The sequence below is a fragment of the Pantoea sp. Ap-967 genome, from assembly GCF_011752565.1.
Taxonomy (GTDB): Bacteria; Pseudomonadota; Gammaproteobacteria; order Pseudomonadales; family Pseudomonadaceae; genus Aquipseudomonas.
Map to the genome: position 1 here is coordinate 1 of NZ_VWXK01000007.1, position 115,343 is coordinate 115,343.

Here is a 115,343-nt window from a genome sequence, read left to right on the forward strand (position 1 = left end):
TGCGAGCTCACCCCGATGATGGCCAGAAGCGAATAGCTTCCTCGAACAGGCCTGATACATAGATGCAACCGGGTAACCATGTTCAAAAGCAGCTAGACAATGTTGGCGAGTCCATACATAGGAGCGGGCTTGCCCCGCGAAGAGGCCCGCACAGCCCACCCAAACCCCAGCCCCCGAATTCGGGGAATGCAGCCACTCGATCCTCCCCACTGTTTTCGGTTCCCTCTATAACTACCTGAAAAACAACAACTTACTTCCTGGCATATCACTTGCAAAAGCCTGTCACAGAATCCTGAGACCTGTGGAGGTGCTACATGGTCGTCCCACCCGTTCAACGCCCCGGCAAGAGGGTGCTGCCATGACATTCGGACTTCGACCGGCCTACGCCGGCCTGCTGCTGAGCATGGCGCTCATCGGCCTGGGGGTTGCCTACGAAAAACTCTGGTGCGACCCGCGCGAGCTGCTGCAGGAGCCCGCCGACCCCCAGGCCCTGCACCGCCTGAGCCGCGACGGCGTGACCGTGGAATTCGAGGCACGGCCACTGGCCGGTGGCGAGCTGCGTGAAGGCGCGTTTGCCAATATCCGCTTTAAGGTCACCGACCAGGCCAGCGGCCAGCCCCTGTCGGGCATGGCCCCCGGCGCCTGGATTGACCCCGCCCAGTCGGCGCCGCTCGAAGGCGGCAACCGTGACCAGAGTTGCAAGGCGCGGGTGGCACTGTTCCTGAAAAGCAGCATCGGCGCGCGGCCCCTGCTGGACCTGAACAGCTACTTCCTGCTGGTGTTGAACAAGGACGCCAGCCTGACGGTGATCGACCCCACCGTGTCGGTGGGTGGCGTCACCAGCACCCTCACCAGCATCGACCTGCCGGGCCGGCCCATGGACTGGGCCGCCACCCGCGATGACAAGCAGGTGTTCGTTTCGGTCCCCGAGCGCGGCCAGGTAGCGGTGATCGACACCGAAACCTTCACCCGCGTGGCCAACCTTGAGGCCGGCGAGCTGCCCGTGCGCGTGGCCCTGCAGCCCGACCAACTGCGCCTGTGGGTGGGCAACAACAGCAGCGACCCGGCCAAGGGCGGGGTGACGGTGATCGACGTGCCCAGCCGCAGCACGCTGAAAAGCTTCGCCACCGGCTCCGGGCACCACGAGATCGCCTTTAGCGCCGACTCGCGCTATGCCTTCGTCAGCAACCGCGACGGCGGCACCCTGAGCATCATCGACATCCCCGAACTGCGCCTGGTGAAAACCCTGGAAGTGGGCCCACACCCACTGTCGGTGGCGTACTCGGCGTTGTCCCAGGCGGTGTACGTGGCCGATGGCGAGGCCGGCACGGTGCACGTGATCGATGCCCGCAGCCTCCAGCTGCGCCACGTGGTGAAGGCCGAGCAAGGCCTGGGGCCGATGCGTTTCAGTGGCGATGGCCGCTATGGCATCGTGCTCAACACCCTGGACAACCAGGCCCTGGTGATCGACGCCAGCAGCGACACGCTGATCCACCGCATTGCCGTGGCCGCCGAGCCCTACCAGCTGACCTTCACCAAAGGCTATGCCTATGTTCGCGGCCTGGCCTCGGCCAAGGTCAGCATGATCAACCTGGGCAGCCTGGGGGAGGGGCGCACGCCCATCGTCCAAGGCTTCGAAGCCGGCCCCGCGGCGCCGCGCCAGGCCGGTGACCTGCCGTTGGCCCAGGGCCTGGCGGTGTCGCGCGACGACAACTCGGTGTTCGTGGTCAACCCGGTGGACAACACCACCTACTTCTATGCCGAAGGCATGAACGCGCCGATGTCCGGCTACAACAACCGTGGCCACCAGGCCCGTGCGACCCTGGTGGTGGACCGCAGCCTGCGCGAGCTGGCACCGGGGGTGTACGGCTCGACGGTGAAGATGCCCGCCGCCGGCACCTTCGACGTGGCGTTCCTGCTCAACCAGCCGCAGATCATCCACTGCTTCAGCACCGAGGTCGCCGCCGCCCCCGCGGCCGCCCAGCGCCGGGTCGCTCATGCCGAGTTCATCGGCCTGGAACAGCCCCTGGCCCAGGACAGCGCCTTTACCGCCAAGGTGCGCATCATCGGCGACGATGGCCGGCCACGGTTGGGGCTGAACGACCTGAGCCTGCGCTACTTCCTGGCGCCCTCGTCGATGCCGCGCAACCTGCCGCTGACCGAGGTGGGCGAGGGCGTGTACCAGGCCGCCCTGGCGCTGCCCGAACCCGGTGCCTGGTACCTGCATGTGCAGTCGCCCTCGCTGGGGCGCACGTTCACCGAGGAAAACTACACCAGCCTGCGCGTCCTGCCAGCCGCCACGGCTACCGCTGCCCAGACCGACCTGAGGAATGTGCGATGAATGCCAAGCCTGCTTGCACACTGCTTGCCCTGAGCCTGGCCCTGGCCAGCCAGCTTGCCCTGGCCCACGCCGGCCATGACCACGGCGCCCCGGCCGGCGCACCGCCGGCGGCCCATCAGGAAAAGGCCAGCGTGCGCTTTGCCGACGTGTCGCTGCTCGACCAGGACGGCATGCCCGTGCGCCTGGAGCGCGACCTGGTGGGCGAGCACCTGGTGGTGATGGGCTTTATCTACACCAGTTGCACCACGGTGTGCCCGGTGGTGTCGTCGATCATGGGCAAGGTCCAGCAGCAGCTGGGTGGGCGTGTGGGCGAGGAGGTGCGGCTGGTGTCGATCAGCGTCGACCCGCAGCGCGACGATGCCAAGCGCCTGCAGCGCTACGCCAAGGCGTTCCAGCATGGCCCGGGGTGGAGCTGGCTGACCGGCTCGCCCTACGCCATCAGCGAAACCCTCAAGGGCCTGGGCAGCTTCAGCGCCGACCTTAGCCAGCACCCGCCGCTGATCCTGGTGGGGGACGGGCGCAGCGGCCACTGGACCCGCTACTACGGCTTCACCGACCCGGACGTGCTGGTGGGTGAAGTCAACCGCCTGAGCGCCCGCCGGGTGCATGCCAAAGGCACCGCCATTGCCGAACACCACGAGGTGCAACCATGAGCAGCATGCCCCGCCACACCACCCTGCGCCTGAGCGACTGGCTGGCCCTGGTGGCCTGCCTGCGGATCCTCACCTCGGTGGCCTTCGCCCACGAAGGCCATGCACCGGCAGGGCCCAGCCCGCAACCGGCACCGCCGGCCATGGCCAGCGGCGGCGGCACCCGCGACGCCCAGGCCTGGTTCACCGACACCGTGCTCACCGACCAGAACGGCCGTGCGCTGCGCTTCTACAGTGACGTGCTCAAGGGCCAGGTGGTGATGCTCAACGTGATCTTCACCCACTGCACCGACGCCTGCCCGCTGATTACCCGCAAGCTGCGCGAGGTGCGCAATGCCATGGGGCCGGCGCTGGCCAGCCAGGTGAGGTTCGTGTCGATCAGCAGCGACCCGCTCAATGACACCCCGGCGGTGCTCAAGGCCTACGCCGAGAAACAGGGTGTAGACAGCGCCAACTGGTTGTTTCTCACCGGCGACAAGGCCAGCGTTGACCTGGTGCTGGGCCGTATCGGCCAGTTCCTGCCCAGCCCCGAGCAGCACTCCACCCAGTTGATTGCCGGCGACGTGGCGGGCAAGCGCTGGAGCAAGATTCGCCCGGATGCACCGCCTGCCGCCATCGCCCAGCGCCTGCAGTTGCTGGCCCAACCTTTGGCTGGGCGTTGAGCCATGGATATCAGGACCGGCCCTTTCGCGGGGCAAGCCCGCTCCTACAAGCACCGCCTTTCCCCTGTAGGAGCGGGCTTGCCCCGCGAAAGGGCCGTTACAAGCACTGCAACTGTGCTGCTCCTACTCCTGAGCGTCTACCTCCCCGGTTCAGCTGTTGCCCTTGATCTCACACCCAATGAACAAGCCGGCAAACGTTTGTACCGCGAAGGCCTGCCCAGCGCCGACGCCCAGCTCACCGCCCGCGTCGGCGCCAGCGACATCCGCGTTCCTGCCAGCGTGCTGCCCTGCGCCAGTTGCCACGGCACCGACGGCCGGGGCCGGCCCGAGGGCAGCGTGCGCCCGCCGAGCCTGGACTGGCAGCGCCTGGCCCAAGGCCCAGGCCCCCGTCAGGCCAACAGCCGCAGCTACCCAGCCTACGACGAGCGCACCCTGGCCCGCGCCATCGCCCAGGGCGTCGACCCCGCCGGCAACCGGCTGGACCCGGCCATGCCACGGTTCGAACTGACCCTGGCCGACCAGCGCAACCTCACCGCCTACCTCAAGCGCCTGGGCCAGGAGCGCGACCCCGGCGTTGAAGACGATGTGCTGCGCCTGGGCACCCTGTTGCCGGCCAGTGGGCCGCTGGCCGAGGCAGGGCAGGTAGTACGTACGGTGCTCGAAGATGGCCTGGCCCAGCTCAACCAGCAGGGCGGCATCCATGGCCGGCGCCTGCAACTGGTGGTGGCCGACCCCGGCGCCGACCTTGCCAGCGCCGAGCGCGCCTTGCAGCGCCTGCTCGATGTGGACCAGGTGTTCAGCCTCGTCGCACCGCTGGCGCCGATGCTCGACCCACAGTTGCCCGCGTTGCTCGAACGCCACGGTGTGCCGCTGATCGGCAGCGCCCCCGGCAGCGGTGGCAGTTCACAGATTTTCGACCCATTGCCGGGTATTGCTAGCCAAATGCAAAGCCTGGCCAACCACGCCAGGAATGCCCTGGGCCTCGGCCCAGACGGCTTGCGCGTGGTGTACGCGGGCAACGACCAGGCGCTGCTGGCCGAGCAGGTGCGCGAACAACTGCGCCAGGGCGGTTGGGCAGTGCCGGTGAGCGAGGCATTCAACGGGCAAGCCGTGGCGGGGCAGGGCATCGTCTTCCTTGGCCACGCCCAGGCCTTCGCCGAGCTGGCCGCCGCGCTGCAGGCCGAGGGGCGTGAACCTTACCTGATGGCGGCCTCAAGCCAGGTTGCCAGCGCTGTGGCGGGCCTGCCGGCGCAGTGGTCACGGCGGGTGTTGCTGGCTTACCCGTTCGTGCCCAGCGACTGGACCGAACACGGCCGGGCGGCGCTGGCCGCCGTGCAGCGCCGACAGGGCCTGGAGCCCCGCCACGCGGCGCTGCAGGTCAAGACCTTGTGCGCCCTGCGCCTGCTGGGCGAGGCGCTGAAACAGATTGGCCGCGACGCCAGCCGCGAACAACTGGTGGCGGCCCTGGAGGGCCTGCACGGCGTCGAAACCGGCCTGACCCCGGCCCTGGGCTTCGGCCCCGGGCGGCGCCAGGGCATGGCCGGCGCCCATGTGGTGGCAGTGACGCTGCCTGGGCCACGCTTCACCGCTGTCGCACCTTACCAGCCGTTGCCGCTCAACCCCTGAAGGAGGCCACCATGCGAACCCTGTTGCTGTGCCTGTTGCTGCTGGTGGCCGAGGCCAGCCTTGCCGATGTACCGGCGGCGCGGGTCAATGGCGTGGCCATCGGGGTAATGCGCCTGGAGCGCTATTTCACCGAATACCTGGAAACCCAGCACCGGGCGGTGGCCAGCATTCGCAACCCCGGCCTGTACAAGCGCCTGCGCCAACAGGCCCTGGACGAGCTGATCGACAAGGAATTGCTCTGGCAGGAAGCCCAGCGCCAGGGTATTGATGCCACCGATGAACAGGTATCAGCGCAGGTGGGGCAAGTAGAGGCGGCTTTCCCCAGCCCGGCGGTGTTCGAGCGGCACCTGGCCGAGGCAGGTTTCGACCGGGCGGGTTACGCTGAGTACACGCGCCGCGAAATCGCCGCGCAGCAGGTTTACGCCCAACTGAGCGAGGTTGCCGCGCCCAGCGCAGCCGACGTTCAGGCCTTTTACGCGGCCAACCGGTTCACGTTGCAAGGAGCACAGAACCAAAGTGATAACCCTTCGGTCATACCCGAACAGGGCCTGGCATTGGCCAGGGCCGCGCTCATCGGGCAATTGCAGGCGCAGGCGCGCCAATCCGTGCGCCAACGTTTGCGCGATTCCGCTACAGTGGAAGTCGCGCGCTGACGGCCCGAAGCTGCGTTTCCCCAATACTGGGGAAGATCGGTTTGGCAATGTGCCATCACTTTCCCCGGATGTGGGGAAAGCCGCTGGCGCCTGCGCCCAGCGCAGTGGGGCAACCCAGCCAGATCAACGACTTACCGTGGTGCGACACGATTTTTTCACGCCTGGCACGAAGCCTGCTCAAGCCTTATCGAGGCCGCACTTCGCAGACCGGGAAACCGGGCAGTTTTTGGGAGTGGACCTTGGTGAACAGAGTATTGGTAGTCGATGACGAACAGACCCTTGCGCAGAACCTGCAAGCGTTCCTGCAGGTGCAAGGCCTGGATGTTCAAGTCGCCCACGACGGTGCCAGTGGTATCGAGCAGGCCTTGAGCCTGGCACCGCAAGTGATCGTGCTGGATTACCGCTTGCCCGACATGGAGGGGTTTCAGGTTCTGGAAACCGTGCGCAAGAACAGGCAGTGCCATTTCGTGCTGATCACCGCCCACCCGACCGCCGAGGTTCGTGAGCGGGCCGCCGACCTTGGCGTGACCCATGTCCTGTTCAAGCCGTTCCCGATGGTGGAACTGGCGCGCGTGGTCTTCGACCTGATGGGCATCGAGCGCCGGCACAGGGCCAATGAAGATCCAGCCGAAGGTTTCGTCGAACGACGCCAGAACAGGAACCAATCGTTCCCCCTGCAGTTGTACGACGGAAGCTGGGTGTTGGCCGACCGCCGCCGCAATGGCGCCAAGCCCCCCGAACCTGACGACGAACAACTGCTCACCGGGGAATAGCGGCGCCCGCTGCCCTGGCCCGACCAGCCTGCGACGCGCCCCTGAGCGGAGTCGCAGGCCATGTCCGATGTATTCGATGTAGGAGCGTATTTATCCGCGATGGGGCCTGCCCAGGCCTCCCGGCAGCTTGCCTACCCCCGTGAACTCCTGGCCCAGGCCCGCCAGCAAGCCGGTGATGAACGCCTGCTCGACTGCCTGCAGCGCCTGGCCGGCGACACCCCGGCCAGCTTCACCCAGCGCCTGGCCACCACCCTGCATTACCCGGTAATGGCCAGCCAGGCCCTGCTGGCCAGCACCCCACGCTTCGACAAGGTCAGCCTGGCCCTGTGCCTGAAGCGTGAGTTCGCCCTTGTCGAACAGGACGGCGCGCTGCTCGGCGTGTTCGCCGACCCCTTCGACCCAGCCCGCCTGGCCTGGATCGACGATGTGCTGCAAGGCGCGCCGCTGTACCTGGCCCACGCCGCAGACCTGGCCACCTTCCTGGCCCGCCACGAAGAAAGCTTCCATGCCGTCGATGCCCTCGACCACGACGCCGAGGCCAGCAGCGAGCACGACCCGCTGCAGCGCCTGTCGCTGGCCAGCATCAGCGAAGACCAGAGCAAGGTGGTCAAGCTGGTCAACTCGACCCTGTACGACGCCCTCAAGCAGCACGCCAGCGACATCCACCTGGGCATGACCGGCCAGGGGCTGACCATCAAGTACCGCATCGACGGCGTGCTCAACGGCGCCGGCAAGGCCAGCGGCAGCGCCTTCGCCGACCAGGTGATCTCGCGCATCAAGGTCATGGCCGAACTGGACATCGGCGAAAAGCGCGTGCCCCAGGACGGCCGCTTCAAGGTTGCCGTCGGTGACCGCCAGATCGATTTTCGGGTGTCGATCATGCCCAGCATCTTCGGTGAAGACGCCGTGCTGCGGGTGCTCGACAAGCAAGACCTTTCCGACCGCGTCAGCGGCGTGCAGCTGCAGGCCCTGGGCTTCGCCGAACACACCCTGCAGGCCCTGCGCCGCCTGGCCGCCGAGCCCTACGGCATGATCCTGGTCACCGGCCCCACCGGCAGCGGCAAGACCACCACCCTGTACGCGATGCTCAGCGAGATCAACCACGGCGTGGACAAGATCATCACCATCGAAGACCCGGTCGAGTACCAGCTGCCCGGCGTGCTGCAGATTCCGGTGAACGAGAAGAAGGGCCTGACCTTCGCCCGTGGCCTGCGTTCGATCCTGCGCCACGACCCGGACAAGATCCTGGTCGGTGAGATCCGCGACCCCGACACCGCGCAAATCGCCGTGCAATCGGCCCTGACCGGCCACCTGGTGTTCACCACCATCCACGCCAACAACGTGTTCGACGTGATCGGCCGCTTCAGCCAGATGCAAGTCGACCCCTACAGCTTCGTTTCCGCGCTCAACGCCGTGCTGGCCCAGCGTCTGATCCGCCTGGCCTGCCCGCATTGCTGCACGCCTGGTGAGGCCGACGACGCCACCCTGGCCGCCTCGGGCCTGACCCGCGAAGCGGTGGCCGGCTGGCACTTCGTGCGTGCCCAGGGCTGCGGCCAGTGCCGTGGCAGTGGCTACCGCGGCCGCAGTGCGATTGCCGAGCTGCTGCACCTGGACGACGACCTGCGGCAGATGATCGTCGAACGCCGCCCCCTGTCGCAGATCAAGCAGCTGGCTTGCCAGCGTGGCCTGCGCCTGCTGCGCGCTTCGGCCCTGGACCTGGTCCGTGAGGGCCGCACCACCCTTGAGGAGATCAACCGTGTCACATTTATCGCTTGATCGCGGCGTTAGCCAATACAGTGCGGTGCTTGGCGCCGAGGGTGTCGGCCTTGGGGGCGGGCACGCCAACCAGCAGCAGTGGCTGGGCAGCCGCGCGTTCGCCTGCGACGCGGCGCAACCGGCCTGGGAAGCGGCCCTGCAGGCGTTGCACGCACTGCTGGCCGAGCATGCGGTGAAGGGGGCTCAGCTGCGTGTGCTGCTGTCGGCGCGCTACAGCCGCTTCTGCCTGGTGCCGTGGAGCGATGCCATCAGCCACCCCCGTGAGCTGGACGCCTATGCCCGGGCCTGCTTCGAAAACCTCTACGGCCAGCCGCTGGACGACTGGCGCATCGTCCTCTCGCCCGAGCCTGCCGGCGCCGCGCGGATTGCCACGGCGCTGCCCGAGGCCCTGCTGCAAGGCCTGCAGGCCCTGGGCCGGGAAAGTCGCCTGAGCCTGCGCTCGGTGCAACCCTACCTGATGGCCGCCTACAACCGCTGCTCGGCGCAGTTGGGGCAGGGCGACTTCCTCTTCGTGTTGGCCGAACCGCGCCGCAGTGTGTTGCTGCTGGCCGCCGGCGGCGCCTGGCAGCAGGTGCTGGCACAGGGCTGCGCCGACACCGACCAGGCCCTGCAGGCGCTGATCGAGCGCACCTGCGAGCTGTACGGCGAGCAGGCCCCGCCGGTGTACCTGCATGCCCCTGGCCGTGGCGACGTGCCGCAACTGGCGGCAGTGCAGTTGTGCCAGCCGGCCGGCGACAGCGACCCGCTGTGCGCCATGTGGCGGGCGGTGGCCTGACATGCGCCGCCTGAACCTTGAATTTCAGCCCCGTCGCCGCCAGCCGCTGGCGTGGTCGCTGCTGGCCCTGGCCAGCGTCGCCGTCGCCGCGCTGGTGCTGGTTCAACAACACCTGCAAGCCGAGCAGGTAGGCCTGGAAGCACAGCTGCACCAGCTGGAACTGCAACTGGGCCGCCGCCCGGCCACCGTAGCCCCGCAGAACAGCGCCGCCAGCCGCGAGCAGGCCGAGCGCCTGGCGCAGATGCGCAGCGTGTCGCAGCAGCTGCAACGGCCCTGGCAACAGCTGTTCGCCATGCTCGAAGCACAGCCCCAGGAAGACGTGGCGTTGCTGACCCTGACCCCGGATGCACGCAAGGGCCAGGTGCGCATCAGCGCCGAGGCCCGCAGCCTGGAGGCAATGCTGCAGTACCACCAACGCCTGGAGCGCAGCGCCGAGCTCAGCGATGTGTCGCTGCTCAACCACGAAGTGGTGGCCGGGCAGCCTGAGCACCCGGTGCGCTTCACCCTCACCGCCACCTGGGAGACCGGCCATGCGCGCCCCTGATGCTTTCAACCGCCTGATCCTGCAAGAGCACCTGCGCCGCATCGGCCCGGTGGGCCTGGGCGCCGCCGCCGTTGCCGTGCTGGCGCTGGGCGTCGCCCTGGGCGGTGTGCTGCCCCAGTGGCAGGCGCTGCGCGAACTGCAGGCCAGCGAAGCCGATGCCAGCGTGCAGGTGCAGCGGGTCAAGCGTGGCGAGCTGAAGATTCCGGTCAAGCCTGAACAACAGGCGCTGGACAGCCTGCGCGAACAACTGCCTGGCCAGCCCGAGGCGAGCGACCTGATCGAGCGCCTGTACCAGTTGGCCAGCGCCCAGCGCATCAGCCTGGCCCGCGGTGAGTACGCCCTGGGCGTCGACCCCAAGACCCAGCTGGCGCGTTACCAGATCGTCTTGCCGGTGCGTGGCAGCTACCCGCAGATCCGCGGTTTCCTCGACGGCCTGATCGGGCAGTTGCCGACCCTGGTGCTCGAAGACCTCGAACTGCAGCGCAAACGCATTGCCGACACCGAACTCAATGGCCGAGTGCGGCTGACCCTTTACCTGTCGAGGTCGTGATGAACACTCAACGTGCCGTGATGTGGGCCGGGTTTCTTGGGGTGAGCGCCGCACTGGCGTGGGCGCCGGGGCATTGGTTCGAACAGCAGCAGGACAGTGCTGGCGCCATCGCAGGCAAGCCTGCTCCTACAGCGCCCACCCACCCTGTAGGAGCAGGCTTGCCTGCGATAAGGCCCGAACAAGCCTCCCGCGACCTGTTCCCCGCCCAGCAATGGACCAAGCCACAAGCCCTGGCCACGGTCACCGAACAACCGGTGGCCGCCGCCCCTGTGGCACCGGCCGCGCCCACCGCCCCGGCGCTGCCGTTCGCATTCATCGGCCGCCTGGGCGACCGCGACGACCTGCAGGTGTTCCTGCAAAGCGGTGAAAAGCTCTACGTCGTGCGCCAGGGCGATGTGATCGACGACACCTACCGCCTCGACAGAGTCTCGGCCAACGAGCTGGACCTGGTTTACCTGCCTTTGCATCAGTCACAGACCTTGTCTGTAGGGAGTGCACCATGAACGCTTCGAAGAAGTGCAGGCCAGCGCCGTTCCTGCTGCTGGCGCTGTGTGTGGCGATTGCCGGCTGTGGCACCAGCGCCGTGCGCAAGGACAGCGACCAGCTCATCAAGGAAGGCCAGTACGAGGCCGGCATCGCCCGCCTGGAAGAGGCCCTGGCCGACAACCCTCGCGACACCGAGCTGAACATCGCCCTGGCCCATGGCCGGCAGGCGGCGGTGGAAGCGCTGATCGGCCATGCCGACGCCGACCGCATTCGCCACGACTTCGCCGGTGCACGCATGGGTTATGGCCGGGTGCTGACCATCGAGCCGAACAACCGCCGCGCCCAGGAAGGCATTCGCCAGCTGGAGCTGATTCGCACCCTCGATGAGCGCGTGGCCCTGGGCCAGGCGGCGCTGCGCCAGGGCGACCTGTTCGGCGCCGAGCGCTACATGCGCGAAGTGCTGCGCCTGGACCCGCAGAACCAGAAAGGCGTCGCCTTGCGCACCGACATCGAGAACGTGCAGGCACGCACCGCGCAGCCGTACCCGCAACTGCGCAGCAAGCTGGAGCGCCCGGTGACCCTGGAGTTTCGCGATGCAGCGCTGAAAACCATCTTCGAAGTGCTGTCGCAGGTGGCCGGAGTGAACTTCATCTTCGACCGCGACCTGCGCCCGGACACCAAGGCCACCATCTTCGTGCGCGACGTGCGCATCGAGGATGCCATCGCCCTGCTGCTGGAGCAGAACCAGTTGCGCCAGAAGACCGTCAACGACAACACCCTGATGATCTACCCCGATTCGCCGCAAAAGACCAAGGACTACCAGGAACTGGTCATGCGCACCTTCTACCTCACCAGCATCGATGCCAACACCGCGTTGAACATGGTCAAGACCATGCTCAAGACCCGCGATGTGTTCGTTGACGAACGCCTCAACACTCTGACCATGCGCGACACCCCCGACGCCGTGCGCATGGCCGAGAAGCTGCTGCAGTCCCAGGATCAGTCCAACCCGGAAGTGGTGCTGGAAGTGGAGGTGATGGAAGTGGCCACCTCGCGCATCCTCGACCTTGGCCTGCAATGGCCCAGCACCTTCGGCGTGCTGAGCAACGATGGCAGCCCGGTCAGCGTGCTCGACCAACTGCGCGGCATCAACGCCAGCCGCATCAGCATCGCCCCGGCGCCCCAGGCCAAGATCAACGCCCAGGACAAGGACATCAACACCCTGGCAAGCCCGGTGATTCGCGTCAGCAACCGCGAGCAGGCGCGCATCCACATTGGCCAGCGGGTGCCAATCATCAGCGCCACCTCGGTGCCCTCGACCCAGGGGCCGGTAATCACCGAAAGCGTGACCTACCTGGACGTCGGCTTGAAGCTTGAAGTGCAGCCCACCGTGCACCTGAACAACGAGGTAGCGATCAAGATCGCGCTGGAGGTGAGCAACGCAACGCCGCTGGAAGCCACCCGCCAGGGCACCATCCCGGTTCAGGTCGACACCCGCAACGCACAAACCAGCTTGCGCCTGCACGACGGCGAAACCCAGGTGCTGGCAGGCCTGGTGCGCAACGACCACAACGCCAGCGGCAACAAGGTGCCCGGCCTTGGCGACATCCCAGGCTTGGGCCGGCTGTTCGGCAGCAACAAGGACGACATGAGCAAAAGCGAGCTGGTGCTGGCGATTACCCCGCGCATCGTGCGCAACCTGCCGTACCAAAGCCCGTCGGACATGGAGTTCGGCACCGGCACCGAGTCCAGCATGCAAGTGCGCCAGGCCACGCCGTTGCCGGCCCGCGAGGTGCCCGGCAACCTGCCCAGCGACGACCGCGAGCGTGCCCCGGTAGTCGACAGCCAGATGGCCAGCGTGCCGGTCACCGTGAGCCCACGGCCATGAAACGCCGCCAGCAGGGTTTCAGCCTCATCGAAGTGGTGCTGACCCTGGCCCTGCTCGGGCTGCTCGCCACCATGGCCGCGCCTTTGACCGAAACCGTGGTGCGCCGGGGCAAGGAGCAACAGCTGCGCGAGGCGCTGTACCAGATCCGCGATGCCATCGATGCCTACAAGCGTGCCTTCGACGCCGGCTACATCGAGAAGCGCCTGGACGCCAGCGGCTACCCACCGAACCTGCAGGTGCTGGTTGACGGCGTGCGCGACGTGCGCAGCGCCAAGGGCGCGAAGTTCTACTTTCTGCGGCGCATCCCCCACGACCCGCTGCTGGCGGCCAAGGGCGAGGACGGCGGTGGCTGGGGCCTGCGCAGCTACGACAGCAGCCCCGACAACCCGCGCGAAGGCGAGGACGTGTTCGATGTGTATTCCAAGGCCCGTGGCAAAGGCCTCAACGACATCCCCTACGGGCAATGGTGACGGCCATGAAACGCAGCAAAGGCTTCACCCTGATCGAACTGCTGGTGGTGCTGGCGATCATCGCCACGCTGATGACCATTGCCATGCCGCGCTACTTCAACAGCCTGGAAACCTCCCGCGAGGCCACCTTGCGCCAGAGCCTGGCGGTGCTGCGCGAGGCGTTGGACCACTACTACGGCGACACCGGCCACTACCCCGATTCGCTCGACCAGCTGGTGGAGCAGCGCTACCTGCGCAATGCCCCGGTCGACCCGATCACCGAGCGCAGCGATGCCTGGCAGCTGGTGCCACCGCCTGAAGGCGTGGCCGGCGGCGTGGCCGATATCAAGAGCGGTGCCACTGGGAGGGCGCGTGATGGCAGCCTCTATGCAGAGTGGTAAAACCAACGCCGGCTTCACCTACCTGGGCGTGCTGCTGCTGATTGCGGTCAGCAGCGTGGCCCTGGCGGCCACCGGAACGGTGTGGTCCAGCGTTGCCCAGCGCGAGCACGAGCGCCAGTTGCTGTGGGTGGGCGGCCAGTACGCCCAGGCCCTGCGCAGCTACTACCGGGCATCCCCAGGCCTTGCCCAGTACCCGCAAGACCTCGCCGACCTGCTGGACGACAACCGCTTCCCCCAGGCCAGGCACCACATTCGCAGGCTGTACCCAGACCCGATCACCAACAGTGACGAATGGGGCCTGCTGCGCTCGATCGATGGCCGCATCACCGGCGTGCACAGCCGCTCGCAGGCCGCGCCGTTCAAGCGCCACGGCTTCGACCCGCAGTTCTCCGGCTTCGAGGGCCTGGAACACTACAGCGACTGGCAGTTCGTCGCCGAGCAGGCCTTCAACGAAAGCGCAGGCGGCGCCCGCACCCATGCCGGCCCAGGGAGCACGCCATGAAACGCCTGTGCCTGCTCGGCCTGCTGCTGGCCGCCTGGTTGCCGCTGGCGGCCATGGCCGACGCCGAAGACGAGATGAAGGGCTTTATCGTCGACAACACCATCTCGCACATCGGCCACGATTTTTACTACTACTTCGCCGACCGCCTGCGCGCCACCAGCCGCCTGGATTTCAACCTGGTGGTGCGCGAGCGCCCGGATGCCCGCTGGGGCAGCCTGGTGACCGTGGAGTTCGACCGCGACGTGCTGTACCGCCGCTTCCTGCCGCCCAACGTCACCCAACTCAAAGAAGAGGCCGTTGCGGCCGCCGACCTGGTCAAGCAAGAGGTGCTTCAGCGCAAGCTGCAACGCCTGCTGCAGGACACCACTGATCTGGAGAGGGATGAGCTATGAGAACCTGCCTACCCCATTGCCTGGCCGCCTGCCTGCTGGCGGGCGCCTTTACCGCCCAGGCCACCGAGCTGGTCTACACCCCGGTCAACCCATCATTCGGCGGCAACCCGCTCAACGGCACCTGGCTGCTGAACAACGCCCAGGCGCAGAACGACTACGACGACCCCGACCTCAAGGACCGTACCTCGGCCTTCAGCGGCACCTCGGCCCTGGAGCGGTTCAGCAACCAGCTGGAGTCGCGGATGTTGTCGCAGCTGCTGGACAACATCAGCAACGGCCAGACCGGCAGCATGGCCACCGATGCGTTCCTGATCGATGTGATCGACGATTCCGGTGCGCTGAGCATCAAGGTGACCGACCGCGCCTCGGGCGAGATCTCGGTTATCCAGGTCAATGGCCTGAACCCCTGAGAGGGACTGGCCGCTTCGTTGGGGAGAGAACACCATGAAACGTCTGCTGAGTGCTTTGCTGATTTTCGCCACCCTGCAGGGCTGCGGCCTGCGCGAGCCGATGCCGGCCGAGCAGGACTCGGAAACCCCGACCCTGACGCCACGCGCCTCGACCTACTACGACCTGATCAACATGCCGCGCCCCAAAGGCCGGCTGATGGCCGTGGTGTATGGCTTCCGTGACCAGACCGGGCAATACAAGCCGACCCCGGCCAGTTCGTTCTCCACCAGCGTCACCCAGGGCGCGGCGAGCATGCTGATGGATGCCTTGAGTGCCAGTGGCTGGTTCGTGGTGCTCGAACGCGAAGGCCTGCAGAACCTGTTGACCGAGCGCAAGATCATCCGCGCTTCGCAGAAAAAGCCCGACGTGGCCGAGAACATCGCCGCCGAGCTGCCGCCGCTACAGGCTGCCAACCTGATGCTTGAAGGGGGCATCATCGCCTACGACACCAACGTGCGTAGCGGCGGCGAGGGTGCACGCTACCTCGGCATCGACATCTCCCGCGAATACCGGGTGGACCAGGTGACGGTGAACCTGCGTGCGGTGGATGTGCGCACCGGGCAAGTGCTGGCCAACGTGATGACCAGCAAGACCATCTACTCGGTAGGGCGCAGCGCCGGGGTGTTCAAGTTCATCGAGTTCAAGAAGCTGCTGGAGGCGGAGGTGGGGTACACCACCAACGAGCCGGCGCAGCTGTGCGTGCTGTCGGCGATCGAGGCGGCGGTGGGGCACCTGCTGGCCCAGGGCATCGAGCGGCGGTTGTGGCAGGTGGCCGGGGATGCGGGGGAGGGCAAGGCCGTGGTGGACAAGCTCCTTAGCCAGAGCCAGCCGCAGTGATGGTTTCTGGTGCCTGGGTTGAGGGTTGTGGCGCCTGTGAGATCGAGCGCCGCCCGCGCGGCGCATCTTCCACAGGACTCACTGGCCCGAAACAAACGTAGGAGCGACCGTAGGTCGCGATGCGCCGCGCGGGCGGCGCTCGATCTCATAGGCGCTGAGAATGCCAAGGCGAACACCTGCACGCCTCAACACCATTCCTCGCTCCCGAATCCCCCTGATGAACCTTTCATGACAAAAGTTCGGTAGCCATTAGCCACCCCCGTCAATGCCATGAACACGGACGCAGCACCCGGGCAACCACCGGGGGCCGCCGTAGGAACAGGCGGGGGAGTGGGGCGATGGGAACGATGGAACGCTACACGAAAGTCGGCATGCAGGAGCTCGACCAGCGCCTGTCGAAAATCGTCGAGGCCGCGCGCAAGCAGCCGGTTTCGGTGTACCGCTACGGTGCACCCTGGGTCTGGATCGTGTCCCAGGACGACTGGCAGGGCGCCTTGCACGAAGTGGCCAGCTGCGTGCCACCTGGGCACTCGCTGGCGGTGCTTCGCCCGCGTATCGAAGCCTTGCTCGACGCCGAGGGCGCCATGCTCGCACAGCTTGCCGACGAGCAAGGCATGAGCATCGCCCCCCACACCCTGATGCACGTGCTGCTGCTGCAGATCCTCTACTCGGTACCCAGCGAAAAGCAGCTGTACGAGCAGCTCAACTACAACCTGCTGTTTCGCTGGTTCACGGGCCTTGAGCTGAAGTCGCGGGTGTGGAACTTCAGCCTGTTCAGCCACGACCTGGGGGTGCTGCTGGGCAGTGCCATGGCCGTGGCGCTGCTGCAGCGCATGGTCGACGAAGTGCTTGGCAGCAGCGTGCAGGCGATGCCCGAGTTCAGCCTCAACCTGGCCCTGCTCAACAGCTGGGTGGCCCGGCACAACCCAGTCGGCGCAGCCGAAAACCACTAGCAATCAGACGAATTCCTGGCTCTTAAGGGGGCGGTGTGGAGCACTTGTTCTTCAAACGATGCGGCGTGGGCGCAGGGGTACTGTTGTGCCTGCTGGCCGGCCAGGCGGCTGCCCAGGCAGCGGAGCCTGCGCCCGAGCGCCGGGTGGAAATCAGCGAGTACGTGGTGCGCGGCAACACCGTGCTCGACGCCCAGGCCATCGAGGAGGCGGTGTACCCGTTCCTTGGCCCCGACAAGACCCTGGCCGACCTTGAAGGTGCCCGCGAGGCCCTGCAGAAACGCTACCAGGACCAAGGCTACCAGTCGGTGTTCGTCGAGCTGCCCGAGCAGAAGGTCGAGGGCGGGGTGGTCTACCTGCAGGTGACCGAAACCAAGGTTGGCCGGGTGCGGGTAGTGGGCGCCAAGCATTATTCGCCGGTCGAGATCCGCGAGCAGGTGCCGGCGCTGGAGGAGGGCAAGGTGCCCGATTTCGCCCAGGTGCAAGACGAGTTGGCCACCCTCAACCGCACGCCCAATCGCCAGGTGATGCCCCTGGTGCGCGAAGGCCAGCGCCCGGGAACCATGGACGTCGACCTGCAGGTCGAGGACAAGCAGCCCTGGCAACTGAGCCTGGGCCTGAACAACGACCACAGCGCCGATACCGAAAAACTGCGTTCGGTGGTGAGCCTTGGCTACAACAACCTCTGGCAGGCTGGCCACAGCGCCTCGCTGACCTGGTTCACCGCGCCCCAGGACCGCAACAACGCCGAGGTCTGGTCCGGCTCCTACGCCGCCCCGCTGAACGAGCACTGGACCGTGCAGTTCTCCGGTTACCACTCCGACAGCAACGTCGCCACCGTCGGCGGCACCAACGTGCTGGGCAAGGGCCATTCCTATGGGGTGTCGGCCATCTACAACCTGCCGGGTGTCGGCGCCTGGGCCCACGCCTTGTCGCTGGGCATCGACTTCAAGGACTTCGACGAGCAGGTTCAGCTCGGCGACAGCAACGACACCGTGCCGCTCAAGTACGCACCGATCAGCCTCGGCTACAGCGGCTACCGCTTCACCGAACAGGACCAGCTGAGCCTGGGCCTGAACCTGGTCGCCGGCACCCGCAAGCTGTTCGGCTATGGCAGCGACGACGCCGACTTCGACTACAAGCGCTACCGCGCCGACCCCAGCTTCCTGGTGCTCAAGGGCGACGCCAGCTACACCTTCGACTTCGCCGGCAGTTGGCAGAGCGCCTCGAAGCTTGCGTTCCAGCTGGCTTCGGGCCCGCTGGTGTCCAACGAACAGTTCGCCGCAGGCGGCGCCACCTCGGTGCGCGGCTACCTGGCCGCCGAGCGTACCGGCGATGACGGCGTGCTGTTCTCCCAGGAACTGCGCACGCCGTCCCTGGGCCGCTATGTCGGCAACTACATCAACGACTGGCGGTTCTACCTGTTCGCCGAGGGCGCGCAACTGCGCCTGCAGGACGCCCTGCCCGAACAGGACGACAGCTACAGCCTGGCCAGTGTCGGCATCGGCACCCGCGCCACGCTCACCGACTGGCTGTCCGGCAGCGTCGACTGGGCGCTGCCGCTCAAGGATGGCCCCAACACCGACAAGAACGACTCGCGTGTGCACTTCAGCGTGCAGGCGACCTTTTAAGCCCCACCTGGCCCACCGGCCCCGACCTGGAGACTTTCCATGCAACGCCTTATCTTGACCCTGCTGCTGTGCCTGGGCTTCGCCCTGCCCGGCAGTGCCAGTGCCTGGTGGCAGGACGACTGGATGTACCGCAAGCAGATCGCCGTGGACACCACCCCGCAAGGCGCCAGCCTCACCCAGGCGCTGGGCCGCACCGCCTTGCTGGTGCGCCTGCACACCGGCAACTTCACCTTTGACGGGGTGAATGAAACCGGCGCGGACATCCGCTTCGTCAGCGCCGACGACAAGACCGTGCTCAACCACCATATCGAGCAGTTCGACCCGCTGATGGGCATGGCGCTGATCTGGGTCGACGTGCCGCGCATCGAGGCGGGCCAGCGCCAGGACCTGTGGATGTACTACGGCAACCCCAAGGCCCAGGCACCTGCCGGCCAGCCAAGCTTCGATGCCGACTACACCGCGCTGTACCACTTCGATGGCGCCGCCCCGCGTGACGCCAGCCCCTACGCCAACCAATTGCAAGGCCCGGCAGTGGGCGTCGACGGCGTGATTGGCCGTGGCATCCAGCTCGGCGGCCAGCCGCTGCAGCTGCCGGCCAGTGCTTCGCTGCAATGGCCAGCAGGCGGTGCGTTCACCTTCAGCACCTGGCTGCGCCAGGACCAGGCCGTGGGCGAGCAGTTGCTGCTGGCCCGCCGCGAAGCCGGCCAGAGCCTGCTGCTGGGCCTGGCCCAGGGTGTGCCGTTCATCGAAGTCGACGGCCAGCGCTCGGCCGCCAACCAGGCCGTGGTCGGCGGGCAGTGGCAGCACCTGGCCCTGGTGGGCGAGGGTGGCAACCTGACGCTGCTGCTGGAAGGCCAACCGGTGGCCCGCCTGGCCGCCAGCCTGCCGGCCTTCACGGGCGCCCTGGGCATCGCCGGCGACCTGCCGGTGGCCGAAGGCCAGGCGCCAAGCCAGTACGTGCCGTTCGTGGGTGCCCTGGACGAGCTGCGCCTCTCCCGCGTGGCGCGCAGCCAGGCCAGCCTGCAGGCCGACGTGCTGGCCCAGGGCGCCGAGTCGCGCCTGGTGGCCTACGGCGTGGACGAGGAGCAGTCCGGCTTTGGTTTCGGCAGCCTCGGCTTCCTGCTCAAGGCAGTGCCGGTCGACGCCTGGGTGATCATCGCGGTGCTGGTGCTGATGATGGTGCAGTCGTGGGTCATCATGCTGCGCAAGCAACGCACCCTCAACCGCGTCACCGCTGCCAACGCCGAATTCCGCGAGCATTTCGCCACGGTGGGTACGCGCCTTGAGCAGTTCGCCGACGACCGCGGGCTGCACGATGCGCTGGGCAACTCGCCGCTGTGGCGCCTGTACCTGGTGGCGGTGCAGGAAATTCGCACCCGCCGTGCCCAGGGTGCCGACACCAGCGCTGTGTCCGCGGCCACCATCGAGGCCATCCGCTGCTCCATGGACGGTGTGCGCACCCGCGAGAACCAGGCGCTGTCGTCGAAGCTTTCGACCCTGTCCAACGCCATCGCCGGTGGCCCGTACATCGGCCTGCTCGGCACCGTGCTCGGGATCATGGTGGTGTTCCTCGGCACCGCCATGGCCGGCGACGTCAACATCAACGCCATTGCCCCGGGCATGGCCGCCGCCTTGCTGGCCACGGCCATGGGCCTGTTCGTGGCGATTCCGGCACTGTTCGGCTACAACCGCCTGACCACCCGCAACCGCGAAGTCAGCGCCGACATGCGGGTGTTCGTCGACGAGTTCATCACCCGCCTGGCCGAGCTGCACGGTGAAGGCCAGGCCGGTGAAGCGGCGCGCCCGGCCGGGCGTACCGTCAACCCGTCGGTTCCGGCGTAAGGAGTGGGCCATGGCTTCCGTCAACAACGCCCATGACGACGACACCGACGCGGCGGTCGACAGCATCAACATCACGCCGCTGGTGGATGTGCTGATGGTGGTGCTGGTGATGTTCATCCTCACCGCCACCGCCCAGGTTTCCGGCATCCAGGTGCAGCTGCCCAAGGCCAGCGCCACGGTGTCGCTGGCCCAGCCCAAGACCAAGGCGATTTCGATCAACGACGCAGGCCAGGTATTTCTCGACGCCTACCCGGTGACCTTGCAGGAGCTTGAAGACCGCCTGCGCAGCGAGAAGGCGCGTAACCCGGACTTCCCGCTGATCGTGCGCGGTGACGCCGGTGTGCAGTACCAGAAGGTGGTCGAGGTGCTCGACCTGTTGCGCCGCCTTGAACTGGCCCAGGTCGGGCTGGTTACCGGCAAGCCGAACCAGGGGTGAGGGCCGCCATGCAACGCACAGCCAACCCCCGCCGCCTGGTCACCTGGGCCGTGCTCGCCGTCGTTGGCGCGGGCTTGGCCTGGCTGCTCTGGCAGTGGGCCAACGACATGAGCGGTGTGCGCCGCGAGGCGCCGAAGATCCCCGCGATCATCCCGCTGCCGCCACCGCCGCCGCCACCACCCCCGGAGCCGCCCAAGGAGCCCGAACCACCGGTCGAGCAGAAGATCGCCGAGCCGGAACCGGTGCCGGAGGCCGAGGAGGTCAAGCCCGCCGAGGACGCCCCGGACCCGGCCCAGGACCTGGCCAACCCGATGCAGATGGACGGTGATGCGCAAGCCGGTGGCGACGCCTTCAACGTCGGCTCCGGCAAGGGCAGCGGCATGGGTGGCGGCGGCGGTGGCCTGGGTAATGGCACCTACAGCCAGTACCTGGCCTACGCCTTCCAGCGCCTGCTGCGCGACAACCCGGAACTGCGCAACCTGGCGTTCAACCTGCAGGCCGAGATCTGGCTCAGCGCGGCGGGGGAAATCACCCGCGTGGAGCTGCTGCGGCCCAGTGGCGACCCCGAGGTAGACAGCCAGGTGCTGGCCGCGCTGCGCGCCGCCCCCGCACTCGACCAGCGCCCACCGGCCAGCCTGACCCTGCCGGTGAAAGTCGCCCTGCAAGGGCGCCGGCCATGAACAACGACGCACGACTGACCCACAGGAGTTGCAACCCATGAAGTGCCCAGTGAACCGATTGACCCTGGCGATAGGCCTGCTGGCCGCCGCCACCGCGGTCGGTCCGACTGTCGCCAGCGCTGCCCCGTCGGACAACGCGACCGTCAACCTGATCCGCCTGCTGGTGGAGCAGGGCGTGCTCAAGCAGGACAAGGCCGATGCGCTGATTGCCCAGGCCGAGCGCGAGGCCCGTGAAGTACGCGCCGCCAACAGCGCCGCGCCCATCGTCGCCCAGGCGCCGGCGGCCAACGGCGAGGTGCGCGTGCAGTACGTACCGGCCGTGGTTCGCCAGCAGATTCGCGACGAAATCAAGGCCGAGGTGATGAACACCGCCAAGCAGGAAAACTGGGCCGCGCCCAATACCTTCCCCGACTGGGCCTCGCGCATCAGCTTCGACGGCGACCTGCGCCTGCGCGGCGAGTCGCGCTACTACGCTGACAACAACAGCGACAGGATCACCGACTTTGCCAAGCTCAACGAAAAGGGGCCGTTCGACGTCAACCCCGACAGCAGTTCGGACCTGCCGCCGCTGCTCAACACCCGCGAGGACCGCACCAGCATCCTGCGCCTGCGCGCCCGCTTCGGCCTCAAGGCGCAGCTGGCCGAAGACTGGGTGGCTGGCATTCGCGTGGCCACCGGTTCCAACGACAACCCGGTGTCGACCACCCAGAACCTCGGCGGCGGCTTCGGCAAGAAAGACATCTGGCTCGACCAGGGGTACGTCAGCTGGACGCCCAGCGAGCGCCTGACCCTGACCGGCGGGCGGATCGCCAACCCGTTCATGTCTACCGACATCCTGTATTCCCACGACCTCAACTTCGACGGCCTGGCGGCGCTCTTCGACCAGCCGGTGAACCGCGCTGTCAGCGTGTTCGGGACCGTTGGCGCGTTCCCGGTGCAGTACAGCGACGATGCCGCCACCAGCAACGGCTTCGACAAGGAAGGCAGCGAGAACAAGTGGCTGTATGGCGCCCAGGTGGGGGCCAAGTGGGCGATCAACGACCATCACCGGATCAAGGGCGCGGCGGCCTATTACCGCTTCGACGACATCGCCGGCGAGCGCTCCAGCACCTGTTCACCGTGGGACGGCGAGCCTGCCTGCGACACCGACGAAACCCGCCCGACCTTCATGCAGAAGGGCAACACCCTGTTCCAGTTGCGCAACAACACGCAAAACCCGGCCCTGGGCGACAACACCCCCGACCCGCAGTTCGTCGGCATCGCCTCGGAGTTCGAACTGCTGGACCTGAACCTGGTGTGGGACGCGGACCTGCCGGCCGACTTCAAGCTGCGCACCCAGGCCAACTACATCCACAACCTGGCCTACGACGAAGGCGACATGCGCAAGCGCTCGGCCGGCAAGTTTGTGAACAACGTCGACGAGAGCGGCAACCTCAAAAGTGGCGGCGACGCCTGGATGCTGCAGTTCACCTTGGGCAACGCCCTGGAAATGCGCAAGGCCGGCGACTGGAACCTGTTTGCCGGCTACAAGCGCATCGAGCCCGACGCCGTGCCTGATGGCTTCAACGATTCCAGCTTCCACCTCGGCGGCACCAACGCCAAGGGCTACATCCTCGGTGCCAACTACGGCCTGGCCGACAACGTCTACGCCACCGCGCGCTGGCTGAGCAGCGAGGCAGTGTACGGCGCGCCGTTCGACATCGACGTTCTCCAACTTGAAGTCAACACCCGGTTCTGACCATGACAACGGCCACTGTCACCCGATGAACCATTGCCAGAAGGGAGCATGCAGATGAATAAGCAAGCCTACCGCCGCTGTTGCACCTGGCTGCTGCTGGCCCTGGGCAGCAGCCTGGCGGCCTCGGCTTCGGCCGACACCCTGGAGGAGCGCCTGCGCGCCCAGTTGCGCAGCACCACCCAGCAACTGCAGGCGTTGCAGAGCGAACAGGCCCAGGCCAGCGCCGCCCGCCAGGCCGCCGAGCAGCAGCGTGACGCCGCCCAGGTGCAGGTCAAGCAGCTCACTGCTGAACTGGCCAAGGCCCGCGGCCAAAGCGAGCAACTGGCCGGCCAGCAGCAGGCCGTGCACAGCCAGGCCCAGGCCCTGGTGGCCAGCAGCAACGAGCAACTGGCCAAGTACAAGCAGGCCTACGACGAGCTGCTGGGCATGGCCCGGGCCAAGGAAAGCGAGCGTGCCACCCTGCAGGCCAGCCTGGCCGAGCGCGACACCCAGGTGCAGCAATGCCAGGCGCGCAACCAGCAAATGTACGGCACGGCCAAGGAGCTGCTGGCCGCCTACGAGAAAATCGACATCGCCGATGTGGTGCAGATGCGCCAGCCGTTTGCCGGCGGCGCCCGGGTCAAGTTCGAGGAAATGGCCCAGGCCTACGGCGACAAACTCTACGAAAGCCAGTTCGACGCGCCCACCCAAGCCCGTCAGTGAACTTTTTTTACAAGGAAGGCAAGACATGAGCGACATGAACCTGATCGAAACCGTGAGCGCCGATTCCCTGACCACGCTGCTGCAGGACGCCGGTTGCCGGGTCAACCGCAGCGAACAGAACGCCGTGGTGCAACTGCTCAGCGCCAGCCAGGGCGTCGGCTATGCCGTGCGCTTCGGCAACCTGGCCGCAGGCACTGATAACGAATTCCTCGATTTCACTTTCAGCTGTGCGCTGCGCATCCAGGGCGAACTGCCAGAGGGTTTGGCAGAGCGCTGGAACGCCAGCCGCCGCTTCGCCCGGTTGTCGGTGCAGGGTGAATTCCTGGTGATGGAAATGGACGTGGTGGTGGCGGACGGCGTCAGCCACAAGCACCTGCTCGGCAGCCTGATGCTGTGGGACCGCCTGCTGCAGGAATTCATCGTCTACCTGCGCGACTACAGCCGTAACCTGGCGGCGCAGCAGGCCCAGGTAACTGCGGAAAGCGCCTCGTGACAGTGCGGCGCCTGTGGGCCGGCGCGGGTGCGCTGGCGCTGCTCGCAGTGGCAGTCGCCCTGGCCTTGCGCCCGGGCGAGGAGCCGGTGGCGGCGGTGCACCCGGCGCCGTCCCCACTGGCCAGCGGGCAGGCGTTGGCGCGCTTGGGTGACCAGCAGGTGGGCAGTGACGAACTCAAGGCGTTGCTCGCGCAACTGCCCGAGCAGGCCCGGGCCAACCTGCGCGGCGACCGCCAGGCACTGGAGGCGTGGATCCGCTCGCGCCTGGCCGAGAAGGCGCTGTTCCAGCAGGCCGAGGCCCAGGGCTGGTTGCAGCGGGCCGACATTCAGGGGCAGGTACGGGCGGCCACCGAACAGATCGTCCTGCGTGACTACCTGGCATCGGTCAGCAAGGTGCCGGATGCCTACCCCAGCGACGCTGACCTGCAGCAGGCCTACGAGGCCGGCAAGGCTGCGTTGCAGGTGCCGGCGCGCTACCGCCTGAGCCAGATCTTCCTGCGCGTGGCCACTCCGGCCGACGACCTGGCCGTGCGCAAACAGGCCGAGGCCCTGGCCAAACAGGCCCAGGCCGCCAACGCCGACTTCGCCGCCTTGGCCCGCGCCAACTCGCAGGATGCGGGCAGCGCGGCGCAGGGCGGTGATAGCGGCCTGCAACCGCTGGCCCAGTTGCTGCCGCAGGTGCGCGGCGTGGTGCCCAAGCTCAAGGTCGGTAGCGTCAGCGACCCGGTGCAGAGCGAAGCCGGCTACCACATCATCAAACTGCTGGAGCAGCAACCGGCCCGCGCGGCTACCCTCGAAGAGGTCGCCCCGCGCCTGCGCCAGGTGTTGCGTGCCCAGCGCCAGGAACAGGTGGCCAAGGCCTACGTCGAGGGCATGTTCGACACCGCGACCTTGAGCATCGATGGTGCGGCGTTGAACCAGGTGCTCGACAACAACCGCTGACAACTCAATAACAAGGACGACCGGGCCCGCCAGCCGGGCCCGTGGGAGGCGAGGGATGCCGATCGATCTTCAACGGGGCCAGCGCGCCCTGGATACCAGCTTGCCGGTCATCCGGTCCCAGGTACCGCTGGCGCTGGATGAACAGGCCCTGGAGTGCTTCGTGGTCACCGCCCGCTGTGGCTGCTTCATGCAGGCGGCGCGGCGGCTCAACCTCAAGACCGTGGCCCTGCGCAAGCGCCTGGCTGCGCTGGAGGCGAGGCTTGGCTACAGCCTGTTCGTCAATGTGCACAACAACCCGGTACTCAGCCAGCAGGGCCGGCGTTTGCTGTTGGTCCTGCAGGCGCGTGAAACCGGCGCCACCAGCGCGCAGCCGCGTGACGAAGCCCTGCCGGTTCGCCTGGCAGTGGCGGCGCCACTGCTGCACGACCTGCTCGGGCGCAACCTGATCAACTTCGTTCGCCAGCACGCCGGCATGCGCTTGCAGGTGGCGAACCTGGAGGCGGGCGGGGAGGCCGACGTGACGTTGTGGTTGGGTGACCTGGCCACGCCCACCCGCCTGCACGCACCCGGCCAAGGCCAACCCCAAGCGCTGGGGACCTTGGATTATGTGGCGCATATCGCCAAGCGCTACGTGCGCGAAGCCAACCGGCCAACCTCCCTGGCCGACTTGCAGGACTACATGCTGGTGCATTGGCAGGGGGATGCGCAGGTGGCGGCGCTGGCGCCCTGGCATGCCGTGGTGCAGGCGCGCCAGGGCGGCGTGACGCTGATCGAGGATTACCCGATGTACAACCAGCTGATCAAGTGCAGCGCCTGCGTAGGGCTGTTGCCGCATTATGCCTCGCACCTGGACCGTGGCTTGCTGGCCTTGCCCGAGGTATTTCGCAAGCCGATGCGGCGACGGGTGTGGCTGGCGGTCAATGGCAAAGCCCAGGATGACCCGCTGGTGCAGGTGCTGGTGGGCGCGATCCGCGCGGCGTTCGATGAACGCCGGGAGTGGTTCGAGGGTTGATTAACCCGTACTAGGGTTCAGTACCCTGTAGGAGCGAGCGCAGCTCGCGATGCGCCGCCTCAGCGGCGCGCTCCCCCAGCCCTGCGCAAGGTCAGGTTGATCCGCCGCTCCCCCATCCGCGGGTGTACCCCGGGCTTTACCGGCAATACCCCATGAAAGCGCAACCGGTCCTCACCCCCCCACACCAGCACATCCCCATGGCTCAAGGGTATCCGCAGGGTTCGGTCCGCACGCTGCATGCCGCCAAACAGAAACACCGCCGGCAACCCCAGCGAAACCGAGACGATCGGCTGGGCGAAATCCTGTTCATCGCGGTCCTGGTGCAGGCTCAGGCGTGTGCCGGGCAGGTAATGGTTGACCAGGCAGGCATCGGGCACGAAGCCTTCGAACCCGGCCGCTGCCGCTGCGCGGGCGGCAAGGTCGAGCAGCACCTGTGGCAGTGCCGGCCAAGGCTTGCCGCTGAGCGGGTCGGTGGGGCTATAGCGATAACCTTTGGCATCACTCACCCAGCCCAGCGAACCACAGTTGGTCAAGGCCACCGCCATGTGCTGCCCGCCCGGTGTCTGCATGTGCCGAAACGGTGCGGCGCGCAGCACCGGGCGCAGGGCGTCGAGCAGCGGCTCGATGCCGGCCAGGGCGAAGCCGGGCAGCAGCACGGTGTGGCTGGCCAGGCGTTGTGGCTGCGGGCCGAACAGGTCGAGGTCGGACTGGATCATCGGGCGGTGGCGTGGGGTGGGTAGGTCGCCATTATAGCGCTGCTGACATTGCTGGCACCCGTACAGTGATTCCCTCGCGAATGCTGATTCCCTCGCGCACGCTGATTCCCTCGCGCACGCTGCACCTGTAGGAGCGAGCGCAGCTCGCGATGGGCTGCAAAGCAGCCCGGCTTTATGAGCCGCGAAGCTGGAGCCCTGGGACCGCTGCGCGCTCCATCGCGAGCTACGCTCGCTCCTACCGGGGCGAGGGGCAGCAGCAGGCCAGGGCTACGATAGGTGCATCGCGTTGCATTCCCGGCAGAAAAAAAGGAACCGCGACGCCAGGGAGCGGAGGCGCCGCGGTTCAAGGGGGAGCCGTCAATGTTGGGTGGCGGTGGCCATGTTGCCGTTGCCCATCTGGCTAATGGTGGCGCTCTGGTTGGCGCCGCTTTGGTTGACGAAGGCCTGGTTGGCCGTACCGCCCTGGGTCACGTAGGCAACGTTGGCGCTGTCAGCCTGCTTGATCGTGGCGCTGTTGCCACTGCCATACAGCTGGTTCACATAGCTCTGGTTGGCATAGCCGGACTGGTCCAGGGTGATGGTGTTGCCGCTGCCGTTGGTCGAGCCATAGGCATAGTTGTCGGTGCCACGCTGGTCGGCGACGAGGATGTTGTCGCTGCCGTTCTGCTCGAAATACAGCTCGTTGTTGTTGTCGGCCTGCTTGGTCTGCATCGAGTTGCCACTGCCTTTCTGGTTCAGCGTGGCCACTTGGTAGGCGCCGTTCTGGGTCAGGTTGACACTGTTGGCCGTGCCGTTCTGGTTGATCTTGGCGGTTTGGTTGTTGCCGAACTGCCCGCCCAGTTTCTCGCCCTTCCAGTTGCTGGCCAGCACCTTGTTGCCGGTGCCCTTGGTGGTGACGGTCAGGCTCTGGTTGTCGCCGGTCTGGTAGGTGAAGCTCTGGTTGCTGGTGCCGTTCTGGTTGATCGTGGTCGTGGCGTTGTGCGTCTCGAACTGGTCCGACCAGCTGGCGTTGGACTTGCCCTGCTGGAACAGGTTGGCGACGTTGCCCTGGCCGAAGCTCTGGTCGATGTAGCCTTCGTTGAGCTGGCCGGTTTGGTTGACGGTGGCGTGGCTGCCAGCCTGGGTATCCTGCCAAACCTCCACCGAGTGGCCGGTGCCGTACTGGTCGATGGCGAGGGTGCCGCCGCTGCCGTCGCGCTGGTCACCGTAGGCGAAGTTCTGCTTGCCCTGCTGGTAGATCTGGATGTAGCCGTCGTTGTGCAGCAGGTGCTCGGTGGCGGCGTAGTTGTCCTGGCCGTCCTGGTTGACCGTGCTGCGGTTGTTGCTGCCGCCGAACAACTGCTCGACGTAGGCCTCGTTGCGCTGGCCGCTCTGCTGGGTGGTGGCCTGGCTGGCGGTTTGGGTGTCCTGCCAGATGGTCGACTTGTTCTCGCTGCCATTTTGGTACTGGCTGGCCTGGTTGTTATCGCCCACCGACTGGCTGGCGAAGGCGTCGTTGTAGCTGCCCGCCGCCTGCTGGTTGATGTGGCTGGCGTTTTCGAACAGCTGCTCGGCGTAGCCTGCGTTGTACGAGCCGGTGGCGCTCTGGTTGATGTAGCTGGTGCTGGTGTCCTGCACCGCCAGGTGGTTATGGCCCTTGCCGGTCTGGGTTTGCGTGGCGGCGGCGAACGGGGCGACGGTTTGCTGCACCTCGGCAACGTTCTGGTTGCCGCTCTGCGACTGGTTCGAGGTGCTGTCGTCGGCCATGGCCTGGCCGGCCAGGGCCAGGACGATAGCGGCGCTTAGGGGAGCGAGCTTGAACATGGTGGTGCCTCCAGGTCTATCGGTATTGGGTGATCTGAACATGCTGGCCATTGCCGGCTTGGGTCACTGAACTGCTCAGGCCTGAGCCGGCCTGCTCGATACTGGCGCTGTTGCTGTTGCCGATCTGCTCGATGCTGGCACTGTTGCTGCTGCCGCTCTGGCGGATCGATGCGCTGTTGCCATTTCCCTGCTGGCGGATGCTGGCCATCAGGTCACTTCCCTCTTGAAGGATGTATGCCTCCTGCGCGCCCCCGGCCTGGACGATGCGGCCCAGCAGGGCCTGGCCGTTCTGGTCGAGGGCGGCGCGGTTGCCCGACCCTTGCTGCTCGATCACCGCCACCTGGCCGCTACCTGCGGGCAGCAGGCGGATGACCGGCGGCTCGCCCAGGTCGCTGCCGGCGGCGAGGTCGGCGTTGTCCATCAGGTCGTCGGCCTGTGCCAGGCCGGTGAGGGCCAGGCACAGCAGTAGGGGGTACAGGCGTTTCATGGCGTTCTCCCGGGCCTACTGCACGGTTACGTTGACGGTGCGGGTGCTGCCTTGGCTGCTGGTCACCGTGGCCGTCGGGCTGGCCGTCGGTATCACCGTGGTGCTGTTGCTGACCGTCAGCCGCCAGCGGCCGGTCACCGGTACCGTGGTGGTGCCGAGGGTCTGCACGCCCGTGGTGGTGGTGACTTGCACGGTGATGGTGTTGCCGGTGGTCACCGACGAGGTGCCGCTGATGTCCCAGTTGTAACGGTTGTTGGAACGGGCCAGTACCGTGGCGGCGGTGACCGCGAAGGTTTCGGCTGCCGGGCGTGGCTGGACGTTGACCGTGACCGTGGCGGGGGTCGACACCGCGCCGAGCGAGTCGCGCGCCTGGTAGGTGAAGGTGGTGGTGAACGCCGTGGTCACGCTGGTGGGCGGGGTGTAGGTGACGGTACTGCCGTCGGTGCTCACCGTGCCGCGCCCGGCCGCCGGTTGGGTGATGGCCGCCACGGCCAGCGGCACGTTGCCTTCTGGGTCGGTGTCGTTGGCCAGCACGTTGATGGTCAATGGCACGCCCAGGGTGGTCACGGTTTCGGGGTTGGCGGTCGGTGGCCGGTTGGGTGCGACATTGATGGTGACGTTGGCCGGGGCCGACTTCAGGCCCTTGGCGTCCATCGCCCGGTAGGTGAAGGTGGCCACCAGCGGCTGGGTGGCCCCGGCCGGTGGGGTGTAGGTGACCGCGGTGGTGCCGTTGAGCACCACGCCGCCAAGGCCTGTACCCGGCTGGGTGAGGTCGGTGATGGTCAGCGGTAGGTTGCCGTCCGGGTCGCTGTCGTTTTGCAGCAGGTTCAGGGTCAGCGGCACGCCGACGCTGGTGCTGCCGACATCGGCCTGGGCCACGGGCGGCTGGTTGGCCGCCTCGACCGGCGCGCTGCCGACCACCACCACCGGCTCCACATCGCTGCCGCCGTGGGCGGACTTGACCGTGATGCTGGCCGGTGGCTGGGTCAGGTCGTTGATTACCAGGCTCTGCAGGGTGCCGGCCTTGGACAGGCGGCCGTAGCCCTGGGCGAGCAGGTCGGGAATCACCACCTCGTCGCTGGAGCGAGCCTCGATGGTCAGGCGTTTGGTTGCCCATTCATAGCGCGCGGTGCTGACCTTGACCACGTCGGACAGCTTGCTCGACAGGGCGGTGGGCCGGGTGTTGGCGGCGCTGCTGCTGGCGGTGACCACCACCACGGGGGGCGGCGCGGCCTGGCTCAGCTGCTGGCTGAAGAACAACCCGTTGTTGTCGGCAAGCAGGCTGAACTGGCAGGGCGAAGGCGGCGAACCGACCAGCGCCAGGCCGTTGCGCAGGCACAGCGTGGCAGTGTTCGGCGCCTTGGCGAATACCTCTACGCGGGTACCGCTGCCGTTGCGTGAATAGGTGGCCCGTTCCAGGGTAACCGGGGTTTGCGCGCGTTGGTCGAGCACTTTGCCAGAGACGGTGAACAGGTTGGTTTCGATGCGCCCGGGCGGGCCGTCGATACGGATGAAGTTGGTATTGAATGGGCTGCCCACCACCGCTTCGGTGCGGTTCGGGTCGCCGACGAAGGTTTCGCTGGCGCCGGTGTCGGGGTTGACCTCCACATAGGGTGCGCCGACCCCGCGCAGGAACGGCCCGAGGGCACCGTTGAGAGCGCCGGTGAAGTTGCCCGGGGCGCCGATGCCGATGTCGCGGGTGATATTGATCGCCCGCCGGCCAGGGGTGGTGACGTTGACTGTCTCCACGCCATACGGGTGGGTGATGGTGTAGGTGCCGGCACGCGGCACCGATACGCGGATACGGATGCGGGCGAAGCTCTGCTGGTCGCCGTCCACCGGGTTTTCCGAGGCGAAGGCCGCTTCCAGCCCGGCGACGTAGGCATCCAGCTCGTAGCCACTGTTGCCCACGGCGGGAATGGTGGCTTCGGCCAGGAACCAGAACATCTCCGGTGGCCAGTTGTCGGGGAACACCAGCGGCAAGGCGTCATCGAAGATGCCCGGCTCCGGCAGCAGGGTGCACATGTAGGCAGGCGCACCCGGCGCACCGGCCACCCGCGAGCTGACGGCGTGGGAGCCGCACAGCTCCAGCGACAGGCCGTCGCTGTCCTTGTACCACATGGGGAACCCCCCGGTGGCGAAGGTGTAGGGGCCTGGGTCGACATCCGACAGGGCGGCCCAGGCCGCACTGCTGAGGGTGAGGGAGAAACCGGCGGCGAACAGCGCACGGCGCGGCCAAGTGTTCATGCTGCCTCCTTGAAGGCTGAGCCTTTGTCTGTTCATGGCACCAGCACCACGTCTTCGCTGTCGCTGCCGCCATTGGCGCTGGTGACTTGCACCGTGGCTGGTGGAATGGGCGAGAGGGTGGTGCTCAGGGTTTTCAGTGCGCCGTTGCCGCTGAGGTTGCCGATCACCGCGCCGTTGCCGGTGCGGGCAGTCAGCGTGGGCGGGCTGGTTTCGTCACTGCTGCTGGCCACCAGGGTGAGGGTGCCGTTGGCCAGGCTGTACTCGGCCTTGGTGATGGTCACCAGGTCGACCAGTGGCAGGCTGGCGGTGGTGACGCTGCTGCTGGGGATGGCCACGCTGTTGTCGGCGCTGAGCAGCAGGCTGGTGGGCAGCGCCGGGTTGAGCGCCGACTGGGTGTACCAGGTGCCGGTGCCATTGGCTTCGGTGAGGGGCAGGTTGGGCGTTTGGCTGGTCAGGGTAACGGTGGCCGGGCGTGGCGGGGCGAGTACGAACACATCCTGCTGGGCGCGCAGGTCGCCGTTTTCGGTATGCCGTGAATAGGTGCTGCGCAGCGGCACCAGCGGGGTAGGCCGGACCACGTCGGAAAGCTTGCCGGAAACCGAGAACACCTCGGTGCGCAGGTCGATGCCGTTGGGGCCTTCGATGCGCACGAAGTTGGTGTTGAACGGGCTGCCGGTGACGCGCTCGTCCAGGTTGGGGTCGCCGATGAAGCGTTCGCTGCCCTCGGTGTAGGGGCCGTTGACGCTGCGCAGGAACGGCCCGACATCGCCCTTGAGGGCACCGCTGAAATCACCGGCACCGGCGATGCCGATGTCGCGGGTCATGTTGATGGCCCGGCGCCCGGCGGCGGGCACATCGAACACTTCCACGCCGTAGGGGTGGGTGATGACGTAGGTGCCGGCGGCCGGTACGTCGACACGAATGCGCACCCGGGCGAAGCTGACCTGGTCGCCATCCACCGGTTCATCGGCGCTGAAGGCGGCTTCGATGGCGCTGCCGTAGCTCAGGTTGATGCCGCGTGTGGCGTCGGCGATGGCGGCATCGGCGGTGAACCAGAAGGCCTCATCGGGGAAGTTGCCGGGGAAGGTGACCGGCTGGGTGTCGTCGAACACGCCGGGGGTGGGCAGCAGCGTGCACATGTAGGACGGTGTGCCAGGCACGCCGGGCACCCGCGAGCTGACCGCCTTGCTCAGGCACAGGTCGAGGGTGCGGCCATGGCTGTCCTGGTACCAGGCCGGGAATTTGCCGTTGTTGCTGGCGTAGGGGCCGGTGTCGACCGCGTACAGCGCAGCGTGGGCTGGGAGCTGGAGCAAACCGGCGAGCATCGCCAGCGCCAGCGGGTTGGGTTTCGGTCGGTGCATGAGTCGATTCCTCCTGCAAACGGGCCCATGGCTTGGGGCGTCTGGGAGGAGATCGGCAACAGCCGTGCCAAGTGCTCGGGTTGTGGCTGGAGGGCTTGTGGGGCAAGGGGTTTGGTGTTTGGGCCGAGGGTTTTTCGGGATTGGGGGTTGGGCGCGGTTCCCCAGGTTTGGGGGTGATGGGGTTGGGCTTTGGAGGTGTGGCGCCTGGGAGATCGAGCGCCGCCCATGCGGCGCATCGCGACCTACGGTCGCTCCTACGTCTGGGCCAGCATCACCAGGAATAATTGGCCCGAAACAAACGTAGGAGCGAGCGCAGCTCGCGAAGCGCCGCGCGGGCGGCGCTCGATCGCCCAGGCGCCGCCCCCCCCAAGCCGAACACCTCGACGCCCAAACTTTTCTCCCGCACACTGCAAAAAAACAAGGCACAAGGCCCCCGCATAACCGGGCCACTGCTGGAGCGACCCATGGCGCGACAATTACCCATAACAACCGCCCAAGACCCTCTGCACGAATCCCGCCAGGCCCGCTTGCGCCTGGCCAGCGATGGCGAGCTGCCGCTGGGCATGCTGCGCGATGAAATCGACGCCTCCTGGCGCCGCAGCCTGGGCCACGGCCTGGACTGCCTGCAGGGCGAACAGGTTGGCCTGGGCCTGGAGCAGGGCCACGACCTGCGTACCTTGCTCGAACGCAACCGCCTGCTGCTGGACGCCGTCACCCCCGAACTGGACTACCTGGTTTCGCGCCAGGGCAAGGCCGGCATCGTCATCCTCGGCGACGCCCAGGCCAACGTGCTGGCCATCGAAGGCCAAACCCACGTGCTGCGCCGCGAAGGCCTGCGCGACCTGCACCCAGGCAGCTGCTGGAGCGAATCGCTGCGCGGCACCAACGCCATCGGCACTGCCGTGGTCGAAGGCCGCCCCACGCTGATCAACTGCGGCGAGCACTACCTCGACCGGCTCAGCCCCTTTTCCTGCACCTCGGTACCGCTGCGCGACCCCTGCGGCGAGGTGATCGGCGTGCTCGACATCACCCGCGAAGGCGTCATGGCCCAGCCCCAGGACAGCCTGTCGACCTTGATGCTGGCCGCCGGCAACATCGAAAGCCGGCTGTTCGGCCTGTGCCACCCGGCCCAGCTGGTGCTGGCCTTCCACAGCCGCCCGCAATACCTCAACAGTGCCTGGCATGGCCTGCTGGCGCTGAGCCTGGACGGTGAAGTGCTGGCCGCCAACGACAACGCCTGCCAGCTGCTGCAAGTGCCGCGCCAGGGCCTGATTGGCCGGCGCAGCAGCGACCTGCTTGGCGAACGCTCGCCGGCCTTTATCGCGCGCCTGTGGCAGGGCGGGGTAAGCAGCGTGCAAACCGCCAAGGGTGAGTTCTTCTTCCGCGCCCTGCAGCTGCCACGGCACAGCCCGGTCAGCGCCCAGCCAGCGCCGGCCAAGCCTGCCCAGGCAAAGGCGGCGCCGGAACTGGACGCCATGGCCGGTGGCGATACGCGCCTGGCGCGCAACCTGCGCATGGCCCGCCAGGGCCTGGGCAACGGCTTGCCGGTGTTGCTGCTGGGCGAAACCGGGACTGGTAAGGAGGTGGCTGCCCGCGCCTTGCACCAGGCCAGCCCACGGGCCGACAAGCCCTTTGTCGCGGTCAACTGCGCGGCCATCCCCGAAGGGCTGATCGAGTCGGAGCTGTTCGGTTACCGCGAAGGTGCCTTCACAGGCTCGCGCCGCGGCGGCATGGTCGGGCGGCTGATGCAGGCCCACGGCGGCACGCTGTTTCTCGACGAAATTGGCGACATGCCGCTGGCCCTGCAAGCGCGCCTGTTGCGCGTGCTGCAGGAGCGCCGGGTGGCACCGCTGGGCGCTGGTGAGGAGCAGGACATCGACGTAGCGCTGATCTGCGCCACCCACCGCGACCTCAAGCGCCTGGTGCAGGAACAGCGCTTTCGCGAAGACCTCTACTACCGGGTCAACGGCGTGTCGCTGCGCCTGCCTGCGCTGCGCGAGCGCGACGACCTGGCAAGCCTCATCGAAGGCCTGCTGGACAAGGCCGGGGCCAAGGGCGTAAGCCTGGACCCGGCGCTGGCCGGTTTGCTCGAAGGCTTCGATTGGCCGGGCAATATCCGTCAGCTGGACATGGTGCTGCGCACGGCCCTGGCCATGCGCGAGGACGGCGAGCCGGTACTGGGCCTGGACCACCTGACCGATTGCCTGCTCGATGAACTGGCCAGTGGCGGCGCGCCTTCCGGCAGCCTGCGGGACAACGAACTGGAGCTGATGCGCGGCGCGCTGGCGCGGCACCAGGGCAATGTGTCGGCGGCTGCACAGGCGCTGGGCATCAGCCGGGCGACGCTGTACCGCAAGCTCAAGCAGTTGCGCAACTGACATGGGCGGCCTGTTCGCCCGGCTGGTGGAGTCCGGCAACCCCGTGCTCATGCGCCAGGCCCTGGCCTGGCTGTATGGTTTCGTGCGCCCCCAGCGGCGCGCCATCGGCGTGCTGCTGGGCCTGTCCCTGGGCGCCTCGCTGCTGGCCCTGGCACAACCCTGGTTGGTCAAGACGCTGATCGACGAGGGCTTGCTGGCCAAGAACTACCAGACCCTCTGGCACATGGCCGCGATCATGATCGGCGCCGGCCTGCTCGGCACCGTGCTGGCCGGGGTCAACCGCTACCTGCACACGCGCCTGTCCGGGCGCATTCTGTTCGCCCTGCGTGACGACCTGTACCGGCACTTGCAGCAGCTCTCGCCGACCTTCTACGGGCGCCGGCGCACGGGGGACATCCTTTCGCGGCTGGACGGCGATGTGGCCGAGATCCAGCGCTTTGCCGTGGATTCGCTGTTCTCGGCCGTGTCGGCGGTGATCGGCCTGGTGGGGGCGGTGGCCTTGATGCTGATGCTGTCGTGGCAACTGTCACTGCTGCTGGCGTTGCTGGTGCCGGTGGAAGTGCTGTGGCTGCGCTGGATGCGGCGCAAGGTGGAGCGCGAGGTGCGCAGCCTGCGCGAGCGTTCGGCGGATGTGTCGTCGTTCCTGGTCGAGACGCTGCCGGCAATGAAGTTCATCCAGGCCGCTGGCCAGCAGGGCCGCGAGGCCGGGCGCCTGGACCAGCTCGGCCAGGGCTACATGCGCCAGTTGCTCAAGGTGCAGGTCACCGAATTCTTCACCCAGGCCATTCCCGGCACGCTGACATCCTGGTGCCGCGCCTGCGCGTTTCTGGTCGGCGGTTGGTGGGTGATCCAGGGCACCTGGCAACTCGGCGCGCTGATCGCCTTTTCCACCTACATGGGCATGGCCGTCGGCCCGGTACAGAGCCTGCTCGGGCTGTACGTGGCGGTGCAGCGCATGGCAGTGAGCCTGGGCCGGGTGATGGAACTCAAGCAGGAGCCGGTGGCAGTGCGTGAAGCGCAGGCGCCAAGGCCGATGCCCCAGGGGCCAGGCGAGCTGCGCCTGGAGGGCGTGCATTTTGCCCACGACGGGCGCCAGGGCGCGGTGCTGGCGGGGGTGGATGCCTGTATCGCCGGTGGGCTCAAGGTGGCCATCAGTGGGGCATCCGGGGTGGGCAAGTCGACCCTGATCGACCTGCTGCAACGCTTCTACGACCCCGACGCCGGGCGCATCCTGCTGGACGGCGCCGACCTGCGCGACCTGGGCCTGGCGGCCTTGCGCCAGCGCATTGCCGTGGTCAGCCAGGACATCGTGCTGTTTCGCGGCACCCTGGCGCAGAACCTGGCCTACGGTGCGCCCCACGCCAGCCGCGCCGACCTGGAACAAGTGGTGCACCTGGCGCAGCTGGACAGCCTGGTGCAGAGCCTGCCGCTGGGCCTGGACGGTGTGCTCGGCGAGCGTGGCCAGCAGCTTTCCGGTGGCCAGCGGCAACGTATCGCCATCGCCCGGGCGGTGCTCCAGGCACCGGCCATTCTGGTGCTGGACGAAGCGACATCGGCGGTGGACGAAGCCACCGAGCGTGAAGTGATCGCTGCTATCGACGTGCTGTTTGCCGGGCGCACGCGCATCCTTATCAGCCATCGCGCCTCGACCCTGGCCGATGCCGACCTGCACTTGCACCTGCAAGGCGGGCAACTGCGGGCGCTGCCCCTGGAGGCCGCCAAGCATGACGGGTGAGGTGCGGGTGGGGGTGATCGACAGTGGCTGCCCGGCTGGGCAGGCACTGGTGGCCGGGCGGCGGTTCTGGCTGCAGGACGGCAGGCTTTGCGAAGGCCAACTGCAGCCGGACCCGCTGGGCCACGGCAGCGCGGTGGTGGCCAGCCTGCAACGGGAAGCGGCCGGGGTGCCGCTGTTGCTGGCCCAAGTGTTCAGCGACCAGGCCAGCACCAGCGCCCTGCAGGTGGCGGCGGGGTTGTTCTGGCTGGCGGAGCAGGGCGTGGCCTTGGTCAACCTCAGCCTGGGCCTGCAGCAAGACCGGCCTGTGTTGCGCCAGGCCTGTGCCGAAGTGCAGGCCGCCGGTGTCGTGCTCTGCGCCTCAAGCCCGGCCCAAGGCACTGCGGTGTACCCCGCGCGCTACCCGGGTGTGATCCGAATCACCGGCGATGCGCGCTGCGCACCGGGCCAGTGGTCTTGGTTGGGCAGTGCCCAGGCCGATTTCGGTGGCTATGTGGGCGCACGCGGGCAGGCGGGTGCAAGCTTGGGCTGCGCGGCGGTGGCCGGGCGCATCGCCGCACTGATGCAGGCGCAGCCGGGGCTCGACCGCCAGCAGGTGTGTGCCTGGCTCAAGGCCCACGCCGCCTTCAGCGGCCCGGAGCGGCGGAGCATGCACGATGGCTGAACCGCGCATTCTGGTGCTGGGCGCAGGCCCCGCCGGCGCCGCCACGGCCATTGGCCTGCGGCGCTTGGGCTACCCGGTGACCGTGGTGTCTGACTGGCGGCGTTTCGCTGCCGTGGAAGGTATTTCCCAGCGGGTGCTGGAGGGGCTGCGCCATGCCGGGCTGGCGGGTGCCCTGGCCGAAGCGGCGGTGCCCGCCACCCGTCAGGTGCGCTGGAACGGCCAGCACATGCAGTTGAACCAGGAGTGTTTGCTGGACCGCCAGCGTTTCGACCTGGCCCTTCGCGACGACCTGCTGCGCGCAGGCGTGAGCGTGCTGCAAGGGCGGGTGCGTGAGGTGCTGCCGGGTTACGAAGTGCGGCTTGAGGACGGGCAGCGGTTGCACGGCGATTTTCTGGTCGAAGCCCGTGGCCGCCAGGCGCCGCTGGCCGGCGACCGTTTGCGCGGGCCGGAAACGGTCAGCCTGTTGAACCTGTGGCAGGGCGAGCCAGGGGCACCGGCCTCGGCGGTGCAAAGCCTGGAGGACGGCTGGGCGTGGATGGCGCGGCTGGCCGATGGGCGTTGCTACTGGCAGGTTACCCTCGATGCCCAGGGCTTGCCGGGCAAGGCGGCGCTGCCAGACTACTGCGCCGCCCGGCGACGGGCTTCGGCGCTGGTGGCCGAGCTGTTCGGTAGGCGCGCCGCTGAACCGGCGCAGGTGCATGCCCGCAGCAGCACGGCGATTCTGGCGGGCGAGTGCGTGGGCGATGACTGGCTGCGGGTGGGGGATGCGGCGATGGCGGTTGACCCATTGTCGGGGAATGGGATTTTCCAGTCGCTGTCATCGGCGCTGCAGGCGCCGGTGGTGATCAATACCTTGCTGCGCCGGCCTGGGCATGCGGCTTTAGCCAAGCAGTTCCATCAGCAGCGGATCGAGCAGTTGTTCCTGCGCTTTGCCCGCATCGGGCGGGATTTCTATGGGCAGGAACTTGAGCGCGCGGGGCAGCCATTCTGGGCGCGCCGTCGGGCGTGGCCGGATGCGCAGCCGCTGCATCTGGCGGCGGACTGGGCGCAGGTGCAGGTGGCGCGGCGGCCGGTGTTGCGCGATGGCTGGGTGGATGAGGCCGAAGTGGTGGTGACGGCGGATCAGCCGTTGGGGGTGTGGCATGTGCAGGGGGTGGCGTTGGCGCCGGTGGTCAGCGAGTTGAAGGCGGGGCGGGGGGAAGGGCATGCCCTGCGAGGGTTGACGCAGGGGCAGCGGGGGATGGTGATGCGTTGGTTGGGGGAGCAGGGGTATCGTTGAGATCGCAGGGCCGTTTCACGGCCCATCGCGACCTGCGGTCGCTCCTACCCAGGCCCAAATCCCTGGTAGGAGCGACCGCAGGTCGCGATAGGGCCGGCCCAGGCCAACCTCAGAGCTTGATCAACACCGATTTCAGCTCGGTGTAATGCTCGATCGCCGCCGCCCCCATTTCACGGCCAACCCCCGACATCTTGTACCCCCCGAACGGCAGTGCCGGGTCCAGCGCGCTGTGGCAGTTGACCCACACCGAGCCCGACTTGATGCGCGGAATCATCCGGTGCACCGCCGCCAGGTCGTTGGACCAGATGCTTGCCCCCAGCCCGTAGGGGTTGTCGTTGGCCATGCCGATCACCTCGTCCAGGTCATCGAATGGCATGGCCACCAGCACCGGCCCGAAAATCTCTTCCTGCACCAGGCGGTGGCGCTGGTCGACATCGACGATCACCGTCGGCTTGACGAAATAGCCCGGCCCGAACCCCTCGCCGCCGCAGGCGATGGTCGCGCCCAGCTCACGGCCCAGGTTGATATACCCGGTGACCCGGTCCTGCTGCTTGGCCGAGATCAGCGGGCCCATTTGCACCGTCGGGTCCAGGCCGCTGCCCAGCTTCATGCCGTTGGCGATGCCGGCGATGTCGGCCACCACGTTGTCGAAGTGCTTGCGGTGCACGTACAGGCGCGAGCCTGCGCAGCACACCTGGCCTTGGTTGAAGAAGATCGCGGTGGCGGCGCCGGCAGCGGCTTCCTGCAGGTTGGCATCGGGCATGACGATGGTGGGCGACTTGCCGCCCAGCTCCAGGGTGACGCGGGTCATGTTGTCCATGGCCGCCTTGCCGATCAGCTTGCCCACCTCGGTGGAGCCGGTGAAGGTCAGCTTGTCGACCCCCGGGTGACGGCTAAGCGCGGCGCCGGCGTTGAGCCCGGTGCCGGTGATGACGTTGAACACCCCAGCCGGGTAGCCGGCTTCGTCCACCAGTTCGGCCAGTTTCAGCGCGGTAAGCGGGGTTTCGTCGGCGGGCTTGAGCACCACGGTGCAGCCGGTGGCCAGCGCCGGGCCGAGTTTCCAGCAGGCCAGCAGCAGTGGGAAGTTCCAGGCAACGATGGCGCCCACCACACCCACCGCCTCGCGGCGCACGAAGCCGTGGAACTGGTCGTTGGGCATCAGCGGCATCGAGGCTTCCACCGTGCTGCCTTCGATCTTGGTGGCCCAGCCGGCCATGTAGCGCAGGAAATCGATGGCCAGCTGCACGTCCATCACCTGGGCCACGGCAGCGCTCTTGCCGTTGTTCAGGCATTCCAGCTCTGCCAGTTGCTGCGCGTCGCGCTCCATCAGGTCGGCCAGGCGCCACAGCAGGTTTTGCCGCTCACGTGGGCGCAGGCGGCTCCAGGGGGAATCGTCGAACGCTTGGCGGGCAGCCTGCACGGCGCGGTCGACATCGGCCTGCTCGGCGGCCGGCACTTCACCGAGGATGGCGCCGGTGGCCGGGTTGCGGAACGCCAGGGTGCGGCCACTGGCGGCGTCCAGCCAGTCGGCGCCGATGCGCATTTTCAGCTTGCGGTCGAGGAAGGCGCGGGTGGCGGGCAGGATGGGCAGGTCGGAAAGCATGGGGCTGTGCCTCTTGTCATTGGATGTGGCGGGCACTGGCGCAATGCCCGTGCCAACCGTTGCCGGTGGCTGCAAGGCATTGAATGGGCTAGGGTTTGCTGTGTTGCAAGGTTGCCATTGCATGGGTGCGCTGTTGCACATTGAGACGGTGTGAGACGGTGGTGACACAGTGGCTGTGCCGGCCCCTTCGCGGGGCAAGCCCGCTCCTACACAGGCGTCGCCCCCCTTTGTAGGCGCGGGCTTGCCCCGCGAATGGCTCGCAAAGCGGGCCCTGTCTCAGGATGAAACACCCTGTCGCGAAATGGCACGTTCCCGCTACCCAGGCAAGTGCTCATCACAACCCACTGAAACGGCTAATGGCCTGAAATACAACGCTTTTGTCCCACCTGGCACAGTTTCTGTATCGCAACTGTCACCTGCACACCGGCTGTACCCAAGCGTGCAAACAATCATAAGAACAACAACCGTGGAGGTCTGACCTTGAAGACGACTCGACTCCGGCGGCATGCGGGCAAACTGGCGCTGGTCGCCGCCGCGCTGCTGGGCACCCAGGCCATGGCGGCCGAGCAGGGCCCGAGCCTGTTGCAAAACAAGTGCATGGGGTGCCATCTCCCCGAAGGCAACGATACCTACAGCCGTATCAGCCACCAGCGCAAAACCCCGGAAGGCTGGCTGATGAGCATCGCCCGCATGCAGGTCATGCATGGCCTTTCGATCAGCGACGACGACCGCCGCACCCTGGTCAAGTACCTGGCCGACCAGCAGGGCCTGGCGCCCAGCGAAACCGATGGCGTGCGCTACGCCATGGAACGCCGGTTGAACACCGTCGAGCATTTCGACACCCAGCTCAGCGAAACCTGCGGCCGCTGCCACTCCGGTGCCCGCGTCGCCCTGCAGCGCCGCCCGGCGCAGGAATGGGAACACCTGGTCAACTTCCACCTCGGCCAGTGGCCGTCGCTGGAGTACCAGGCCCAGGCGCGCGACCGCGACTGGCTGGACATCGCCCTCAAGCAAGTGGTGCCGGAACTGGCCAGGCGCTTCCCACTGGACAGCCCAGCCTGGGCCGAGTGGCAGAAAGCCAAGCCCAAGGCCGATAGCCTGCCGGGGCAGTGGGCATTCAGCGGCCACATGTTGGCCAAGGGCGATGTGCGCGGGGTCATGAGTGTTACCGCCGCCGAAGGGGATACCTTCACGGTCGAGGTCAAAGGCAGCTATGCCGACGGCACGCCGTTCAACGGCACGGGCTCGGCCATCCTCTACAACGGTTATGAATGGCGCGGCAACGTCAAGGTTGGCGACAGCAACCTGCGCCAGGTGTTCGCCGCACTGGATGGCGAAATGAAAGGCCGCATGTTCGAAGCCGACCACGATGAGCGCGGCCTGGACTTCATCGCGGCCAAACAAGGCGCCGGGCGGCTGCTGGCGGTGCAACCGGGCTTTATCAAGGCCGGCGCTGAGAGCGAGATCACCCTGGTGGGCACCGACCTGTCCGGCACCCCGCAACTGGGTGCCGGGGTGCAGGTGACCGAGGTGCTGGAGCAAACCCCAACCCTGGTGCGGGTCAAGGCACGGGCTGCGGCCGATGCCACGCCAGGCCAGCGCGAGGTTACGGTCGGTACGCTCAAGGGCGCGACCCTTGCGGTGTACGACAAGGTCGAGCAGGTGAAGGTGGTGCCGGCGTTTTCCATCGCCCGCATCGGCGAGAACGGCGCCTCGGTGCCGAAGGTGCAGGGCCGCTTCGAGGCCGAGGCCTGGGGCAAGGACGCCAGCGGCCAGCCGCTGCGCATCGGCTACCTGCCGGCCAGCTGGAAGGTCGAGCCGTTCAACGAGCGCGCGGTGGAGGATGAAGACCTCAAGTTCGCCGGGCAGATGCAGTCCGACGGCGTATTCGTGCCCGGTGGGGCCGGCCCGAACCCGGCGCGCAAGATGATGACCAACAACGCCGGCAACCTGAAGGTGGTCGCTACCCTGGCCGACGGCGGCCAAAGCGGCGAAGGCCACATGATCGTCACCGTCCAGCGCTGGAACAACCCGCCGCTGCCATGACCGGCAGTGGGCAACGGTTTTCCAACGTATCGCTTATCGGGAGGTCGCCATGGGCGCACTACTGAACCTGGTCGAACGCAACTTGCATGAAGTGCAGGTCGATGCCGACCGCATGCTGTTCCATATCCCCAGCAGTTCGCTGTTCACCGCCGACGCGGTGACCGGCGGCATCATCGACACCCTGCGCCAGCACGGCTGCTCGGCTGAAGAGCTGATGCAGCGCCTGGGCCAATTTGCCGGGCAAGACATCGAAGATACCCTGCGCGAGCTGATCGCCCTGGAGCTGGTCAGCGACGGCTCGCCGCTGACCCCGGAGATCGCCCTCAAGCAGGTCGAGCGCACGGCGCTGAACACCGTGGTGCTCAACGTCAACACCGGCTGCAACCTCAGCTGCACCTACTGCTACAAGGAAGACCTGGACAAACCGTCGGCCGGCAGGAAGATGAGCACGGCCACCGCCGAGGCCTCGGTGGAGATGCTGCTCAAGGAATCGCCCGACGAGCAGCGCTACAGCGTGGTGTTCTTCGGCGGCGAACCGCTGTCCAACCGGCCGCTGATCGAGCACATGGTCGGCTACTGCGAGCGGCGTTTTGCCGAGGCCGGCAAGCAGGTGGAGTTCATCATGACCACCAACGCCACCTTGCTGACCGAGGAGATCGTCGACTGGCTCAACGCCCACCGCTTCGGCCTGTCGGTGAGCATCGACGGCCCCAAGACCGTGCACGACCGCAACCGCATCACCGTGGGCGGGCAGGGCACCTATGACGTGGTGCGGCGCAAGGCCGACATGCTGTTGTCGCGCTACAACAGCCGCCCGGTGGGCGCGCGGGTGACCCTGACCCGCGGCATCACCGATGTCGAAACCATCTGGAACCACCTGTTCAACGAGCTGGGCTTTGCCGAAGTCGGCTTTGCCCCGGTCACCTCGGGCGACCTAGCCGACTTCAACCTCACCGGTGACGAGCTGGTGCAAGTGTTCGCCAACATGAAGGCCCTGGGCCGGCGCTACCTGGAGGCGGCGCTGGAGCACCGCAACATCGGCTTTTCCAACCTGCACCAGCTGATTACCGATATCCACGAGGGCCACAAGAAGGCCCTGCCGTGCGGCGCCGGGCTGAAGATGCTGGCAGTGGACCACGAAGGTGAGCTGAACCTGTGCCACCGCTTCACCGGCTCCAGCCTGCCCACCTTCGGCAACGTGCACCAGGGGGTGAAGCAGGCGCAGCTCAACGACTTCCTGTCCCAGCGCCTGGACCGCAGCAACACCGGCTGCGAAAGCTGCCGCATCCGCAACCTGTGCTCGGGCGGCTGCTACCACGAAAGCTACGCGCGCTACGGCGACCCGCAGCACCCGACCTACCACTACTGCGAACTGATGCGCGACTGGGTGGACTTCGGCATCGAGGTCTACAGCCGCATCATGGCCGCCAACCCGGCCTTCATCGATCGCTACATCACCCCGCGCAAGGCACACTGACATGAAGCACTTGAAGCCCCTGAACAACAAGGCGCGCATCCTCGAACAGGCCGCCGCCGAAGAGCGCATCGAAGAAGTCATGGCCATGAGTGCGGTGGCCGGCTGCACCGCCACCACCGATCCGGGCTGGGAAGTGGACGCCTTTGGCGGGGTCAGCTCGCTGTGCCAGCCGATGGAGGCCGACCTGTATGGCTGCTCCGACCCTTGCTGGTGGCCGGCCCAGGTGCCGGACATGATGAGCACCTACCAGGACTGGAACGCCCAGGCCACCAATTCCCAGGACGACTGGCGCAACCTCGGCACCGTGTTCCCGAAAGACAAGTGACCGGGCAAACAAGAACGACAAGGGGAAACCGCATGAATGCTGGACGCTGCGCGCAACTTGCGCTGACCATCGCCGCCACGGCCTGCGCCGGGTTGGCCCAGGCCGACGAGACCGGCCCGGAACTACAAGCCGGCCACGAATACATGATCGTGACCAACTACCCGAACAACCTGCACGTGGTCGATGTGGCCAGCGATACGCTGTTCAAGAGCTGCGTGATGCCCGACCGCTTCGGCCCCGGCACCGCGATGATGGCGCCGGACCACCGCACCGCCTACGTGCTCAACAACCACTATGGCGATATCTACGGCATCGACCTGGACACCTGCAAAACTACCTTCCACGCCAACTTGTCCAGCGTGCCGGGCGAGATTGGCCGGTCGATGTACTCGTTCGCCATCAGCCCCAATGGCAAGGAAGTGTATGCCACGGTGAACCCCACCCAGCGGCTGAACGACCACTATGTGGTCAAGCCGCCGCGCCTGGAGGTGTTCAGTACCGCAGACGGCCTTGAGGCCAAGCCGGTGCGCACCTTCCCGATGCCGCGCCAGGTGTACCTGATGCGCGCCGCCGACGACGGCAGCCTGTTCGTGGCAGGGCCGGACATCTACAAGATGGACGTCAAGACCGGCAAGTACACGGTAGCCTTGCCGCTGCGCAACTGGCACCGCAAGGGCTACAGCGCCCCGGACGTGCTGTACTTCTGGCCGCACCAGAGCCCGCGCCACGAATTCTCGATGCTGTACACCATCGCCAAGTTCAAGGATGGCAAACAAGACCCGGCCACCGCCGAGCCGCTGTATGGCTACCTGAGCGTCGACCTGAAGACCGGCAAGACCCACACCCAGGAATTTGCAGACCTCACCGAGCTGTACTTCACCGGCCTGCGTTCGCCCAAGGACCCGAACCAGATCTACGGCGTACTCAACCGCCTGGCCAAGTACGACATCAAGCAACGCAAGCTGATCAAGGCGGCGAACCTGGACCACACTTACTACTGTGTGACCTTCGATACCAAGGGCGACAAGCTGTACCTGGGCGGGACGTTCAATGATTTGGCGGTGTTCGACCCGCAGACCCTGGAGAAGGTTGGCAATATCAAGTTGCCTGGCGGGGATATGTCCACCACCACGCCGCAGGTGTTCATCCGTTAGTGCAGCGCTGGGCCCTTCGCGGGCAAGCCCGCTCCCACAGGAAACGCGCAACCTTTGTAGGAGCGGGCTTGCCCCGCGAAGAGGCCGGCACAGATAACACAAAAACAACAAGAGAACGCCCATGCCCCAGCCAAGCTATTCCCAGGGCAATCAAGACAAAGCCCTGCTCACCCAATGCATCGGCGACGCCTTCGACACCACCGTCGCCCGTTTCCCCACCCGCGAGGCGCTGGTGGTGCGCCACCAGGCCCTGCGCTACACCTGGCAGCAACTGGCCGAAGCCGTCGACCAGCACGCCCGCGCGCTGATGGCCCTGGGCGTGCAAGCCGGCGAGCGCCTGGGCATCTGGGCGCCCAACTGCGCCGAGTGGTGCATCACCCAGTTCGCCAGCGCCAAGGTGGGTGCGATTCTGGTCAACATCAACCCAGCCTACCGCGCCAGCGAGCTTGACTATGCCCTGGGCCAGGCCGGCTGCCGCTGGGTGATCTGCGCCGATGCCTTCAAAACCTCCGATTACCACGCCATGCTGCAAGGCCTGATCCCGGCCCTTGCCAACGGCCAGCCCGGCGCGCTGGCTTGCGAGCGCTTTCCCCAGCTGCGTGGCGTCATCAGCCTGGCAGCCACACCGCCCCCGGGCTTTCTGGCCTGGCACGACCTGCAGGCCCGCGCTGCGGCCGTCAGCCCGCAGGCCCTGGCCGAACGCCAGGCGCAGCTGCGCAGCGACGACCCGATCAACATTCAGTACACCTCCGGCACCACTGGCTTTCCCAAGGGCGCGACGCTCAGCCACGGCAATATCCTCAACAATGGCTACATGGTCGGCGAGAGCCTGGGCCTGACCGAGCACGATCGCCTGGTGGTACCGGTGCCGCTGTACCACTGCTTTGGCATGGTCATGGCCAACCTCGGCTGCATGACCCACGGCAGCACGCTGATCTACCCCAACGACGCCTTCGACCCGCTGGCTACCCTGCGCGCCGTGGCCGAGGAAAAGGCCACGGTGTTGTACGGCGTGCCGACCATGTTCATTGCCCAGCTCGACCACCCCCAGCGCGGCGAATTCGACCTGTCGAGCCTGCGCACCGGCATCATGGCGGGCGCCACGTGCCCGATCGAAGTCATGCGCCGGGTGATGGGGGAAATGCACATGGCCGAAGTGCAGATCGCCTACGGCATGACCGAAACCAGCCCGGTGTCGCTGCAAACCGGCCCGGACGATGACCTGGAGCGCCGGGTGACCAGTGTTGGCCGTACCCAGCCACGGCTGGAGAACAAGGTGGTCGACAGCGCTGGCAACACCGTGCCCCGTGGCCAGATTGGCGAGCTGTGCACGCGCGGTTACAGCGTGATGCTCGGTTACTGGAACAACTCCAAGGCCACCGCTGAGAGCATCGACGGAGAGGGCTGGATGCATACCGGCGACCTGGCGGTGATGGATGAGCAGGGCTATGTGCGTATTGTCGGGCGCAGCAAGGACATGATCATTCGCGGCGGCGAGAACATCTACCCACGGGAGTTGGAGGAATTCTTCTTCAGCCACCCGGCGGTGGCCGATGTGCAGGTGATCGGTGTGCCGTGCAGCAAGTATGGCGAGGAGATCGTTGCCTGGATCAAGCTGCACCCTGGGCACCGTGCCACGGCCGAGGAGCTGCAGGCCTGGAGCAAGGCGCGGATCGCGCATTTCAAGGTGCCGCGGTATTTTCGGTTTGTCGATGAGTTTCCCATGACGGTGACCGGCAAGGTGCAGAAGTTTCGGATGCGTGAGATCAGTATCGAGGAGCTGGCGGCGGGGTGATGTGTTGTTTGTACCGGCCTCTTCGCGGGGCAAGCCCGCTCCTACAACGACCGCGCGTTACCTTGTAGGAGCGGGCTTGCCCCGCGAAGAGGCCGGCACAGCGAATAAAATACTCAGCCGTTTAACAAATCCGGGCTGTTGAAATTGCTCAACCGCCTATCCCCCTCGGAACACTCCAACGCACCCACCGCCTCACGCAACAGGGCCTTCTGCAAACTCCGCTCACCGGCCGCCCAGGCCTGCTCCAGCACCGGCAGCACCCTGCGCGGCAGCACACTGAACATCGGCTGCCAGAACCCACCCTGGCGCACCATCGCAGCGCTGCCTGCCGCCACCGCCACCTGCCGCAAGGCGTCGACCAGTGCCCGGTCCACCAACGGCGCATCGCATGCCAGCAACACCACCCAGTCATGCCTGGCCACCTGCAAGCCGGCAATCACCCCGGCCAGCGGCCCGGGGTAGTCCGCTTCGGCATCGCCCACCAGTTGGTCGGCATAGGCCGCGTACGCCCCTTGGTTGCGGTTGCAGGAAATCACCAGGTCGTCGCTCAGCGGCCGAACCGCCCGCTGCACATGCGCCACCAAGGGTTCGCCGCGCCACGCGACCAGGCCCTTGTCGCGCCCACCCATGCGCTGGCCACGGCCACCGGCAAGGATCAGGACAGAGCAGGGGGGCAGGGTATCAGGCATGAAAAAGGGCTCCGGGCAGTCAATGCCCGGAACCCTCTCATTCAATGCCTGGCTTGTCCAGTCAGGCTTCGGCTGGCGTTGCCTGCGCAGCCTTGGCCCGGCCACGCCCGGCCAGGCGCATCACCACCACGAAGAACACCGGCACGAACACCACCGCCAAGGTGGCGCTGAGCATGCCGCCGATCACCCCCGTGCCGATGGCCTGCTGGCTGGCCGAGCTGGCGCCGGTGGCGATGGCCAGGGGCACCACGCCAAGGATGAAGGCCAGCGAGGTCATCACGATTGGCCGCAGGCGCAGGCGGGCAGCCTGCACGGCGGCGTCGGTGGCGTCCACGCCCTGGTCGACCAGGTGCTTGGCGAACTCGATGATCAGGATGGCGTTCTTCGCCGACAGGCCGATCAGGGTAATCAGGCCCACCTTGAAGAACACGTCGTTGGGCATGCCGCGCAAGGTCACCGCCAGCACTGCGCCCAGCACGCCCAGCGGCACCACCAGCAGCACGGCGGTGGGGATCGACCAGCTTTCGTACAAGGCTGCCAGGCACAGGAACACCACCAGCAACGACAGGGCCATCAGCAAGGGGGCCTGGCTGCCGGACAAGCGCTCCTGCAGCGACAGGCCGGTCCACTCCAGGCCCGTGCCGGCCGGCAGCTGGGCCACCAGGTGCTCGATTTCGGCCATGGCCTCGCCCGAACTGTAGCCTGCAGCCGGCTCACCGGAAATCGACACCGCCGGGTAGCCGTTGTAGCGGGTCAGCTGCACCGGGCCGCTGACCCACTTGGCCTGCACGAACGCGCCCAGGGGCACCATCTTGCCGCTGCTGTTGCGCACATGGATCTTCAGCAGGTCTTCCACCTGCGCGCGCTGATCGCCTTCGGCCTGCACCACCACCCGCTGCATGCGGCCCTGGTTGGGGAAGTCGTTGACATAGCTGGAACCCACCGCCACATCCAGCACCGAGCCGATGTCGGCAAACGACACGCCCAGGGCGTTGGCCTGGCGGCGGTCGATTTCCAGCTGCACCTGGGGGCTTTCGGCCAGCGACGACTCGCGCACGTTGGTCAGCACCTTGCTTTTGCGTGCACCGGCCAACAGTTGGTCACGCGCGGCCATCAGGGCTTCATGGCCCATGCCGGCGCGGTCCTGCAGGCGAAACTCGAAGCCGGTCGACTCGCCCAGGCCATCGATTGGCGGCGGCAGCACAGAGTAGGCCACGGCATCCTTGAGCTGGGTAAAGGCCAGCGTGGCGCGGTCGGCGATCGACTGGGCGCTGTCATCGCTGCCGCGTGCGGACCAGTCCTTGAGCGTGGTGAAGGCCAGTGCGGCGTTCTGGCCGCTGCCGGAGAAACTGAAGCCCAGGATCATCGTGGTGTTGCCCACGCCGGGCTCTTGGGCATTGTGCGCCTCGATCTGTGCGGCCACCTGTTCGGTGCGCATGCGGCTGGCGCCCGGCGGCAACTGGATGTCGGTGATGGTGTAGCCCTGGTCTTCGGTGGGCAGGAACGCCGTCGGCAGCTGGCTGAAGCCATAGCCGAGCAGCGCCAGCAGCAGGCCGTACAGCAGCAGGTAGCGGCCACTGCGCTTGAGTGCCGACAGCACCCAGTGCTGGTAGCCGTTGCTCATGGCCTCGAAGCGGCGGTTGAACCAGCCGAAGAAGCCCTTGCGCGCATGGTGCTCACCCTTGGCCAGCGGCTTGAGCAGGGTGGCGCACAGCGCCGGGGTGAGGCTCAGGGCAAGGAACGCCGAGAACAGGATCGACACCGCCATCGACAGCGAGAACTGCTGGTAGATCACCCCCACCGAGCCCTTCATGAAGGCCATCGGCAGGAACACCGCCACCAGCACCAGGGTGATGCCGATGATCGCGCCGCTGATCTGGCCCATGGCCTTGCGCGTGGCCTCCCTGGGCGGCAGGCCTTCTTCGGCCATGATCCGCTCCACGTTCTCCACCACCACGATGGCATCGTCGACCAGGATGCCGATGGCCAGCACCATGCCGAACAGGGTCAGCACGTTGACCGAGAAGCCCAGGGCCAGCATCACGGCGAAGGTGCCCATCAGCGCCACCGGCACCACCAGGGTAGGAATCAAGGTGTAGCGCAGGTTCTGCAGGAACAGGAACATCACCGCGAACACCAGCAGCATCGCTTCGAACAGGGTACTGACCACCTGCTGGATCGACACCTTGACGAACGGCGAGGTGTCGTAGGGGATGTCGTACTGGACACCTTCGGGGAAGTAGCGCGACAGCTCGTGCATTTTCGCCCGCACCAGGGTGGCGGTTTCCATGGCGTTGGCGCCGGGGGCCAGCTGCACGCTGAAGGCGGTGGCCGGCTTGCCGTTCAGGCGCGTGCCGTACTGGTATTCCTGGGCGCCGATTTCCACCCGGGCGACGTCGCCGACGGTTACGCTGGAGCCGTCGGGGTTGGCGCGCAGGACGATGGCGGCGAATTCCTCGGGGGTGCTCAGCTGGCCCTTGACCACCACGTTGGCGGTGATTTCCTGGGAACCGCGGGCGGGCAGGTCGCCAATGCTGCCGGGGGCGACCTGGGCGTTCTGCGCGGCGATGGCGTCGCTGACGTCATTGGGCGTGAGGTTGAAACCGATCAGCTTGCGTGGGTCGATCCAGATGCGCATGGCGCGCTCGGAGCCATACAACTGGGCCTTGCCCACGCCCTTGAGGCGGCGGATTTCATTCATCACGTTGCGCGCGAGGATGTCCGACAGCGCAGTTTCATCGAGGTTGCCGTCGGTGGAGGTGAGCGTGCCGAGCAGCAGAAAGCCGGTGGATACCTTTTCCACCTGCAAACCTTGCTGGGTCACCTGGCGCGGCAGGCGCGACTCCACCACCTTGAGGCGGTTCTGCACGTCGACCTGGGCCAGGTCCGGGTGGGTGCCGGGCTCGAAGGTGGCGGTGATGGTGGCGCTGCCCAGGCTACTCTGGGACGAGAAGTACAGCAGCTTGTCGGCGCCGTTGAGCTCTTGCTCGATCAGGCTGACCACGCTCTCGTCGAGGGTCGCCGCCGAAGCGCCGGGGTACGCGGCGTAGATTTCCACCTGGGGCGGTGCCACGTTGGGGTACTGGGCCACCGGCAGCTGGGGGATGGCCAGGGCGCCGGCGAGCAGGATGAACAGCGCGATCACCCAGGCGAACACCGGGCGGTCGATGAAGAACTGCGGCATGGGTCAGGCCCTCACTGGCCGGTGTGCTGAACGATGGGCGCGGTGGCGGCGTCGACCTGAACCTGGTCGCCAGCCTTGACATGCTGCAGGCCCTCGACCACCACACGCTCGCCGGCAGCCAGGCCTTCGCTGACCACCCAGCGGTCGCCCTGGGCACTGCCCAGCACCACTTGGCGTTCGGTGATACGGGCCTGGTCGTCGACCACCAGCACCTTCGGCACCCCGGCACTGTCGCGCAGGATGGCCCGCTGCGGCACACTCAGGCCCTTGGGCTGCACGGCCTGTTCCAGGCGCACGCGCACGTAGCTGCCGGGCAGCAGGTCGAGGTCGGGGTTGGGGAACTCGCTGCGCAGGGTGATCTGGTTGGTGCTGGGGTCGACGCTGATGTCGGAGAACAGCAGCTTGCCGGGCAGCGGGTAGGCACTGCCATCGTCCTGAATCAGCGTGGCACGGGCCTGGCCGTCGCCTACCTGCTGCAACTCGCCGGCACGCAAGGCGCGGCGCAGGGCGTTGAGCTCGCGGGTGGACTGGGTGACGTCGGCGTGGATCGGGTTGAGTTGCTGGATGGTCGCCAGGGGCGTGGTTTCATTCTGCCCAACCAGCGCACCTTCGGTGACCTGCGCCCGGCCGATGCGCCCGGCAATCGGCGCGGTGACCGTGGCATAACCCAGGTTCAGGCGCGCGCGCTCCAGTGCCGCGCGGGCCTCGGCAACGGCAGCGTCGGCCTGGAGGAAGGCGGCGCGGGCATTGTCGTATTCCTGGCGGCTGACGGCCTTGTCGTCGACCAACTGGCGGTAGCGCTGCTCCTGCAGGCGCGCCTGGTACAGGGTGGCTTCGGCCTTGGCCAGGGTGGCGCGGGCGCTGTCGTGGTCGGCCTTGAACGGGGCAGGGTCGATCAGGAACAGCACATCGCCCTGCTTGACGTCGCTGCCTTCACGGTACACCCGCTTGAGCACCACACCGGCGACCCGTGCGCGGACTTCGGCGGTGCGCGGGGCGAGCAGCCGGCCGCTGAGCTCGGTGCTGATGGCCAGCGGTTGCAGTTGCAGGGTTTCGACGCGCACCTGGGGGGTGGGTTGTTGGTCGTCCTGTTCGCTGGCGTCGTTGCAGCCGGCCAGGGTCAGGGACAACAGCGCCAGAAGCGCCACGGGGCGCAGGCGCGGGGAAAGGATGGTAGGCATGCGGATCTTCCGATGATGAGCCGGCATATCCTAAGGTGACGGCGATTAGCTGGCTGTTAACAGCTGTTGGGCGTGTGTGAAAAAGTGTTAAGAAGAGGCCTGGCGCTTGGTAGGGTTCTATATTCTGCATGAACCTGTTCCGGCCTTTTCCATTTGCCTGTAAACCCTATGCCCAACATTCTCCTGGTCGAAGACGACAGCGCCCTGTCCGAGCTGATCGCCAGCTACCTGCAACGCAACGAATTCCACGTCCGGGTCATCGCCCGGGGCGACCATGTGCTCGCGGCCTTCACCCAGGAAAAGCCCGACCTGGTCATCCTCGACCTGATGCTGCCCGGCATCGATGGCCTGCAACTGTGTCGCCTGCTGCGCCAGGCCTCGCAAAGCCTGCCGATCCTGATGCTGACCGCCCGCGACGACAGCCACGACCAGGTGCTGGGCCTGGAAATGGGCGCCGACGACTACGTGACCAAACCCTGCGAACCCCGTGTGCTGTTGGCCCGGGTGCGCACCTTGCTGCGCCGCAGCAGCGTCCATGAACCCCGGCTGGACAGCCACCAGATCCTGATTGGCGGCTTGCGCATCGACCTGGCCGAACGCCTGGTCAGCTGGCGTGGCGAGGAAGTGGAGCTGTCCAGCGGCGAATACAACCTGCTGGTGGTACTGGCGCGCAACGCAGGCGTGGTGCTAAGCCGCGACCGTATCCTGCAGCAGCTGCGCGGCATCGAGTTCAATGGCACCGACCGTTCGGTGGACGTGGCCATTTCCAAGCTGCGCCGCAAGTTCGACGACAGCGCCGGCGAGGCGCGCAAGATCAAGACCGTGTGGGGCAAGGGTTACCTGTTCAGCCGCGTCGAGTGGGAGTGCTGACCGAGCATGCTGAAAATCCTGGTGCGCCTGTACCTGGTGATCATCGTCGCCTATGCCGGGGCCTTGCTGTTCATTCCCGACACCATCGTTGGCCTGTTCCACGACCGCTTCATGGCCTACAACCTCGACCAGGCCAAGGGCGTGCAGTCGCTGATCGTTCGCCAGTTCCGGCAAACCCCGCAGGCGCAGTGGCCGGCGGTGGAGCAGGACCTGGCCAAGGTCTTCGCGCCGTTGGAAGTCAAGCTGCTGCGTACCGGCCAGGCCGGGTTGAGCCCACAGGAACAGGCGCGCCTGGAGCATGGCCTGTACGCGGTGCGCATCGGCGACTGGGGCTACTACGAAACGGTGCTGGCGCCGCTGGGCGAGGGCTGGCTGGTGAGCCTGCATTCCCCGCCAGACCCGCTGGACATCAATGTGCTGTCGTGGGGCGTTACCGTGTTGATCGGCGCTGCCATGCTCGGCTGCCTGCTGCTGTGGGTATGGCCGCACTGGCGCGACCTGGAGCGGCTGAAGGAAACCGCCAGGCGCCTGGGCCAGGGGCAGATGGCCGAGCGCACGCACATTTCGGCGCATTCCAACATTGGCGAGCTGGCCGGGGTGTTCGACACCATGGCCAGCGACCTGGAGCGCCACGTCAACCAGCAGCGTGAACTGCTCAACGCCGTTTCCCATGAACTGCGCACGCCGCTTACCCGGCTGGATTTCGGCCTGGTGCTGCTGTTCGACGAAGTGCCGCCCACCAGCCGCAAGCGCTTGCTGGAGCTGGTGGGGCATGTGCGCGAGCTGGACGAGCTGGTGCTTGAACTGCTGTCGTACAGCCGGCTGTACAACGCCGACCAGGCGCGGGAGCGGGTCGAGGTGTCGTTGCTGGAGCTGGTCGACAGCGTGCTGGGCGGTTTTGCCGAGGAGCTCGATACCCGGGGTATCCAGTGGGAAGTACGGGCCGAAGGCAACCTGCCGCGCTTCGTCCTCGACCCGCGCTTGACCGCCCGGGCGGTGCAGAACCTGGTGCGCAATGCCATGCGCTACTGTGACCAGAGCCTGTTGTTGCGCTTGCGCCTTGAACAGGACGGCGCTTGCCTGTTGACGGTGGAGGATGACGGCATTGGTATTCCGGTGCAGGAGCGGGAGCGGATTTTCCAGCCGTTTTACCGCTTGGACCGCAGCCGCGACCGCAATACCGGCGGGTTCGGGCTGGGGCTTGCGATCAGCCGGCGGGCGATCGAGGGGCAGGGCGGGACCTTGACCGTGGCGCAATCGGCATTGGGTGGGGCACAGTTCAGGATTCGGTTGCCTGCGGGTGGGTAGGTTGGCAGGCCCGGCCCCTTCGCTGTAGGAGCGGGCTTGCCCCGCGAAAGGGCCGGGCCTGCTAACTGCTTTCTGCAAGGCTAGCCGTCCACAACACAACCCGGTCCTTGCCACTGTGCTTGGCCTCATAAAGCGCCTGGTCCGCCCGCACCAGTGCCATGCTCAGGCTGTCACCGGCCTGCACCCGCGCCAAGCCGATGCTGATGGTGACCGGCGGCACCCCCAGGTCCTCGCGCACCTGTTGGCACAGCGCCGCCACCCGTTGTTCGGCCGTGCCCTCGTCCAGCCCCTGGAAAAAGATCGCGAATTCCTCGCCGCCCAACCGGGCGAATTCGTACCCGGCCACCACCGCCTTGATATTCACCGCCACGCGCTTGAGCACTTCATCGCCCACGTCATGGCCGAACTGGTCGTTGACCCGCTTGAAGTTGTCGATGTCGACCATCGCCAGAAACTGGCCCGAGGACGCCAGGCGAAGCTGGCGCTCAGCCTTGGCCATGAACGAGCGGCGGTTGGGGATTTCGGTGAGGGCGTCGACATAGGCCTGCTCCAGCAGCACCTTGGACAGGTAGAAGTTGTGCAGCTTGGCCTGGCGCATCTGCAGGTAGCTGTAGATCACCAGGGCGCTGAGGAACAGGGCATAGCTGAACAGCATGGCGCCTTCGAGCTCATCGGGTTCGATGCGGGTGTGAAAGAAGGGGTTGAGCACCGCCCAGGCAATGGCCATGGCGCAGAAGAACGACCAGCGCCGCACCGGCAGCACCGACACGGCATAGAGCACGGTCGACACCCCCAGCACCAGCCACACTGGGCGTAGAGTGACCGGGATGCCTTCGATCACCAGGCGCATGCCCAAGGTGATGACGGCCACGAACAGCAGGTTGAGCACGTCGAAGTGGTGGCTGCGGCGGGTGAAGTGCAGCACCACGGTGAGGCAGCCGAGCAGGGCGATGAACAGGTAGGAGAGCCAGGTGAAGCCTTGGCCGCCGAGGAAGCTGACGATCAGGTCGAAGACCAGCCAGATCAGGGTGCTGACGCAGAACACCAGCTTGCAGAATGGGCGCATTGCGTCGAATTCGTGCTGGCGAAATTCAGCGCGCAGGGCGGCGGGGGCGACCTGTTGGCGGATGTGGTCCTCGATGGTTTTGAACATTGGTGGGCTCCTTGAGAGCGGCTTGGGCAGGGCCGGCCTCTTCGCGGGGCAAGCCCGCTCCTACAAGGACCGCACAACACCGGGGGCCCTGTAGGAGCGGGCTTGCCCCGCGAAAGGGCCGGAACAGGCTAGCTCAATTCAGTGGCAACAACCCCCGGGCCCAAGGCCGGTAACGCAAGGCAAACACCGCTTCGGCATGGCACCCCGCAGCGAGCTTCGGTTCCGCGGGCTCGGCCCGAAACGCCTGCCCCGGCGCGCTCACCTGGCGAAACGCCTCGCGTACCACGCCCACCCGGCACGGCAGCGCCTGCTCATAGCCCTGGCGCACCAGCGCCGGCAAGCGCCCCGTCCCGGCGCCGTCCTGCCACCACACCCTCAAGCCCAGCCCGGCCAGTTGGTCCAGCCAGGCACCATTGACCCGCGGCGCTAGTTTCCCTGCACTGAACGCACTGAGGTGCAGCGGCTTGTCCAGTTGCCGGTTGAACGCCTGTAATTGGCTGAACAGCGCTTGGCGGCGGTCGCTGTCACGAAAATGCAGGTCATCCAGCTCCATCGGCAGGTACCACCCTGCCACCGGCAACTGCCACTGCTCACGCACCTGCCGGTACTGACCGAGCGAGCGCCCCAACTGTGATTTCCAGTAGCTGCCCAGGCCGTCAGCGTCGAGCTCGCCAATGCGCTGGTAATAGGCCGGGTCCATGTACAGCCCAAGCACCAGTTCCAGGCCTTGGGCATGGGCTTGGCGCAGGCTGTTGGCCAGCCACCCTTGGGCGCCGCCAAAGTCGCTGTCGCCGTAGGCGCTCCATTGCACGATCAACGTGGCGACGCCTTGCGCCCTGGTCGCGCGCCACAGTTGCTGCCACTGTGCTGGGGTGACGGCGGCGTCGGCATTGAGCGGCTGGTAGAACAGGCGCTGGTCGGCCATGGCCGGCAGGCAGAGGGCAAGCATGCAAATGGCCAGCAAGGTACGCATCAGAAGGTCATCTCCACGCCAACCAGCACGCCATTGGCCTGCTCGTAAAGGTTGCCACCCAGTGACTGCTGGTACTCGGCGCGTACTTTCAACGAACCGCGGTAGGCGTTGTAGCGGTCGTCATCGAACCACCATTGCCAGCGCATGCCCACCCCGGTGCGGGCGTCCTGGCGCCAATCGTTGCTTGGGTCCTGGCTTGCGAATTCGAAGAAGCCGTAGGGCATGATCGTCTGCGGCGACTGGGTGGGCAGCTTCCAGGCGTGGCCCTGCTGGTAGCGCGACAGCCAGGCGTGGTCGCCGGCGCGGGTCCACCAGGCGGCGTCGAGGTACAGGAAGCGTTCGTTCCAGTCATCTTCGTCGACCCGCCAGTCGTTGCGCCAACGGCCCTGGTCGAGGAACGAGGCGGTGGCGCGCAACAGCAGGTCGTTGCTCGATTCGGCGTGATGGCGCAGGTCGCCCCAGTTGCCGCCGACCTTGGCCGGGCTCAGCAGCTCGCCCAGGCTCAGGCCATTGTAGTGGGTGTCGTCGATTTGCCGCTGGTGGTACAGCTCGGCGTACAGGTTGAGGTTGGCCTGGCCGAACGGCTTGTAGCGCAGCCCCACGCCGGTGCCCATGCTTTGCGCATACTCGCTGCGGCCCTGGCCGCCGAACAATACCCGACCGTAGACCGACAAGGTGCTGCCATTGCGGCTGGGTTCTTCCCCCAGGGCGTGGTCCCACATCGCCAGTTGCACGTTTTGCGATTGCGCCCGGCGGGATGCCCCGCTGCGCTGGCCGTTGTCGAGGAACTTGTCGTTGGTCGAGGTGCCGGCCGGTGACCAGGTGCTGGCCAAGGTGACCGTGTCGCGCCGTGACAAGGCTTCGTGGGCGCGGCGCTGGCGGTACTTGCGCGCCTCCAGGCTGCCGTATTCGTCGTCGCCGTCGACCAGGTCCTGCTCCACGTCCAGTACCCGGCGCAGTTCGCGGCGGGCAGCGGCGCTTTGCTCGGTTTCGTCGTAGCGCAGGGCGAGGGTTTCACCGAGCCGGTAGTCCTCGGGGAAGTCGTGGGTGGCGCGTTCCAGGTAGGGGATCGACTGGCGGCGTTGGGCCGCGTCCTGCGAACCGGCCAGGCGCATGCCATAGTCGGCGCGGTAGCGTGGCTGGTCGGGGGCCAGGCGCACGGCGTCTGCCAACCAGGCAGTGCTTTGCTCGCTGTCGCCGGCCAGCTGTGCGGTGCTGGCGGCGGCGTAGTAGTGCTCGGCACGCGGGTTGTGGGCCAGGGCCTGGCGCTGGAAACCCAGGGCCGCCTGCAGGTCGCCCTGGCGCTGGGCAATGGCGGCGCCCAGTGCCCAGTCGTCGGCACTGTGGTGCGCAGCAGCATCCCAGTAGCGGCGGGCTGCCTGGGCATCGCCGGCGTTGAGTGCGCCGCGTGCGGCGGTCAGGCGGGCGTTGTCGGTCCAGGCGCTGTCGGGCAGGTTGCGCCAGATCGGCAAAGCTGTTTCGGAATCGCCGGCGGCCTCCAGGGCATAGGCCAGGGGCAGACGGTTATCGCGGTCGCCCAGGCGTTCGGCGGCTTGGTAGTAGACCACGGCCTCGCCAGGCTGGTCGGGCATGGCGCAGCGGCCCAGGGCGCGGTACTGGCCGGCTTCGCTGGGGGATGCCGGTATCGCCTTGCGCACCGCATCGCACTGGCCGTTTTCGGCCAGGCGGGCTAGCAGTTGCGCGCGGGTGGCGCTGTTGACGCGCGGGATCAGGGCAAGCATGCGGCGGCTGTCCAATGGGCCGTCGTTGCGTGCATAACTATCACCCAGGCGTTGCAACAGCGAGGGTGTCAGGCGGCCTTGGCGGCGCTCGAAGGCCTGCTCCAGCAACGCGCGGGCGCGCTCGCCCTGGCCCTGCTGCACCAGCAGGTAGGTGGCCTGCTCCAGTGCGGCCAGGTCACCGCTCTGGCGATAGCGCTGTTGCCATTCGCCGGCTGTGCGTGGCTGGGGCGGCCGCACTGGGTCGCCGTACAGGCGCTGCTGGAGCACCGCGTAGGCACGCGGGTCGGCAGTGGCAGGGCAGCCCTTGAACTGCTCCCGGGCGACCTCGGGGTCATGGCGCGACAGCCAGTCGACGGTTTCCAGGCAGGGGCGCTGCACTTCATTGCTCAGGCGCCGCACCAGCGGCGCATCGTCGCCTTCACGGGCCAGTTCCCACAGTTGCTGGCGCTGCTCGGGCTGTTGCAACTGCTCGGTGGGCAGGGTTTGCATCCAGCGCTGGGCCTGTTGGTTATGGCCCATGGCAATGGCCCGGTTGGCCATGGCCAGGCGCGTCTGGTTGGCGACTTCGGGGGAGGGAGCGCTCGGCAGCAGCCTGCTCAGGCCTTTCTCATCCAGCTGTTGCACGTAGGCATTGGCCAGCCGTTGCCAGTCCTGCGGCGGCAACTGGCCTTGCTCGGCCAAGGGTTGCAACTGTTCGATGGTTTCCTTCCAGTTGCGCAACTGCTCGGCAAAGTTGGCCCGGGCCAGGCGCAGCACCTGGCCGTCATCCCGTGGCGGCAAATGGTTGAGCCAGGCCAGCGCCTTGCCGGCGCCGCCGAACTTGGCAAGGCTCAGGCTGTAGGCCTGCCACAGGCGAATGCGCTGCATGCTGCCTGAGCTGGCCAACCAGGCCTCCACCTGGCTGGCGGCAGGAGGGTCCTGCTCGATCCAGGTCAGGCGCAACTCCAGCAAGGCATCGGCATATTCCGGGCCATCGCCGAGCTGTTCGGCCAGGGCCTGGGCTTCCTTGTAGCGGCGTTGGTGGGCCAGGGCCTCGACCAACAGGGCGCGGGCTTCATCGTTGTTGGGCACGCGACCGAGCACATGGCGGGTCAGGCGTTCGACTTCGGCCCAGTTGTTCTGCTTCGCCTCGCGGTAGCTGCGTTCCATGAACGGGTAGCTGGTGAAGCGCTGGAAATCGGTCATCGGCGCCGCCAGCGCCGTGGAGCACAGCAACAAGCCGGGCAGGATCAGGGACAGGCGCGCTTTCATGCCACCTCCCGGGTCAGGTCGTAGGCGGCCTGCTGCTCGCTGGCCTGTTCTTCCAGGGCCTGCTGCAGCACCTCTTCGGTGATGATGCCGCGGGCGATCAGGTGGTCGCCGAGGCTGTGGCGCTCGGGGTCGAAGTCGATCAGCGCCTGGTTGAACAAGGTGACCGGCACCATGCCGCGCACCTGCAGCAGGGCGCCGAGCATCACCTGGTGCTTACTGACCCGATCGAGCAGGTCGGCGTCGTCCTGGTGGCGTTCCAGCACGGCCAGCATGTCGCGGGTTTCGTCCTTCTGCCAGGGGCTTGGGTAGTGGTGGCGCAGGCCGAGGGTGACCCGGCCCTGGGGTGCCAGGCGGCAACGGACCGGGCGCTTGAGTTGGCGGCTGATGACCCCCAGCGAAACCTGGCTGACCGGGCTCTCGCTGGCCAGGATCAACGTGTCGCCGTCTTCCTCCACGGGCAGCACGCCATAGTGGGTGGCCAGGCGCCGGGGCAGCTTGGCGATCAGCTGCGGGTCGAGCTTGAATGGGTTGAGCGGCGCCCATGGCAGGTCCAGTTGTTCGGCCAGGGTCTGCACCAGTTGCTCGCTGGTCAGCCAGCCGCGCAACAGCAGCTCGCGGCCCAGGCGGCGGCGTACCGGGCTGGTGATCGCCTGCTCCAGTTGCGCCTCGGTGATGTAGCCTTTTTCCACCAGGCGATGGCCCAACGGCGTGCGTGCGGGGGAGGTTAATGCCGGGAATTCGTGGGTGGTCTTGTCCCAGGCCACCCGCCGCGAATCGCCCATTTCCATCACCTGGCGCAGGGCACGCAGGTTGGCGAAGAAGTTGACGAAGTTGCTCCACATCATGCGCGGCGCCGACAGCAGGCCTTCGAAGATGCCGTAGTAGCGGGTCACGAACCAGCCGCGCTGGAACAAGCGGTTGGCCAGCATCAGGCCGTTGAGCCAGAGCAGTGCGCTGAGCAGCCGGCTGTCGCTGAGAATCGACATGAACCGCCACGACTCGGGGGCGATCACCGTCACCAGCCACATGGCCAGCAGCACCAGCAGCAACAGGTTGACCAGGAAGCTGAGCAGGTAGGCGAACAACCCGCGGCGGTCGCGCCAGAGGAAGTAATTGAGCGCGCCGGTGCGGCTCCAGCCCAGGTTGCTGGTGCCCTGGAAGACGATACCCACGATCCATCGTGACTTCTGCCGAATGGCGTGCTGCCAGTCACGCGGGAAGTGCTCGCGCACGCAGATCACCTGGGCGAAGGCGCGGCTCATGCCGGGGCGCCATTCGTGCTTGAGGGCCAGGGCTGGGTCGGTGATGGAATAGCGGGCGAAGATGCACTTCATGCCTTTTTGCTTCAAGCGAAAACCGATGTCGTAGTCTTCGGTAAGGCTCTGCACGTCAAAGGCGATGCCGTCGCCGTCTTCGAGCAGGGCGCTGATGGCGCGGCGGCTGAAGCAGGTGCCGACGCCGGCGCTGGGCACCTGGCCGGTCAGCGCCTCGCGCACGATCACGTCCTTGCCGTGGTTCTCGGCGAACTCGTCCACATAGTGGCCGGCCGTGAAGCCCTTCCATTCCGGGGCGTAGGGGTACACCGGGATCTGGATCATGTCCTTGTTCGGCAGCAGGTAGTTGAACAGGCGCAGTTCCATGGGCGAGATGACGTCTTCGGCGTCGTGCAGGATGAAACCTGCGAATTCGATGCGGGCATCCTCTTGGAAGCGCAGGATGGCGTCGATGATGTTGTTCAGGCAGTCGGCTTTGCTGGTCGGGCCTGGGCGGGCGCACACCACCTTGTGCACATTGGGGTAGTGCAGGCACACGGCGTCGACGTCAGCCTGGGTTTGCGGGTCGTTGGGGTAGGTGCCGACGAAGATCTGGTAGTTCTCGTAGTCGATGGTCGAGGCCGCCAGGCGGGCCATTTCGCCAACCACGCCCACTTCGTTCCAGGCCGGCACCATGATCGCCAGCGGTTTTTCCGGCACCTCGAACAGGCGTTTCTCATCGGCCCGTTGGTACTTGTCGTAGATGCGAAAACGCCGGTAGAGCTTGCGCGTCCAGTAGCACAGGTCGATGAACAGGTCGTCCAGGCCGAGCAGGAACATCAGGCTGGCGAGCACGATCGCGAGGATTTTCAGGCCGAACAGCACATAGGTCAGGAAGTCGATGAAGGCCAGGCTCATGCGTCGTCTCGCAGGGCGGCGCGTTCCTCGAACCAGCGGCTCAGGCGCTGGGCAATGCGCTGGCTGGCGGTGCCGTCGCCGAACGGCGTGTACACCTGGGCCATGCGCGCGTAGGCAACCGGGTCATCGAGCAGGCGGCTGGTTTCCTCGACGATGGTTTCGGTCTGGGTGCCCACCAGCTTGACCGTGCCGCCCTTGAGCACCGATGGCCGTTCGGTGACCGTGCGCAGCACCAGCACCGGCTTGCCCAAGGCGGGCGCTTCTTCCTGTACGCCGCCTGAGTCGGTGAGAATGACATGGGCACGGTTCATCAGCCAGACGAAGTGCGGGTAGTCCTGGGGGGCGACCAGGTAGATGTTGGTGCGGCTCGACAGCACCCCGTACACGGCCTTCTGCACCTGTGGGTTGAGGTGCACCGGGTAGACGAACTGCACGTCGGGGTAGCGCTCGGCCAGCTGTGCCAGGGCCTGGCAGATGCGCTCGAAGCCTGGGCCGAAGTTTTCCCGGCGATGGCCGGTGACCAGCACCATGCGCTGGTTTTCGCGCAGCACGTTCAGTGGCGAGTCGGCGGCCGGTTGCCACTGCCGCTCGGCCAGGTGGTCGCGCATCCACAGCAAGGCATCGATCACCGTGTTGCCGGTGACTTCGATATGCTCGGGCGGCACGCCTTCGCGGATCAGGTTGGCGTCGGAAGCGCGGGTGGGGGTGAAGTGCAAGTCGGCCAGCACCCCGGTCAGGCGCCGGTTGGCCTCCTCGGGCCAGGGCTGCTGGAGGTTGCCGGTGCGTAGGCCGGCTTCGACATGGCCGATGGGAATGTGCCGGTGGAAGGCGGCCAGGCTGGCGATGAAGCTGGTGGTGGTGTCGCCGTGGACCAACACGATATCAGGTTTGATTTGGTCGTAGGCCTGGTCGAGGGTGTTCAGCAGGTCGCGGGCCAGGCCGTTGAGGGTCTGGTTCTGGGTCATCACCTTGAGGTCCTGGTCGACCTCCAGGCCAAAGGCAGTAAGCACCTGCCCGAGCATTTCGCGGTGCTGGCCGGTGGAGCAGATATGCAGGTTGATACCGGGCCAGGCGCGCAACACGCGGGCCAGCGGGGCCATCTTGATTGCTTCGGGGCGAGTGCCGAATACCATCATGACGCAGTACGCCATCGTCTTGTTCCTCATTCGATTCCCTGGACGAAGTGCTGCTACGTGTCACCGCTTGCGAGTGAATAGATACAAGCAGCCGGAGGCGGAGTTGTCCAATACGCGGCGGGGGGGTGGCCAGCGGCTATTACGCGGCAGCGCTGCGCTGGGCGGCCAGGGGGAGTGGTTGTTGCGGAAACGATTATGCTAGGCGATCTTGATTGAACGGTCAGTCAATAATGTATTTCTTACTTTTTCTTGTAGGACACTTCTTGTAAGTTGATAGGCCATTTTTCCAGGGAGCTGAACATGCAAGGCAAGGCGCGCAAGATCGTCCAGGCCATTCTCTACGAAGCCATCGCCGTGGCCTGCGTGGCGCCGGCACTGGAGCTGGCGTTCGGTGCCGGCATGGCCCAATCGACGGTGCTGTCGGTGCTGATGTCGGGCATCGCCATGAGCTGGAACATGGCCTACAACTGGGCCTTCGAGCGCTGGGAGGCGCGCCAGCGCCAGCGCCAGCGCACGGTGCTGCGGCGCGTGCTGCATGCCCTGGGCTTCGAAGGGGGGCTGGTGCTGATCTTGTTGCCGCTGGTGGCTTACTGGCTGGGTGTCAGCCTGTGGGCGGCGCTGCTCACCAACCTGGCGTTGTTCGTGTTCTTCTTCGTCTACGCCTTCGTGTTCCAGTGGGGCTTCGACAAGGTGTTCGACGTGCCGCTGTCGGCGCAGCAAGCCAAGTGTTGACTTGGCCAGGCGAGGCGGGATAAGTTCCTACCCCATGAATACCTTCCTGCACGTGAACGCCATTATTATTACCGCCATTATCAGCTTGGCGGGCTAGCGCGTACGTGCACTGAACCCGCCCTGGAGGCGGGTTTCTTCTCTCTGACTCCTGGGCAACACGAAAAAAGCCAAGGAGTTGCACCCGATGACCAGCCTCAACGTCAGCCCACGTTCGCCGTCCACCCCCCAGCAATTGCTGACCGAACAGGTGCGCCGCATTCTCAGCGCGCCGGTCTACGACCTGGCCATCGAAACGCCCCTGCAAGCGGCACCTGCGCTGTCGGCCAGCCTGGGCAACCAGGTGCTGCTCAAGCGTGAAGACCTGCAGCCAACCTTCTCGTTCAAGATTCGCGGCGCCTACACCCGGCTGTCGCGCCTGACCACGGCCCAGCGCGATCGCGGGGTAATCACCGCCTCGGCCGGCAACCACGCCCAGGGCGTGGCCCTGGCGGCTTCGCACCTGGGCATGAAGGCAACCATCGTCATGCCTACCACCACCCCGTCGCTGAAGGTGGAAGGGGTGCGCTCGCGGGGCGGGCATGTGGTGCTGCACGGCGAAAGCTTCCCCCATGCCCTGGCCCATGCCTTGAAGCTGGCCGACAGCGAGGGCGCGACCTTCGTGCCGCCGTTCGATGACCCGGACGTGATCGCCGGGCAGGGCACCGTTGGCATGGAGATCCTGCGCCAGCAGCCTGGCGCGCTGGACGCGATCTTCGTGCCGGTGGGTGGTGGTGGGCTGGTGGCGGGCATTGCCGCCTATGTGAAGTACCTGCGCCCGGAGGTGAAGGTGATCGGCGTCGAGCCGGAAGACTCCAACTGCCTGCAGGCCGCCATGGCCGCGGGTGAGCGGGTGATCCTGCCGCAGGTGGGCACCTTTGCCGATGGTGTGGCGGTGGCGCAGGTCGGTGCCCACTGTTTCGAATTGTGCCGCCATTTCGTCGATGAGGTGGTCACGGTCAGCAGCGATGAGCTGTGCGCCGCGATCAAGGACATCTATGACGACACCCGCTCGATCACCGAGCCGTCCGGTGCCTTGGCCGTGGCCGGGATCAAGAAGTACGTGGCCCGCGAGGGCGTGCAGGGCCAGACGCTGGTGGCCATCGACTCGGGCGCCAACGTCAATTTCGACCGCCTGCGCCATGTGGCTGAGCGCGCTGAACTGGGTGAGCAGCGCGAAGCGATCATCGCCGTGACCATCCCCGAGCAGCCGGGCAGCTTCCGTGCCTTCTGCCAGGCGCTGGGCAAGCGGCAGATCACCGAGTTCAACTACCGTTACTACCCGGGCAAGGAAGCCCGGCTGTTCGTTGGCGTGCAGACCCACCCGCTGCACGACCCGCGCGAACAGTTGCTGGCCAACCTACGCGAGCAGGGCTACAACGTGCTCGACCTGACCGACAACGAACTGGCCAAGCTGCACGTGCGCCATACCGTGGGTGGGCATGCCGCGCCGGGGGCTGATGAGCGGGTGCTGCGTTTCGAGTTCCCCGAGCGCCCGGGTGCGTTGCTGGGCTTCCTTGAGCGGTTGGGCAAGCGCTGGAATATCAGTTTGTTCCACTACCGCAACCATGGTGCGGCTGAGGCACGGGTGTTTGCGGCACTGGAGGTGCCGGCCGACGAGCAGGCCAGCCTGCCCCAGGCGCTGGATGAAATGGGCTATCGCTACTGGGACGAAACCGCCAATCCGGCTTATCAGCTGTTCCTTGGCTGATTTTCGTGACGGCCAGGCCGCTGGGTAGGAGCGAGCGCTAGCTCGCGATGCGATCTAGCAGGCGCAACCTGCCTCAAGGTAGCGATCCGACTTTTGCACCGCATCGCGAGCTGCGCTCGCTCCTACCAGGGCCAGTACCCGCCTGTGCAGCCGGGCCGCTGGGTAGGAGCGAGCGCTAGCTCGCGATGCGATCTGGCAGGCGCAACCTGCCTCAAGGTAGCGATCCGCCTTTGGCACCGCATCGCGAGCTACGCTCGCTCCTACCAGGGCCAGTACCCGCCTGTGCAGTCGGGCCGCTGGGTAGGAGCGAGCGCTAGCTCGCGATGCGATCTAGCAAGCCAACCCTAGCGCTCGCGCATGAAGAACCCGGCCACGAACTTGCGGAACGTCTCCAGGCTCTTGAAGTCGGCGTAGCGCTTGAAATTCTCGGCATCCGGCTCGGGCCCGATGGGTTGCTCCAGCAACGACACCGACAGCACGCGGTCCTGGTCCGAGGTCAGCACCAGTTCATCCATCACCTGCCCACCGATCACCGGCCTGCGCATCTGCACCTTCACGCCCTTGCTGGCCATCCAGTCGATCAGCGACACCAACGCCTTGAGCGGTTCGCGCTCTTCATCGCGGTACACCGGGAACAGGTGCGCCCGCGACAGCACTGGCACGCTGGCCACGTGGATCAATTCATAGAAATGGCTGCCGGCCGTCGCCGGGGAATACAGGGCCAGTGCCAGCAGCGGCCCAGATGCGCGGCTGCCGCCCCAGTACAGGTGATGCCCCTGGAAGTCGAAGCCATCCTCGCTGCGGTTGTTGAACAGCTTGCGGCCCTTGATCTGGTCGACGCAGTCGAGCATCAGCCCATGCCGGCGATGGTTGCCGAACACCGTGGCTTCGCGCAGGCGGGCCTTGAGCATCATCATGTGCTTCATGTCCAGGCGCGTTTCCAGGTAGTTGCTGGCCGGCACCCGCTCAAGCAGCGGGTAGCGGCTGGCAACGCTGCGCAGTTCGGCGAACTGGCCGGTCAGGTCCTTTTTCAGGTGCGTGGCGTAGAGGTTCAGGCCGCTGGTTTCAACCCACGTCAGCAGCAACGACAGCAGGCGCTGCTGCTCGCGTCGTTCACTGCCCTCGACGCCGCTGCCAGCGGTGTCGCCGGCCTTGCGATAGTCGCCAATCAGCCGCAGCGGTGTATCCGGGGCCAGCCAGGCGGCGGGTGGGGCCGGGTCGTGCGGCTGCTCGCTGGCCTCGCGCTCGTCCTTGGTGAATGGGCAGCCGGGGGCATGCTCGGCGGTTCCGGGGTTGTTCTTGAGAAACAGAGTGCCGGTGCTGCCATTCAAGGTGACATTGAGCACTGGCAAGGCATCTTTGCGGCAATCGCAGGCCAACCACTGATTGGCGCTGCGCACCTTCATCAGCAACTGGTTGGCCTGCAACAGGCGAGGGCCGGCGAGGTTGCCGGTGGCAAACCCGACCAGCAGTTCCTCTTCGGTCGGGGTAAGGCTGCGCACCTGTGCGGCGGTTTTGTCGATGATACGCATGAAGCAGCTCCAAGCTACGAGCCCCAAGCTTCAAGCAAACGCGCCGCGCTTTCAACTCACCGCTTACCCGGCGCTGAACATCTTGGCGGCGCGGGCGCGGATTTCCTCGGGGGTCAGGTCTTCCTTGTGGGTGGAAACGAACCAGATATTGCCGAACGGGTCCTTGAGGGTGCCGCTGCGGTCGCCATAGAACTGGTCGGTGACCGGGTGCAGCGCGGTGGCGCCAGCCGCCAGGGCCTGGGCGTAGACCTTGTCGCAGTCTTCCACATACAAATGCAAGCCAACGCCAGCACCGGCCAGCTTCTGGCTGGCGGTCAGGCCACCTTCGCGGTCGCACGGGTCGCCCAGCATCAGCGAGGAGTCACCAATGCGCAGTTCGGCGTGGCCAACGGTGCCGTCCGGGCCTTCCAGGCGGAACATTTCCGTGGCGCCAAAGGCCTGCTGGTAGAACGCGATGGCCTTGGCGGCGTTGTTGATGGCCAGGTACGGGGTAATGCTGTGCTGGCCATCGGGAATGGGTTTGGCAGCCATGTTCGACGCTCCTGTGGGTGGGGCGCCGGTTGGCGCCCTGTTGCTTAGAGTCGTTCACGGCGATGGAAAATCGACGTGGCTGCTAGAACGATTTCCTATAAGCGCGGCCCTTAGAAGATGTAGTCGGTGGTCAGGAAGCTGGATTGGCGATTGCGAATGATCTCGCTGATCAGTGCCTTGTTGGCTTCCTGGAAACGGGTGGCCACCAAGGTACGGATGGAGAACACGCGCAAGGCGTCATGCACCGACAGGGTGCCTTCGGCGCTGTTCTTGCGGCCGTTGAACGGGTAGGTGTCCGGCCCGCGTTGGCACTGGGCGTTGAGGTTGATGCGCCCGACCTGGTTGGCGAAGGTGTCCACCAGCTGGCCGATGGTCGCCGGGTCGTTGCCGAACAGGCTCAGTTGTTGGCCATAGTCGGAGTCGAGCACGTAGTCGATCACCGTTTGCAGGTCGCGGTAGGGCACCACCGGCACCAGCGGGCCGAATTGCTCTTCGTGGTACACGCGCATGTCGCGGTTAACCGGGTAGAGCAGGGCTGGGTAGAAGAACGAGCCACGGCTGCTGCCGCCGCCTTCGTTGAGCACCCGTGCGCCCTTGGCCGTGGCATCGGCCACCAGGCCATCGAGGTAGGCGAGCTTGCCCGGTTCCGGCAGTGGGGTCAGGGCCACGCCTGGCTCCCAGGGCATGCCGGGCTTGAGCGCGGCGAGCTTGCGCTGGAACTTGTCGAGGAACGGCTCGACCACATCCTCGTGGACGAACAGGATCTTCAGTGCGGTGCAACGCTGGCCGTTGAACGACAGGGCGCCGGTGATGGCTTCCTCCACGGCATTGTCCAGGTCCACCTGGGGCAGCACGATACCCGGGTTCTTGGCATCCAGGCCCAGGGCCGCGCGCAGGCGGTGCGGGCGTGGGTGGAGCTTCTTCAGGTCGGCGGCCGCCTTGTGGGTGCCGATGAAGGCGAACACATCGATATTGCCGCTGGCCATCAGTGCGCTGACGGTTTCGCGGCCACGGCCGTAGATGACGTTTATCACTCCCGGCGGGAAACTGTCACGGAACGCTTCGAGCAGCGGGCGAATCAGCAGCACGCCGAACTTGGCCGGCTTGAACACCACGGTGTTGCCCATGATCAGCGCCGGAATCAGCGTGGTGAAGGTTTCGTTCAGGGGGTAGTTGTAGGGCCCCATGCACAGCGCCACGCCCAGTGGCGCGCGGCGGATCTGGCCGAGGGTGCCTTGTTCGAGCTCGAAGCGGCTGGAGCGGCGGTCGAGGTCTTTGAGGGCATTGATGGTATCGACGATGTAGTCGCAGGTGCGGTCGAATTCCTTCTCCGAATCCTTGAGGTTCTTGCCGATTTCCCACATCAGCAGCTTGACCACGGCCGTGCGTTGCTCACGCATGCGGGCGAGGAAGGTTTCCACATGCTGGATGCGTTCGGCCACGCGCATGTTCGGCCAGGCGCCGCGGCCCTTGTCGTAGGCCTGCACCGCCGCGTCCAGGGCGGTGAGCGCGGTGCCTGCGTCGAGCAATGGCGCGCTGCCAAGAATCACCTGGCGCTCGCCATCGGCCTCCTTGAGCCATACCGGGCTGCGCACGGTGGCCAGCGGGCCGTCCCAATGCCGCAGCTCGCCGTTGACGAGGTAGTCGCGCTGCTCCAGCGGCGCGCCCAGGCGCCAGTTCTCGGGAATGTCTTCGGCCTTGGGAAACAGCGAATCGAGCAGGGCATCCATGGGTACTGCACCTCACAGGTCTGGTTAGGTGAAACGCTTCAGCGTCGAGCATGCGCCTGGCAAAAGAAAAACACCAGTCTGGCTCAATATTGCCTACGCTGCGCCGATACAGAATCAATCGCACTCGCCTGCAGGCCTATGACCCCCACAAATTCCCAGCTACCCGTTGAGCAGACCCCGGCCCCCGGCTCGCTGCGCCAGACCCTATACCGCTTGCTGCCGGTAGGTTTTGCCGTGGCCGGCATCGCCACCTCGGTGGCGCTGGGGCATATGGATGTGCAGCGCCAAAACGCGGCGCAGGCGTTGAGCCTGTTCGATTCGCCGGTGTTCTGGTTCGGCCTGAGCTGCACCGGCCTGTTCAGCCTGTTCACGGCGCAGATCAACCGCAAGCAGCGCCAGCTGCACCAGCGCAACCAGGAACTGCGCCGTTCCCAGCAGCAACTGGAGCGCCTGGCTCATTACGACACCATCACCGGCTTGCCCAACCGGGTGCTGTTCCAGCAGCAATTGGCCGAGGCCAGCGCCAAGGGCCATGGCCTGGCCGTGCTGCTGCTGGACATCGACGGCTTCAAGCAGGTCAATGACAGCCTGGGCCATGCCATGGGCGACCTGTTGCTGCAGCAGGCCACCGCGCGCTTCCTGCAGGAGCTGGACAGCGCCGACCGGGTGTGCCGCCTGGGCGGCGATGAGTTCGTGTTCATGCTCCAAGGCACCCAGGGCCAGGTCAGCCACCAGGTGCGGCACCTGTTGCGCTGCCTGCAGCGGCCATTCGACCTCAATGGCAATGCCGCGCTGGTGACCGGCAGCATTGGCCTGGCCTGGTGCCCGCAACATGGCGAGGACGTTGGCAGCCTGCTGCGCCATGCCGACACGGCGATGTACGCGGCCAAGGAGGGCGGGCGCAACGCCTGGCGCCCCTACCACCCGGACATGACCGCACGCCTGCACCAGCGCCTGGAGCTTGAGCGCAACCTGCGCCGGGCCTTGCAGGACAACGAGTTCGAGCTGTGGTACCAGCCCAAGGTCGACCTGTTCAGCGGCCAGCTGGAAGGTGTCGAGGCGCTGCTGCGCTGGCGCGACCCGGAACATGGCTTGATTCCGCCGGGCGAGTTCATTCCACTGGCCGAGCGCAGCGGCCTGATCATTCCCCTGGGCGAGCGGATTCTGGAACTCGCCTGCGCGCAACTGGCTGCCTGGCACGCCGCCGATTGCTTGCCAGGGCCGCTGGCGGTCAACGTGGCGGCGCTGCAGATCGAGCGCAGCGACTTCGTTTCGAGCCTGGCCATGGCCTTGGAGCGTCACGGCCTGGCGCCCAACCTGCTGGAAGTGGAAATCACCGAAAGCCTGCTGATGGAAAGCCAGCAACAGGCCTGCGCGGCCCTGGCGCAATTGCAGGCCATGGGCGTGGCCACGGCGGTGGACGACTTCGGCACCGGCTATTCGTCGCTGGCGTACCTGCGTGCCTTGCCGATCGACCACTTGAAGATCGACCGCGCCTTCATCAAGGACCTGCCCGACGACGATGACGCCGTGGCGATCGCCCGGGCGATCATCGACCTGGGCCATGCCTTGGGCTACCGCATCACCGCCGAGGGCATCGAAACCCAGGAACAGTACGACTTCTTGCGCAATGCCGGCTGCGACCAGGGGCAGGGCTACCTGCTCGGGCGGCCGATGCCGGCGGCCGAGTTGCAGGGCTGGATTGCGCGTAACCCGCTCAGGGTTCGGTTGCCGGGCTAGGGGCTGGGGCCGTGAAGGTCATGTTGCATTCAATGGCGATATAGAAAAAGCAATACACAACTATGTCGATAGATGGATAAATTGGCGCCATTAATTAAACTTGGATGCTGTCAAATTGCCGCTTGCCAATGCCAGCGCTTGCATCTTAAATTGTTTCTGAATGTGAATTTTGGCTTAAGCGTTGATTCGATGAATATCAACGCTTTATGCGTGCACTTGCAGTTTCATCATGTTCTTTCCCGATCAACCCCGTTGGTACATCAAAGGACGTTGAAAAGACATGAAAGCGAACCTGGCGGCCGTGGCGCGGCAATTCATCTCGCCTTCGATGCGGTACGAACTGCGTAATGTAACGGACAAGTTACGCCTGATGCTCGGCCGCGCCTGCTTCTGGCGCTGGGAAGTGGCGCGCTTTCGCCTGGAGCAGCAGGGCCGTTACGAATTCCTCTATATCGGCCGCAAGCAACAACGCGAAGTGGCCAGCCTGCTGATGGGCGGCAAGGACGTATCGGTGGTGGAGGTGGCCCCTGGCGCTACCCGCGACCAGGTGGTGCTGGTGAGCGAGTTGCCCACCGCCGGTGCCCTGTCGGTGCCGCATTTTGTCAGCGCCGTGGTACCGCTGGGGCGGCCACTTGACGAGATTATCGCCCGCTACGACAGCGAACTGCGCCGCAGCATTCGCAAGAACCGGGCGGCGTACCAGATGCGCCAGGCGCTGACGGACGCAGAGATCGCCATGGCCGACCGCGACCTGCTGCGCCCCTACGCCACGGCGCGCCAGGGCGACAAGGCCGCGCAGTTTTCCACCGAAGGCGTGTTTCGCCTTGCCAAGGGCGTTGGTCGGCTCGACCTGATTACCCTGAACGACGAGGTGGTGGCCTGCCACCTGGGGTGCGAGGTGATCCGTGGCGGCAAGCGTTACTGGAGCACCCTGCGTTTCGGCTATTGCGAGGCCGTGTTCTCGGACCCGAAAAAGCTCCGTGAAGTCAATTCCATGACCACGTTCATGACCCTGGAGTGGGCCCTGGCCAATGGCTTCGACTACCACGATATCGGCCTGTGCGTGGCGCGCCCGGATGACGGGCTGCTGCGCTGGAAGCGCCGGCGTGGCGGCGATGTGGACACCTTGAACAACCATGCCTGCCTGTTCGTGCGCCTGCCGCGCACCGGGGCGGCGGAATTTCTCTGGGAGACGCCGCTGTTCGCCATGGAAGGCAGCAAGGTCACGTTGCACCTGGGCTTGCCCGACACCGCCAGCGACGATGAGATTGCCAGCCGTTACCAGGAAATGGTGTTCGGCGGCCTGCACAAGATCTACCTCTACAGCGCCAAGCGCGCGGGCGAAGCCTTCGTGCAGACCCTGCGCAGCCGCTATGCGGGGTTCCCCAGCACGCCGATCCTCGAACATGTCGCCTGCCGCTGAGCGGCAACCATCCGAACCTGTATTGACCTGGCCTTCAGCGGAGGGCACGCAATGGGTACTGAGGCTTTGCAATTTGGCACCCCAGCCGCGATCGAGCGGCCGCGCTGGACGCTGGCAGCCTACCGCAACATGGTCAGGAAGCACCTGGGCCATCGGGCCGAACTGGAACTCAAGAGCCTGGCACACAAGACCTGGGACATTGCCCCGGCCGAGCAGGGCGGGGTAACGCCGCCGGCGATCTTCCTGCCTGGGCAGATGGAGCGGGTGACGGGCTGGCAGGAAGGGCTGTTTTTCCCCTACGTTTACCCAGGCCCAACCATGCAGGGCGGGCTACCCGTCGAGCATGGGCCGACCCGAGCTTTTCTGCTGAAGGATGTCTGGTTGATCGAGGGCGCCTTGTATAAAGGCAATGCCAGCCAGTGGCTGTCGCTGCGCCACGCCACCTTTCCGCCGCTGCGGGTTGAGCATGAGATCGAGCGGGCGGCGGTTTATTGTTCGCACAATGGCAACCGCTGGTTCGGCACCTGGATGATGGAAGACTGCCCGACCTATGCGCTGGCTTGCAACGAAGGCACACCGGTGACCACTGCGCCCTCGGCCCGCCACCCGCTGTTCGGCCAGGCGCCGGCCTATGAGGCCTGGCTGGGCATGCAGCCGCTGCGCCTGCGCACCGCATTCTTCCGCGAGCTGGTGCTGTTCGACGACATGAGCAACAACCGCAACCGCTACCAACGCTATCGCGACATGGGCAACAAATTGCTGGCCCACGTGGCCCATGCACCGCACCCTGGCATTTTCATCCTGCGCGGCAGTGACGGCGAGCGGCGCATGCTGCGCAACGAACTGGCGTTGGCCGAGCACCTGCGCGTCAGCCGTGGCTTTCGGGTGATCGACCCGATGCGCATGAGCGTGTCCGAGATCGTCACGGCATGCGCCGGCGCCCGGGTGGTCATGGGGGTGGAAGGCAGCCAGCTGGTGCACGGCGTCAATGTTCTGCAACCGGGGGGCACGGTGTTCGCCTTGCAGCCGCCAAACCGCTTTGTCAGCTACTACAAGTTCCTCACCGACCGTGATGGCCAGCAGTTCGCCTTTGTGGTTGGCACGCCGGATGGCGAGGGTTACACCATCGACATCGACGAAGTCGAGCGTACCCTTGACCTGCTGCCGGCCTGACGCCGTTATTTCACGGCTGCAACACGATTGGCGGCGCATGCCTTGACGGGTGTCACCCTCGCAAGCGCCGCCAGCAGCATCCCTTCCTGTTTTTCTCCTAAGTTGAAACCCGCATGCTAGAGGGCTCGCGCCAAACGTCGAAAGCCCGGTTAGCGCGACAATATCGGGCGGCGGGTTCTTGACGCATTGGCGAGATCTCCATTGATTTTTATTATGGTGTCGGATCATTGACGTAGTGTCACTCTGCCCATAAGCTCAAATCAGCAAACAGCAAATCTTTTGACACACCCCCTAATCGTTAACTTTCCTCTTTGCAGGAGGGGATCATGCGCTCAACGCTCTTCATCAAATCGATTTTTCTGTTGGTGTTGTTGAGTGGTGCTGCACGTGCTGCAGACTCTTATATGAGTCAGACCAATATCGTGCCCTTGGCCACGGCGGGCTGGTTGTTTGCATTTGCTGTAATCGGGTTTGTCGCCGTTGCCAATAGAAAGAAAATTTAATTCCCCCTGAAGTTATCGCGATGCCAATGGCTTGACGCTGAATAATGGGCATTTGCGTTTTTCCCGCCCACCAGTGCTTGTCAATTTTACAACCGTTGCTATATTCCACAGACCAGCGCCCGGTGGGCGCGAATCGGCAGCAGCAGGTGTGCTGGCATCGCGGTAACAGGGCCCCTGGGACGATCGGGGCCCATGCAGCGCAAACGCCGCTGCAACGTAGAGCGAGAGGTTTGCGGTTGTACTCATTCAGTGCTCTTCACCTGGGCCGCCCGGCCGGAGGGACCCCTCATGAAACGTTTGCCGATGTCCGTCCTCTGCGTACTGTTCGCCTGGTGCGGTGCTGCCGCCGCTGACCCGGCCACGTCCTCTTATTTACTCAGCCCCGGCGACAAGCTGATGGTTTCGGTGTGGCAGGAAGATACCCTGCGCCAGGAAACCGTCGTACTGCCCGATGGCAGCATCACCTTCCCCTTGGCCGGCCGCGTCGATGTGGCAGGCCTGGATGCCACCGCCGCGGCGAAAAAAGTCGAGACGGCGCTCAAACCTTACCTTGCCCAGCCCAATGTCAGCGTGGTGGTGACCAGCACCGCCGGCAACCTGGTGTACGTGCAGGGCAAGGTGCTCAAGCCCGGCCCGGTGCCGATGGCCGGCCCCACGGCCGTGCTGCAGGCCTTGAGCATGTCGGGTGGAATGGACAAATTCGCCGATGAAAGTGCCATCAAGGTGATTCGTGGGCAAAAAGTGATGCCGGTGCGATACAAGGATCTGGTTTCCGGGCGTGACATGTCCACCAACTTCCAACTTCAGGCTGGCGATACGCTGGTCGTACCTTGAACTTGCAATCAACTAAGAACGACTTGTGCCTATTAATAAAACGACGAGTGTTGTTACGGCAATCATGATGATGCCGTTCTCCGGGGCGGTCAGTGCCGCCAATTGGCAGTCTTCCGTCGTGGCCCCCACGACGGTCGAGTACGACAGCAACCCATTGCTCCTGACGTCCAAGGAGAAAGGTGTTATGCGTACCATCATTGCGCCCGACTACAACCTGATCGGCCAGTTCGATCAAGACCAGCTGCGTTTGGGCATGGGGCTGCGGGTATTGCATTCCTCCGACCGTTCAGTGGTGGGCAACCGCGAAGACCCCAACCTCAGCCTGGGCTGGCAGCGGACCACGGAAACCGGCGGTTTTGGCCTGCTGGCGCAGTATGTGGAAAGCTCGACCTTGTCGGGCGCGGTGCAGCAGACCGGTGTGGTGACCAGCGTCGACGGCACCCAGAAGATGTCGACCCTGACCGGCAACTGGAGCAGTGCGATCAGCGAGCGCAGTACCCTGGCCAACCAGTTGCGCTACAACCACGCCCGCTACGACACCGCCACGCTGACCGGTTACGACGAGTATGCCAACGACTTCACCTGGACCTACGCCTGGAGCGAGCGCACCGACATCATCACAGGCTTCGAGGCCCGGCGTTACGAGCCACAGATCACCAGCACCACCACCGCCATTGCCACCAACAGCTACATTCCCAGTATCGGCTTGAAGCATCAGTTCACCGACCAGCTGGAAGGCAAGGTGCATATTGGCGTGAACAAGACCAGCGGCTCGGGCGGTGGCCAGCGTGGCGAGGGTGGGGCGTCGTTGTTCTACCGCGGTGAACGCGCCGAGGCCAACCTGAACGCCGAGCGCAGCACGGTGGCCAGCGCCGAGGGCGGTTTCGCCCAGCTGGACATGGTCAGCGGCGCCTGGAGCTACAGGCTTACCGAGCTGAACCGGGTGGGCGTCGAGGCGTCCTGGCAGGACAGCAAGGGCCAGACGCCAAACACCCTGTACACCTATGGCGTATGGGCCAGCCGCGAATTTTCGCCCGCCTGGGACCTGCGCCTGTCGTTGCAGTACAAGGAGCGTCAGCAAAAAGGCTTGCCCGATGCTGAGGCCACGATTGCTGGTTTGACACTGACGTACCGATACCCCGACATCTGATCATCGGACTGGTGGCCACTATGAAAGCTGAGTACGAGCTGTCGCTGAAGGATTACGTCGCCATCATCAAGGGCCGCGCGCTGCTACTGGCAGTGGTGGTCGTGGTGGTGCTGGCGGCGACCATCGGGGTTGCGATCAGTGTGCCACCCATCTACCAGGCCACCGGGACCATTCTGGTGGAGTCCCAGCAGATTTCCCCGGACCTGGTTTCCGAAGGCAACACCACCTATGCCGACGAGCGTATCGAGGTGATCCGCCAGCGGGTGATGACCCGCGAGAACCTGCTGCGGATCATCGATAAATACGGGTTGTTCGCCGACAAGGGCGGGCGCCTGAGCGAAACCGACAAGATCGACCAGATGCGCAATGCCATCGTGGTCAACACCCTCAGCACCTTCATCAAGGGCCGCGGCGAGGCGACCGTGGCCTTCACGGTTTCCTATGAGGACAAGCGGGCGGACGTGGCCAAGGAAGTGGCAGACGAACTGGTGGGCCTGTTCCTCAACGAGAACGTCAAGCAACGTACCGAACGCGCCACCGAAACCACCGAATTCCTCACCCAGGAGGCCGACAAGCTGGGCGCCGAACTGGCCACGCTGGAAAACCAGCTGGCTGACTTCAAGCAGGCCCACGCCAACGCCCTGCCGGAAAACCAGCAGCTGCGCATGAGCATGCTGTCGCGTGCCGAGCTTGATTTCCGCGAAGTCGACCGGGACTACAAGGCGGCCCAGGAGGAGTTGCGTTACCTGGACCTGGAGCTGTCGGCGGCCAATTCCGGTGCCTCGACCCAGGCGGCCAACGGCAAGGCAGCGACGCCCGACCCGCAGGACCTGCCCAGCCTCAAGGCCGAGTACGCGCGCCTGCTGACCAAGTACACCGAAGCCCACCCTGACGTGGTGGCGATCAAGCGCAAGATCCAGGTACTGCAAGCCTCGGGCGAGAAGGGCATCGCCGCCGCTGCATCGATGAACCTGGATGCGGCCCGGGTACGCACCAAAATGGCCGCCACCCAATCGAACATTGCTTCGCTGGCTGAGCAGAAGCGCGAGATTTCCCAGAAAATTTCCGCCTACGAGGCCGACATTCTCGAGGCGCCGCAAGTGGAGCGTGGGCTGGTATCGCTGCTGCGCGACCATGACAACGCCAAGAAGAAGTACGAGGAAATTCGCGCCAAGGAAATGAACGCGAAGATCACCGAAAGCCTGGAACAGGAAAACAAGGCCGAGCGCTTCGTGCTGCTGGAGCCGCCGCTGATGCCGGAAAAACCGGTCAAGCCCAACCGCAAGAAAATCGTCGCCGTGGGCGTGGTGCTGGCACCGGCGGCTGGGGCAGGGCTGGTGATGCTGCTGGAGATGCTGAACCAGCGCATTCGCGGTGTGGGGGCGCTGGAGAGCGTGCTGGGCAAGCGGGTGCTGGTAGCGGTGCCGTACATCGCCACCCAGGCTGACCAGGCGCGGCGGCGCAGATGGCTGATGCTGCTGGCAGGTGCCGTGGTGCTGGGCCTGCTGGTGTTGCTGGTCCTGGTCCACCTGTTCTACATGCCGTTGGACCTTTTGCTGTACAAGGCCATGGCGCGGTTTGCATAGGGAGCGCAGTAATGGACAGACATCCGCAGTCTTCAGGCAAGAACATTCATCAGGTTTCGCCTTCGACCACGCCGGCCGCCCCCGTGCAGGACAAGCCCGAGGCCTTGGGCCAGTTCGACTACGTGCAAACCAAGGTGGTGCCGCTGCGTGCGGAGCACCTGGAGCGTAACCGCATCGTCTCGTTCAACAAGAACTCGAACATGAACGGCCCGATCGACCTGCTGCGCACCCAGGTGCTGCAGGCCATGGAAGAGAATGGCTGGCGCACGCTGGCAATCACCTCGCCCACACCCGAGGCGGGCAAGACGGTGCTGGCGGTCAACCTGGCAATGAGCATCGCCCACCACACCACCAAGACCGCCTTGCTGGCGGATTTCGACCTGCGCCGGCCGCGGGTGGGCGCCACCTTGGGTTTGCCGATGGACAAGGCGCTCAACGAGCTGCTGAGCGAAAAGGCGTGGCTGGAGGAGGTGCTGGTGAACCCGACCTTGCCGCGCTTCGTGGTGCTGCCGACACGCGAGCCGATTCCGATGTCGACCGAGGTGCTGTCCTCGCCCAAGGTCAGTCACCTGATCACGGAGTTGCGCGACCGATATGATTCGCGGATCTGCATCTTCGACCTGCCACCGCTGTTGAGTTCGGACGATGCGATCACGGTGTTGCCGAAGTTCGATTGTGTGTTGTTGGTGGTGGCCAATGGGGTGAACAGCAAGAAGGACATCGAGGATTGCCTGTACCACCTGGCAGGGGCGAATTTGATTGGGGCCGTGCTGAACAAGGCCGATGAGCAGCCGCGCACCTATTATTGACTGCGCGTTGCCTGTGCCGGCCCTTCGCGAGCTGCGCTCGCTCCTACCAGGATTTGTGCAGGCCCGGTAGGAGATCCTGTGTAGGAGCGGGCTTGCCCCGCGAAGCAGGCACCGCGATGCATGGCACCGGCTTCGCCGGTGTTCGCGGGGCAAGCCCGCTCCTACAGGGGGGGGTAGTTTTGTGTAGGCCTGGTAGGAGCGAGCGCAGCTCGCGATGCGCCGCAACGCGGCGCCTGTTGTTCACTTCCAGGGGTACTTCAATTCCCACTGCCAGGCATGGCGCACAATCTCCTCCAGGGCACTGAACGCTGGCTGCCAGCCGAGCACACTCTGCGCCTTGCCAGCATCGGCCACCAGCCGCGGTGGGGAGTGCGTTGCCTGTGCCGGCCCTTCGCGAGCTGCGCTCGCTCCTACCAGGATTTGTGCAGGCCCGGTAGGAGATCCTTTGTAGGAGCGGGGTAGTTTTGTGTAGGCCTGGTAGGAGCGAGCGCAGCTCGCGATGCGCCGCAACGCGGCGCCTGTTGTTCACTTCCAGGGGTACTTCAATTCCCACTGCCAGGCATGCCGCACAATCTCCTCCAGGGCACTGAATGCAGGCTGCCAGCCAAGCACGCTCAGCGCCTTGCCAGCATCGGCCACCAGCCGCGGTGGGTCGCCAGCACGGCGGGGGGCCTCGACCACCTTGATCGGCCGCCCGGTCACCGCCCGCGCCGTGTCGATCACCGCCTGCACCGAAAACCCCACCCCGTTGCCCAGGTTGAATGCAGTACTCTCGCCGCCGCCCTGCAGGTACGCCACGGCCAGGGCATGGGCCGAGGCCAGGTCCTCGACGTGCACGTAATCGCGAATGCAACTGCCATCGGGTGTGTCGTAGTCGTGGCCAAACACCGTGACCGCCTCGCGGCGCCCGGAAGCGGCCTGCAGGATCAACGGAATCAGATGGGTTTCCGGCTCGTGGCACTCGCCCAGCTGGCCCTGCGGGTCGGCACCGGCGGCATTGAAGTAGCGCAGGCAGACCGACTTCAAGCCATAGGCCCGGTCATAGTCTTCGAGGATCTGCTCGACCATCCACTTGCTGCGCCCGTAAGGGTTGATCGGCGCCTTGGCATGCTGCTCATCGATGGGCGTGTACTGCGGGTTGCCGTACACCGCGGCGCTGGAAGAGAAAATCAGATGCCCGATACCGGCGCGAACCATGGCATCGAGCAGGCTGAGCGTGGCCGTGACGTTGTTGCGGTAATACTTGGCAGGGGCGAGCACCGATTCGCCCACCTGGATGTACGATGCGAAATGAAACACGGCATCGAAGGCATAGTCGCTGAACAAGGCGTCCAGCGCGCGGCTGTCGGCGATGTCCAGCGCTACCCGTTCAACCCCTGGGGTTGCCGGGTCGACGTCCGCCACCACCACCTCATGGCCGGCCTGCAGCAGGTACTTGACCATGTGCGAACCGATATAACCTGCACCCCCGACAACCAAATACTTCATCCAATCCTCCTGGAACAGACGTAGCGTCGAATGCCCTGCGATACAGGCTGACTTGACTCTAGATGGCTATTTCAGGAACAGCCAGTTGGCCATGTGCTGGCCGTCGAAGGTAATCAGGTAGTGGCCATCCTTGTACGCCGCCGGTAACGTGCTTTCCTTGCCCTCGGCGCTGCGGCTGTACAGTTTCAGCCCCGCCGGCGCTGCGATGCTCAGGCTGCCCTGCAACGGCTCCACATGAAACGGCGTAACGTCCTCGGGCCTGGGCACGGCGCGGCTGCCGAGGGAAATCAGCAGGTGGCGCGACTGGCCGAGCGGCTTGGCCTCAAGGCTTTGCACCACGACACTGGCATAGGGCGTTTGCAACTGCACCTCGATGGCGGCCAGCTTCACCGGGTGCCCACCCAGCCAACCGGTGGCGGCCTGGGTCAGCGGGGTGTCGAGGGTGTACAGGCCCTGTTGCCAATTGCGCCGGATCTCGCCGGTATCGGTGACCGATTCACTGGCAGTGGACTCCAGCAGCGCCTGGTCCGGGTCGCTGAGCAGCTGGGCATCCTGGGGCACCACGGCGGGCTGCAGCCAAGGCAGCTCTGGGGTCTGCGGCATGGCGACCTGCAAGCGGCCCTTTTCCATGGCGGTGCGCAGCATCACCGAGTTGGCCGGGGTAATGGCCTTGCCGAACAGCTGCGCGGGGGTTGGCGCGAACACGTAGCGGGTTTTCGCCAGGTGCACGTCCTCGCGGCGGTAGAGCAGGGCGGCGGCGGGCATCGTGGCCATCATGGCCGGGTCGTTGTAGGCATTCCAATTGTCGGCGCGGCGCCAGCCTTCAAGGAACGCCTGCTGGCTGTAGGCATACTGCATGATCGCCGCCCAGCCCTGGTGGCTGGCCGTGGCCGCCACGTACAGCGGCAGGGAGTGGCGGTCGGGCAGGGGGAACGGCTCGGCGTTCCACTCGGTCACCGTCATCGGCAAGCCCACCACCTGGGCTGCACCCAGCCAGTGCACCATGCCATCGCTGGTCAGCGGGTTCTTTTCCAGCTGGCCGATGCCGCCGTAGCTGTGGGCATCGATCAGGTTGCCGGTGGTCAGCGCCGGCAGGGCGGCCAGGCCGTTGCCCCCCCAGGTGCTGGTGGTGACGATCGGCACCTTGACCCCAAGCCCGCGCAGGTGCTCGATCATGTCGACATTGAAGCGGTGCTCCAGGTCGTTGAGAAACAGCTTGCCGGGGCCCGGCTCCCAGGCCCGCCAGGTCTTGTCTGCGGGCAGTTGGCTGCGCGCGGCGAAGGCCTTGGCCTGGTCCATGTATAGGCGGGTGTGCAGCGGCACGCCCTTGTCCGGTAGCAGGGCGTTGCCAAAGTGCTGGGTAACGTCGTTCTCATTGGTGATCAGCACGGCGGCGATGGCCGGGTCGTCCTTGTAGGCAAGGCCGGTGAAGCTGTTCACGTGGGTCAGGTACTGCTGGGCAAAGCGCTTCATTGCCTGTTGCACCGTCACGTTGACGTAGGCATAGCCCTTGATGCCGGCGTACTGCTCGCCCTTGGCCAGTTCGTCGAAGGCGTAGATGTCATCGCCGGCGGTGACCACCCGCTCCACGTGCATGTCGAGCCACACGTAGATGCCTTCATCCTTGAGGCACTTGATCCACCAGTCGAGCTTCTTCAGCGCCTCGGCGCTCAACTCCCGGGTGTTGCGCAGGCTTTTTGGCTCGCCAAACACGTTCGGGCTGACCCAGGGCGAGTCGTGGTGGTGCAGCCGCACCAGGTTGAACCCCAGTGCCGACAGGCGCTTGGCTTGTAGCTTCACTTCTTCGTCAGGGGTGGTGAACAGCGCATAGGCCGCAAGGTTTGTGCCCCAGAAGCGTACCGGGGTGTTGTCGGCAAACTGCAGCTGCTCGCCTACGGCCTTCACGAAGCCGCGCTTGCCGGCTGGCTTCTCCCCGGCATTGAGGAACGACAGGTCCACCGGCGAGGTGCGCCAAGGCAGTTGGTCGTCTGGCCAGGTGGCAGGGTCGGCCAGGCCGAAGCGTTCGCTGGGCGTGGGGGCAAGTTCGATATCGCCGGTTACGTTCAGGGTGGCCTTGATCTGCTGCTGGCCTCCACGAATCGGGTCGGTATAGAAAAAGGCGCGCACCTCGGAGGTGTCGCCGCGCTCGAAGTACACCTTCGCCAACCCGGGCTCAAAGCGCATCTCCACGCGCCTTGGGCCGTTGCCCCAGGCCCAGCCACGGTTGCCGGGCAGCAGGGCGGGTTCGCCCATGTCCTTGAACAGCGACGGGTCGAAGGTGAACACCATTCCGCCGCCCATCACCCCGCTTTTATCGCGGTGGGCATCCAGGTCGAAGTCCCAGCTCAAGGTCTGTGCCTGGGGCTTGGCGATGGTGGCCGTAAGGTCGAACTCCAGCTGCGGGTTCTTGCCCTTGAGGCTGTACTGGAAGGGCCCATCGACCTTGAATTCGGTGCCCATGCCGGTCCAGCTCCAGTCACTGCCCCAGAAGTCGAAGCGCGCCACCATGGCCGGGCCGCCGCCACGGGTGACGCTGGGCAGGCCGTTGCGTTCGTCAACGCTGGCGGTCCATGGCGTGGCCCAGGCTGCCAACGGCAGCAGCAGGGCAAGCAGTACCGAGGCGCGCATCCTCGGGCGCAGCGAGGCGACAGTCATGGCGGTTACCTGGGTTGAAGGGCGGGGCTGGCGAGGGCCGCGGCTTCGCTGTTGCGCAGGCGGCGCACCAGCTGCATGTAGGCCATGCCCAGGCCGCCGGCCGAGTAATACACCACCGGAATCACCGTGATGCTGCTGACCGTGAAGATGATCACCATGATGCCCAGCAGCGTGGCCAGCAGCGCCCGGCCAAGCCTTCGGTGTTCGTCATCCTTGTCGGGGAAGGCGCGCATCGCCTTGTGGATGCCGAGCATGATGCTGAAGAAGAAACCCACGAACAGCCCCAGGCCGACCAGGCCAAAGCGCAAGGCCAGGCTGATGTAGCTGTTGACGATGTCGATGATGCCTTCGCCCTGGATCATCGCCTGCATTTCCGGGGTATTGCGAAAATCGAACGAGCCAAAGAACGGGTAGCGCTGGATGACGATCCACGAGTTGTCCAGCAGGCGCTCGCGGTAGGTGATGTTCTCCTTGTCGACGTTGCCGACGTACGGCAGCAGGTCGATGACTTTTTCGCCCCCCGGCACCACCGCCAGCAACGGTAACGCCAGCAGGCCGGCGCAGGCCAGCAGGCTCAGGCGCTTGACCGCGCCCTTGCCGGTGGCGATGAACACCGCAATGATCACCCCGGTGCCAATCCAGGGGCCGCGCGACAGCGGTACCACCAGGCCAGCGGCCAGCAGCAGGGCACCCATGTAGCGCTGCAGCTTGCTGCGCACATAACCCTGGACGAATAGGAAAAAGCCGATCGCCACGCTGATCACATAGGCCAGGGCGATGGCCTGGCCCGTGGTGGCGCTGGCCCGCAGCGAGCCGCCGCGGCTGAGGTAGCTGGACATGCTCCAGTCAATGCCCAGCGCTGCGATCAGGCCGTTGTACAGCAGCCAGTGGCGGGCGAATTCGGCCATGGCGATGATCGACAGCAAGAAGGCCGCGATGACGAAGGCGAGCAATGCCGCCTTGAAGTCTTGCACGGTCTTCAGGGCGCGGCTGGCGACGTAATACGGCAGCACCACGTCGATGTACAGCGACACGGCCTGGCGCAGGGTGTCGGTGAGCGTGGTTTCACGCAGGTACAGCAAGGTCATCAGCACCACGCCGCCCAGCAACCACTTGTCGGGGCCGGTACGCCCCAGGCGCACCGTGTCGCCTTGCTTGCTCAGGGCCAGCGCGGCAGGCAGCAGCACGCACAGGGTGAGGATGCGGATATGGTTGACTTCGATCAGGTAGTTGATCACCCCGAACCCTGGAATCTGCACCATCGCCGGCGGAATGGCGAACACCAGCATGAAGAACAGCGCCATGACGTTGTGCTCGCGGCGCCCGGCCAGGAACAGGGTGATCGTCGCTGCAGCGGCATACACCCAGAAGCCGAAGGAAAAGAACGCCACCAGGGTAACCAGGAACCACAGGTTGCGCCGGCGCTTGAAGTCGCGGTCGGGAATCAGGTCGGCGGCCGGCTTGCGGGCGAGCACGAACACCACGCAGGCGAGGAACAGAATGACGATCAACGCACGAAATTGTTCAGGCATGGGCTCTGGGCACCTATCCCTCGGTGGACGACGGCTAGCGGCATGGCTAATTGAAACTATAGTGACTTCTAGCCATTTCAGTCAGAGATCGTAGCGATGCCGTCGATTGATGTGTCAGCAGCTGGAAGTCTGCGCAAGCGCGCGCTGGGCGCCGGGGCATGGAACCTGGTGTCGCTGCTGGCCTCGCAGGTGATGCGGCTGGGCGGCAACCTGATCATGGCCCGTTTGCTGTTACCGGAAATGTTCGGGGTGATGGTCATTGCCACCACCGCCTCGGTGCTGTTGCAGCTGCTGTCGGATGTGGGCCTGCGGCAGAACATCATTCAGAGCCCGCGTGGCGACGACCCGCTGTTCCTCAATACCGCCTGGACCGTGCAGATCGTGCGCGGTTTGCTGCTGTTCGGCGTCACCTTGCTGCTGGCGCTGGGCGCCTGGCTGTCGCAATTGGCCAACCTGTGGCCAGCCGGCTCCACCTACGCCGCGCCGGAACTGCCCCTGGTGTTGGCGATTACCGGCCTGCAGGCGGTGATCTGGGGGTTTGGGTCAACCAAGATGGATGTGGCCGTGCGCACCTTCCAGCAGAAACGGGTGGTGCTGGTCGACCTGGCCTCGCAAGTTGCCGGTTTGCTGGTGATGCTGGTCGTCGGCTGGCTGACCCGCTCGATCTGGTCGCTGGTGGCCGCGAGCCTGGTGGCCGCGCTGGTGGGGACGGTATTGGGCCACACCGCGCTGCAAGGGCCGAGCAATCGCTTGCAGTGGGACCGTAGCGCGCTGGACGAGCTGGTCAGTTTTGGCCGCTGGATCCTGTTGTCGTCGATTGTTGGCGTACTGGCCATGTACGGCGACCGCATCTGGTTCGGCGCCAGCATGTCGGTGGCAGAACTTGGGGTGTACTCGATTGCCGTGCTGATTCTGGGTTCAATCCAGACCGGGCTGATGAAGCTGTTTGGCGCCGTGGCCCTGCCAGCGTTCAGCGAGGCCACCCGGGAAGGCGACCACGACCGCCTGCGTACCCTGTACGACCGCTTCAAGCTGCTGGTCGACGTGGTGACGCTGTTCATCTGCGGGGGCTTTCTGACCGCAAGCCCGCTGCTGATCAGCTGGATGTACGACGCCCGCTATGCCGAGGCCGGGCCGATGCTGGCAATTCTTTCGCTGTCGTTCCTCACCTTGCGCTATACCTTGACCCATCAGGTGTGGATTGCCCTGGGCCATACCAAGTACCAGGCCATGGACAACATCATCCGCCTGGTGTCCCTGTGGGTGGCGCTGCCGCTGTTGCTGGCGATTGGCGGGCCGCACCTGGCGATCTGGGGGGTCGCCTTGCACCCGTTGCCCACCTTGGTGCTGATCGTCTACGTCAACCGCAAGCTGGGCCTGCTCAACCTCAAGCGCGAACTGCTGGTGTTGCCGATGGTGGCTGTCGGTGCGCTGTGCGGCCAGTTGCTGACCTGGTTTTTCCATTGGCTGTGAAATGATCGTGGCATGCCGTGCGGCAAGGTGATGGGCAGGGTAGCGCATCGCGGATAAGTGGCTAGGATTCTTAGAAAATCGGCAGGGAACTGGGACCATGGGGAAGCTTACGTTCTTTACGCCGCTTTTGGATCGCCGGGGCTTTCTGCGTAACTGTGTGCTGCTGGGTGCGGGCGGCGCCCTGTTCGGCGCCGCCGTGCAGGTGCCACGCAAGGCGGCGGTGCCTGAGGGCTTCGTGGTAATCAATGGCTGGGTAATACCCTCCCGGCATTTACGGAACGGCCAGGCATGATCAAGGATTATCAGGCGCAGAAAACGCTGCGCGATGCCTATGATTTCTGCATTGTCGGCGCAGGGCCGGCCGGTATCACGCTGGGTTTGCGCCTGGCGGCAGCCGGCTGGAGCGTGGCCCTGGTCGAAGGCGGTGGCACCACCTTCGAACCCCGTTCCCAAGACTTGTACAAAACCAACTCCTCGGGGCTGGAGCTGTATGCCGAGGAAACCCGCCTGCGCTACCTGGGCGGCACCTCCAACCACTGGGCGGGCCGCTGCCGGCCATTCACCGCCTCGGACTTCGCCGTGCAACCACCGGTGGGCATGCCGGGCTGGCCGATTCCCTATTCGGAAATAGAACCCTACCTGCCGGCGGCCATGGCCATCGTCGACCTGCCCCTGAACGGTGAATTTCGCGCAGTGAACGCGACCCTGGACGGCGGCGACTTCGATGCCGACCATTTTCTGCTGAGCCCGCCCACACGCTTTGCCCAGAAGTATGCCGATGCCCTCGACCACACCGCCGGGCTGGAAGTGTTCATCAACTGCAACTGCATCGACCTGGAGTTCGACAAGGCCTCGGGCAGCCTCAAGGCCATCAAGGTGACGGACTACGACAAGCACCATCAACGGCTGCAGGCGAAGAACTTCATCCTCGCCACCGGTTCGATCGAAAATGCCCGCCAGCTGCTCAACAGCCAGTCGTTGCGCGAGGCGGGTGTCATCAGCCCCGACGGCCTGGTGGGCCGCTGCTTCATGGAACACCTGAACGTCGAGATGGGCACCTTCATCCTCAAGGGCGAGCAGTACAGCGAACCGCACCAGTACTACACCACCGATGCCTTCGTTGCCGAGTACCACGCCGGCAAGGGCAACGTCACCATGACCATCCTCGACCAGGTGGTGACCTACGGCCGCACGGCCGAGGTGAAGCACTTTCTGGAAAACCTCGCCTGCGAATGGGGCGTGGCCAGCAAGATCGAGTTCGTGGCCAAGTTCAGCTGCCCTGGCGATGGCGTGATCAGCACCATGATCGAGCAGTTTCCCGATCCGCAAAGCCATATCACCTTGCTGGCGGAAAAGGATGCGCTGGGCCTGCCCAAGGTCAATGTCAACTGGGTGGTCAACGAGGCCGACCGCCACACCATCAAGTGCATCGGTGCCGAGCTTGCCAAGCAGTTCGCCGAGGCCGACCTGGGCTTCGTCAAGCTCAACGACTTCGTCTACGACAGCAGCGTGCCGCTGAAAGTCTCGCCGCACGCGCACCACATGGGCACCACGCGCATGGCCGCCTCACCGGACTTCGGCGTGGTGGACACCGACTGCAAGGTGTTCGGCACCCAGAACCTGTACGTCGCCGGCAGCAGTATCTTCGCCACCGGCGGTGCCTCCAACCCGACCATGCCGTTGTTGCAGTTCGCCCTGCGGCTGGCCGACCACCTGGATCAGAAGATGAAGGCGGGCAGCAGCAAGGTGGCATGAAGCGGCAAGGGGTTGAGCGTGAACCGGCCAAGCACCTAGAAGAACGACGCCAGTTCGCCTCAGGGACAGTCCAGGAAGGCTCTATTCGCGAGGCAAGCAGTATGTATGGATGGCTAAGGAGCGCAATCACCCACTACGTCAACGCGACCGGGCGCGGCAGCGCGATGTACAAGAAGCTGTGCAACCCTACCGCGCGTGAATGGGGCCTGTACCTGTCGCGCTGGGGCAAGTTTCACTCGGTGGGCAGCAACGTGCACATCAACCCAGGTTGCTGCATCACCGACCCGGAGCTGCTGCGCATCGGCAGCTGCGTGGGGCTGTCGGACTGTACCTTGATCGGCCATGACGCGGTGGTGGCGCTGATCGAGGTGCGCTACGGCAAGCACCTGGATTCGGTGGGCTTCATCGATATCCGCGACAACTGCTTCATTGGCCACGGCGCCATCGTCATGCCGCGGGTCACCATCGGCCCGGATGCCGTGGTGGCCGCTGGCGCCGTGGTGACCAAGGACGTGCCGCCGGGCACGGTGGTGGGCGGTAACCCGGCCAAGGTCATCTGCACCACCGAGCAATTGATCGAGCGGGTCGAGCAGCGCTGCAACGCCTACCCGTGGATCGACTTGGTCAAGCAGCGCAAGGGCGCCTACGACGCGGCGCTGGAACCCACGCTCACGGCCGTGCGCCAGCAGTATTTCTTCGGGGATGGCAACCATGGATAGCAAACCGGTCGATGTGATGGTGGTCAACTTCAACACCGCCGCACTGCTGCAGCCGATGTTCGATGCCTTGCGCCGGGCCGACAGCGAGCGGCTGGCCAGCTACCTGGTGGTGGACAACGCCTCGGTGGACGACTCGGTGGCACGCATGGCCACGGTGTGCCCCGAGGCGCTGTTGCTGAGCAACAAGCACAACGTCGGGTTCGGCCGGGCCAACAACCAGTTGCTCGCCCACCTGCAGGGCCGCTACGCCTTGCTGCTCAACACCGACGCCTTCGTTGCCAGCGATTCACTGGAAAAGACCATCGCCTACATGGACGCCCACCCCGAGTGCGGTGTGCTGGGGGTGCGCCTGGAAGGGCGCGAGGGCGACCTGCAGCCGTCCTGCCGCTATTTCCCCACACCCCTCAACATTTTCGTGGCCCGCACCGGCCTTGCGCGGTTCTTCCCGGGCTTGCAGATGGTCGATGAAATGAACTGGGACCACGGCTCGGTGCGCGAATGCGACTGGCTGCCGGGGTGTTTCTACCTGGTACGCCGCGAAGTGCTGGACCGGGTGGGGCTGTTCGACCCGCGCTACTTCCTCTATTACGAGGAAGTGGACCACTGCAAGCGGGTCAAGGAAGCGGGCTGGAAGGTGGTGTTCTACCCGCACACCACCGTGGTGCACATCGGCGGCGAAAGCTCCAAGTCAGTGGCCGAACTGGAGGCGGCCAGCCGGCAGATCTCCACCTACCAGATCGAAAGCGAACTGCTCTATTTTCGCAAGCATCACGGCGTGGCAGGGCTGGCCTGGCACATGTGCCTGGTGTGCCTGGGCGACCTGATCCTGGCGCTCAAGGCCTTGCTCAAGGGCCGTGGCCGCGAGGCGATCAAGGCCTGCTGGCGGCATGCCAGCACTACTTGGTCAATACTGTTCAAGACCCGTTATGCAACCCAACCCACGCGGTAGGTGAAGCCATGTTCGAGAACATCCGCGCAGACCTGCGCGCATACGGTGGTGACTGGGGTGCCCAAGGCTTCTGGGTGATGCTGGTGTACCGCTTTGGCCGCTGGCGCTACGGCGTGCGCCCGGCGCTGCTGCGCAAGGTGTTTTCCTTCGTTTACAAGGTGCTGTTCAAGTTCGTGCAGATCATCACCGGCATCGAACTGCCCTGCGAGGTGGTGGTGGGGCGCAACTTCGTCATCGACCACTTCGGCGGCATCGTCATCAGCGGCTATGCCCGCTTTGGCGACGATTGCCGTATCCGCAATGGCGTGGTGATCGGCCTTAAGAATGTCAGCGAACCGATTGCGCCGGTGATTGGCGACAACGTCGACATCGGCGCCGGGGCCAAGGTGCTGGGCAATATTCGTATCGGCAACAACGTGGTGATCGGCTCCAATGCCGTGGTGCTGATCGACGTGCCGGACAATTGCCTGGCGGTAGGGGTGCCGGCCACCATCAAGCAACGGGCACCGCGCGACACCGCGTGCGCGGCCCAAGGTGTCGAGTGAGGCCCATGATGAACGGCATCGGCGTGGTGGTGATCGGCCGCAACGAAGGCCTGCGCCTGGAGCGTTGTCTGGCTTCGCTTGCCGACAGTGCCCAACAGATCGTCTACGTCGACTCGGGCTCCACCGACGGTTCGGTGCACAAGGCACAGGGCCTGGGTATCGAAGTCGTGGCACTGGACATGGCCCAGCCGTTCACCGCGGCGCGGGCGCGCAACGAGGGCTTTGCCCGGTTGCTGCAGCTGGCGCCGACGCTGCAATACGTGCAATTCGTCGATGGCGATTGCGAAGTGGTGGCCGGCTGGCTGGCGCGGGGGCAGGCGTTTCTTGACCAGCACCCGGACGTGGCCGTGGTGTGCGGGCGGCGCCGCGAGCGCTTTCCAGAACGTTCGGTGTACAACCTGCTGTGCGACCTGGAGTGGGACACACCGGTGGGGCAGGCCAAGGCCTGCGGGGGGGATGCACTGATGCGCGTCGAGGCCTTCCAGGGCGTGTCCGGTTTCCGCCCAGGGTTGATCGCCGGCGAAGAGCCGGAGCTGTGCGTGCGCCTGCGTGCGCGCGGCTGGAAGATTTGGCGGCTGGGCGAGGAGATGACCTTGCACGACGCCGCCATGACCCGTTTCAGCCAGTGGTGGCGGCGCAGTGTGCGCGGTGGCTACGCCTTTGCCGAAGGTGCCTACCTGCATGGCGACCCACCCGAACGGCACTGGCGGCGCGAGTCGCGCAGGGCCTGGCTGTGGGGGTTGGCGTTGCCCGTGGTGATCCTGCTGGCCTGCACCTTGTTCGACGGCTGGGGGCTGTTGTTGTTGCTGGTGTACCCGCTGCAAGCGGTGCGCCTGGCCAGGCGTGGCGACCGCTCCGCGCGCGAGAACTGGCTGCAGGGCATTTTCCTGGTGCTGTCGAAGTTTCCCGAGATGGTCGGGCAGGTCAAATTCGCGCTGGACAGGTTCACTGCCAGCAAGACTGCATTGATCGAGTACAAGTGACATGTCGATGAGCTTCCGATCGTTGGCCCGTAGCTTGCTCCGCTTGCAGCCGGGGTACTCGCTGCGGGCACTGAACAACCTGCGCAAATTGCTGGTGATGGTGGTCAGGCACTGGCCGGCGCTGCAGCGGTTTTTGCAGCGCATGTCGCGCTCGCTGGGCGACGATGGCTTCGCCGCGCTTGGCTACGACTGCATTGGCGTGGTGCAGTGGCCCTACATCTGCAAGCAGTGGGACGCGCCGGTGCGCCTGGACGTGCTGGCCACCCATTACGAAGTGGTGGCCGCGCAGTTCCCCGCACTGGTGCTGCTGGGGCGCGAGGACAGCCGCACCCTGTGTGACCTGTCGGCCTACTCGGCAGGCTGCACCCTGGTGCTGGACCGGCCGATCTGGTTCAAGCGCGAGGGTGAGCTGGTGTTGAACCTGTTCCAGGGCGAGCTGCGCGTGGCCTCGGTGGCATTCACCCTAGGCCGCATGGCAGGCGAGCTGTGCCTGTACGTGGGCGCGGTGCAAGGCATTCACAAGGGCGTGGACAGCGAGACATCGCTGAACATCTACCGTGACCTGACCAAGGACTTCGAAGGGCTGCGCCCGCGCAGCCTGGTGATCGAGGCGTTGAAGTTCCTGGCGCGCAGCCTGGGCGCCGGGCGCATCTACGCAGTGGCCGACGACAACCGGCACCACCGCCACCCGTATTTCGGCGCCGACAAGGCCCAGGCCCTGGCCGCCAACTATGACGTGATCTGGAGTGAAAGCGGGGCAGAGCCGTCGGAGCTTGAGGGCTTCTTCCGCATCCCCCTGGCCGCCACCCAGCGTGCGGCCGAGGACATCGCGCCGAAGAAACGGGCGATGTATCGCCGCCGCCAGGCCATGCTCGACGACCTGTTCGCGCAGCTGGCCGTGGCCTTGCCGCTAAGCGGGCGCGAGCATCAGGTGCAAGCGCACCGTGCGCGCCTGGGCAGCGCCATGCTGATCCGCCAGCCGGCGCTGGCCACTTCGAAGTCGGCGGCCCTGCACGCCAAGCTTGCCGGGGTGTTGCGTCAGCTGTTGACCGAGCCGCGGGCAGACCAGCGGTTCAGGGCCTACTTGCGCAAGGCCGGGTTGTACCCGACCCTGAAAAAGGCCTGCCGCGAACTGCTCAAGCATGGCCCTGGGCTGTTCCTCAAGCCTGGCGACAGCAAGCGCAAAAGCTTGCCACTGATCAGCCCCGGGGTGCCCGCCAGCGAGCTGTTCCCCCGTGAGGTGCTGTTGATTGGCGAATTCGACCCCGCACAGCCCCTGGATGGGCGCCTGGGCTGGCTGCAGCAGCAGGTGTGCGCGCTGGGCTACGGGTGCCAGGTAGTCGACTGGCGCGAGCACAGTGCGTGCCTGAGTGCCTTGCAGGTGTGCGGCACGCTGATCCTGCACCGGGTGCCGGGTGTTGCCAGGGTGGTGCAGCTGGTGGAGGAGGCCAGGCGGCTGAAGGTGACCTCGTTCTGGGATTGCGACGAACTGGTGTTCGACCCGCAGGCCTACCGGCAACGCGACGACATGAGCGAGCTGGGCGACGACGCCGTGCTGGCGGTGATGATGGCCGTGGCCCAGTACCAGCTGGCGATGTTGTCGTGCGAGCGTGCGATCGCGTCCACGCCCAACTTGGCCATGGCCATGAGCGACCTGGGCACGGCGCATGTCTGCGTGGTGGGCAGCCAGGCAGACGGTGACGCCCAGGCCCGCGAACAGCTTGGCAAGGTGCTGCCGGCCTTGAGTATCGAGCGTGGGCGACGGGTATTGGCGGCCAATATTTTCTTCGCCCCGCGCAGTTTCGGTGGCGCAACCGTGGTGGCCGAGCAGATGGCGCGGCTGGTGGTGGCGGCGTCGCCGTTCCAGCAGTTCATTCTCACCTCGCTGCCGCAAGCCGATGCCGAGCCTTACAGCCTGTACCGTTATGAAGCCCATGGCGCGGTGGTGCTGGGCATGGGCTTGCCAGACCAGCGCTCGGCCCAGGAGGACTTCGACAACCCGGCCACAGTGGCAGTGTTCGACGCCGTGCTGGCGCGCGTGGCGCCGGACCTTGTGCACCTGCACTCGATTCAGGGCCTGGGCGTACAGCTGGCCGAGCGCTGCCGGCAGGCGCAGATACCCTTCGTGGTGACCCTGCACGACACCTGGTGGGTGTGCGGGCGCCAGTTCATGATCGACCGAGATGGCCACTACTGCGGGCAGACCACCGTCGACCTGCAGGTGTGCGCCCAGTGCGTCGATGACCCGGCGCTGAACACCTATCGCCAGGCGCTCTTGGCCAACACCCTGGAGCAGGCCAGCCTGCTGCTGGCACCCAGTGCGTTCTGCCGCAACCTGTACATCGCCAATGGCTTCGAGGCCGCCAGGATTCGCGTCAACCGCAACGGCATCCTGCCGCCCGCCGCAGGCTATCACCGCCACCCTGGCAAAACCCTGCGCTTTGGTTTCGTGGGCGGCAATGCCGCGATCAAGGGCATCGACGTGATCGCCCGGGCATTTGCCTCGCTGGCACGCTCGGACTACGAGCTGAAGGTGGTCGACAACCTGCTGCACCTGGGGTTTCGCTCGTTCAACCGGCACAGCCTGAAAATCCCCGGTACGGTGAGCATCGTGCCCGGCTATACCCAGGCGAACATCGACGAGTTCTTCGCCGGCATCGACGTGTTGCTGTTCCCCACCCAGTCGAAGGAAACCTTTGGCCTTGCGGTGCGCGAGGCACTGGTACGCGACGTCTGGGTCATCAGCACCCACGCTGGCGGCACGGTCGAGGACATCGTCGATGGGGTGAACGGCACGCTGATTCCCTTGAGTGCAGACGAAGCCTACCTGCGCGAGGCGCTGCTGGACATTCTCGAACACCCGGCGCGCTACCAGCAGCACCGCAACAGCTTCAAGCAAGGCATCACCTTGTGCAGTGACCAGGCCCTGGAGTTGCTGGGGATCTATGAGGAGGTGCTTGGCACAACGACGCCCAATGCCCCTGCAATTCATGCCCTTTCGCAAGAGGGCCCAGCGCCCTGTTCGCGGGCCAACTCGATGCCACAGGTGGGTGACTGACCCGGTGCAGGCGGATTGCGCCGCGAACAGGCCGCCAGGCCCTCTCTCAAGCAAGCTTTGAATGGATTTCCAATGCGCATTGCTTACTTCATCAATCAGTACCCGAAAGTCAGCCACAGCTTCATCCGCCGCGAAATACTTGCCCTGGAACGCCAGGGCGTGGTGGTGCAACGCATCGCCCTGCGCGGCTGGGACGGCGAGTTGCAGGACAGCGAGGACCTTGCCGAGCGCGACAAGACCCAGTACGTGCTGCAAGCCGGCATCAAGGGCCTGCTCACGCCGCTGTGGCAGCTGCTGCGCGCCCAGCCCCGGCGCTTTGGCGCGGCCTTGTGGCTGGCCATGCGCCTGGGCCTGCGGGCCGACCGGCCGTTGCCGTACCACCTGGTCTACCTGGCCGAGGCGTGCCAGGTGGTGCAGTGGTTGCAGGCGTTTGGCGCCGAACACGTGCATGCCCATTTCGGCACCAATTCCGCCGAGGTGGTGATGCTGGCCAACGCCCTGGGTGGCCCGGCCTTCAGCTTTACCGTGCATGGGCCTGAGGAGTTCGACAAGCCGCAATTCCTGCAGGTGGGCGAGAAGGTGCGGCGGGCCGCGTTCGTCGCAGCGGTAAGCTCCTACGGGCGCAGCCAGCTGTACCGCTGGGTGGACCACGAGCATTGGCCCAAGGTCAAGGTCGTGCATTGCGGCCTGGAGCGGGCCTTCCATGAGATCCCGGCGGTTGCCATTCCCTCGGCGCCACGGCTGGTGTGCGTGGGCAGGTTGTGCGAGCAGAAGGGCCAGTTGCTGCTGCTGGAGGCGGCGCGCAGGCTGGCCGTGCAAGGCATCGCCTTCGAGCTGGTGCTGGCCGGCGACGGCGAGATGCGCCCGCAGATCGAGGCCTTGGTCACCCGCCATGGGCTGCAGGCCCAGGTGCGCATCACCGGCTGGATCAGCAGCGCCCAGGTGCGTGAGGAAATACTCGCGGCCCGCGCGCTGGTGCTGCCGAGCTTCGCTGAAGGCTTGCCGGTGGTGATCATGGAGGCCATGGCCCTGCGCCGCCCGGTATTGACCACCTATGTGGCGGGCATTCCCGAGCTGGTGCGGCCGAACGAGAATGGCTGGCTGTTCCCCGCCGGAGCGGTGGACGAGCTGGCGGCCGCCATGGCCGACTGCCTGGCGCAGCCGCTGGAGGTGCTGCAACGCATGGGCGAGGCGGCCCGCCAGCGGGTGCTGGAACGCCACGATATCGACACCGAGGCGGCCAAGCTGGCGCGCTACTTCGAGGCTTGCGCATGATTACGCTCCTGGCTTGGCTATTGACCGCGCTGGCCCTGCTGATGCTGGTGCCGGTGCTGGTGCTGTTCACCGAGGTGCTGCTGGCCTGCCTGGCCGCACGCCCCTTGCCTGTGCCGCGTGGGCCACGCCCGCGCCTGGCGGTGCTGGTGCCGGCGCACAATGAAGCGACGGTGCTCGGCGCGACGCTGGCCAGCATCCAGGAGCAATTGGGCGAGGGCGACCAACTGCTGGTGGTGGCCGACAACTGCAGCGACGACACCGCTGCCCTGGCCCGCGCGGCGGGCGCCCAGGTCACCGAACGCCAGCACGCCGAACTGCGCGGCAAGGGCTATGCGTTGGACCATGGCGTTCGGCACCTGGCCGCTTCACCGCCGCAGGTGGTGGTTATCATCGATGCCGATTGCAAGCTTACCGCAGGCTCGCTCGATCACCTGGCGCACCTGTGCGTTGCCACCGCGCGCCCGGTGCAGGCCCTGGACCTGATGCGTGCGCCAGCCGGCGCCGGGCTGAAAATCCAGGTGGCCGAGTTTGCCTGGCGCATGAAGAACCTGGTGCGGCCACGGGGTATGGCGCGCGCCGGGTTGCCCTGCCAGCTGATGGGGACGGGCATGGCGTTTCGCTGGGAAGAGCTGGCCACGGCCAACCTGGCCACCGGGCACCTGGCCGAAGACCTCAAGCTGGGCCTGGAGTTCTGCCGCCAAGGCAAGCCGCCACTGTTCTGCCCAGAGGCTGAGGTGACCAGCCTGTTTCCGCTTAACCCCGAAGGCCTGAGCAACCAGCGCACCCGATGGGAACATGGCCACCTGGGGGTGCTGGTCAGCGACGGGCCGAAACTGCTCGGCAGTGCCCTGGCGCGGCGCCAGCTGCCGCTGCTGGCCATGGCGCTCGATTTGCTGGTGCCACCGCTGGCGCTGCTGACCCTGGCGCTGTCGGCGCTGTTCGTGGTGGCCTGGCTGGCCGGCCTGTGGCTGGGTGTGTGGGGCGCGGCGGTGCTGGCCAGTATTGGCATGGCCTTGCTGGTGGCTGCGGTGCTGCTGGCCTGGGGGCGTTTCTCCCGGGAAGTGATCCCGTTCTCGGTGCTGATCTATGCACCGTTGTATGCGACCAAGAAAATTCCCCTGTACCTGGGCTTCCTGATCCGCCGCCAGGTGCAGTGGGTGCGTTCCAAGCGGGATGACCAATGATGGCAGAGCAAACCTGGCAGGCCCGCTGGCACAGCGTGATCGGCAACATGCATGTGGTCAGTGACCCGGCCGAGGAGCAGCGCCTGCTGGCGCTGCTCGGCGCGCCCAAGCAAGCGACGGTGCTGGCGTTCGTCAATGCCCATGGCTTCAACATGGCCACCGGGCATGCGGCCTTCAGCCATACCCTGGCAAACGCCGACTTGCTGCTGCGCGATGGTTCGGGGGTGGCGATTCTGTGTCGGCGCCTGGGGCTCGACCCAGGGCTGAACATGAACGGCACCGATTTCATTCCGCGCCTGCTGGCAGCCTACAAAGGCCGGCGCGTGGCGTTCTGGGGCACACGCGAGCCGGTGCTTGGCGAAGCTGCCCGGCGTTGCGAGGCGCTGTACGGTGTTGCGCCGGTGTCGGTGCACGACGGCTTTGCCGAGGTTGACCGCTACGTGGCGCTGGCCCAGGCCGTACAACCGGAACTGATCGTGCTGGGCATGGGCATGCCCAAGCAGGAAGCCGTGGCCGCGCGGCTGCAGGCAACGACCGGGCCGTGCCTGATCGTCTGCGGTGGGGCGGTGCTGGATTTTCTCGGCGGCAAAGTGAGCCGGGCGCCGCGCTGGCTACGGCGCCTGGGCGGTGAATGGGCCTACCGCTTGTTGAAGGAGCCGCGGCGGTTGTTCATGCGTTATGTGGTGGGCAACCCGCTGTTTCTGCTGCGCACCTGGCGACTGGGACGCGCCGCTGGCCAAACCGCCAGTAATACGTCGCAGGGCGGGCGACAGAAACAGCGGCAGCGCTAAATTACGCCGCCGTGCTGACTCATGGCTGCTACAGTGATATCAACGCCGCGAGGGCATGAACAGGCCCGGGCCTTGTTGAGCTTAGTGTGAAAAGTGTGTGAGTTAATTGTTCCAGCCAGGTGAAAAACAATTGCTGCGCTAACTTTGATGAGGCCTGACAATGGTGTTCGAACCCAGAAGCAGTCGTTCCTTACTTCAGCGCCGGAGCAGCGTCAGCAACGCCATCCAGGCCGGCCTCGACGGCATCGCGGTGACCGGTGTGGCCTGGTACCTGATCTACGACCAGATCGGCTACATCACCTCCGACTACGTCATCATGCTGCTGCTGTTGATCGGCGCCCTGGCGGTGATCTACGACCATTACGCGATCTACCGGACCAACGTGGGGCTCTCGATCAAGGCGTTCCGGCTGTTCAAGGCGTGGTCGGCGACGTTCTGCTTCCTGGTGGTGCTGGCGTTCCTGACCAAGCAGAGCGAAACCTATTCGCGGATGGTGGTCGGGCAGTTATTTATATTTGGTTACATTGCCCAGTTGTTTCTGCACTTCGCCGTGCGTGAAGTACAGAAGCGTTTTACCGCCCATGCCCGGCTGGACAATGCGCTGATTATCGGGGAAGGCGACCTGGCCAACTTTCTGTATCAGAAGATCAGTAATAACCCGTGGTTTGGCGAGCGCGTAGTCGGTTGTGTCAGCCTCGATGAAGTTCCCGGTTCGGAACAGGAAAGTGCAGACGGTAAAACGCATTTGGCCATATTGGGTTCTATTAAGAAGTTGGACGAAATTGTCGCGCAACATGCCATTCGCACTGTCTACCTGGTGACCCCACTGGGCGGCTCTGAGCTGATCAACGATGTCTACCTGAAGCTGCTCGACAAGTGCATTGCGGTGAACTGGGTGCCGGACATCTTCTCGCTGCGCCTGATCAACCACAGTGTGCGGGAAATTGCCGGGATTCCGGTACTGACCCTGTCGGAAACGCCGCTGACCGGCATGAGCCTGTTCCTCAAGAACCTCGAAGACCGGGTGCTGGCGGCGCTGATCGTATTGTGCGCGTCACCGGTGTTGCTGGCCGTTGCCCTGGCCATCAAGCTCGACAGCCCGGGGCCGGTGTTCTTTCGCCAGGAGCGTACTGGCTGGACGGGCGAATCGTTCCGCATCTGGAAGTTCAGAAGCATGCATGTTCATCAGCCGGAAAACGGCGTGGTCAAGCAGGCCGAGAAGAACGACCCGCGCTTGACCAAGGTTGGCGCCTTCATTCGCCGCACCAGCCTGGATGAACTGCCGCAGCTGTTCAATGTGCTGACCGGGGAAATGTCCCTGGTCGGCCCGCGCCCGCATGCACTGCAACATGACTCGTTGTACTCCCAGGACATCGTCGAGTACTTCGCCCGCCACAACATCAAGCCGGGCATGACCGGCCTTGCCCAGGTGCGCGGGTTCAGGGGTGAAACCAAGTCGGTTGCGCAGATGATCCAGCGGGTCGATTCGGACATCGAGTACATCAACAACTGGTCGTTGTGGCTCGACTTCGTGATCCTGGTGCGAACGCTCAATGCCTTTACCGGCAAGCAGGCTTATTGAAGCCAGGCCAACGTGCAGCATGATGCCTGGCGCAGGGGTATACTCGAGGCCCGTTTCACTGTAATCCGAGTATTCCGATGGGTCTTTCCGTTACCGCCACACCCGAACCGCGCCGCCTCGGCGCGCCGTTGATCGCCCTGGCCCTGTTGCTGGCCGGGGCCTGGTTCCTCAACCTCAATGCCGGCTTCAAGCAGATGTTGCTGCTGATCGTCGGCGCCGCCCTGGGCCTGACCCTGTACCACGCCGCCTTCGGCTTTACCTCGGCCTGGCGTGTGTTCATCAACGAACGCCGGGGCGCGGGCCTGCGCGCGCAGATGGTCATGCTGACCCTGGCCGTGCTGCTGTTCTTCCCGGCGTTGTCGGCGGGCAGCCTGTTCGGCACGCCGGTCACCGGGCTGGTCGCACCTGCCGGTGTGTCGGTGGTGTTCGGCGCCTTCATCTTTGGCATTGGCATGCAACTGGGCGGCGGCTGCGCGTCGGGCACGCTGTTCACGGTGGGTGGCGGTAACGCGCGGATGCTGGTGACCTTGCTGTTCTTCATCATTGGCTCGGTGACGGCCACCCATCACGCCGACTGGTGGTTTGCCTTGCCGTCGTTCCCGGCGACGTCGATCGTCCAGGCCTGGGGCGTGGCCCCGGCGTTGCTGGCGAGCGTTGCGCTGTTCGCGGTCATCGCCTGGGCCAGCGTGGTGCTGGAAAAGCGCCGCCATGGCACCCTGGAGGCTCCCGTGAGCAGCGAGCACCAGGGCCTGCGCCGTTTCCTGCGTGGCCCGTGGCCGCTTCTGTGGGGCGCCATTGCCCTGGCCCTGCTGAACTACGCCACCCTGGCCCTGGCGGGGCGCCCGTGGGGCATCACCTCGGCATTTGCCCTGTGGGGGGCGAAGACCCTGGCCAGCTTCGGCGTGGACGTGGGCAACTGGGTGTTCTGGCAGGCCCCGGCCAACGCCAAGGCCCTGGCAGCGCCGCTGTGGCAGGACATCACCACGGTGATGGACCTGGGCATCGTGCTCGGCGCGTTGCTGGCAGCGGGCCTGGCCGGGCGCTTCGCACCCAGCCTGAAGATTCCGCTGCCGTCGCTGATTGCCGCGGTGATCGGTGGCCTGCTGCTGGGGTATGGCTCGCGCCTGGCATACGGTTGCAACATCGGCGCCTACTTCAGCGGCATCGCCTCGGGCAGCCTGCATGGCTGGCTGTGGCTGGTGGCGGCGTATGGCGGCAACCTGATCGGCGTGCGCCTGCGCCCGCTGTTCTTTGCCGGTGAACGCCGGGCTGCGACGCTCAGCGGCTGCTGACAGCCGGGTGGCTTGAGCTGGGAGAAAGCTCAAGTGATTTCTTAAATAAGTTAGATCACATATGCGGTCTAACTTATTGAATTGTTAAGATTATTTCTTCGCAACGGCATGCTGGACGCACTGCTCGTAGTACGTCTGCTTGATTGCCGCAGGCTGCAGCCGCGAGCGGCTGTTGTAGGTTTGCTCGGTGATGCCGAAGGCGGTCATGCGCATCCACGGCTTGGGGAAGCGCCGCACTTGCAGCTTCTTGCGGGTCGCGTACAGGGTGACCCCGGAAAGCTTGGCGTGCTGGGCCTCGGCGGCGATCTGCGAGCCCCAGCCACAGACGTTGCGGTCGTTCTGGTCTAGTGCCCGAGCCTGGGCGGCGAAGGCGACGGTGGCAAGCAGGCAACCGGCCATCGCTGCTAGAAATGTTCGCATGTTGCTGTCCTAAGCATCTGAAGATGAACGAAGTTTGCCCGCGCTTCGCAGGCCTGGGGGCCAGTATCTTGCTGGCATTGTTACCCCGAGCGATAACGCAACCTTGGTAGGAGCGAGCGTAGCTCGCGATGCGATCTCACAGACGGGCCCATACCTCAAGGCATGTGGCGCCTGGTAGATCGCATCGCGAGCTACGCTCGCTCCTACCACCGTTTTCGGGTCAGGCGGGGGCTTTATCCCGGCGCATCTGGGTTACCAGGGTGAAGCGGTCATCCGGGTGCACCGTCTCGGACACGGCCATCAACTCGCCGCTGTCGTCGCGGTAATGACGCAGAATCTTCAACCCAGGCGAACCCGCCTCGGCCTTTAACACCCGCGCCAACTCCACCGGCAGCAACACCGCCCGTACCTGCTGGTCGACCACGGCAATGGCACGCCCGTAATGCTGCTCGATCAGGCTGGCGATCAATTGGCCTGGCTGCGCGCGGGCGAGGTCGATGACCTCGGCGTAGTCACGCTGGGCGTAGACATCCGTCCAGCACAGCGGGGCGGCATTGTGCTGGCGGTCGACCCGGATGCTCGACACGCAGAAGTAATGCTCGCCCGGCACCAGCCCCAGGCGCGCCGCCTCGCCCAGGTCGGCCACGAAATGGCGCACGTCCTGAATTTCCCGCTGCTGGGTTTCCGCCAGGTGGGCAAGGTCCGCCACCGTTGCCAGCGACTGGGAGTAGCCACCCCGTGGGCTGCTGGCCTCAACCCGCGTACCGACCCGCTTGCGGCGTGACACCAGGCCCTGGTTGAGCAACTGGTTGATGGCCGCCCGCACCGTGTGGCGGCTCACGTCGTACAAATCGCACAGCTCGAACTCGGTAGGCAGCAGGCTGCCCACGGGGTAACGGCCACTGGCGATGCCTTCCATCAAGTCCTTGGCCACCACGGCGTATCGCGTTTCGTTCATGCCTTCGGTCTGTCCCGTCAAATGCACCGGTTGACAGTGTATCAGCGCTGGGGCAAGAATTATGTACGGACATATAAAATATGTACGCTCAATAACAGCATTTCAGGATGGCCGCCCATGTCCACCACCGTTTTCGACTCCACCCTGTTCCGCGACATGTTCGGCACCGCCGAAATGCGTGCGGTGTTCTCTGACCAGGCGCTGATCGAGCGCTATATCGAAGTTGAAGTGGCCCTGGCCAGGGCCGAGGCCCGCTGCGGGGTGATTCCGGCCGAGGCTGCGGCGCAGATTGCCGAGCTGTCGCGCTACGACGCGCTGGACCTGGCGCTGATGCAGCACGAAACCGAGATCGTCGGCTACCCGATCCTGCCGCTGGTCGAGCAGCTGTCCAAACTGTGCGGCGAGGCTGGCCGCTACGTGCACTGGGGGGCTACCACCCAGGACATCATGGACACCGCCGTGGTGCTGCAGGTGCGCGCCGCCCTGGCCATCGTCGAGCGCGACGTGCAGGCCGTGCGTGGCCTGCTGGCCGAACTGGCGCAGCGCTACCGCGACACGCCGATGGCCGGCCGTACCCACCTGCAGCACGCGCTGCCAATCACCTTCGGCTACAAGTGCGCGGTGTGGCTGAGCATGTTCGACCGCCACGCCGAGCGCCTGGTCGAACTGCGCCCGCGGGTGGAAGTGGGGCAGTTCGCCGGGGCCGCCGGCACCCTGGCATCACTGGGTGACAAGGGCCTGCAGGTGCAGGCGGCGTTGATGGCCGAACTGGGCCTGGGCGTACCCCAGGCGACCTGGCACGTGGCCCGTGACGGCCTGGCCGAAACCCTGAATTTCCTGGGCCTGGTCAGCGCCTCGCTGGGCAAGGTGGCGCTGGACATCATGATGATGATGACCAGCGAGTTGGGCGAAGCCTACGAGCCATTCGTCAAGGGCCGTGGTGCCAGCAGCACCATGCCGCAGAAGCGCAACCCCATCTCCTGCGAGCTGATGTATGCCGCTGCCAAGGGCGTGCGCCAGCAAGCCGGGCTGATGCTCGATGCGATGATCCAGGACTTCGAGCGCTCCACTGGCCCCTGGCAGGCGGAGTGGATCGCCATTCCCGAGGCCTTCGCCCTCACTGCCGCCTCGCTGGGCCAGGCGCGCTTCATGCTCGCCGGGCTGGACGTGCGCACCGAGCGCATGCGCAAGAACCTCGACATGACCCAGGGCCTGATCGTTGCCGAGGCGGTGATGATGGGCCTGGCACCGGCCTTGGGCCGCCAGGTGGCCCACGACGTGGTGTACGCCGCCTGCCGCCTGGCCAACGACCAGGGCATCAGCCTGCTCGAAGCGCTGCAGGCCCAGGGTGAAGCCACCGCAAGCCTGGACCTGGCCACCCTCCAGGGGTTGTGCGACCCGGCCAACTACCTGGGCATGGCGCCGCAGATGGTCGACCTGGCCCTGGCCCGCCCGGGCGCCGTCGCCCGCTGATGTGCACCGCGGCCCGGCGAATGGCCGGGCCACGGCGTGTTTTTCTACAAGAACAATGAGAATGCAGCCATGTCTTCCACGTTGAAAAAACCGCTCTACAAGGACCTGACCTTCCAGGTTGTGGCGGCGATGCTGCTGGGCATCGCCTTTGGTTTCATCGCGCCCGAGCTCGCTGCCAGTTTCAAGGTGCTCGGGGATATCTTTCTCAAGCTGATCAAGACGGCCGTTGCGCCGCTGGTGTTCTTTACCGTGGTGCACGGCATTGCCTCGGCCGGTGACATCAAGCGGGTGGGCAAGGTTGGCTGGCGTGCCCTGGTGTACTTCGAGGTGCTGTCGACCCTGGCCCTGGCCATTGGCCTGCTGTGGGGCAACCTGATCGGCATCGGCTCAGGCATGCACGGTGCCCACGCCAGCAGCGCCGCCTCGGCAGCGGCGTCGGCTGCGGTCGCCAAGGGCCACGCGCCGACCTCGACCATGGACTTCATCTACGGCATCTTCCCGGACAATTTCGTCGGCGCCTTCGCGGGTGGCCAGCTGTTGCAGGTGCTGGTGATTGCCGTGCTGTTCGGCTTCGCCTTGCTGGCCTTGAAGCAGGAACGCCGGGAGGTGATCGAGGACGGCCTCAACCGCGTTTCGGAATGCTTCTTCGAGTTCATCAACCTGATCATGAAGTTCGCCCCGCTGGGCGCCTTCGGTTCGGTGGCCTATGCCGTGGGCAGCAACGGCTCGGCGGTGCTGATGTCGCTGGCCAACCTGGTGCTGATGTTCTACGTGGCGGTGGCGTTCTTCCTGTTCGTGGTGCTGGGCGCGGTGTGCCGCCTGTCGGGCTTCAGCTTCCTGCGCTTTCTGGCGTACATCAAGGACGAGATATTCATCGTGCTGGGCACGGCGTCGTCGGAAAGCGCCTTGCCGCGCCTGCTGCAGAAACTGGAGCGGTTCGGCTGCTCGAAGCAGAGCGTGGGGCTGGTGCTGCCAACCGGTTATGCCTTCAACCTCGATGGCACGTTGCTGTACATGTCGCTGAGCGTGCTGTTCATCGCCAATGCCTACGGCGTGCCGCTGGGTTGGGAGCAGCAGTTGGGCATCCTGGCCATCATGCTGGTGACGTCCAAGGGCGCTGCGGCAGTGTCGGGCGGCAGTTTCGTGGTGTTCGCCGCCACCGTCACGGCCATTGGCGTGCTGCCGGTGGAGGGCCTGGCATTGCTGTTTGGCGTGTACCGGTTCATGTCCATGGCCATGGCTGCGTGCAACACCATCGGCAACAGCGTGGCCACTGTGGTGGTGGCCAAGTGGGCAGGGGAGTTCACCGAGCAGCATGCACGTGACGAATACGCCCGGGTGCTGGGGCGTGCGCCAACGGCGGCTTTGTAAGAAATAGCGCACCGGGTGTATGTGATCGTACAACTGCTTGCGCTATCATGACGGCTGTCTTTCAAGGTGAAACACAGGGCATGACAGAGCAGCAGGTACAGGCAAAGACCCGGCGCAAGCCACGCAGTCTGGCCCAGGAACTGGTCACGGTACTGACCGAGCGGATTCGCAGCGGCCAGCTCAAGCGCGGCGACAAACTGCCGACCGAGTCGCAGATCATGGCCGAGGAGGGCGTCAGCCGCACCGTGGTGCGTGAGGCGATCTCGCGGCTGCAGGCTGCCGGGCAGGTCGAGACGCGCCATGGCATCGGCACCTTCGTGCTCGACGCCCCGGCAACCGGGGGTTTCCGTATCGACCCGGCCACGGTGGTGACGCTGCGCGAAGTGCTGGCGGTGCTGGAGCTGCGCATTGCCTTGGAGATCGAGTCGGCAGGCCTTGCCGCGCAGCGGCGCAGTGACGAGGAGCTGGCGGGCATGCGTGCCGCGCTCGATGAGCTCAACGAAGGGGCCGCCCATGCCCTGGATGCGGTGTCGGCGGATTTTCAGTTCCACCTGCGCATCGCCCAGGCCAGCGGCAACCATTACTTCGCCGATATCATCAACCACCTGGGCACCAGCATCATTCCGCGTACCCGGTTGAATTCGGCGCGCCTGGCCCATGATGACCAGGCGCACTACATGAGCCGGCTGATGCACGAGCACGAGGCCATCTACGAAGCCATTGCCCGGCGCGACAGCGAAGGGGCGAAGATGGCCATGCGCATGCACCTGAGCAACAGCCGCGAGCGTCTGCGCCAGGCCCATGAAGAGGCCGAGGCGCTGGGGGCCTGAGGCCTGTGTAGGCAGGGCTGGCCCTTTACCGTTTCACCCGTTGCCGATGGCCTGGTAGGAGCGAGCGTAGCTCGCGATGGGCTGCAAGGCAGCCCCAGCATCATGTGCCGCGAAGCTGAAACCCCTGGGTCCGCTGCGCGGCCCTTCGCGAGCTACGCTCGCTCCTACCAGGTTGGCGTAACCGCCGTAGGCACAAGCTACACCAAAGAAAAGCCCCGCAGATGCGGGGCTTTGTTGTCTTAGGGCAATCAGACCGCCCCTTCGCTCCACTGCCCGTTGACCAGGCGGCGCAGGCCCAGCGGGTTGCTGTCACGCAGTGCCTCGGGCAACAGCGCCTGCGGGTAGTTCTGGTAGCACACCGGGCGCAGGAAACGGTCGATGGCCAGGGTGCCGACCGAGGTGCCACGGGCATCGGAGGTGGCAGGATACGGCCCGCCGTGAACCATGGCGTCACACACTTCTACACCGGTCGGGTAGCCATTGACCAGAATCCGGCCGACTTTCTCTTCCAGCAACGGCACCAGCCAGGCGAAGGCCTGGAAGTCCTCTGGCTCGCCAATCAGCGTGGCCGTCAGCTGGCCGCGCAGGCCGAGCAGGGCGGCTCGCAGTTGTGCGGTGTCTGCCACTTCCACGGCAACGGTAGTCGGGCCGAATACTTCTTCCTGCAACAGCGGGTCGGCGTCTACCAGCAGGCGGGCGTCGGCCTTGAACAGCTGGGCGCGGGCCTGGCTGCTTTGCTGGGCCTGGCCGGCCAGGTGCTCGATGCCCGCATGGGCGTGCAGGTGCTCAAGCCCACCCACGTAGCTGCGCAGGCCGCCCGCGTTGAGCAGGGTTTGGCCGGCTTGCTGGTCCAGGTGCTGGCCGAGGTCGGCGAGCAGTTGGCTGAACGATGCTGACTGCAGGCCGATGACCAGGCCCGGGTTGGTGCAGAACTGCCCGGCACCCAGGCACACGGAACCGGCCAGTTCGCGGGCAATGGCTTCGCCACGCTTGGCCAGGGCGCCCGGCAGGATGATCACCGGGTTGATGCTGGACATCTCGGCGAATACCGGGATCGGCTGTGGCCGCTCGGCGGCCATGCGGCACAGGGCGTCGCCGCCCTTGAGCGAACCGGTGAAGCCAACGGCCTGGATGGCCGGGTGCTTGACCAGCGGCTCGCCCACGCCACCGCCGAACACCATGTTGAACACGCCCTTGGGCATGCCGGTGCGCTCGGCAGCGCGAACGATGGCGCAACCGACCAGGTCGGCGGTGGCCATGTGGCCGCTGTGTGCCTTGAACACCACCGGGCAGCCGGCGGCCAGGGCGGCAGCGGTGTCGCCACCGGCGGTGGAGAAGGCCAGCGGGAAGTTGCTGGCGCCGAACACGGCCACCGGGCCAACGCCGATGCGCATCTGGCGCAGGTCGACGCGCGGCAGCGGCTGGCGTTCGGGCAGGGCCAGGTCGATGCGTGCGCCGAGGAAGTCACCCCGGCGCAGCACCTGGGCGAACAGGCGCATCTGGCCGCTGGTGCGGCCACGCTCGCCCTGGATGCGTGCGGCGGGCAGGGCGGTTTCACGGCAGACGATGGCGACGAAGGCGTCGTCCAGTTCGTCCAGTTCGGCGGCAATGGCGTCGAGGAATTCGGCGCGCCGCGCCGGGGCCAGTTGGCGGAACTCGGCGAAGGCGGCGGCGGCGGCCTGGGCGGCCTGGTCCACTTCGGCCTCGGTGGCCTGGGCGAAGCTGTAGGGCAGGGCCTCGCCGGTGCTGGCGTCCAGGCTCTGCAGGCGCTGTGGGCCGGCGGCGCTGCGCTGGCCGGCGATGAAGTTGTGGCCGAGGATCTCAGGCATGGGGTGCTCCTGTAGAGAGGGGTGAACAAAAAAGTGATCCGGCCGGCTCGATTGGCCCCTGTAGGAGCGGCCTTGTGCCGCGAAGCAGGCGACGCGGTGCATGGCACCGGCTTTGCCGGTGTTCGCGGGCAAGCCCGCTCCTACAGGGAGTTGCCATAGGCGTGAACATCGAGCTGGCCTTGGTCATCAGGTAATCGGTGCCGGGTTGAACAGGGTGATGTCGTTGTGCAGGCGGTGCCGTTCGGCCCAGGTCTGCTTGCGGCCGCTGGCCACGTCCAGGTAGTAGTGGAACAGCTCCCAGCCCAGCTCCTCGATGCTCGAACGGCCACTGGCGATGCGCCCGGCGTCGATGTCGATCAGGTCGGGCCAGCGCTGGGCCAGTTCGCTGCGGGTGCACACCTTGACCACCGGGGCCATGGCCAGGCCATAGGGGGTGCCGCGGCCGGTGGTGAACACGTGCAGGTTCATGCCGGCAGCCAGTTGCAGCGTGCCGCAGACGAAGTCGCTGGCCGGGGTGGCGCAGAAGATCAGGCCCTTGCGGTCGACCCGCTCGCCAGGCCCGAGCACGCCCTGGATGGCGCCACTGCCGGACTTGACGATCGAGCCCAGGGACTTCTCGACGATATTGGACAACCCGCCTTTCTTGTTGCCAGGCGTTGTGTTGGCGCTACGGTCGGCGGCGCCTTGCTGCAGGTAGCGGTCGTACCAGTCCATCTCGCGCACCAGGGCGCCTGCCACGTCCTGGTTTTCGGCGCGGGAGGTGAGCATGTAGATGGCGTCGCGCACCTCGGTCACTTCCGAGAACAGCACGGTGGCGCCGGCGCGTACCAGCAGGTCGGCGGCATAGCCCAGCGCCGGGTTGGCGGTGATGCCGGAGAAGGCGTCGCTGCCACCGCACTGCATACCCAGGATCAGTTCGCTGGCCGGCACCGTTTCGCGGCGGCGCTGGTTGAGTTTCTTCAGGCGGGTATCGGCCAGGCCCATGATCTGCTCGATCATTTCGGCAAAGCCCAGGCTTGCGTCCTGCAGGCGGTACAGCCAGGGTTCGCTGAGGTCCACCGACGGGTCGCCTTCGTGCATCACCTGGCCGGCCTGGAGTTTTTCGCAGCCCAGGCTGATCACCAGCGCTTCGCCACCGAGGTTCGGGTTGCGCGCCAGGTTGCGCACGGTACGGATCGGGATATAGGCGTCACGGGCGTTGATCGCCACGCCGCAACCGTAGCTGTGGGTGAGGGCGACCACGTCGTCGACGTTGGGGTATTGGGGCAGCAGTTCGCTGCGGATGCGCTTGACCGCATGCTCCAGCACGCCGGTTACGCATTGCACGGTGGTGGTGATGCCAAGGATGTTGCGCGTGCCGACGGTGCCATCGGCGTTGCGGTAGCCTTCGAAGGTGAAGCCCTCCAGCGGCGGCAGGGGGGCTGGCACTGCGTCGCAGCGTGGCAGGCTGTCCAGCTCCGGGGCAGCCGGCATGGCCAGTTGGGTTTCCTGCACCCAGCTGCCCTGGCGCAGGTTTTCGAGTGCGTAACCGATGATTTGCCCATAGCGGCGCACGGGCTCGCCCTTGGCAATCGCAACGGTGGCCACCTTGTGGCTTTGCGGCACGCCTTCGACCAAGGTCAGGCCGTCGGCGAAGCGGGCGCCTTCGCCCAGGCCGCCGTCGTTGACCACCACCACGACATTGTCGTCATCGTGCAGGCGGACGTAGCGGGGCGAGTCGGAATGTTCGATCAACTGCATGGTTTGGCCCTACTTGTCAGGTTCTCAGGCTTTTTGTACATCCGCCCGCGCAGGCTGTGGCCCGCGCGGGCGTGTTCACTCAGTGGCGCGAGCTGGCCAGTTCGCCTGGGGCGACGGGCTCAGCCTGTGGCTTGGGGGCGTCTTCGAGCAGCTCGATTCGCTTGATCGGGCCGACGATCACCAGGTAGCTGAACACCGCCACCAAGGCGTTGGCGCCCACGTACACCAAGGCCCACTTGAACGAGCCGGTGGCGCTGATGATGTAGCCGATGACGATGGGCGTGGTGATCGAGGCGATGTTGCCGAAGGTGTTGAACAGGCCGCCCGACAGCCCGGCGATCTGCTTGGGCGAGGTGTCTGCCACCACCGCCCAGCCCAGCGCGCCGATGCCTTTGCCGAAGAAGGCCAGGGTCATGAAACCGACCACCATCCATTCGGCATCCACGTAGTTGCAGAAGACCATGGTGGTCGACAGCAACAGGCCGCAGACGATCGGCAGCTTGCGCGAGAAGGTCAGCGAGTTGCCACGGCGCAGCAGCCAGTCCGAGATCACCCCGCCCAGCACGCCACCGATGAAACCGCACACCGCCGGCAGCGAGGCGATGAAGCCTGCCTTGAGGATGGTCATGCCGCGCTCCTGCACCAGGTACACCGGGAACCAGGTGAGGAAGAAGTAGGTGATGGCGTTGATGCAATACTGGCCCAGGTACACGCCCAGCAGCATGCGGCTGGTCAGCAGTTGCTTGATGTAGCCCCATTTCGGGCCGTCGTTGCCGCGTTTCTGGTCCATGTCGACCAGGCCGCCGTTCTGCTCGATGTGGTCGAGTTCGCTTTGGCTGATGCGCGGGTGTTGGCGTGGGTTGTAGATGGTCTTGAGCCACACCATGGAGAACACGATCCCCAGGCCACCCATCACCACGAACACGTGTTCCCAGCCGAAGCTGAACACGATCCAGCCCATGATCGGGGCGAACAGGGCGGTGGCGAAGTATTGCGCCGAGTTGAAGATCGCCGAGGCAGTGCCGCGCTCCTGGGTTGGGAACCAGGCCGCGACCACACGGGCGTTGCCCGGGAACGACGGGGCTTCGGCGAACCCGACCAGAAAGCGCAGGGTGAACAGGGTGACCACGGCCCAGGCCACTGGCAGGCCGCCGACAAAGCCCTGCAGCAGGGTGAACAGTGACCAGGTGAAGATGCTGAAGGCGTAGACGTTCTTCGAACCGAAGCGGTCCAGCAACCAGCCGCCGGGAATTTGCCCGGCCACGTAAGCCCATCCGAAGGCGGAGAAGATATAACCGAGGGTAACGGCGTCGATGCCGAGGTCTTTCTGCAGGCTGGAGCCTGCGATGGCGATGGTGGCTCGGTCTGCGTAGTTGATCGTGGTCACCAGGAACAGCATGAACAGGATCAGGTAGCGCACATGCGTCTTTTTAGTCGCTTGCATGCTGGTAATACTCCCACTAGTTATTTTTGTGCGGGCTCACGAGTTGTAGCCGGAGTGGGGCAGGCCCACTCCGGAGGCGGCATTGGCAGGCCGCGGGGTGCGCTTATTGCGGGCCCATCTTGTCCATCAGGGCGGCGAGCATTTCATATTCTTCGGCGGTGAGGTCGGTCAGTGGCGTGCGAACCGGGCCTGCATCGTAACCGGCAATCTTGGCGCCGGCCTTGACGATGCTCACGGCGTAGCCTGCCTTGCGGTTGCGGATGTCCAGGTACGGCAGGAAGAAATCGTCGATCAGCTTGGCCACGGTGGCGTGATCGTCGCGGGCGATGGCGTGGTAGAAGTCCATCGCGGTCTTGGGAATGAAGTTGAACACCGCCGAGGAGTACACCGGCACACCGAGGGCCTTGTAAGCGGCAGCATACACCTCGGCGGTCGGCAGGCCACCCAGGTAGCTGAAACGGTCACCCAGGCGGCGACGGATCGACACCATCAGTTCGATGTCGCCCAGGCCATCCTTGTAGCCGATCAGGTTCGGGCAGCGCTCGGCCAGTTGTTCGAGCAGGTTGGCGTTCAGGCGGCAGACGTTGCGGTTGTACACCACTACGCCGATCTTCACCGATTTGCACACGGCTTCGACGTGGGCGGCAACGCCGTCCTGGCTGGCTTCGGTCAGGTAGTGTGGCAGCAGCAGCAGGCCCTTGGCCCCCAGGCGCTCGGCTTCTTGCGCGTATTCGATGGCCTGGCGGGTGGAGCCGCCCACGCCGGCGAGAATCGGAACCGACTTGGCGCAGGTGTCGACGGCGGTCTTGATTACCTGGCTGTACTCGCTGGCGGCCAGGGAGAAGAACTCACCGGTGCCACCGGCGGCGAACAGCGCGCTGGCGCCGTAGGGGGCCAGCCATTCCAGGCGCTTGATGTAGCCGGCCTGGTGGAAGTCGCCCTGGGCGTTGAAGTCGGTGACCGGGAAAGACAGCAGGCCGTGGGAGAGGATGGATTTCAGTTCTTGTGGAGTCATTGTTGTTGGCATCCTGTGGCGCTTGGGGTGAAGGGTGTTGTTCTGTGTTGGAGGTAAGTTATCGTACAACCTGCTTGATGGCTAGTCCCCCTTGGCAGAAAATTTTTGTGTGGGTGTCTGGGTGGGCGGGTGATCGGTTTGAGTTTTGCGGTGGTGCGGATATCGAGCGCCGCCCGCGCGGCGCATCGCGACCTACGGTCGCTCCTACGTTTGTTTCCGGCAGGAATAATTGGCCCGAAAAAAACGTAGGAGCGAGCGCAGTTCGCGAAGCGCCGCGCGGGCGGCGCTCGATCTCCCAGGCGCAGAAAATCCCAAGACAACCACCTGAGCAGTCATCGTATCTCTAACAAAGGGAAATAAAAAAACGATCGCGGAGACAGGCACAAGCCCGCCGCCCGCTTCCACGGGAGGTGTTCTGGGACCAGCAGAGGGTGACCGGGAAAACGGGGGCGGCCTTGCGCCGCCCCGCGATCAAAACTAACGAAGCTGAAACCGGGCGATCAGGCTGCCTGTTGGCGCTTGATCTGGGCTTTGCGCACCTGGGCGCGGCAGGCGTCGCCGAAGGCCTGGAACATCTTGATCGAGTCCGGGTTCTTCGCCGCTTGCCATTCCGGGTGCCACTGCACGGCAAACAGGAACGGCGAAATGCTTGGCGCATGAATCGCCTCGACCAGGCCGTCCTCGGCATGGGCGATTGGCTCGATACCGGCGCCCAGGTTACGCAGGCCCTGGCCATGCAGCGAGTTGACGCGAATTTCGTCGGTGCCCAGGGTGTCGCGCAGCCAGCTGCCCGGCTTGATTTTCACGCCATGCACCTGCGCGTACTGCACCTCAACCGGATCTTCCGGGTTTTCCCGGTGGTCGTTGAAGCCTGGCTCGGCATACACCTTCTGGTAGATGTCACCGCCCAAGGCCACGTTGATTTCCTGCATGCCGCGGCAGATGCCGAAGATCGGCAGGCCACGCTTGATCGCCGCCTTGACCAGCGGAATGTCGAACAGGTCGCGGTTCTGGTCCTGGCCCTTGCCGGGGGTTTGGTTCTCCTGGCCGTACAGCGCCGGGTCGATGTTGCTGCCCGCGCCGGTCAGGTACACGCCGTCGGCCATGTCCAGGTAGGTGTCCAGGTCGTCGATGCCACAGCAGGTGGGCACCAGAACCGGCACGCAATCGGCGAAGTCGACCAGCGGGGTGATGTATTTGTGGGTCATGACCTGGTAGTCATGGCCTTTGCGCTCTTGGCTGCCCATGGTCATCAGGACGACGGGTTTGCGCAGGGAAGGTTGCTTGTTGCCAATGTTGCTGTTGGACATATGTCACCTTATGACAGGGCTCTGCCTGTCGTTGTTGTGCAGGTGCACGGCCTTGGCCTCGATGTGCTACCTGAAGTCCCGAGCACTGCCGGCTCGTCAGTGGGCGATGCCGGTCGGGGCTTGTGGATAGCTTGCCAGAGCCGTTCGATATGTCAAACGAGCAAAAACGCCTCCGGGCGCCTAAATACGGGGCTTAAACCCTTGCGAGCCTCAGCCGGCAAGGGTTTGGCAGGGGGCTTGGTCAATAATATTTAACGATGCAAGCGGCTCATTGCAGCCGCGCAATGATCGGGCAGCCCTTGCTGGGCAGGCCTGGTCATGCAAAGGTTTGCTTGCCTCACCTGTCGCCAGTCCAATTCCAACAAAGGAGCTACAGATGTCTGCATCGTCTTCCGGCCCGTCCTTGCGCATGCCCCTGGCTGAGTTGCAAGGGTTGTTGCAGGCCATTTTCCAGCGCCACGGCTGCAGCGAGGCGGTGGCCGCAGTGCTGGCCGACAACTGCGCCAGCGCCCAGCGCGATGGCGCCCACAGCCACGGGGTGTTTCGCATGCCCGGTTACGTGTCGACCCTGGCCAGCGGCTGGGTCGATGGCCGCGCTGTACCCCAGGTGAGCGATGTGGCGCCGGGGTTCGTGCGTGTGGATGCACGCGGCGGCTTTGCCCAGCCGGCGCTGGCGGCGGCGCGCGCCTTGCTGGTGGAAAAAGCCCGCAACGCCGGCATCGCCGTGCTGGCGATTCACAACTCGCACCATTTCGCCGCGCTGTGGCCGGATGTCGAGCCGTTCGCCGAGCAGGGCCTGGTGGCCCTGAGCGTGGTCAACAGCATGACCTGCGTGGTGCCCCACGGTGCACGCAAGCCGCTGTTCGGCACCAACCCAATTGCCTTTGCCGCGCCGTGCGCGGGGCATGAGCCGATTGTCTTCGACATGGCCACCAGCGCCATGGCCCACGGCGATGTGCAGATTGCGGCGCGCGAGGGCCAGCAACTGCCCGCAGGCATGGGCGTGGATGCCGATGGGCAGCCCACCACCGACCCCAAGGCCATTCTGGAAGGCGGCGCGTTGTTGCCGTTTGGCGAGCACAAGGGCTCGGCGCTGTCGATGATGGTCGAGCTGCTGGCGGCGGCGTTGACCGGCGGGCATTTCTCCTGGGAATTCGACTGGTCGGGGCATCCCGGGGCGAAGACGCCGTGGACCGGGCAGCTGATTATCGTCATCGACCCGAGCAAGGCCGAAGGGGATCGGTTTGCCCAGCGCAGCCGGGAGCTGGTTGAGCAGATGCAGGCGGCGGGGTTGTCGCGGATGCCAGGAGAGCGGCGCTATCGTGAGCGTGAAGTGGCAGGGCGTGAGGGGGTGGCGGTGAGTGAAGGGGAGTTGCAAGGGTTGCGGGCGTTGCTTGGCTGAACGGGCCCACTGATTGAAAGGAGCGGGCTTGACCCGCGAAGCAGGCACCGCGATGCATGGCACCGGCTCTGCCGGTGTTCGCGGGGCAAGCCCGCTCCTACAAGAGGATCGCAGCGTGCAATGTTGCATAGACAACCTTGCACTTATGTGATGTTCCTCGGGCGCAACTGCGGGTATCCTCGGGGCAGCCTTTCCGAACTGTCCTGATCCAAGGAGCTGCACGCTGTGTTCAAACATGTCGATGCCTATGCCGGCGACCCGATCCTCTCGTTGATGGAAACCTTCAAGGCCGACCCGCGCGCCAACAAGGTCAACCTGAGTATTGGCCTGTATTACGATGAGGCTGGCGTGGTGCCGCAGTTGGCGGCGGTGGATGCGGTGGAAAAACGCATCGCCAGCCAAGCCCACGAAGCCTCGCTGTACCTGCCCATGGAAGGCCTGGCCAGCTACCGCCAGGCTATCCAGGCGCTGCTGTTTGGCAATGACCACCCGGCCGTGACCGGCAAGCGCGTGGCCACCGTGCAGACCGTTGGCGGCTCCGGCGCGCTGAAGGTGGGTGCCGATTTCCTCAAGCGTTACTTCCCGCAGTCGGAAGTCTGGGTCAGCAACCCGACCTGGGACAACCACCGCGCGATCTTCGAAGGTGCCGGGTTCAAGGTGCACAGCTACCCGTACTTCGACCAGGCCAGCCGTGGCGTCGACTTTGCCGGCATGCTGCAAGCCCTGCAGGGCCTGCCGGCCAACAGCATCGTGCTGCTGCACCCGTGCTGCCATAACCCCACCGGTGCCGACCTGGAACCGCAGCAGTGGCAGCAAGTGGTGGAAGTGGTCAAGGCGCGCCAGCTGATTCCGTTCCTCGACATCGCCTACCAGGGCTTCGGCGAAGGCCTGGTCGAAGACGCCTATGCCATTCGCGAAATGGCCCGTGCCGGCGTGCCGTGCCTGGTCAGCAACTCGTTCTCCAAGATCTTCTCGCTGTACGGCGAGCGGGTAGGGGGCCTGTCGGTGGTCTGCGACGACGAAGCCACCACCCAGAGCGTGCTCGGCCAGCTCAAGGCGACCGTGCGCCGCAACTACTCCAGCCCGCCCAACTTCGGTGCCCAACTGGTTGCCGGCGTGCTCGGCGATGCGGCCCTGAACGCCCAGTGGGCGGCGGAAGTGGAAGTGATGCGCAAGCGTATCCTCGACATGCGCCAGGCGCTGGTCGACGCCCTGGCGGTGCTGCTGCCGGGCCAGGACTTCCAGTTCTTCCTGCGCCAGCGCGGCATGTTCAGCTACACCGGGTTCAGCGTCGAGCAGGTGCGTCGCCTGCGTGACGAGTTCGGCGTGTACCTGATCGACAGCGGCCGGGTGTGCATGTCGGGCTTGCGCCCTGACAACCTCAAGCAGGTCGCCGAAGCGTTCGCCGCCGTTCAACGATAACCCAGGTGCCATGTGTAGGGGCGGGCTTGCCCCGCGAAGCAGGCGCCTCGGTGCCTGGCACGGGCTTGGCCCGTGTTCGCGGGGCAAGCCCGCTCCTACACAATTGGGTGCAGGCACAACCTGCTTGTAAAGACAAGTGCAACCGCCCCTCGGATTGGGGCTTCGCAAGTGCAACCTTTCCGTGCACAATCGCGCCCCTCTTTTCCGGTTGAGTTGGGCGAGCGCACTGTTTCGCCATTCTCAGCCTGTTGCAGTCTTGCGAGTGGAGCTTCACCCGGAATGAATGAGCAGGCCCCAAGCGTTGAACAACGCTTTGCAGAATCGACCCCCGCCACCCTCGGCAGCTGGTCGCGTCACGACACTACCTGGATGCTGGGCCTGTTTGGCACAGCCATTGGCGCCGGAACCCTGTTCCTGCCGATCAACGCCGGCCTCGGCGGCTTCTGGCCGCTG

At 65.7% G+C, this 115,343-nt stretch carries 95 protein-coding genes (1 of these 95 running past the window's edge); 68 read left to right on the top strand and 27 right to left on the bottom strand.

Going from position 1 to position 115,343, the window contains the following annotated elements; translation table 11 throughout:
• Positions 1-358 precede the first annotated feature (358 nt).
• From F3J45_RS09415 to F3J45_RS09550, 28 genes are all read left to right on the top strand, one after another.
• A complete protein-coding gene (locus F3J45_RS09415; RefSeq protein WP_167060766.1) occupies positions 359-2,341 on the top strand; it encodes a cytochrome D1 domain-containing protein in 1,983 nt (660 codons plus the stop codon).
• Positions 2,338-2,994, top strand: a complete 657-nt coding sequence (locus tag F3J45_RS09420) for an SCO family protein (RefSeq protein ID WP_167060769.1) — start codon at positions 2,338-2,340, stop codon at positions 2,992-2,994. Before F3J45_RS09415 ends, F3J45_RS09420 begins: the two co-directional genes overlap by 4 nt.
• Entirely contained in the window at positions 2,991-3,653 is a 663-nt protein-coding gene (locus tag F3J45_RS09425; protein WP_167060771.1) for an SCO family protein, read from the top strand. Before F3J45_RS09420 ends, F3J45_RS09425 begins: the two co-directional genes overlap by 4 nt.
• A 114-nt stretch (positions 3,654-3,767) precedes the next feature.
• Positions 3,768-5,279, top strand: coding sequence for an ABC transporter substrate-binding protein (locus F3J45_RS09430; protein ID WP_205300458.1), 1,512 nt, complete (start codon positions 3,768-3,770; stop codon positions 5,277-5,279).
• Positions 5,280-5,290: 11 nt separating this feature from the next.
• Positions 5,291-5,932, top strand: coding sequence for a SurA N-terminal domain-containing protein (locus F3J45_RS09435; RefSeq protein ID WP_167060777.1), 642 nt, complete (start codon positions 5,291-5,293; stop codon positions 5,930-5,932).
• Between the two features lie 242 nt (positions 5,933-6,174).
• The gene (locus tag F3J45_RS09440; protein WP_167060780.1) at positions 6,175-6,705 is read left to right on the top strand and encodes a response regulator; all 531 of its coding nucleotides are present in this window, start codon (positions 6,175-6,177) and stop codon (positions 6,703-6,705) included.
• Positions 6,706-6,765: 60 nt separating this feature from the next.
• Positions 6,766-8,481 (top strand): GspE/PulE family protein, encoded by a 1,716-nt coding sequence (locus tag F3J45_RS09445; RefSeq protein ID WP_205300459.1) that lies wholly within the window; start codon positions 6,766-6,768, stop codon positions 8,479-8,481.
• The gene (locus tag F3J45_RS09450; RefSeq protein ID WP_167060783.1) at positions 8,462-9,256 is read left to right on the top strand and encodes a hypothetical protein; all 795 of its coding nucleotides are present in this window, start codon (positions 8,462-8,464) and stop codon (positions 9,254-9,256) included. The genes F3J45_RS09445 and F3J45_RS09450 overlap by 20 nt, the downstream gene beginning before the upstream one ends.
• Before the next feature lies 1 nt (position 9,257).
• Entirely contained in the window at positions 9,258-9,800 is a 543-nt protein-coding gene (locus tag F3J45_RS09455; protein ID WP_167060786.1) for a PilN domain-containing protein, read from the top strand.
• Positions 9,787-10,350 (top strand): type 4a pilus biogenesis protein PilO, encoded by a 564-nt coding sequence (pilO, locus tag F3J45_RS09460; protein ID WP_167060789.1) that lies wholly within the window; start codon positions 9,787-9,789, stop codon positions 10,348-10,350. Before F3J45_RS09455 ends, pilO begins: the two co-directional genes overlap by 14 nt.
• Positions 10,350-10,853 carry a hypothetical protein gene (locus F3J45_RS09465; RefSeq protein ID WP_167060792.1) on the top strand — a complete coding sequence of 168 codons (504 nt, stop codon included), beginning with the start codon at positions 10,350-10,352 and terminating at the stop codon, positions 10,851-10,853. The genes pilO and F3J45_RS09465 overlap by 1 nt, the downstream gene beginning before the upstream one ends.
• Entirely contained in the window at positions 10,850-12,724 is a 1,875-nt protein-coding gene (locus tag F3J45_RS09470; protein WP_167060795.1) for a secretin N-terminal domain-containing protein, read from the top strand. Before F3J45_RS09465 ends, F3J45_RS09470 begins: the two co-directional genes overlap by 4 nt.
• Positions 12,721-13,194: a type II secretion system protein gene (locus tag F3J45_RS09475; protein WP_167060797.1), complete on the top strand. Its 474-nt coding sequence runs from the start codon at positions 12,721-12,723 to the stop codon at positions 13,192-13,194. Before F3J45_RS09470 ends, F3J45_RS09475 begins: the two co-directional genes overlap by 4 nt.
• A 5-nt stretch (positions 13,195-13,199) precedes the next feature.
• Complete coding sequence (locus F3J45_RS30375) at positions 13,200-13,574, top strand: type II secretion system protein (protein ID WP_167060800.1); 375 nt, start codon at positions 13,200-13,202, stop codon at positions 13,572-13,574.
• Positions 13,549-14,076: a type II secretion system protein gene (locus F3J45_RS09485; protein ID WP_167060801.1), complete on the top strand. Its 528-nt coding sequence runs from the start codon at positions 13,549-13,551 to the stop codon at positions 14,074-14,076. Before F3J45_RS30375 ends, F3J45_RS09485 begins: the two co-directional genes overlap by 26 nt.
• On the top strand, positions 14,073-14,468 hold the full coding sequence (csgE, locus tag F3J45_RS09490) for a curli production assembly/transport protein CsgE (protein ID WP_167060804.1): 396 nt from the start codon (positions 14,073-14,075) through the stop codon (positions 14,466-14,468). The genes F3J45_RS09485 and csgE overlap by 4 nt, the downstream gene beginning before the upstream one ends.
• A complete protein-coding gene (locus tag F3J45_RS09495; protein ID WP_167060806.1) occupies positions 14,465-14,878 on the top strand; it encodes a curli assembly protein CsgF in 414 nt (137 codons plus the stop codon). Before csgE ends, F3J45_RS09495 begins: the two co-directional genes overlap by 4 nt.
• 34 nt (positions 14,879-14,912) lie before the next feature.
• Positions 14,913-15,755: a CsgG/HfaB family protein gene (locus F3J45_RS09500; RefSeq protein WP_167060809.1), complete on the top strand. Its 843-nt coding sequence runs from the start codon at positions 14,913-14,915 to the stop codon at positions 15,753-15,755.
• A 338-nt stretch (positions 15,756-16,093) separates the two neighbouring features.
• Entirely contained in the window at positions 16,094-16,708 is a 615-nt protein-coding gene (locus F3J45_RS09505; RefSeq protein WP_167060811.1) for a transposase, read from the top strand.
• 44 nt (positions 16,709-16,752) lie between these two features.
• Entirely contained in the window at positions 16,753-18,336 is a 1,584-nt protein-coding gene (locus F3J45_RS09510; RefSeq protein WP_205299628.1) for a ShlB/FhaC/HecB family hemolysin secretion/activation protein, read from the top strand.
• A gap of 39 nt (positions 18,337-18,375) precedes the next feature.
• A complete protein-coding gene (locus F3J45_RS09515) occupies positions 18,376-20,178 on the top strand; it encodes a DUF2341 domain-containing protein (RefSeq protein ID WP_167060816.1) in 1,803 nt (600 codons plus the stop codon).
• A gap of 10 nt (positions 20,179-20,188) precedes the next feature.
• Positions 20,189-20,614, top strand: a complete 426-nt coding sequence (locus tag F3J45_RS09520; protein WP_028692168.1) for a biopolymer transporter ExbD — start codon at positions 20,189-20,191, stop codon at positions 20,612-20,614.
• 8 nt (positions 20,615-20,622) lie between these two features.
• Positions 20,623-21,294 (top strand): TonB family protein, encoded by a 672-nt coding sequence (locus F3J45_RS09525; RefSeq protein WP_167060819.1) that lies wholly within the window; start codon positions 20,623-20,625, stop codon positions 21,292-21,294.
• A 37-nt stretch (positions 21,295-21,331) separates the two neighbouring features.
• Positions 21,332-23,032, top strand: a complete 1,701-nt coding sequence (locus F3J45_RS09530) for a putative porin (RefSeq protein WP_167060821.1) — start codon at positions 21,332-21,334, stop codon at positions 23,030-23,032.
• Between the two features lie 54 nt (positions 23,033-23,086).
• Positions 23,087-23,734: a DNA repair protein gene (locus tag F3J45_RS09535; protein ID WP_167060824.1), complete on the top strand. Its 648-nt coding sequence runs from the start codon at positions 23,087-23,089 to the stop codon at positions 23,732-23,734.
• 25 nt (positions 23,735-23,759) lie between these two features.
• Positions 23,760-24,227 carry a YbjN domain-containing protein gene (locus F3J45_RS09540; protein ID WP_167060826.1) on the top strand — a complete coding sequence of 156 codons (468 nt, stop codon included), beginning with the start codon at positions 23,760-23,762 and terminating at the stop codon, positions 24,225-24,227.
• Positions 24,224-25,168: a peptidylprolyl isomerase gene (locus F3J45_RS30050; RefSeq protein WP_167060829.1), complete on the top strand. Its 945-nt coding sequence runs from the start codon at positions 24,224-24,226 to the stop codon at positions 25,166-25,168. Before F3J45_RS09540 ends, F3J45_RS30050 begins: the two co-directional genes overlap by 4 nt.
• A gap of 55 nt (positions 25,169-25,223) precedes the next feature.
• On the top strand, positions 25,224-26,180 hold the full coding sequence (locus tag F3J45_RS09550; protein WP_167060831.1) for a LysR family transcriptional regulator: 957 nt from the start codon (positions 25,224-25,226) through the stop codon (positions 26,178-26,180).
• 59 nt (positions 26,181-26,239) lie between these two features.
• Here the strand turns inward: F3J45_RS09550 and alkB are convergent, their stop codons facing one another.
• The 5 genes from alkB to F3J45_RS09575 all read right to left on the bottom strand — a co-directional run bounded on the left by alkB (position 26,240) and on the right by F3J45_RS09575 (position 32,794).
• Positions 26,240-26,896: a DNA oxidative demethylase AlkB gene (gene alkB / locus F3J45_RS09555; RefSeq protein WP_167060834.1), complete on the bottom strand. Its 657-nt coding sequence runs from the start codon at positions 26,894-26,896 to the stop codon at positions 26,240-26,242.
• A gap of 357 nt (positions 26,897-27,253) precedes the next feature.
• Positions 27,254-28,699 (bottom strand): curlin, encoded by a 1,446-nt coding sequence (locus F3J45_RS09560; protein ID WP_167060837.1) that lies wholly within the window; start codon positions 28,697-28,699, stop codon positions 27,254-27,256.
• A 16-nt stretch (positions 28,700-28,715) separates the two neighbouring features.
• Positions 28,716-29,186 carry a curlin gene (locus F3J45_RS09565; RefSeq protein ID WP_167060839.1) on the bottom strand — a complete coding sequence of 157 codons (471 nt, stop codon included), beginning with the start codon at positions 29,184-29,186 and terminating at the stop codon, positions 28,716-28,718.
• A gap of 15 nt (positions 29,187-29,201) precedes the next feature.
• On the bottom strand, positions 29,202-31,433 hold the full coding sequence (locus F3J45_RS09570; RefSeq protein ID WP_167060842.1) for an Ig-like domain-containing protein: 2,232 nt from the start codon (positions 31,431-31,433) through the stop codon (positions 29,202-29,204).
• Positions 31,434-31,465: 32 nt separating this feature from the next.
• Positions 31,466-32,794: a hypothetical protein gene (locus F3J45_RS09575; RefSeq protein WP_167060845.1), complete on the bottom strand. Its 1,329-nt coding sequence runs from the start codon at positions 32,792-32,794 to the stop codon at positions 31,466-31,468.
• Positions 32,795-33,258: 464 nt separating this feature from the next.
• On the opposite strand from F3J45_RS09575, the gene F3J45_RS09580 reads away from it, so the two are divergent.
• From F3J45_RS09580 to F3J45_RS09595, 4 genes are read left to right on the top strand one after another with little or no spacing between them, the layout of a single operon-like run.
• The gene (locus tag F3J45_RS09580; protein WP_167060847.1) at positions 33,259-35,172 is read left to right on the top strand and encodes a sigma-54-dependent Fis family transcriptional regulator; all 1,914 of its coding nucleotides are present in this window, start codon (positions 33,259-33,261) and stop codon (positions 35,170-35,172) included.
• A 1-nt stretch (position 35,173) separates the two neighbouring features.
• Positions 35,174-36,907, top strand: coding sequence for an ABC transporter ATP-binding protein (locus F3J45_RS09585; RefSeq protein ID WP_167060850.1), 1,734 nt, complete (start codon positions 35,174-35,176; stop codon positions 36,905-36,907).
• Positions 36,897-37,568, top strand: coding sequence for a S8 family serine peptidase (locus F3J45_RS09590; RefSeq protein WP_167060853.1), 672 nt, complete (start codon positions 36,897-36,899; stop codon positions 37,566-37,568). Before F3J45_RS09585 ends, F3J45_RS09590 begins: the two co-directional genes overlap by 11 nt.
• Entirely contained in the window at positions 37,561-38,847 is a 1,287-nt protein-coding gene (locus tag F3J45_RS09595) for an NAD(P)/FAD-dependent oxidoreductase (protein WP_167060856.1), read from the top strand. Before F3J45_RS09590 ends, F3J45_RS09595 begins: the two co-directional genes overlap by 8 nt.
• 109 nt (positions 38,848-38,956) lie before the next feature.
• Here F3J45_RS09595 and F3J45_RS09600 read toward each other — a convergent pair whose 3' ends face one another.
• On the bottom strand, positions 38,957-40,450 hold the full coding sequence (locus tag F3J45_RS09600) for an aldehyde dehydrogenase (RefSeq protein ID WP_167060858.1): 1,494 nt from the start codon (positions 40,448-40,450) through the stop codon (positions 38,957-38,959).
• A 480-nt stretch (positions 40,451-40,930) separates the two neighbouring features.
• On the opposite strand from F3J45_RS09600, the gene peaA reads away from it, so the two are divergent.
• The 5 genes from peaA (at position 40,931) to F3J45_RS09625 (ending at position 47,247) form a co-directional block, all read left to right on the top strand.
• Positions 40,931-42,496, top strand: coding sequence for a quinohemoprotein amine dehydrogenase subunit alpha (peaA, locus tag F3J45_RS09605; RefSeq protein ID WP_167060861.1), 1,566 nt, complete (start codon positions 40,931-40,933; stop codon positions 42,494-42,496).
• A 49-nt stretch (positions 42,497-42,545) separates the two neighbouring features.
• Complete coding sequence (gene peaB, locus F3J45_RS09610; protein WP_167060863.1) at positions 42,546-43,973, top strand: quinohemoprotein amine dehydrogenase maturation protein; 1,428 nt, start codon at positions 42,546-42,548, stop codon at positions 43,971-43,973.
• 1 nt (position 43,974) lies between these two features.
• On the top strand, positions 43,975-44,298 hold the full coding sequence (qhpC, locus tag F3J45_RS09615; protein ID WP_167060866.1) for a quinohemoprotein amine dehydrogenase subunit gamma: 324 nt from the start codon (positions 43,975-43,977) through the stop codon (positions 44,296-44,298).
• A gap of 32 nt (positions 44,299-44,330) precedes the next feature.
• Entirely contained in the window at positions 44,331-45,452 is a 1,122-nt protein-coding gene (gene peaD, locus F3J45_RS09620) for a quinohemoprotein amine dehydrogenase subunit beta (RefSeq protein ID WP_167060869.1), read from the top strand.
• A 121-nt stretch (positions 45,453-45,573) separates the two neighbouring features.
• Complete coding sequence (locus F3J45_RS09625; RefSeq protein ID WP_167060872.1) at positions 45,574-47,247, top strand: fatty acid CoA ligase family protein; 1,674 nt, start codon at positions 45,574-45,576, stop codon at positions 47,245-47,247.
• Between the two features lie 113 nt (positions 47,248-47,360).
• Here F3J45_RS09625 and mobA read toward each other — a convergent pair whose 3' ends face one another.
• The 3 genes from mobA to F3J45_RS09640 form a co-directional block, all read right to left on the bottom strand.
• A complete protein-coding gene (gene mobA, locus F3J45_RS09630) occupies positions 47,361-47,936 on the bottom strand; it encodes a molybdenum cofactor guanylyltransferase MobA (protein ID WP_167060874.1) in 576 nt (191 codons plus the stop codon).
• 61 nt (positions 47,937-47,997) lie between these two features.
• Positions 47,998-51,120, bottom strand: coding sequence for an efflux RND transporter permease subunit (locus tag F3J45_RS09635; protein ID WP_167060877.1), 3,123 nt, complete (start codon positions 51,118-51,120; stop codon positions 47,998-48,000).
• Between the two features lie 11 nt (positions 51,121-51,131).
• Complete coding sequence (locus F3J45_RS09640; RefSeq protein WP_167060880.1) at positions 51,132-52,301, bottom strand: efflux RND transporter periplasmic adaptor subunit; 1,170 nt, start codon at positions 52,299-52,301, stop codon at positions 51,132-51,134.
• Positions 52,302-52,469: 168 nt separating this feature from the next.
• On the opposite strand from F3J45_RS09640, the gene F3J45_RS09645 reads away from it, so the two are divergent.
• Both F3J45_RS09645 and F3J45_RS09650 read left to right on the top strand, forming a co-directional pair.
• On the top strand, positions 52,470-53,171 hold the full coding sequence (locus F3J45_RS09645) for a response regulator transcription factor (RefSeq protein WP_167060883.1): 702 nt from the start codon (positions 52,470-52,472) through the stop codon (positions 53,169-53,171).
• Positions 53,172-53,177: 6 nt separating this feature from the next.
• Positions 53,178-54,479, top strand: a complete 1,302-nt coding sequence (locus F3J45_RS09650; RefSeq protein WP_167060886.1) for an ATP-binding protein — start codon at positions 53,178-53,180, stop codon at positions 54,477-54,479.
• A gap of 61 nt (positions 54,480-54,540) precedes the next feature.
• Here F3J45_RS09650 and F3J45_RS09655 read toward each other — a convergent pair whose 3' ends face one another.
• From F3J45_RS09655 to wecB, 5 genes are all read right to left on the bottom strand, one after another.
• Complete coding sequence (locus F3J45_RS09655) at positions 54,541-55,632, bottom strand: diguanylate cyclase (protein ID WP_167060888.1); 1,092 nt, start codon at positions 55,630-55,632, stop codon at positions 54,541-54,543.
• 133 nt (positions 55,633-55,765) lie between these two features.
• Positions 55,766-56,605 carry a DUF4434 family protein gene (locus F3J45_RS09660; RefSeq protein WP_167060891.1) on the bottom strand — a complete coding sequence of 280 codons (840 nt, stop codon included), beginning with the start codon at positions 56,603-56,605 and terminating at the stop codon, positions 55,766-55,768.
• A complete protein-coding gene (locus F3J45_RS09665) occupies positions 56,605-59,598 on the bottom strand; it encodes a phage receptor (RefSeq protein ID WP_167060893.1) in 2,994 nt (997 codons plus the stop codon). Before F3J45_RS09665 ends, F3J45_RS09660 begins: the two co-directional genes overlap by 1 nt.
• Positions 59,595-61,769, bottom strand: coding sequence for a cyclic di-3',5'-guanylate-activated glycosyltransferase NrfB (nrfB, locus tag F3J45_RS09670; protein WP_167060896.1), 2,175 nt, complete (start codon positions 61,767-61,769; stop codon positions 59,595-59,597). The genes F3J45_RS09665 and nrfB overlap by 4 nt, the downstream gene beginning before the upstream one ends.
• Positions 61,766-62,920: a non-hydrolyzing UDP-N-acetylglucosamine 2-epimerase gene (gene wecB, locus F3J45_RS09675; protein WP_167060900.1), complete on the bottom strand. Its 1,155-nt coding sequence runs from the start codon at positions 62,918-62,920 to the stop codon at positions 61,766-61,768. The genes nrfB and wecB overlap by 4 nt, the downstream gene beginning before the upstream one ends.
• Before the next feature lie 285 nt (positions 62,921-63,205).
• Here wecB and F3J45_RS09680 point away from each other — a divergent pair, with 285 nt between their 5' ends.
• Positions 63,206-63,637 carry a PACE efflux transporter gene (locus F3J45_RS09680; RefSeq protein WP_167060902.1) on the top strand — a complete coding sequence of 144 codons (432 nt, stop codon included), beginning with the start codon at positions 63,206-63,208 and terminating at the stop codon, positions 63,635-63,637.
• A 184-nt stretch (positions 63,638-63,821) separates the two neighbouring features.
• A complete protein-coding gene (ilvA, locus tag F3J45_RS09685; protein WP_167060905.1) occupies positions 63,822-65,384 on the top strand; it encodes a threonine ammonia-lyase, biosynthetic in 1,563 nt (520 codons plus the stop codon).
• A 344-nt stretch (positions 65,385-65,728) separates the two neighbouring features.
• Here the strand turns inward: ilvA and F3J45_RS09690 are convergent, their stop codons facing one another.
• The 3 genes from F3J45_RS09690 to F3J45_RS09700 form a co-directional block, all read right to left on the bottom strand.
• Positions 65,729-66,916 carry a hypothetical protein gene (locus tag F3J45_RS09690; protein ID WP_167060908.1) on the bottom strand — a complete coding sequence of 396 codons (1,188 nt, stop codon included), beginning with the start codon at positions 66,914-66,916 and terminating at the stop codon, positions 65,729-65,731.
• 63 nt (positions 66,917-66,979) lie between these two features.
• On the bottom strand, positions 66,980-67,447 hold the full coding sequence (locus F3J45_RS09695; RefSeq protein ID WP_167060911.1) for a VOC family protein: 468 nt from the start codon (positions 67,445-67,447) through the stop codon (positions 66,980-66,982).
• Positions 67,448-67,557: 110 nt separating this feature from the next.
• Positions 67,558-69,177 carry an NADP-dependent glyceraldehyde-3-phosphate dehydrogenase gene (locus F3J45_RS09700; protein ID WP_167060914.1) on the bottom strand — a complete coding sequence of 540 codons (1,620 nt, stop codon included), beginning with the start codon at positions 69,175-69,177 and terminating at the stop codon, positions 67,558-67,560.
• Positions 69,178-69,315: 138 nt separating this feature from the next.
• Here F3J45_RS09700 and F3J45_RS09705 point away from each other — a divergent pair, with 138 nt between their 5' ends.
• The 8 genes from F3J45_RS09705 (at position 69,316) to F3J45_RS09740 (ending at position 78,395) form a co-directional block, all read left to right on the top strand.
• Positions 69,316-70,917, top strand: a complete 1,602-nt coding sequence (locus F3J45_RS09705; RefSeq protein WP_167060917.1) for a bifunctional diguanylate cyclase/phosphodiesterase — start codon at positions 69,316-69,318, stop codon at positions 70,915-70,917.
• 280 nt (positions 70,918-71,197) lie between these two features.
• Positions 71,198-72,340: a hypothetical protein gene (locus F3J45_RS09710; RefSeq protein WP_167060921.1), complete on the top strand. Its 1,143-nt coding sequence runs from the start codon at positions 71,198-71,200 to the stop codon at positions 72,338-72,340.
• Between the two features lie 51 nt (positions 72,341-72,391).
• Complete coding sequence (locus F3J45_RS09715) at positions 72,392-73,513, top strand: glycosyltransferase 61 family protein (protein ID WP_167060923.1); 1,122 nt, start codon at positions 72,392-72,394, stop codon at positions 73,511-73,513.
• A 326-nt stretch (positions 73,514-73,839) separates the two neighbouring features.
• On the top strand, positions 73,840-74,016 hold the full coding sequence (gene eppA / locus F3J45_RS09720) for an EPS-associated small membrane protein EppA (protein WP_167060926.1): 177 nt from the start codon (positions 73,840-73,842) through the stop codon (positions 74,014-74,016).
• 288 nt (positions 74,017-74,304) lie between these two features.
• The gene (locus tag F3J45_RS09725) at positions 74,305-74,850 is read left to right on the top strand and encodes a polysaccharide biosynthesis/export family protein (RefSeq protein WP_167060929.1); all 546 of its coding nucleotides are present in this window, start codon (positions 74,305-74,307) and stop codon (positions 74,848-74,850) included.
• A gap of 184 nt (positions 74,851-75,034) precedes the next feature.
• Entirely contained in the window at positions 75,035-76,000 is a 966-nt protein-coding gene (locus F3J45_RS09730; RefSeq protein WP_205299629.1) for a hypothetical protein, read from the top strand.
• Between the two features lie 20 nt (positions 76,001-76,020).
• Positions 76,021-77,586, top strand: a complete 1,566-nt coding sequence (locus F3J45_RS09735) for a Wzz/FepE/Etk N-terminal domain-containing protein (RefSeq protein WP_167060935.1) — start codon at positions 76,021-76,023, stop codon at positions 77,584-77,586.
• A gap of 11 nt (positions 77,587-77,597) precedes the next feature.
• Positions 77,598-78,395, top strand: a complete 798-nt coding sequence (locus F3J45_RS09740; RefSeq protein WP_167060938.1) for a CpsD/CapB family tyrosine-protein kinase — start codon at positions 77,598-77,600, stop codon at positions 78,393-78,395.
• Positions 78,396-78,920: 525 nt separating this feature from the next.
• Here the strand turns inward: F3J45_RS09740 and galE are convergent.
• The 3 genes from galE to F3J45_RS09760 all read right to left on the bottom strand — a co-directional run bounded on the left by galE (position 78,921) and on the right by F3J45_RS09760 (position 84,070).
• Positions 78,921-79,883, bottom strand: coding sequence for a UDP-glucose 4-epimerase GalE (gene galE, locus F3J45_RS09750; RefSeq protein WP_167060941.1), 963 nt, complete (start codon positions 79,881-79,883; stop codon positions 78,921-78,923).
• A 66-nt stretch (positions 79,884-79,949) separates the two neighbouring features.
• Positions 79,950-82,538, bottom strand: a complete 2,589-nt coding sequence (locus F3J45_RS09755; protein ID WP_167060944.1) for a glycosyl hydrolase family 5 — start codon at positions 82,536-82,538, stop codon at positions 79,950-79,952.
• A 5-nt stretch (positions 82,539-82,543) separates the two neighbouring features.
• Positions 82,544-84,070: an O-antigen ligase gene (locus tag F3J45_RS09760; RefSeq protein WP_167060947.1), complete on the bottom strand. Its 1,527-nt coding sequence runs from the start codon at positions 84,068-84,070 to the stop codon at positions 82,544-82,546.
• A 96-nt stretch (positions 84,071-84,166) separates the two neighbouring features.
• On the opposite strand from F3J45_RS09760, the gene F3J45_RS09765 reads away from it, so the two are divergent.
• The 13 genes from F3J45_RS09765 (at position 84,167) to F3J45_RS09825 (ending at position 99,676) form a co-directional block, all read left to right on the top strand.
• Complete coding sequence (locus F3J45_RS09765) at positions 84,167-85,543, top strand: oligosaccharide flippase family protein (RefSeq protein ID WP_167060950.1); 1,377 nt, start codon at positions 84,167-84,169, stop codon at positions 85,541-85,543.
• Positions 85,544-85,640: 97 nt separating this feature from the next.
• Positions 85,641-85,835 (top strand): twin-arginine translocation signal domain-containing protein, encoded by a 195-nt coding sequence (locus F3J45_RS09770; RefSeq protein WP_167060952.1) that lies wholly within the window; start codon positions 85,641-85,643, stop codon positions 85,833-85,835.
• Positions 85,832-87,298: a GMC oxidoreductase gene (locus F3J45_RS09775; protein WP_167060955.1), complete on the top strand. Its 1,467-nt coding sequence runs from the start codon at positions 85,832-85,834 to the stop codon at positions 87,296-87,298. The genes F3J45_RS09770 and F3J45_RS09775 overlap by 4 nt, the downstream gene beginning before the upstream one ends.
• A gap of 101 nt (positions 87,299-87,399) precedes the next feature.
• Positions 87,400-88,017, top strand: a complete 618-nt coding sequence (locus F3J45_RS30380) for a DapH/DapD/GlmU-related protein (RefSeq protein WP_167060958.1) — start codon at positions 87,400-87,402, stop codon at positions 88,015-88,017.
• A complete protein-coding gene (locus F3J45_RS09785) occupies positions 88,010-88,966 on the top strand; it encodes a glycosyltransferase family 2 protein (protein WP_167060961.1) in 957 nt (318 codons plus the stop codon). The genes F3J45_RS30380 and F3J45_RS09785 overlap by 8 nt, the downstream gene beginning before the upstream one ends.
• An 8-nt stretch (positions 88,967-88,974) precedes the next feature.
• Positions 88,975-89,511, top strand: coding sequence for a serine O-acetyltransferase (locus tag F3J45_RS09790; protein WP_167060963.1), 537 nt, complete (start codon positions 88,975-88,977; stop codon positions 89,509-89,511).
• Between the two features lie 5 nt (positions 89,512-89,516).
• Entirely contained in the window at positions 89,517-90,494 is a 978-nt protein-coding gene (locus F3J45_RS09795; protein WP_167060966.1) for a glycosyltransferase family 2 protein, read from the top strand.
• 7 nt (positions 90,495-90,501) lie between these two features.
• Positions 90,502-93,552, top strand: coding sequence for a DUF535 family protein (locus tag F3J45_RS09800; RefSeq protein WP_167060969.1), 3,051 nt, complete (start codon positions 90,502-90,504; stop codon positions 93,550-93,552).
• Positions 93,553-93,624: 72 nt separating this feature from the next.
• Positions 93,625-94,827, top strand: a complete 1,203-nt coding sequence (locus F3J45_RS09805) for a glycosyltransferase family 4 protein (RefSeq protein WP_167060971.1) — start codon at positions 93,625-93,627, stop codon at positions 94,825-94,827.
• On the top strand, positions 94,824-96,011 hold the full coding sequence (locus tag F3J45_RS09810; protein ID WP_167060972.1) for a glycosyltransferase family 2 protein: 1,188 nt from the start codon (positions 94,824-94,826) through the stop codon (positions 96,009-96,011). The genes F3J45_RS09805 and F3J45_RS09810 overlap by 4 nt, the downstream gene beginning before the upstream one ends.
• Positions 96,008-96,802 (top strand): WecB/TagA/CpsF family glycosyltransferase, encoded by a 795-nt coding sequence (locus tag F3J45_RS09815; RefSeq protein WP_205299630.1) that lies wholly within the window; start codon positions 96,008-96,010, stop codon positions 96,800-96,802. The genes F3J45_RS09810 and F3J45_RS09815 overlap by 4 nt, the downstream gene beginning before the upstream one ends.
• A gap of 160 nt (positions 96,803-96,962) precedes the next feature.
• Positions 96,963-98,384, top strand: coding sequence for an undecaprenyl-phosphate glucose phosphotransferase (locus F3J45_RS09820; protein WP_167060973.1), 1,422 nt, complete (start codon positions 96,963-96,965; stop codon positions 98,382-98,384).
• 77 nt (positions 98,385-98,461) lie between these two features.
• The gene (locus tag F3J45_RS09825) at positions 98,462-99,676 is read left to right on the top strand and encodes a YeeE/YedE family protein (RefSeq protein ID WP_167060974.1); all 1,215 of its coding nucleotides are present in this window, start codon (positions 98,462-98,464) and stop codon (positions 99,674-99,676) included.
• Between the two features lie 90 nt (positions 99,677-99,766).
• Here the strand turns inward: F3J45_RS09825 and F3J45_RS09830 are convergent, their stop codons facing one another.
• Together F3J45_RS09830 and F3J45_RS09835 are read right to left on the bottom strand one after the other, a co-directional pair.
• Positions 99,767-100,096, bottom strand: a complete 330-nt coding sequence (locus tag F3J45_RS09830) for a hypothetical protein (RefSeq protein WP_167060975.1) — start codon at positions 100,094-100,096, stop codon at positions 99,767-99,769.
• A 220-nt stretch (positions 100,097-100,316) separates the two neighbouring features.
• A complete protein-coding gene (locus F3J45_RS09835; protein WP_167060976.1) occupies positions 100,317-101,054 on the bottom strand; it encodes a GntR family transcriptional regulator in 738 nt (245 codons plus the stop codon).
• A gap of 117 nt (positions 101,055-101,171) precedes the next feature.
• Between F3J45_RS09835 and F3J45_RS09840 the strand changes: the two genes are divergently transcribed.
• From F3J45_RS09840 to F3J45_RS09850, 3 genes are all read left to right on the top strand, one after another.
• Positions 101,172-102,527: an adenylosuccinate lyase family protein gene (locus tag F3J45_RS09840; RefSeq protein ID WP_167060977.1), complete on the top strand. Its 1,356-nt coding sequence runs from the start codon at positions 101,172-101,174 to the stop codon at positions 102,525-102,527.
• 69 nt (positions 102,528-102,596) lie between these two features.
• On the top strand, positions 102,597-103,898 hold the full coding sequence (locus F3J45_RS09845) for a cation:dicarboxylate symporter family transporter (RefSeq protein ID WP_167060978.1): 1,302 nt from the start codon (positions 102,597-102,599) through the stop codon (positions 103,896-103,898).
• 80 nt (positions 103,899-103,978) lie between these two features.
• Positions 103,979-104,728 (top strand): FadR/GntR family transcriptional regulator, encoded by a 750-nt coding sequence (locus tag F3J45_RS09850; RefSeq protein WP_167060980.1) that lies wholly within the window; start codon positions 103,979-103,981, stop codon positions 104,726-104,728.
• Positions 104,729-104,976: 248 nt separating this feature from the next.
• On the opposite strand, the gene F3J45_RS09855 is transcribed toward F3J45_RS09850, so the two are convergent.
• The 5 genes from F3J45_RS09855 to F3J45_RS09875 form a co-directional block, all read right to left on the bottom strand.
• On the bottom strand, positions 104,977-106,557 hold the full coding sequence (locus F3J45_RS09855; RefSeq protein ID WP_167060982.1) for an aldehyde dehydrogenase (NADP(+)): 1,581 nt from the start codon (positions 106,555-106,557) through the stop codon (positions 104,977-104,979).
• 186 nt (positions 106,558-106,743) lie between these two features.
• Positions 106,744-108,297, bottom strand: a complete 1,554-nt coding sequence (gene garD, locus F3J45_RS09860) for a galactarate dehydratase (protein ID WP_167060984.1) — start codon at positions 108,295-108,297, stop codon at positions 106,744-106,746.
• Between the two features lie 79 nt (positions 108,298-108,376).
• On the bottom strand, positions 108,377-109,741 hold the full coding sequence (locus F3J45_RS09865) for an MFS transporter (RefSeq protein WP_167060986.1): 1,365 nt from the start codon (positions 109,739-109,741) through the stop codon (positions 108,377-108,379).
• A gap of 103 nt (positions 109,742-109,844) precedes the next feature.
• The gene (kdgD, locus tag F3J45_RS09870) at positions 109,845-110,756 is read right to left on the bottom strand and encodes a 5-dehydro-4-deoxyglucarate dehydratase (RefSeq protein ID WP_167060988.1); all 912 of its coding nucleotides are present in this window, start codon (positions 110,754-110,756) and stop codon (positions 109,845-109,847) included.
• A gap of 500 nt (positions 110,757-111,256) precedes the next feature.
• Entirely contained in the window at positions 111,257-112,066 is an 810-nt protein-coding gene (locus F3J45_RS09875; RefSeq protein ID WP_167060990.1) for a gamma-glutamyl-gamma-aminobutyrate hydrolase family protein, read from the bottom strand.
• Between the two features lie 376 nt (positions 112,067-112,442).
• Between F3J45_RS09875 and F3J45_RS09880 the strand changes: the two genes are divergently transcribed.
• From F3J45_RS09880 to F3J45_RS09890, 3 genes are all read left to right on the top strand, one after another.
• A complete protein-coding gene (locus F3J45_RS09880; RefSeq protein ID WP_167060992.1) occupies positions 112,443-113,468 on the top strand; it encodes an Ldh family oxidoreductase in 1,026 nt (341 codons plus the stop codon).
• Between the two features lie 225 nt (positions 113,469-113,693).
• Positions 113,694-114,890 carry an amino acid aminotransferase gene (locus tag F3J45_RS09885; protein ID WP_167060994.1) on the top strand — a complete coding sequence of 399 codons (1,197 nt, stop codon included), beginning with the start codon at positions 113,694-113,696 and terminating at the stop codon, positions 114,888-114,890.
• Between the two features lie 279 nt (positions 114,891-115,169).
• Positions 115,170-115,343 carry the 5' end (the start) of a serine/threonine transporter gene (locus F3J45_RS09890; protein WP_167060996.1) on the top strand. Its footprint extends 1,107 nt past the window's final position, so the window shows 174 of its 1,281 coding nt (coding positions 1-174); the start codon lies at positions 115,170-115,172; the stop codon falls past the right edge of the window.

What these genes read in the sequence shown, in the direction of transcription:
- F3J45_RS09415 (WP_167060766.1), top strand. Translation starts at nt 359, where the DNA reads ATGACATTCGGACTTCGACCGGCCTACGCCGGCCTGCTGCTGAGCATG.
- F3J45_RS09420 (WP_167060769.1), top strand. Translation starts at nt 2,338, where the DNA reads ATGAATGCCAAGCCTGCTTGCACACTGCTTGCCCTGAGCCTGGCCCTG.
- F3J45_RS09425 (WP_167060771.1), top strand. Translation starts at nt 2,991, where the DNA reads ATGAGCAGCATGCCCCGCCACACCACCCTGCGCCTGAGCGACTGGCTG.
- F3J45_RS09435 (WP_167060777.1), top strand. Translation starts at nt 5,291, where the DNA reads ATGCGAACCCTGTTGCTGTGCCTGTTGCTGCTGGTGGCCGAGGCCAGC.
- F3J45_RS09445 (WP_205300459.1), top strand. Translation starts at nt 6,766, where the DNA reads ATGTCCGATGTATTCGATGTAGGAGCGTATTTATCCGCGATGGGGCCT.
- F3J45_RS09455 (WP_167060786.1), top strand. Translation starts at nt 9,258, where the DNA reads ATGCGCCGCCTGAACCTTGAATTTCAGCCCCGTCGCCGCCAGCCGCTG.
- pilO (WP_167060789.1), top strand. Translation starts at nt 9,787, where the DNA reads ATGCGCGCCCCTGATGCTTTCAACCGCCTGATCCTGCAAGAGCACCTG.
- F3J45_RS09465 (WP_167060792.1), top strand. Translation starts at nt 10,350, where the DNA reads ATGAACACTCAACGTGCCGTGATGTGGGCCGGGTTTCTTGGGGTGAGC.
- F3J45_RS09470 (WP_167060795.1), top strand. Translation starts at nt 10,850, where the DNA reads ATGAACGCTTCGAAGAAGTGCAGGCCAGCGCCGTTCCTGCTGCTGGCG.
- F3J45_RS09475 (WP_167060797.1), top strand. Translation starts at nt 12,721, where the DNA reads ATGAAACGCCGCCAGCAGGGTTTCAGCCTCATCGAAGTGGTGCTGACC.
- F3J45_RS30375 (WP_167060800.1), top strand. Translation starts at nt 13,200, where the DNA reads ATGAAACGCAGCAAAGGCTTCACCCTGATCGAACTGCTGGTGGTGCTG.
- F3J45_RS09485 (WP_167060801.1), top strand. Translation starts at nt 13,549, where the DNA reads ATGGCAGCCTCTATGCAGAGTGGTAAAACCAACGCCGGCTTCACCTAC.
- csgE (WP_167060804.1), top strand. Translation starts at nt 14,073, where the DNA reads ATGAAACGCCTGTGCCTGCTCGGCCTGCTGCTGGCCGCCTGGTTGCCG.
- F3J45_RS09495 (WP_167060806.1), top strand. Translation starts at nt 14,465, where the DNA reads ATGAGAACCTGCCTACCCCATTGCCTGGCCGCCTGCCTGCTGGCGGGC.
- F3J45_RS09500 (WP_167060809.1), top strand. Translation starts at nt 14,913, where the DNA reads ATGAAACGTCTGCTGAGTGCTTTGCTGATTTTCGCCACCCTGCAGGGC.
- F3J45_RS09505 (WP_167060811.1), top strand. Translation starts at nt 16,094, where the DNA reads ATGGGAACGATGGAACGCTACACGAAAGTCGGCATGCAGGAGCTCGAC.
- F3J45_RS09515 (WP_167060816.1), top strand. Translation starts at nt 18,376, where the DNA reads ATGCAACGCCTTATCTTGACCCTGCTGCTGTGCCTGGGCTTCGCCCTG.
- F3J45_RS09520 (WP_028692168.1), top strand. Translation starts at nt 20,189, where the DNA reads ATGGCTTCCGTCAACAACGCCCATGACGACGACACCGACGCGGCGGTC.
- F3J45_RS09525 (WP_167060819.1), top strand. Translation starts at nt 20,623, where the DNA reads ATGCAACGCACAGCCAACCCCCGCCGCCTGGTCACCTGGGCCGTGCTC.
- F3J45_RS09530 (WP_167060821.1), top strand. Translation starts at nt 21,332, where the DNA reads ATGAAGTGCCCAGTGAACCGATTGACCCTGGCGATAGGCCTGCTGGCC.
- F3J45_RS09535 (WP_167060824.1), top strand. Translation starts at nt 23,087, where the DNA reads ATGAATAAGCAAGCCTACCGCCGCTGTTGCACCTGGCTGCTGCTGGCC.
- F3J45_RS09540 (WP_167060826.1), top strand. Translation starts at nt 23,760, where the DNA reads ATGAGCGACATGAACCTGATCGAAACCGTGAGCGCCGATTCCCTGACC.
- F3J45_RS09550 (WP_167060831.1), top strand. Translation starts at nt 25,224, where the DNA reads ATGCCGATCGATCTTCAACGGGGCCAGCGCGCCCTGGATACCAGCTTG.
- alkB (WP_167060834.1), bottom strand. Translation starts at nt 26,896, where the DNA reads ATGATCCAGTCCGACCTCGACCTGTTCGGCCCGCAGCCACAACGCCTG.
- F3J45_RS09560 (WP_167060837.1), bottom strand. Translation starts at nt 28,699, where the DNA reads ATGTTCAAGCTCGCTCCCCTAAGCGCCGCTATCGTCCTGGCCCTGGCC.
- F3J45_RS09565 (WP_167060839.1), bottom strand. Translation starts at nt 29,186, where the DNA reads ATGAAACGCCTGTACCCCCTACTGCTGTGCCTGGCCCTCACCGGCCTG.
- F3J45_RS09570 (WP_167060842.1), bottom strand. Translation starts at nt 31,433, where the DNA reads ATGAACACTTGGCCGCGCCGTGCGCTGTTCGCCGCCGGTTTCTCCCTC.
- F3J45_RS09575 (WP_167060845.1), bottom strand. Translation starts at nt 32,794, where the DNA reads ATGCACCGACCGAAACCCAACCCGCTGGCGCTGGCGATGCTCGCCGGT.
- F3J45_RS09580 (WP_167060847.1), top strand. Translation starts at nt 33,259, where the DNA reads ATGGCGCGACAATTACCCATAACAACCGCCCAAGACCCTCTGCACGAA.
- F3J45_RS09585 (WP_167060850.1), top strand. Translation starts at nt 35,174, where the DNA reads ATGGGCGGCCTGTTCGCCCGGCTGGTGGAGTCCGGCAACCCCGTGCTC.
- F3J45_RS09590 (WP_167060853.1), top strand. Translation starts at nt 36,897, where the DNA reads ATGACGGGTGAGGTGCGGGTGGGGGTGATCGACAGTGGCTGCCCGGCT.
- F3J45_RS09595 (WP_167060856.1), top strand. Translation starts at nt 37,561, where the DNA reads ATGGCTGAACCGCGCATTCTGGTGCTGGGCGCAGGCCCCGCCGGCGCC.
- F3J45_RS09600 (WP_167060858.1), bottom strand. Translation starts at nt 40,450, where the DNA reads ATGCTTTCCGACCTGCCCATCCTGCCCGCCACCCGCGCCTTCCTCGAC.
- peaB (WP_167060863.1), top strand. Translation starts at nt 42,546, where the DNA reads ATGGGCGCACTACTGAACCTGGTCGAACGCAACTTGCATGAAGTGCAG.
- qhpC (WP_167060866.1), top strand. Translation starts at nt 43,975, where the DNA reads ATGAAGCACTTGAAGCCCCTGAACAACAAGGCGCGCATCCTCGAACAG.
- peaD (WP_167060869.1), top strand. Translation starts at nt 44,331, where the DNA reads ATGAATGCTGGACGCTGCGCGCAACTTGCGCTGACCATCGCCGCCACG.
- F3J45_RS09625 (WP_167060872.1), top strand. Translation starts at nt 45,574, where the DNA reads ATGCCCCAGCCAAGCTATTCCCAGGGCAATCAAGACAAAGCCCTGCTC.
- mobA (WP_167060874.1), bottom strand. Translation starts at nt 47,936, where the DNA reads ATGCCTGATACCCTGCCCCCCTGCTCTGTCCTGATCCTTGCCGGTGGC.
- F3J45_RS09635 (WP_167060877.1), bottom strand. Translation starts at nt 51,120, where the DNA reads ATGCCGCAGTTCTTCATCGACCGCCCGGTGTTCGCCTGGGTGATCGCG.
- F3J45_RS09640 (WP_167060880.1), bottom strand. Translation starts at nt 52,301, where the DNA reads ATGCCTACCATCCTTTCCCCGCGCCTGCGCCCCGTGGCGCTTCTGGCG.
- F3J45_RS09645 (WP_167060883.1), top strand. Translation starts at nt 52,470, where the DNA reads ATGCCCAACATTCTCCTGGTCGAAGACGACAGCGCCCTGTCCGAGCTG.
- F3J45_RS09650 (WP_167060886.1), top strand. Translation starts at nt 53,178, where the DNA reads ATGCTGAAAATCCTGGTGCGCCTGTACCTGGTGATCATCGTCGCCTAT.
- F3J45_RS09655 (WP_167060888.1), bottom strand. Translation starts at nt 55,632, where the DNA reads ATGTTCAAAACCATCGAGGACCACATCCGCCAACAGGTCGCCCCCGCC.
- F3J45_RS09660 (WP_167060891.1), bottom strand. Translation starts at nt 56,605, where the DNA reads ATGCGTACCTTGCTGGCCATTTGCATGCTTGCCCTCTGCCTGCCGGCC.
- F3J45_RS09665 (WP_167060893.1), bottom strand. Translation starts at nt 59,598, where the DNA reads ATGAAAGCGCGCCTGTCCCTGATCCTGCCCGGCTTGTTGCTGTGCTCC.
- nrfB (WP_167060896.1), bottom strand. Translation starts at nt 61,769, where the DNA reads ATGAGCCTGGCCTTCATCGACTTCCTGACCTATGTGCTGTTCGGCCTG.
- wecB (WP_167060900.1), bottom strand. Translation starts at nt 62,920, where the DNA reads ATGGCGTACTGCGTCATGATGGTATTCGGCACTCGCCCCGAAGCAATC.
- F3J45_RS09680 (WP_167060902.1), top strand. Translation starts at nt 63,206, where the DNA reads ATGCAAGGCAAGGCGCGCAAGATCGTCCAGGCCATTCTCTACGAAGCC.
- ilvA (WP_167060905.1), top strand. Translation starts at nt 63,822, where the DNA reads ATGACCAGCCTCAACGTCAGCCCACGTTCGCCGTCCACCCCCCAGCAA.
- F3J45_RS09690 (WP_167060908.1), bottom strand. Translation starts at nt 66,916, where the DNA reads ATGCGTATCATCGACAAAACCGCCGCACAGGTGCGCAGCCTTACCCCG.
- F3J45_RS09695 (WP_167060911.1), bottom strand. Translation starts at nt 67,447, where the DNA reads ATGGCTGCCAAACCCATTCCCGATGGCCAGCACAGCATTACCCCGTAC.
- F3J45_RS09700 (WP_167060914.1), bottom strand. Translation starts at nt 69,177, where the DNA reads ATGGATGCCCTGCTCGATTCGCTGTTTCCCAAGGCCGAAGACATTCCC.
- F3J45_RS09705 (WP_167060917.1), top strand. Translation starts at nt 69,316, where the DNA reads ATGACCCCCACAAATTCCCAGCTACCCGTTGAGCAGACCCCGGCCCCC.
- F3J45_RS09710 (WP_167060921.1), top strand. Translation starts at nt 71,198, where the DNA reads ATGAAAGCGAACCTGGCGGCCGTGGCGCGGCAATTCATCTCGCCTTCG.
- F3J45_RS09715 (WP_167060923.1), top strand. Translation starts at nt 72,392, where the DNA reads ATGGGTACTGAGGCTTTGCAATTTGGCACCCCAGCCGCGATCGAGCGG.
- eppA (WP_167060926.1), top strand. Translation starts at nt 73,840, where the DNA reads ATGCGCTCAACGCTCTTCATCAAATCGATTTTTCTGTTGGTGTTGTTG.
- F3J45_RS09725 (WP_167060929.1), top strand. Translation starts at nt 74,305, where the DNA reads ATGAAACGTTTGCCGATGTCCGTCCTCTGCGTACTGTTCGCCTGGTGC.
- F3J45_RS09730 (WP_205299629.1), top strand. Translation starts at nt 75,035, where the DNA reads ATGCGTACCATCATTGCGCCCGACTACAACCTGATCGGCCAGTTCGAT.
- F3J45_RS09735 (WP_167060935.1), top strand. Translation starts at nt 76,021, where the DNA reads ATGAAAGCTGAGTACGAGCTGTCGCTGAAGGATTACGTCGCCATCATC.
- F3J45_RS09740 (WP_167060938.1), top strand. Translation starts at nt 77,598, where the DNA reads ATGGACAGACATCCGCAGTCTTCAGGCAAGAACATTCATCAGGTTTCG.
- galE (WP_167060941.1), bottom strand. Translation starts at nt 79,883, where the DNA reads ATGAAGTATTTGGTTGTCGGGGGTGCAGGTTATATCGGTTCGCACATG.
- F3J45_RS09755 (WP_167060944.1), bottom strand. Translation starts at nt 82,538, where the DNA reads ATGACTGTCGCCTCGCTGCGCCCGAGGATGCGCGCCTCGGTACTGCTT.
- F3J45_RS09760 (WP_167060947.1), bottom strand. Translation starts at nt 84,070, where the DNA reads ATGCCTGAACAATTTCGTGCGTTGATCGTCATTCTGTTCCTCGCCTGC.
- F3J45_RS09765 (WP_167060950.1), top strand. Translation starts at nt 84,167, where the DNA reads ATGCCGTCGATTGATGTGTCAGCAGCTGGAAGTCTGCGCAAGCGCGCG.
- F3J45_RS09770 (WP_167060952.1), top strand. Translation starts at nt 85,641, where the DNA reads ATGGGGAAGCTTACGTTCTTTACGCCGCTTTTGGATCGCCGGGGCTTT.
- F3J45_RS09775 (WP_167060955.1), top strand. Translation starts at nt 85,832, where the DNA reads ATGATCAAGGATTATCAGGCGCAGAAAACGCTGCGCGATGCCTATGAT.
- F3J45_RS30380 (WP_167060958.1), top strand. Translation starts at nt 87,400, where the DNA reads ATGTATGGATGGCTAAGGAGCGCAATCACCCACTACGTCAACGCGACC.
- F3J45_RS09785 (WP_167060961.1), top strand. Translation starts at nt 88,010, where the DNA reads ATGGATAGCAAACCGGTCGATGTGATGGTGGTCAACTTCAACACCGCC.
- F3J45_RS09790 (WP_167060963.1), top strand. Translation starts at nt 88,975, where the DNA reads ATGTTCGAGAACATCCGCGCAGACCTGCGCGCATACGGTGGTGACTGG.
- F3J45_RS09795 (WP_167060966.1), top strand. Translation starts at nt 89,517, where the DNA reads ATGATGAACGGCATCGGCGTGGTGGTGATCGGCCGCAACGAAGGCCTG.
- F3J45_RS09800 (WP_167060969.1), top strand. Translation starts at nt 90,502, where the DNA reads ATGAGCTTCCGATCGTTGGCCCGTAGCTTGCTCCGCTTGCAGCCGGGG.
- F3J45_RS09805 (WP_167060971.1), top strand. Translation starts at nt 93,625, where the DNA reads ATGCGCATTGCTTACTTCATCAATCAGTACCCGAAAGTCAGCCACAGC.
- F3J45_RS09810 (WP_167060972.1), top strand. Translation starts at nt 94,824, where the DNA reads ATGATTACGCTCCTGGCTTGGCTATTGACCGCGCTGGCCCTGCTGATG.
- F3J45_RS09815 (WP_205299630.1), top strand. Translation starts at nt 96,008, where the DNA reads ATGATGGCAGAGCAAACCTGGCAGGCCCGCTGGCACAGCGTGATCGGC.
- F3J45_RS09820 (WP_167060973.1), top strand. Translation starts at nt 96,963, where the DNA reads ATGGTGTTCGAACCCAGAAGCAGTCGTTCCTTACTTCAGCGCCGGAGC.
- F3J45_RS09825 (WP_167060974.1), top strand. Translation starts at nt 98,462, where the DNA reads ATGGGTCTTTCCGTTACCGCCACACCCGAACCGCGCCGCCTCGGCGCG.
- F3J45_RS09830 (WP_167060975.1), bottom strand. Translation starts at nt 100,096, where the DNA reads ATGCGAACATTTCTAGCAGCGATGGCCGGTTGCCTGCTTGCCACCGTC.
- F3J45_RS09835 (WP_167060976.1), bottom strand. Translation starts at nt 101,054, where the DNA reads ATGAACGAAACGCGATACGCCGTGGTGGCCAAGGACTTGATGGAAGGC.
- F3J45_RS09840 (WP_167060977.1), top strand. Translation starts at nt 101,172, where the DNA reads ATGTCCACCACCGTTTTCGACTCCACCCTGTTCCGCGACATGTTCGGC.
- F3J45_RS09845 (WP_167060978.1), top strand. Translation starts at nt 102,597, where the DNA reads ATGTCTTCCACGTTGAAAAAACCGCTCTACAAGGACCTGACCTTCCAG.
- F3J45_RS09850 (WP_167060980.1), top strand. Translation starts at nt 103,979, where the DNA reads ATGACAGAGCAGCAGGTACAGGCAAAGACCCGGCGCAAGCCACGCAGT.
- F3J45_RS09855 (WP_167060982.1), bottom strand. Translation starts at nt 106,557, where the DNA reads ATGCCTGAGATCCTCGGCCACAACTTCATCGCCGGCCAGCGCAGCGCC.
- garD (WP_167060984.1), bottom strand. Translation starts at nt 108,297, where the DNA reads ATGCAGTTGATCGAACATTCCGACTCGCCCCGCTACGTCCGCCTGCAC.
- F3J45_RS09865 (WP_167060986.1), bottom strand. Translation starts at nt 109,741, where the DNA reads ATGCAAGCGACTAAAAAGACGCATGTGCGCTACCTGATCCTGTTCATG.
- kdgD (WP_167060988.1), bottom strand. Translation starts at nt 110,756, where the DNA reads ATGACTCCACAAGAACTGAAATCCATCCTCTCCCACGGCCTGCTGTCT.
- F3J45_RS09875 (WP_167060990.1), bottom strand. Translation starts at nt 112,066, where the DNA reads ATGTCCAACAGCAACATTGGCAACAAGCAACCTTCCCTGCGCAAACCC.
- F3J45_RS09880 (WP_167060992.1), top strand. Translation starts at nt 112,443, where the DNA reads ATGTCTGCATCGTCTTCCGGCCCGTCCTTGCGCATGCCCCTGGCTGAG.